We start from the raw sequence: 115,343 nt of genomic DNA, 5'->3' as shown, positions 1-115,343 counted from the left end.
GCCGGGGCCAATTGCGCGTAGGCGGCCAGTTTCTGCGGGTCGTTCGTTTTGCGGTACGACGACACCCAATAACCCTTGCTCATTCGAATCTCCTTGTGTGATGGTTCAAAGCAGTCGCGGTGCTACATAGTAGCAAAGAGCCGTCGCGAAGCCATGACGTCGTCGCACATGAACGCTCGCAACCCAAGCCCTCTCCTCATGCCACGCAAGACGCCTTAGCTATTAAGCGTTTTGTGCACTACGATTGCCTTTGCACACTTCGGGTGTGAGTCGGCCCAGGTCGAACGGACAATCAAGGAGACGATGAATGAGCGAGCAATATGGCATGTTCTGTCCATGCTGCGGCAGCGCGGAGCATCGGGCAATGAGCCGCAGGACTTTCATGAGCCTGATTGCCGGCAGTGCCGCGGGGCTCGCCATACCCCCGGTATTCGCGGACACACCAACCGTTCCTTCTATCGCCTACGACTCGATTGCCAATCCCGTGCGCCTGCCGGCCGACATGTATTTCGGCGAATGCTCGGGCGTCGCGCTCAATTCGCGCGGGCACATCTTCGTGCTGTCGCGCGGCAACAGCACGGGCCCCGCCTATGGCGCGGCCGCGGCTCAACTGCTCGAATTCGCGCCCGACGGACGCTTCGTGCGCGAGATCGGCCACCACCTCTATGCGTGGTCGTTCGCGCATTCGGTCAAGGTCGACCGGCACGACAACATCTGGGTAACGGACAAGGGCTCCGACATGGTGATCAAGTTCACGCCGGACGGACGCGTCGCCATGGTATTCGGCCGCAAGCAGGAAGCGTCGGACGAAGATACCGCGCCGCTCAAGCATCCGAATCCGCCGCTGCCGGCCGAGCCCGGACGCTTTCGCCAGGTGACCGACGTCGCGTGGGACAAAGCGGGCAACACCTATATCAGCGACGGCTATATCAACTCGCGCGTCGCCAAGGTCGATCGCGACGGCAACTGGCTCAAGTCGTGGGGTGATCGCGGCACGGGTCCGGGGCAATTCCATACTCCGCACAGCATTGCCGTCGACGCGAACGACCACGTCTATGTGGCCGATCGCAGCAACCGGCGCATCCAGGTGTTCGATACCGAAGGCACGTTCCTGCGCCAGTTCACGATCGACGTGCCGGTGCCGCCGGATGCGCGCCCCGCGATCGGCAACATGCCGAGCGAAGCCGACATCGCCGCGGGCACGTTCGCACCGGGCTCGCCGTGGGCCATCTGCATCTCGCCGGGGCCTCACCAGGTACTCTATAGCGCCGATGCGTTTCCCGGCCGCATCTACAAGTTGACGCTCGACGGCAAGGTACTCGGCGTGCTCGGCCAATCGGGCAAGCAGCCGAAGCAGTTCGGCTGGATTCATCAGATGGCGTGTCCCGCCGAGAACACGCTATTCGTCGCGGAGCTATTGAACTGGCGGATTCAGAAGCTGATCTTGCATGCGTGATGGAAGCTGAAGGGCGCTGAATGACGTTGCGAGGTTTTTATCGCAACGTCATGCAGCGCCGCCCGGCGATTCAGCACCTTGCCGATTTCGCCGGGCCGGAAGCATGCGTCGCGAGGCGGGACCTGCCGCGCGAAAACGCGAGGCCAGCGTATCAGTCGTAACGGCGGCGCTTGTGATGACGCTTGCCCGAATGGTAGCCGCGCGAATAATCGCGCTCGTAGGAGTTCGAGCGCGAGATATTGCCACCGAGCGCCGAACCTGCACCGCCACCGACCGCCGCGCCGATCAGTCCACCGCCGCGGCCGCCCATTGCGTTGCCGGCCGCGGTGCCCGCACCGCCGCCCAGCGCGCCGCCGATAATCGCGCCCGTGCGCTCGCGGCGATTCGACGTTACGGCGCCACCGGCACCGCCGCCGACCGCGCCACCGATCACCGCGCCCGTGCTGCCGCCCACTGCGCCGCCAAGTGCGGCACCGGCCACACCGCCCAGCGCGCCGCCGAGCATGTTGTTCATATCGCCGGCCATGACCGGCAACGACGCTGCGGCGCTCAAGGCGGCCACGGCAACCATCTGGATGATTCTCTTCGACATAGCAGGTCTTTTGTTTTGATGAGACGGTGCCGAGTATAACGGCGCATTCGAAAGGCTTTTGTAACCACAGAGCCGAGCGCCAGTAAGACGTGTAACAAAATGAATTCGCGTTTTTGCAGGGCATGCGCTGAACGCGAAAAAACAAGGGCCGCTCGAAATAAGCGGCCCTTGCTGCTGCGGGATTGCTACGGATTACCGAACGATATGCGCTTTCTTATTTGTGCCGTTTCTTCTTCAGCTCGATCGTTTCGAACAGTTCGTAGTCGGCGGTCGGCGTTTGATCCGCGCCGGGCGCATGGTAGTAGTTCATCGTAATCGTGGTCTCCCCGCCATGCTCGCCCGGATCGTAATCGAACACCGCGATACCGTAGCCGGTGCCGGTGTCGCGCTGCGCGGACCAGATCGCGTCTTCGACCGCATCCGCGTTGGCGCGCACGAACGCGCCCGTTGTCGTCGTCGACGGAGCCGGGCGATTCGGCTTCGTGAAAATGCGCGCTTGCGGCAGACCCGTGCCGGCATCGACGCCATACACGTCGAGCGGCGCGCTCGTGCCGCCACCGCCGAGAATCAGGTGAATCGTGCCGTGGCTCGTATCGAACGTCGACTCGCCATGCGAAACCGCCGACATGACCGGCTTCGGCTGCAACGTATCGACCGGCCGGCCCGTCGCGATGTCGGTGCCCTTGTGGTGATTGCAACCGCGCACCGGATAACTGCGCTCGTAGTCGTGATCGTGGCCGCACAGCACGAGGTCCACGCCATAGCGATCGAAGAGCGGTAGCCACGCTTCGCGAATGCCCTTGTCCGAGCCGTTGCCGGTCTTCGACGAACTGAGCGCGTCCTGATGCATCTGCACGACGATCCAGTCGATGTCGCCGTCATGTGCGGCGCGCTGCAAGACGTTTTCGAGCCAGCGTGTCTGCTCGCCGTTGCTATAGCCGCGCACGTAGAGCGAGGTGCCGGCCGGAATCGGCGGATTGCCGGTGCTCGCCACCGGCGTCAGCGGCGTGGGCCCCGCAACGAATGCCGCGCCATCCTGATAGATGACGTCGTCCGCGTCGAGCGAAACGAACAGCACCGCGCCGACGCGAAAGCTGTACCAGCGGCCCTGAAAACGCGTGTGATTGTCGGGCAGCGTATAGCGCGACAGATACGACGCCAGCCCCTGCTCGCCGTTGTTGAATTCGAGTTCGTGATTGCCGGGGCACGGCATCCACGGCCGGTTCGACGCGGACGTCTGTGCATTGTTGCCGAAGTCGCGCCACACCTCGGGCTGCTGCATCGGATTCAGGTTCGCGTAGCAGAGGTCGCCGTTGAGCAGGTGAAACAGCGGCTGAAAGCGCTCGACGGCCTGCACCGCGAAGCGGCTTTGCGGCGACGACAATACCCAGTTCGTATTCGGCGTCGCGAGATCGCCGTAACTGGTCCAGCGAAACGGCGTGCGGCCATGCGGCGCGGTGCGGAAACTCGCGCTAAAGGGCTGCGACGCATTGCTGTCGTTGTCGGCCGTCACTTCGTACTGGTAATTCGTATCGGCCTTCAGATCGCGCAGGCGGGCGTGATAGCTGAAGACGACCTCGCCGTTGATGCCGTCGGTATAGGTGCTCTGCACCGCATGCACGGTGTGCCGTTGCCGGTCCGCGCCGTTCAGCCCGCTCAGGCGCACCTGCGGATTGCTTGCGGCCGCGAGCGACGACCACGACACCGTGACTTCGCTCGTCGGGTCGTTGCCCCAGGTCAGATGCACCTGCTCGGGTGTGCCGTCGGGTGCGGTACCGTTTGCGCCGCGCGCCGCCGACGAAAGCGCGCCCGCAGCGGTTGCGAGACTCGATGCGCCGGCGAACTTCAGGAATCCTCGACGCGAAACGATCGATGCGCCCTGCTCGTCGGCGGGCGCTGCCTTGACGATTTTCTTGTTCGACATGTCCGGTGTTGTTGTGAGGTGGTGGAAGAATGCCAGCGCAAAACAACGCACCGCGGTGCGAGCGCGGACGCATGTGACGAACCATCGTAGCGGCGTAGCGATGACAGCCCGATGAAAACATCGGACCGGAAAAAACGAAGGAATGGAAGAATCGGATTGCGAAACGAAAGTTCGTTTCGATATCAATGAAGGCGTTCTGAAAAATTCGTAACGGCCGGGCGACCGTTAAATCAGACTAGCTTAATCAGCGTGGGGTTGCCGGCGCACGATGCAACCAGACGACCTGCATGCAGCCGGCAACCGTGAATTCGCTCAGGTCTGCGAACTCGTATCGTCGGAAGCCTGAGCGTTGCTGGCGTCGTCCTGCTTCTCGTCTTCTTTCTTCTCGACCAGCGATTCCAGCTTGCCGGCGCCTTCAAAACCAGCGACAGCGGCAATGCCTTTCGTCAGCAGACCCGCTTCCGGATCGACTTTCTCCGCTGCTTCGACGGCGGCAACCGCACCTGCAATCTTGCCTACTTCGTCCAGAAGTCCCATGTCGCGCTCCCACAAAAGTTGGTGAAACTGCATCGTCTCACGAAGCTCGCGTGCTGTCGTCAAATGTTAAGCGGCTTGACGGTGACGGGACTGTACCGATGTAACACAATCGTCAGCTTGAGGGCGGCTGCGGATTGTTCGCAGGATTCGTGTCGAAGCGCGAAACGCGCACGATGCGGCTCCCGTCGACGAGCTTCGACAACTCGCCTTCGAGCGCGTCTGTCACAGCCTGGTCGTAGACTTCCTCGCCGTTGACATACAGCGTGAACGATTGCAGATACTTCGCTTTTTTCTCGGGGTTCTCTATCGTCTGCCGGGTCCATTGATAAAGCGGATAGTGCTCGATGCCGATTCTTTCCGCTTCGCTCACGTAGTCGGCGAATGCATCGAACTGGCACTTCAGCGTCGCGTTGTGCGTGCGCAGAACGTCACGCAGCGCCGGCCACGATGCGCTGGACGGATCGGCGCGCAACGCCTCTGCCCATTCGCGCGACGCGGTAATTCTGAGCTGGAATTGCAATGGAGAAGACATGTCGATTTCCGCTGGCGGCTTTCAGAAGCCGGCGTTTTCTGTCTTGTCAGTAACAGGCGCGGTAGCAGGTGCCGTAGCAGGCGCAACATCGGGTGCTTCGAGCGCCAACTCGCTCTGCTCGATTGCATCGCCACGCACCGGCCTGCCGAGCAGATAGCCCTGCGCGTGCGTGCATCCGCATACGCGCACGAAGTTCAGTTGCTCCTCGGTTTCGATGCCTTCGGCCGTGGTCGACATGCCTATTTCACGCGCCAGTGCAACGATGCCGCGCACCACGGCCGCCGATTCGCGCCCGTGCACCGACTCCTTGACGAACGAACTGTCGATCTTCAGCTTGTCGAACGAGAAGCGCACGAGCGTCGACATCGTCGAGAAGCCGGTGCCGAAATCGTCGAGCGCGAGTCCGATGCCGAGCGAGCGCAGCCTCGCGATGTTGCGGCGAGTGACCGCATCATCGTTCAATAGCGCGGTTTCGGTCACCTCGAGATTGAGCCGCGTGGCCGGCAGCTTCGTCTTGCGAAGTATCGCCAATACCTTCGACGCGAACGATTCCTCGCGCAACTGCACCGGCGACACGTTAACCGCGACGATCACCTGGTCGCACCACCTCGCCGCTTCCATGCACGATTGCAGTAGCACCCATTCGCCTAGCGCGAGAATCAGCCCGGTGCGTTCGGCGGTCGGAATGAACGCGGACGGCGACAGCTCGCCGCGCGTCGGATGCGTCCAGCGAATCAGCGCCTCGCGGCCCGACACCGCGCCGCTACTCAGGTCGACGATCGGCTGATACTCGATGCGCAAACCGCTGAACGATTTCAACGCGCCTTCGAGATCGCTGCGCAAGAGGCTCAGGCTTTCGTCGGAGACATGCTTCTCCCTGTCGAAGATCGTGAACGAGCTCTTGCCGCTGCGCTTGACCGCATACAACGCGCGATCGGCGCAAATCAGCAATTGCGGACCCGTCTGTGCATGCTGCGGATAAAGCGCAATGCCGACGCTCGCGCCGATATGCACGAGCGCATCGCTCAACGCGAACGGCCGCGCGAGCGTTCTGACGATGCGATCGGCAAGCACCTTTACGTCGCGAATCTGTGCAGCGCCGTCCGCAATCGCCACGAACTCGTCGCCCGCGAGACGGCCCACCTGATCGCCGCCCGGCAGCAGCTCGCGCAGACGCCTCGCCGCTTCCTGAAGAATCTGGTCGCCCGCCGCGTGGCCGAGACTGTCGTTGATCGCCTTGAAGCCGTCCAGATCGATCAGCAGCACCGCGAATGCCTGGTCCTCGGGCGAGCCCTTGCTGGTGCGCTCGAGCAGCAGTTCGCTGAGACGCGCGCGATTCGGCAAACCGGTGAGGCTGTCCTGCCGCGCAAGACGATGACTGTTTTCGCGCGCGAGCAGCAACGCCACGGTATCGCGATTGCTGCGCAACGCCACCGTGAAAAAGCCGGCCGCGCAAAACGGCGCCTGAAACAGCAGCACGAGCTTGCCGCTGCCCGGCGAGAGTGCCGCGCCCACGCTCAGGAAACCGAGAATGAAAACGATCTGCAATAGCGCGAGGCGCGGCGTACCCGCATTGCGTCCGGCCAGGCCACCGATCACCCCAACCGCGCACACGTTGCCGAGCAGAAACAGCGTGGGATTCCCGCTGATATTGCACAGTAATGTACCGATGCCGAATAGCATGCTCCACAGCAGACTCGCCAACAGAAACGCGGAAGTCGGCGTGGGCAGACCTTGCGCGGAACGCGTGCGGCACAGCCAGATCAGCACGAGCCGCGCGCCCAGCAATGCGACGACGGCAATGCCCCAGACGGCGTAGAGAGGAATCGGATAAAGATAGTACGCGGTGGCGCAAACGCTGATTTCGCAGATCGACGCGAAGACGATCGAAGCGGTTCGCGTAAACAGATTAGCAAGTAAAACCTGCCGGTTCTCCGGGCTCAGGTTCTGAGCGCAAGAGACGACCCACCTGAAAAATGGAGACCTTGGTTCGGTAAAAGCCATGACCTGCGCATCTATCGGTTAGTGGGGCCACACGGACGTGCAATGGTTGCACAAACGTAAAATATCAGATTAATTCCGCAAATGGCGGGAAATGACTGGCCCACACACCGATTGAAAGCGCTGCACAAATGACGAGCACGTGCACAACGGTTCAACGGAGAATTCGAACATCCTCGCAAACGTTTGGCGTCACGCAATGCACCATGCGCGAGGCACTCCAGGCGTTGCGAATAACAGACATGACGAATACCCAATAAAAAAGAGGAAGAGCATCGCTCTTCCTCTTTGACGATCGCACGTCGATTGCCGTGCCGGCGCAACTCAGTCGTAAAGCACTGCCGCAATCTTCGGATCGTTCATATTGGTCTTGTCATACCAGTAGAAACCCGTGTCGATCTTCTTCGGCAGCTTTTCGCCATGCAGCGCCTTGACCGCCGAATCGACCACGCATTTGCCGATGCCGACCGGGTTCTGCGTAATCGCGCCCGCCATCAGGCCCGACATGATGTTGTCCTTCTGCTCCTTGCCGGAGTCGAAGCCGATCAGCACGAGCTTCTTGCCCGATTCCTTGACGCCGATCGCGGCACCTTCCGCCGAGCCTTCATTGGCTCCGAAAATGCCTTTCAGGTTCGGGTTGGCCTGAATCATCGCCTTGGCGATTTCCGCCGACTTCAGGTGATCGCCGGCACCGTATTGCACGGAGACGATCTTGATGTTCGGATGCTTCGACTTGATCTGGTTGAGGAAACCGTCGCGCCGGTCGACCCCGGTACGACTCGTCTGGTCATGCACGATCACGCCGACCTCTCCCGCGTCGCCGATCAGCGCGGCCATCTTGTCGGCAGCGAGCGCGGCGGCAGCGATGTTGTCGGTCGCGCACGTGGTGAGCGGAATATCGCTGTCGACACCGGAGTCGAATGCGATGACCGGAATCTTGTCGTTCTGCGCGCGTTTGAGCAGCGGAATCGCGGCCTTGCTGTCGAGCGCCGCGATGCCGAGCGCCTGCGGCTTCTTCGCGAGCGCGGCCGAGAGCATGTCGATCTGCTTGTCGACCATCGCCTCCGTTTCCGGTCCCTCGAACGTCATCCTGACGTTGTTCGCTTTCGCGGACTGTTCGGCGCCTGCTTTCACGGCCTGCCAGAACTGATGCTGGAAGCCCTTCGAAATGAGCGGAATATAAGGCTCGTCCGCATACGCGAGAGCACTTCCACCGACGAGCGCGCCGACACCGACCACAATACCGATGAGTCTTCTCTTCAACATGGGGCCTCCTCCTAAGGATGGGCTATCAACCTGCAGCCGTTGAGGGAGCCTCCACGTGCTCCCCTCTCTCTTGCTCCTGCGATTCCTGTGTTTGCTACGTTTGCGTTTGTTGTGTTTGCGTTTGCTGTGTTTCCTCTATCGGCGGGTTCAGCTTCTCCTGCTGCGCCGCAGGATGTCCGCATAGACCGCGAGAATGATGATGAGACCCGTCACGACGATCTGCCATTCCTGCGCGACCGACATGATGCGCAAGCCGTTGGTCAGCACGCTCATGATGAAAGCGCCGATGATCGTGCCGAGAATCGTGCCCGAGCCGCCGCTCAGCGACGTTCCGCCGATCACGACCGCGGCGATCGCATCGAGCTCGTAGCCCTGGCCAAGTGCCGGTTGCGCGGAATTCAGACGCGACGCAATCAGCAGCCCCGCAATGCCGCAAATCGCGCCGCCCACGCCATAGATCGCGATCTTCCAGCGATCGACGTTGACGCCCGAAAGCCGTACCGCTTCTTCGTTGCTGCCGAGTGCGAACGTGTAGCGGCCGAGTGCCGTGCGATTGAGCACGATCGAACTTGCAATCGCGAGGAAGAACAGGATCAGCACCGCATTCGGAATCGGCACGCTCGGCAGCACATAGCCGATCAGCGAATCCTGCGAAATACGGTAGAAGTTCTCGGTGTCGGTGAAATAGATCGGTTTGTCGGCGGAGACGACGAGCGAAAGTCCTTTCAGCAGCATCATCATGCCGAGCGTCGCAATGAACGGCGGAATCTTCATCTTCGCGGTCAGCGTGCCCGATACCGTGCCGCAAATTGCGCCCGTGACGATGGCAGCGAGTACGCCGATCCACATCGGCAAATGCCAATTGGTGAGAAACACGCCGCAAATCACGGCGGTAAACGTCATTAACGTGCCGACCGAAAGATCGATGCCGCCCGTGATGATGACGAACGTCGCGGCAATCGCGAGCACGCCGTTCACCGCGGTCGCCTGCAGAATGCCGAGGATGTTGTCCATCTGCATGAAAGCGGGCGACGCGAAGCTGAAAAAAACCAGCAGCAGAATCAGGCTCGCGAACGCGAGCAGTTTCTGCAACGCGGTGGGCGCGAAGATGCGGGCCCGCAGGCCGGAAGACCGGCCTTCACCGTCGAGCGCCGCGGTATCCGTTCGCAATGTCATGTCGTGGACCTCTTCAGGCTGGTGCCGCTTTCAGGGTTTCGCGCTGCGTCGCGAGATGCATGATGCGCTCCTGCGTCGCTTCGCTGGCGGAGAGTTCGCCGGTAATGCGGCCTTCGCACATCACGACGATGCGGTCGCTCATGCGCAGCACTTCGGGCAATTCCGAGGAAATCATCACGATCGCCTTGCCTTGTGCGGCAAGCGAGCGCAGCAGCTTGTAGATTTCGCTTTTCGCGCCGACGTCGATGCCGCGCGTCGGTTCGTCGAAGAACAGCACGTCGCAATCGCGTTCGAGCCATTTCGCAATCACGATCTTCTGCTGATTGCCGCCCGAGAGAAGCCGTACCTGCTGTGTGGCCGATGGCGTGCGAATCGCGAGCAGCTTGATGAAGTGCTGGGCGCGTTTGCGTATCTGCGCACGGCGCAGAAACATATTGAACGACAGGAACTTGCCGAGATCGGACATCACGATGTTCGATTCGACGTCCATGCCAGTCGCGAGACCGAAGCGCTTGCGGTCTTCCGACAAATAGCCGATGCCGCGCTTCACCGCATCGCTCGGCTTTCTGATCGACGCTTTCACGCCTTTCACGAGAATTTCGCCGGACTCGACCGGATCGGCACCGAACACCGCGCGCGCCACTTCGGTACGGCCCGCGCCCATCAAGCCGGCAAAGCCGAGTATTTCGCCCTGGCGCAACGCGAAACTCACGTCGCGCACGAGCGGCCCCGCAACGAGATTTCTCACTTCGAGCGCGACCTCGCCGCGCACCAAAGCGCTTTCGACCGGCGGCATCTCGGCGAGCGTTCTGCCGACCATCATGCCGATGATCGTTTCGACGCTCGTGCCTTCGGTCGGTACGGTCGCGACGTATTCGCCGTCGCGCATCACGGTCACACGGTCGGTGATCTGTTTCAGCTCGTCCATCTTGTGTGAGATATAGACGATGCAGACTCCGCGCTCCTTCAATTGCCGAATGATGCGGAACAGTTCCGCAATCTCGGCGTCGTTGAGCGCGGACGTGGGTTCGTCCATGATCAGCACGCGCGAGTCGAAAGACAGTGCCTTCGCGATCTCGACCATCTGCTGGCTCGCCACCGTGAGCGAGCCGACCATCGTGCGCGGATCGAGATTGACATGCATGCGCGCGAGAATCTCGCGAGCCTGTGCATTGAGTTTGTCTTCGTCGAGAAAGAGCCCCAGGTGCGTGCGCGGCTCGCGGCCAATAAAGATGTTCTGCGCGACGCTCAGATGATTCATCAGTTGCAGTTCCTGATGAATGATGCCGATGCCGACCGCCTGCGCGTCGCGCGGACCCTGAAAATCGACCGGCTTGCCGTCGTAGAGAATTTCGCCCGAATCGCGCGTGTAGACGCCAGCGAGAATTTTCATCAACGTCGATTTGCCCGCGCCGTTCTCGCCCATCAATGCATGAACCTCGCCGGCCATGAGTTCGAAGCGAACGTCATGAAGCGCTCTGACGCCAGGAAAGCTCTTGCACAGCTTGTTGACTGAAATGAGTGGGTTCATGGTGCGGACTCGCCGACGGCTACCTGTATCACCAGCACTTTGATGACCGCGTTCAAGGCGGCTTTCATTACGGCTCGAAAAGATCCGGCCTTGCTTTCGCGGACCGGTGCAACTCGGCGACCACCTGGTCGAGATGATCGTGCATCGCTTTCGCAGCCGCATCGCCATTGCCGGCGCCGATAGCCTCGAAAATCTTTTCGTGCTCTTCGAGCGTATGCATGAGCCGCTCGGGACTCGCCAGCAATTGCCGCGCGCGATCCAGCGCATTGCGCGACACCGCGACGATTTCCTTCACTCGCGGCAGCTTCACCGCGTCGAGCAGGATTTCATGGAAAGCCAGATCCAGCTCGTGAAACGCAAGACGTTCGCCGCTGCCGGCCACACTGCGCTGCCTGTCGAGATTGCTTGCCAGCGCATCGAGCGTGGCCCGATCGCGCATCGACGCAACGCCGCGCACCGTTTCGACTTCCAGTGCGCTGCGGATAAACAGATGCTGGCGAATGTCATCGAGCGCGATCGGTTTGACGCGCGTGCCGCGCTGCGGCAACACCTCGACGAGGCCTGCATGCGCCAGCCTCGCCAACGCGGAAGAAACGGGAAAGCGCGACACGCCCATCCGCTCGCAGACCGCGATCTTGTCGATCATCATGCCGGGTTCCAGCGCCAGCGTCAGAATCGCTTCCCGCAACGCCGCTTCGACCGCGTCGGTCAAGCTGCCGCGCTCGCCGCCCCTGATCTTTTGCAGTGCGACATACGGATTGCTGGCGACAGTCTCTGGATCGGCTGAAGAACTCACGACGCTCTTGATTTCGAGAAGACATGCTAGCATGCTAGGAAGCGAATGCAGTGTTGTCAACGCGTACAAATGCCTGGGTCCGCCATGGTCCAAATAGTGGTCGCCCTGCCTCGATACGCGTACGAGTAGTGCGTGCGCCGCGTGCGCAAAAAGCCGACCCGCCTGCCCCGCAGGCGAAAACCGCTAGCCATCGCTCCCGGAGAGTACTCAGATGACCACGATCACAAGACTGTCCGTTCGGGACATTCGCTTTCCCACTTCACGCTCTCTCGACGGCTCCGATGCGATGAATTCCGCGCCGGACTATTCCGCCACCTACGTCACGCTCGAAACCGACTCGCCCGGTCTCACGGGTCATGGCCTCACGTTTACGATCGGGCGCGGCAACGAGATCTGCGTGACGGCCGTCAATGCGCTGACGCCGCTCATCGCCGGCAAAAAGCTCGAAGATATCGCCGCGAATATGGGGGCTTTCTGGCGCGCGTTGACGTCGGATAGCCAATTGCGCTGGATCGGCCCCGATAAAGGCGCGATTCATCTGGCGACCGCGGCAGTCGTCAATGCGGTGTGGGACCTGTGGGCGAAATCGGTCGGCAAGCCCGTATGGAAACTGCTCGTCGACATGAGTCCCGAAGAACTCGTGCGCTGTCTCGACTTTCGCTACGTGACGGATGCGATCACGCCTTATGAAGCACTCGCCATGCTGCACCGTCACGCGAAAACCAAAGGCGAGCGCGAAAAAGAAATGGTCGCGCACGGCTACCCGGCCTATACGACCTCGGCCGGCTGGCTCGGTTACGACGACGAGAAGATTCGCCGCCTTGCGCGCGAAGGCGTCGCGCAGGGCTGGACGCATTTCAAGCAGAAGGTGGGCGGCGATCTCGACGAGGACGTCCGGCGCGCGCGCATTCTGCGCGAGGAAATCGGCGAGAACCTGAAGCTGATGATGGACGCGAATCAGGTATGGGACGTCGACGAAGCGGTCGCGAACATGCGGCGCCTCGCGGAATTCGACCCGTGGTGGATCGAGGAACCCACGAGTCCCGACGACATTCTCGGCCATGCGGCGATTCGCAAGCGGCTCGGCTCGATCGGCGTCGCTACCGGCGAGCATTGCCACAACCGCGTGATGTTCAAGCAATTGCTGCAGGCGCAAGCCATCGACTTCTGCCAGGTCGATAGCTGCCGGCTCGGCGGACTCAACGAAGTCATCGTCGTGCTGCTGATGGCCGCGAAGTTCGGCGTGCCGGTGTGCCCGCATGCGGGCGGCGTCGGATTGTGCGAGTACGTGCAGCATATTTCGCTGTTCGACTATATCTGCGTGTCGGGTTCGCTCGAAAACCGGGTACTCGAATACGTCGATCATCTGCACGAGCATTTCGTCGATCCGGTCGTCATTCGCAATGGCCGCTATATGCCGCCGCAAAAGCCGGGCTATAGCATCGAGATATTCGCGGAGTCGCTCGAAAAGCACGCGTTTCCGGATGGAGAGGCCTGGAAGGGTTAATGGAATTAGCGGAGAGGGCGGGTTTCGGGCTATCCTCGGCACTTTGCAGGAAGCGCGAACTCAACTCACCCGATCGAAACCGCCATGTCCTCTCTGCTCTCGTCTGCCGCAATAGATGCGCTGCGTGCCCGCACTCCCGGCGCGTCCACCACGACACACTTCAATCACGCCGGCGCATCGTTGCCGTCGGCTGCCACACTGGAAGCCATTCACGCGCACCTGATGCGCGAAGCCACGGCCGGGCCGATGGAAGCCGGCGCGACAGGCAGAGAACAGTCCGCGCGAGCACGCGCGCTCGCGGCGCAACTGTTCAACGCACAGCCTAATGAAATCGCGCTGACCACGGGCGGGTCCGCTAGCTGGGGTATTGCGTTCGCCGCATTGGGGCCGTGGCAACCGGGGCAGCGCATTCTCGTCGGGCGGCACGAATGGGGCGGCAATCTCGCCTCGATGCACTACGCCGCGCAACGAGCCGGCGCCTCGGTCGAAACGATTCCGTCCGATTCGAGCGGCATGGTCGATCCTCACGCGCTCGAAGCCATGCTCGATGACAGAGTGCGCCTGATCGCACTGACCTGGCTGCCCGCGAACGGCGGACTCATCAACCCGGCCGCGGCGATCGGCCGGGTCGCGCGACGCCACGGCATTCCCTACCTCATCGACGCGGCGCAGGCCGTGGGGCAGGTTCCCGTCGACGTGGCTGAACTGGGCTGCGATATGCTGGCCGGTGCAGGCCGTAAAGCCTTGCGCGGTCCAAGAGGTACAGGACTGCTGTATGTGAGGCAGGATTTTCTCTCGCGCCTGATGCCTGCATTCGTCGACATACATTCGGCACCGCTCGATGCCCACGGCGAACCCGTGCTGCGAGACGACGCGGCACGCTTCGAATTGTCGGAAACGGCGTTCGCTCTACACTGCGGATTGGCGAATGCGCTACACGAAGCGCTCGAAATCGGCATCGATACCATTCGCGCACAGATCGATCAGATCGCTCAACGATTGCGCCTGCAACTCGCGGATATTCCTGGCGTGTCGGTACTCGATCAGGGCACCGAACTATCTGGTCTCGTGTCGTTTAACGTCGCGGGTCTCGATGCGGCATCGGTACGGAGTTCGCTCGCCGCGCAAGGCATTGCGATCAGCAGTAACGGCGTGAGTTACACGCCGCTGGATATGACACACAGAGGGCTTCAGCAGGTCGCGCGCGCATCCGTCAGCTATCTGACCACCGATACGGAGATCGAAAGACTGCTAGCCGCGATACGAGCTCTCGTGCATTAAGGTTCGGGTAACGGGCCACGCGGCGCGCCGATCGCGTGGCTCAACATGCCGCTCAATCGAACGATTTCTGAAAGACCATGAACTCCACTCCCCTCACCGGACTCGCCAGGCTCGATCTTTCGCGATTCCCACGCCGCGAGCTTCTCGAAGGTCCGACGCCGATCCAGCATCTCCCGCGCCTGAGCGCCCATCTTGGCGGCGCGAACATCTACGTCAAAAGAGAAGACCTGACCGGTCTCGGCGGCGGTGGCAACAAATTAAGGAAGCTCGAATTCCTGATTGGAGAAGCCCTGGCCGTCGGCGCGGATACCATCATGACCGTCGGCGCCCGCCAGTCGAATCACGCACGACTCACGGCGGCGGCAGCAGCGCGCGTCGGACTCCAATGCGAACTGGTGCTGACGCGCACCGTGCCGCGATCCGATCACGACTACATGGAGAACGGCAACGTCCTGCTCGATTCGCTATTCGGCGCGCACGTGCATGATCTGCCCGGCTCGGCAAATGCGCTGCAATTCGCCGAACAACGTGCGAACGCATTGCGCGCGCAAGGCCGCAATGTCTATGTGTGTCCACTGGGTGGATCGAGTCCCGTCGGTTGTCTCGGCTATGCGGATTGCGCGGCTGAGATCGTGGATCAATCGCGCGCGGCGGAGTTGTCTTTCGATCGCATCGTGATACCCAATGGAAGCGGCGGCATGCATGCAGGACTGATTGCGGGTTTTGTCGCACTCGGCCTGGACCCGTCGCGTATTACCGGATTCACGGTCTATGGCGATGCCGCTCACGCGCACGCCACGACGCTCGATAAAGCGAATCAAACGCTTCAGCTTATCGATCCCAATCTGCGCGTGAACCAGAGCGACGTTTCGATCGATGAAGCGCAACTCGGGCAGGGGTACGGCATCCCCACGGATGGCATGCGTGCTGCCGTTCGTTTGCTGGCGTCGACGGAAGGTCTTCTGCTCGACCCCGTATATAGCGGGAAGGCGTTCGCGGGACTGGTGGAAGGAGTGACGAGTGGGAAGTATGCTGCGGGGCAGAAGGTTCTATTTGTGATGAGCGGGGGACTGCCGGGGTTGTTTGCGTATCGGGGTGAGTTTTGAATGGTAGTGTGCTGATGGTGGGCCGCCGGGTATCGGCAAACCGATGTTGGGCCCGGCGTGGTAGGTGCGGTTACTCGCTCAGAAGCCGCTTCAATTCCTCAAGGAAAGAGGCGGTCGTGTAGCCCCATAATTCCGGCGAAAAATCATTGCCGTAGGCGTCGCTCAATGCCTCGTCCAGATCCGGATGTTCGCTGATGAAACGCTCTATCTCGGATACCATCCGTCTATGTGCTTCAGCAGGTGTTCCCTGTTTATAGCACTCGACTATTTCTTCGACTGCCTCCCCGGAAAGTTCATAGTCCTGGTTTAGATAGGCGTCGAAGAAATGATTGAGTTCCAGGCAGGATGATTGCTCGAAGCGTTGATTGTGGTACGGCATCCCGTCGTGCGCCTCATATTTCATTGCGAAAGGTGTCGACGGTCGGATCCAACTACTCGCTCAGGATCTGCTGTATCTCATCAAGAAAAGAGACAATCGTGTAGCCCGCCCCTTCGGGACGAAACCCATCCCTGAACGACTGATTGAATGCTGCCTCCAGGTCGTTCGGGTGTTCGCTCCTGAACGAGTCTATTTCGCGATTCAATTCTTTATAGTGGTAAGGACTGTCTTTCTTATAACACACGACAATTTCCGGAACAGTTTCTCCAAACAGGTCGAAGTCCTGGCCGAAATACACACTAAAAATGTGGTCCATTTCTGGATAGCGCTCTGAAGAACTCATTTCTCTCTCATTCGACGTAGGCGGTAAGAATGTAATACGGCATGCCGTTATAGGTTTCGTATTTCAGAACGACGAAAACTTTGTTCATTCGCGTAAAATTAATTGAACCAGTCAAACTACCAATCAATCGCGACGTATGGAATGGGCCGTGGATGGTTTTGGTTTCAAGATTGCAGTCAACGCCTGCGCGCCTCGAGTTCGACTATGATCCGCGCAGGCGTCGCACGACAGATAACCCGCGGGATAGGGCACGCGGCGATATCGAGGTTCGGTAGGGACGGTGGTAGTCAGACCGACGACGTAAAACAGGAATCCCATACTCCGTTCACTCAGAACACTTCCTTTCCCCCCGGTTTTCGCCGACGACTGACGAGACTCACCTCGCGAATAATCTCAATGAAGTTAGCCAGCAGAATCGATTTATGATCTCTGCGCCACGCCGCGGTCAGATCCACAGCATCGCGATCCTGCAAGCCAAGCAGTTTCTTGTAGACGGCATTCGGATTCGCGATTCGACTGACCGATTCCGGCACGATCGCGAGTCCGATTCCCGCTTCCACAAAAGAGAGAATGGTCGGCAATAGCGAATATTGAACGATCCTCGGTTGCACCCGGTGCTGCAACAGGATGTTGCCAATCTTCTCGGAGAAATAAGGCGAGTCGCGCCCGGAAAACGCGATGAATGGCTCCTGATGCAGGTCCGTAACGCGGACCACCTTGCTCTTCGCCAATCGATGGCTGCGCGGGATGGCGACAATGAGCGGCTCCCTCATTGCGACGATATTGCTCACCGCTTTCTCCTGCGTCGAGGTTCGCAGCAACGCGACATCGATATTCTGATTCTTCAATTGATCGAGGATGCGCAGATACGGCATTTCGTCCAGCTGGATATCCACCATCGGATGAAGTGCCTTGTACTTTTGCAACACCATCGGCAGGAAGATATAGGCGGCGCTCGGAACGAAGCCGATGCGCAGTTTTCCCGCATTGCCTGTCGACGCGAGCTTCGTCTGCAAGTCGAGCGTTTCGAGCCGCCTCAGCACCTCGCGTGCGCCTTCCAGAAAAACCTTGCCCGCATTGGTGAGTTCGACCGATCGCGTCGTGCGCTCCAGCAGGCGTACATCAAGAAAGTCTTCGAGCTGCTTCAACCGCTGGCTGAGCGGGGGCTGAGTGATATGCAGGCGCTCGGCGGCCCGGCGGAAATGCAGCTCTTCCGCCAGCACGACAAATGTCTTCAGATGAATCAGATCGTACATGGGTGATGAGTAGAAGGAAGACGAACTTACGCGCGGTGTGGCCCGCGGGGTGGCCTCTTCGCCCCCCAGTCGGCTGATCCGGCGAGGCTCGATTGATAGCTTAATACGAATCAATCGGCTGTCAATTAAGAATTAGACGTAGATTTATGGCCTACCTATAATCCGCCACTCAAGTTGACTTCCGGCAAAAAAATTGATCCACGAAGCTCATCTGCTCACTGTTTCCGCCGCCGCGCAGCAATTGGCGGCCGGCTCGCTCACTTCCGAGCAACTCGTACGGTCGTGCCTGGAGCGCATTCAGGATCGCAACCCGGTCGTGCAGGCTCTTGTCATCGTCGACCCGGACAAGGCGCTTTACGATGCACGCAAGATGGACAGGCAGGTGTATCGCCCTCACCTGCATGGGATACCGTTCGTTGTAAAGGACATCATCGAAACCGCCGACTTTCCGACTGAATACGGTTCCCCAATCTATGCCGGACATCGCCCGCAAGCCGATTCGGCATGCGTGTCGCAATTCCGGGGCATGGGCGGGATTCTCGTCGGCAAAGCGGCCACCAGCGAATTCGCGACGCGCAAGCCCGCCATGACGCGCAATCCGCTTCGTCTCACCCATACTCCCGGGGGATCGTCCAGCGGATCGGCTGCGGCAGTCGCCGATTTCATGGTGCCTTTCGCACTGGGTACGCAAACGACCGGATCGATTGCCCGACCGGCATCGTATTGTGGAGTGGTGGGGTTCAAGCCCACGTTCGACCTGTTCAACCGTGCGGGCCTGAAACCCACGAGTCAATCTCTGGACACGATTGGATTGTTGACCCGCACGATTCGCGATGCCTATCTGCTCACGTTCAATGATCCCGACTTCGACTCGGAAATCGTTCGATGCGGCACACCGCGCTTTGCCATTTGCAGATCATCACAGTGGAACGGCGTCGAGCAATCGTTCTTCGATACGCTGACGCGACTTCAGCAGGCTCTGATGCGGGCAAATCAGCCGGTCCGCGAATTGAACCTCGACGCCGATCTGGAGAGTCTGATTGCCGGACAGGAAAAAATCTTCGTCTATGAAGCGGCTCATTCACTCGCGCATGAACGCCAGAACCACGCCGAACTGATGAGCGACATTCTGCGCAACCGCCTCGCGGTCGCGGAACAGATCGACCAGGACCTTTATCTGCAGCTGCGCAGCGCCGTCGAGCGCGCCAGATACTCGGTCGATGAACTGTTCCAGGACAACGACGTGCTGATCTACCCGGCGACGGAAGGCTCCGCGGAAGAAGGCCTCGACTATTCCGGCTCGCCACGACTGGGCGCTTTATGGACCCTCTTGCATCTGCCGACCATCGTCATTCCATTTGGCCGGTCCGCGAACGGCATGCCGTTCGGGTTGCAACTGGTGGGGCGATTTGGTCAGGATCGCCTGCTGCTGGCTGCGGCCGAATTGCTCAGCCGGTATATCGATCCGGCATTTTCCAGCAGGACTATTGAATAGGTTCTTTGAGCCATACCTCGCAGCGAATTTCAACAGCCTGACAACGACCAGGGATTCATTGATGACGATTGAATTCGACCTTACGCTGCGCGGTGGTCTCGTGCACACCGGCGATGGAACGCATCGCCTCGACATTGGAATTCGTGGCGAACAGATTGTCGCGCTGGCCCCGGACCTATGTCCCGGTCGGCAGGATTTCGATGTCGGCGGAAAGCTGATTCTGCCCGGCGGCATAGACAGTCACTGTCACATCGAGCAGATGTCCGGCATGGGCATCATGGGAGCGGACGACTTCTACAGCGGAACGGTTTCCGCCGCGTTCGGCGGCACGACAACCGTGATTCCTTTTGCCATGCAGCGGCGTGGCGAATCATTGCTTGCCGCCATCGACGATTACGCGGCTCGCGCCACACCCAAGGCGGTGATCGACTATGCGTTCCATGCAATCCTGACCGACGCATCCGATGACGTTCTGACCCGGGAAGTACCGATCGCCGTATCCCGCGGCATAACGTCGTTCAAGGTGTACATGACGTATGACGCGGTCAGGCTGAACGACACCCAGATACTCGATGTTTTCGCCTCGGCCAACCAGCACGGCGCACTGGTCATGGTGCACGCGGAAAGCAACGACATGGTGCGCTGGCTGACGGCCCGGCTGCTCGAACGAGGCCTGACCGCGCCTAAATATCACGAGGTGGCACACGATCCCCTCGCGGAAACCGAAGCCACTTATCGCGCCGTGTCATTGGCGCGGCTGGCTGGCGCGCCATTGCTCATCGTGCATGTCGGCGGTATCGAGGCCGTCCAGGTCATTCATGCGGCGCAGACAATGGGCGCGCCGGTATATGCCGAAACCTGCCCGCAATACCTGGTTCTGTCCCGCGAAGACCTGGATTTGCCCGGACTGGAAGGCGCCAAGTTCTGCTGCGCGCCGCCGCCGAGAGATGGCGTATCGCGGGAAGCGGTATGGGCGGGTCTCGCCAGCGGGACGCTCAGCGTATTTTCGTCCGATCATGCGCCCTATCGCTTCGACAGCAGCGGGAAGCTCCCGAATGGCGCCGAGACTCGCTTCTCCGAAATCGCCAACGGCGTTCCGGGTCTGGAAACACGTCTGCCTCTGCTCTTTTCCGAGGGGGTCGGCAAAGGCCGCATTTCACTGGAGCGCTACGTTGCATTGACCGCGGCCAATCCGGCCAAAGCCTACGGGCTTTATCCAAGGAAAGGCGTCATCCGGGTCGGTAGCGATGCCGACCTCGTGATCTGGGACACGGATCGCCACGTGACCATCACTAGCGAGATGCTGCACGATCGCGTGGGCTACACGCCATACGAAGGCATGCAGGTGCAGGGATGGCCGGAAACAACGATCTGCCGGGGAAAGGTCGTCGTCAATGGCGGACAGCTATTGGCGAAACCGGGAGACGGCACGTTTCTGGCGTGCGGACCGTCGGAATGGCTGGTGCAACCCGAGCGCCCCGTGCCTGATGGCTTGGGGCGCGATGGCCGAGGTTTATTGTTCAGAAAATTGTTCGATCTATAAAGGGCTGCCATTGCAGTGCTAACGATCGACCTTGTCGGGCAGGAACAACTTTTGAGGAGACAAAGAAATGGCATACGGATTGGGTGTTAAACGGGCGGGAATGCTGGCCTGCATCGCGGCATTGACGATGTCGATCGCACCGGCACAGGCCGAGACCCTGCACACCGGGGTTGACGACACCTATGCCCCGCTCGTTTTTCGCAACTTGCAAGGTCAGCTCGAAGGATTCTCGATCGATCTGGGGCACGCGCTGGAAAAAGAACTGGGCGATAAGATAGAGGTTGAAGGCACGCAGTTTTCGGCGCTGATTCCCGCACTCAACGCAAAGAAGTACGACTTCATCCTCGGGGCCGTCACCGCCACGCCTGAACGTGCCAACGCGATGCTGTTCTCGGAGCCCTATCTGGATTCCGACTACCTGGTGCTGCAAAAGAAAGGCGCGACGCCGATCACCTCGCTGGCACAACTGAAGGGTATGCGGCTGGCGGTCAATCGGGGATCGCCATACGAGCAATGGTCGCAGGAGAACCATGCGAAATATGGTTTTGAATTCAACGTTTTCCCGACCAATGCCGATGCGATTCAGGCGGTGGTCTCGGGCAGAGCCGATGCAAACATGGCGGGCGTGCCCGCGCAGGCATGGGCGGCCAAACACAATCCCCTGCTTCAATCGACGCTTCTCATCAAGACCGGACAAGCCTGGGCCTTCGCATTTCGCAAGGACGATGCCGCGCGCCGCAATCAGATCTCGAATGCATTGAAGTGCCTCAAACAAAAAGGCATCGTGGCTCAAATCGCGGTCAAATGGCTGGGCTTTGCACCGGACACGACGAAAAACGTGTACCCAGGAGAAGGGATTCCGAATATGCCCGGCTACGACGCCACGCCGGTCAAGCTATCCTGCGCCAAGTAGAGGTATTTCATGCTGAACAACGCCTCGCAGCCCATCCTGAGCATCCGCGATCTTCACAAGTCGTATGGCGACAACCCTGTGCTCAAGGGAATCAATCTCGACATTCGCGCCGGAGAACTGGTGTTCATCATTGGGCCGTCCGGCTCCGGGAAGAGCAGCCTTCTGCGATGCTGCAACGTGCTGGAGCATGTGAGTTCGGGCAGCATTCACTTCGACGGCCAGGACATCACGCGTCCTCGCACCGACCTGAATGCAGTCAGACAGAAGATCGGAATGGTTTTTCAGCATTTCAATCTCTATCCTCACATGACGGTACTGAGCAACATCATGCTCGCCTTGCGCAAGGTGCAGAAGCTGCCTAAAGCGGCCGCGGAACAGCGTGCGCTGGAAGCGTTGTCTCAGGTCAACATGCTGGAGCGCGCCAGCTACTATCCCGATCAGCTCTCGGGCGGGCAGCAGCAACGCGTCGGGATTGCGCGCTCGATTGCGTTGCATCCCAAGATCGTGCTGTTCGACGAACCCACCAGCGCGCTCGATCCGGAACTGGTCAGCAGCGTGCTGGAAGCCATGCGCAAGCTCAAGACCATGGGCATGACGATGATCGTGGTCAGCCATGAGATGGGCTTCGCCAGGGCGGCGGCCGACCGGGTCGTGTTCATGGACGGCGGCGTCGTGCTGGAGCAAGGTACACCGCAACAGATCTTCGAGCAGCCGCGGCATGAGCGCACCCAGGCCTTTATATCGAGCGTGACATCGCGGCATTGATGTCCGTTCAGGTTTCGATTCCGGCTTTGAGACACCGATGAATATTCAAGGGCTGATATTTACGTTCTTAAATCCCGACGTGATCGGGAAGTACTACCTTTTCATACTGTCCGGCATGTGGGTCACGGTGAAGGTGGGCGTTGCGGTGGTCGCTACGGGCCTCACCATCGGGTTCCTGCTTGCATTCATGCGGGCTGCCGGCGTGCGCACGGTCAATGTCGCCATCATCGTATTCGCCGATGTGCTTCGCTCGCTCCCGCCGCTCGTCGGCATCATTCTGCTGTTCTTTGCGTTCCCGTACATCGGCATATCCATGTCCGCGTTCGCGGCCACCTGGTTGGCGCTATCGCTCGTTCTGGCTGCCTTTGCCGAAGAAATCTTCTGGGCGGGATTGCGCGCAACCCCCAAGGGATTGATGGAAGCGGGCCGCTCGACCGGAATGAGCTGGATGCAGACGATGTGGTATGTCGTATGGCCGCACGCGCTGAAACTCACGGTACCGCCTTTGACCAATCGGGTCATCGCCATCGTCAAGGGAACGGCGCTGGGAGCGGTGGTCGGTCTTGCCGAGGTACTCAACAATGCGCAGTCCGCGACCAGCAGCGCGGGTAATGCGACTCCGTTGATGATGTGCGCCATCGGCAGCCTCGCGATCTTCTTGCCCGTGGTACTGGTCGGCCGCTATCTGGAACGGCGCTTCCGCTGAATAGACGAGGAACCCCATGCAGGGAATTCTGGACAATTTTTTCAATCTGGACATCTATCGCAGCGTCGCTCCGATATTGCTGCAGGGACTCTGGATGACAGTGCTCCTGTCGATTCTGGTGATTCCATTTGGCCTGATCTCCGGGCTCGGAGTGGCGGTTCTATATACGAATGCCAGGAACCCGCTACTGCGCGCCGTACTGGTGGTCTATATCGACATCTTCCGATCCATTCCGCCACTCGTGCTGCTGATGGTCATCTACTTCGGGCTTCCCTTCCTCAACCTCAATATCCCGAAGATCGTCGCGGTCGTGCTGTGCTTCACATTGAACAACTCCTGCTATTACGGTGAGGTATTTCGCGCCGGGCTCGAATCGCTCCCCAAGGGACAAGTCGAGGCCGCCCGCTCCACGGGGCTCTCTTTCATGCAGGCGCTCTTCTATGTGCAGATTCCGCAGGCGGTGCGCAATGTAATGCCGGATCTGGTCAGCAATTCACTCGAAATCATCAAGCTCACAACGATCGCGAGCGCAGTCGCGCTGCCCGAGCTATTGCAGGTCGCCCAAAATGCGCAGGCTTTGCTTTACAACCCGTCGCCGATTATTTTGGCCGCCCTGTTGTATCTGCTGCTGTTGATCCCGCTGGTTCGCCTTATCAGCCGACTGGAACGCAGAAGAATGGCGAATCGTCATTGATCAATGAACTACGGCTACCCAATCACTTATGCAACTGCCACACCATAATCGTTACAGTTACTCGCCCATTGTCGAACGCCAGAACTATTCATGGCCCGAGGGGAAACGACTGGCATTCTATATCGGCCTGAATATCGAGCACTTCGCATTCGGAACGGGCCTCAGCCATTCGCTTTCTACGCCATTGCCTGGCCTCGACCATCGAGCCTTCACATGGTGCGATTACGGAAACCGGATCGGCGTATGGCGTATTTTCAAGTTACTCGACGAATTGGGTTTGCCGGCATGCCATCTGATGAACACCGCGGTTTTCGACTATGCACCACAAATTGTCGAAGCGATCAGGACTCGCGGTGACGAGATCATCGGACACGGACGAACCAATTCGGAGCGTCAGGGGCAGATGTGGGAGCAGGACGAAATCAGGCTCCTGCAACATGTGCGCGAGCAGATTCAGCACCACGCGAAGCAGGAAGTCCGAGGCTGGATGAGTCCATGGATGTCGGTCAGCCACCAGACGCCCGATCTGTTACGCGAAAGCGGCTACAAGTTCCTGATGGACTGGCCCGGTGACGATCAGCCGATCTGGATGCAAACGCGCTCGGGCCCGATTCTGTCGCTACCGTATCCGTTTGAAATCAACGACTCGCCCCAGGTACTGGTCCGTCACCACTCCGCTGAGGAGTTCGAGCGCATGATCGTCGATCAGTTCGAGGAAATGCTTGAACAATCGGAAGAGCATCCGTTGGTATGTGGCGTCGCCTTGCACACCATGATTGTCGGCCAGCCGTATCGATTACGCGCAATCAAACGAGCTTTGAAATACATCGTCAATCATGCGAATCGCGACAAAGTATGGTTCACGCGGCCGGGAGAAATTTATGACCACGTCGCGGGACTACCCTCGGGCGTCGTCGTCTGATTCAACGGGTCTTTGAACGGGGAGCGTGCAGCAGATAGCTGCGGAAGAAGAACTGCTAGTAGCCCGCAGCGCGGCTGGCTACGGAACATGACTTTGGTGCCGACGGCGAGACTCGAACTCGCACAGCTTTCGCCACTACCCCCTCAAGATAGCGTGTCTACCAATTTCACCACGTCGGCACTGCATACAACTCGGGACGCACTGGACCCTTTACCGCTGACAGCCCCGTCAGCCAAGGCCTGGACAGCGCTTTGAGTGCGTCTACCCCTTTGCCACCTGGGCAGAGGGGCGCCATTGTAGCAACAAAATTATTTTTTTGAAGCCCCTATGCGGAGATTTTTCAAAAACAGACCCGAAGCCAGCTGGATGTCCCGAGGCGCGATGCCCGATGTAAGAACGGTTTAGTATTGAAGCTTGGACTTCTCCGAGGGAAACGCCCCTCAGGCTCGATACGCAAGACAACACCACACGATGGAGAGTACTTTGCAACCGCATCTGCGCCTCTACACGGATGTCCAATTCGCCAGCCCGTATGCGATGTCCGTTTTCGTCACGCTTCGCGAGAAGCAATTGCCATTCGATCTTTCCACCGTCGATCTCGCAAGCAACGCGAATCGTCAGGCAGAGTATGCCGCCCGCTCGCTGACACAACGCGTACCAACGTTGGTCCACGACGATTTCGCGTTATCCGAATCGTCGGCGATTACCGAATACCTCGACGAGACTTTTCCCCAAACGCCGGTCTATCCGCAAGACCGCTATCTGCGCGCGCGGGCGCGCCAGGTGCAGGCATGGCTGCGCAGCGATCTATTGCCGATCCGCCAGGAACGCTCGACCGAAGTCATCTTTTATGGCGTGCGTGGCGGCCCGCTTTCCGCGACCGCCGAAGATGCGGCACAAAAATTGTTCGCAGCAGTCGAAGCGCTGCTTCCGCACGATTCGTCCAATCTCTTCGGCGAGTGGTGCATTGCCGATACGGATCTCGCGCTTATGTTGAATCGCCTCGTATTGAACGGTGACCCGGTGCCGCAAAGATTGAAGGACTATGCAAACGATCAATGGCAACGAGACTCCGTGCGGCAATGGATACAACTGGAACGCCCACGGCTGTAAAGAACGAATAGCAACATTATCGTAAAGACGCCCATTCACCACGCCCCCTATCCTATTCTCATCAATACGGCTCCAATGCCAATGGTGGTGCAATTTCAACGCCACCATTCAAATCAATTCAATTGATCCGGAAGCACGCGAATAGATCGCGCGCCCACCAGCACTCGACCCACTCCGTCTATCAGCATGGCCGTATTGCGTCGCACCATCGCACGTATATCGATGTCATTGCATAGAACCGATTTTTTTCATAATTCACATTCCGCATGAAAAATTCACAATCTTTTATGCAATGCAAAAAGCAATGACGTCCAGATAGCCGACCCTAAACAGATTATTTACGCTACAGTACATGGGCAATCAATAAGATCATCAGCCATCCCAACCATTCTCCAGTTTCTTATTCCGCGCGTTCAACGTGAGGTGCGAAACCTGGACTAGCTGAAGATATTGCGCCATGCCATATTTTCTGGTCGCCTATTGTGGCCCCGCCGCTGTCCCCGGCAGCGTGTGGCTACGCTGGAATACAGACCCGCTGTTGCTCGTGGCACTCGCCGCGCTCGCCTTCGTGGTGGCGAGCGGCCGCTCCGACAATGCACGCGCGGCCTGGGCGGCCATTGCGCTGATGGTCGTCGTATTCGTCTCGCCGCTATGCGCGCTGTCGTCGGCCTTGTTCTCGGCGCGCGTCACTCACCACATCATTCTGATCGCGGCCATCGCTCCGCTGCTCGCCCTCGCGTTTCCATTGCCGCGCCTCGCCTGTCCGCCGCTCGTGCCGGTAGTCGCCGCGCATGCGGTGTTCATCTGGCTCTGGCATGCACCCGGCCCCTATGCGTGGGGGCTCTCCACGGTGCCGGCCTACTGGCTCATGCAACTCACGCTGCTCGGCAGCGCATGGCTCATGTGGCGCAGCATCTTCTCGCCATCGGTGCCGACCGGCGCGGCACTGATGGCGCTTGTCGCGACGATAGGACATATGGGCCTGCTCGGCGCATTGATCGTGTTCGCGCCGGTGCCGCTCTATGTCGCGCACTTCGCAACCACGGCCGCATGGGGGCTCACGCCGCTCGCCGACCAGCAACTCGCAGGACTGCTGATGTGGGTACTCGGAATGATCCCCTACTTCATCGCGGGACTTCGGCTTGCCTGGTCCAGCCTGCACGTCAGAGAGCCCGCACTGTGACGACCCTTCTGAAATTCATTCATCTCGCCGCGATTGCGCTATGGTCGGGCGGCCTGATCGTGTTGCCGTTCCTGTTCTGGCAACGCGGCGCGCAAACGGAAGGCACCGAGCTCGATCGCCTGCACCGCATCACGCGCATGGTCTATGTGGAACTGACTTCGCCTGCCGCCTTCGTCGCGATTGCGAGCGGCACAGTGTTGATTTTTCTGCAGGCCACCTTCGTCGAATGGTTCTCGCTGAAGATGGTGCTGGTCGGCATCATGGCGATGCTGCACGTCGTGGCCGGCCTCGTGCTGCATGACGTGTTTCTGCCCGACGGCCGTTTCAGCCGCGCATCGTTGATCGTGCTGAGCGTCGCGTACGTGGTCGTGATCGTCGCGATCATCTGGATCGTGCTGGCCAAGCCGCACATCGACTCGAACCTGCTTGCCCCGCATCTGTTCGAGCCCGGCGGACTTGGCCGCTGGCTGCATCACTCCTTCGGCGAAACCAGAATACCCACGCCATGATCGAACACGAGCTTGCCCCCATGCCAGCCGGCGAAGCCCGTCATCACCGAGGCGAGCACCGACAGCGCGAGACCATGCGGCAGGATCTGCTCGGGGTAGAACAGCCGCACGCCCCAGTTCGCGCCCGCGATTGCGACGAGCGTCATCGCGGCGACCGCGTGCGACCAGCTCGCTTCCCTGAGACGGATGCCGCGCACGAGCAACAACTCGGCCGTGCCGACGAAGCTCGCGGCCACGCCGCTCCAGAATGCGAAGCCGCCCGCCCACAAACCGGCACGCACCCAGAACGGATCGCCCGTCCACCAGTAGAGCACGTCGACGCCCAGCGTCGCGACGACGAACGCGATCGGGAAATGCACCATCATCACGTGGATAGGATGACCGACGAGTGCAACGGCCGAGCCCGCATCGAGCCGCAACAGTTCCAGCAGGACTTCGCTTCTGCTTTCGGATCCGGAATTGCCTTGTTTTGCCATGATGAAAGTTCCTCGCGTCGAATGCTTAATCGTGCGAACTATCATAGCCGTTTGCGGTTGATGGTCCAAGCGGGATTGATCGCGGCGTTATGCGGCTGCGCCGGTCCGCTGTCGACGCTCGAGCCTTCCGGTCCCGCGGCGGCGTCCATCGCCGGACTATGGTGGGTCATGCTGGCGGGCGCGGCGCTGCTGTTCGCGCTGGTGCTCGTGCTGTTCTACCTCGTGATCCGTTATCCGGGCTGGGGCTCGCGCGTATCGCCCGCGCGCTGGATCGTGCTCGGCGGCCTCGTGCTGCCCGCCGTGGTTCTGCTGCCGCTGATCGGCTATGCGCTCTATGCGGGCGAACTGCTGCTGCCGTTGCGCGCGCACGCGCCCATGCGCATCGAAGCGATCGCGCAGCAATGGCGCTGGACCTTCCGCTATCCGGACGAAGGCAACGTCGAAACCGAGAACGTGCTGCATCTGCCGGCGGGCACGCCGGTCGATATCGTCGTCACGAGCCGGGACGTCGTGCACGCGTTCTGGATTCCGCGCTTCGCCGGCAAGATCGACGCGCTGCCAGGTCATGAAAACCGCCTGCGCATCGAAGCCGATCAGCCGGGCGAGTACTCCGGACAATGCAACGAGTTTTGCGGCATCGGCCACGCGGGCATGCATTTCAGCGTGATCGTCGATCGTTCCGAAGACTTTTCCGCCGCCGTCAGAAGCGCCGCCACCGGGGAGATAAGGAAATGAGCGTGCCCATCGAGCCGCAATCGCAGGGCATGAGCGCGTTGCGGCTGCACCGTCAGCTTGCCGCGATCTGGGCCACCGGGCCTGGCGTGCAGAGACTCGCCGCCGTCAACCATAGCGTGCTCGGCATGCGCATGATGATGACCTCGTTCGTGTTCTTCGCGATCGCGGGCATTCTCGGCATGCTCACGCGCGTACAGCTCGCCACGCCGCACGCGGCCTTCATGGACGTCGAGACCTACAACCAGGTCTTCACGATGCATGGGTCGATGATGCTGTTTCTGTTCGCGATTCCGATGGTGGAAAGTTTCGCGGTCTATCTCACGCCGAAAATTCTCGGCACGCGCGACTTCGCGTTTCCGCGTCTCACCGCGTACGGCTACTGGTGCTATCTGTTCGGCGGCACGATCCTGACGGTCTCGCTCATTCTGCGCAGCGCGCCGGACGGCGGCTGGTTCATGTACACGCCGCTGAGTTCGCATGTCTACACACCGGGGCTGAACGCCGACGTATGGCTGCTCGGCATCACCTTCGTCGAGATCTCTGCGCTCTCGCTCGCGATGGAGATCGTCGTCTCGATCCTGAAGATGCGCGCGCCGGGCATGTCGCTCGACCGCATGCCGATCTTCGCGTGGTACATCCTCGTGACCGCGATGATGATGATCGTCGCATTTCCGCCGCTGATTCTCGGCTCGATCCTGCTCGAAGTGGAACGCGCCTTCAACCTGCCGTTCTTCGATCCGACGCGCGGCGGCGACCCGCTACTCTGGCAGCATCTGTTCTGGCTGTTCGGCCACCCCGACGTCTACATCATCTTCCTGCCGATGGCGGGCGTGCTCTCGACCATGATCCCGGTCTTCGCGAGAAGAAAGCTCGTCGGCTACAAGGCGATTGTCGTCGCGATCATCGCGCTCGCGTTCCTGAGCTTCGGTATCTGGGTCCACCATATGTTCACGGTGGGCATTCCGCATCTCGCGCTCGCGTTCTTCTCGGCCGGCTCGGCAATCGTCGCGGTGCCTACCGCGATCCAGTTCTTCGCGTGGCTCGCCACGCTGTCGCACGGCCGCCCGCGCTGGGACGTGCCGATGCTGTACATCTTCGGCTTCTTCTTCGTGTTCACCTGCGGCGGCCTGACCGGCGTGATGCTCGCGATGGTGCCGTTCGACTGGCAGGCACACGACACCTACTTCGTCGTCGCGCACATGCATTACGTAGTGGCCGGCGCGCTCGCGTTTCCGATGCTCGCCGCGTTCTACTACTGGCTGCCGCTGCTGACAGGCCGCACCGCCGTGCACAAGCTCTCGATACCGGCGTTCTGGCTCGTGTTCATCGGCTTCAACATGACGTTCTTCATGATGCACCTGACCGGCCTGCTCGGCATGCCGCGACGCATCTTCACCTATAGCGGCGACGAAGGCTGGAACGGGCTCAATCTGCTGTCGTCGGTGGGTAGCTTCGTCATGACGATCGGCTTCGCCCTCGTCGCGATCGACATCCTCGTGCAGCTGCGTTTCGGCCGGCGGGTGCGGCGTAATCCGTGGGAATCGACCACGCTCGAATGGGCCATGCCGATTCCGCCCGCGCCCTATGCATTCGCATCGATTCCGCACGTCGACGCGCACACCGAACAGGTCGGCCCCAGCCGGCTCGCGGCCTCGCTCGCGCGCGGCGAAGGCTATCTCGGCTTCACGCGCAACGGCTGGCAGGAAGCGCTCGGCGTGCATATGACCTCGGGCGAGCCGGAGCAGCTGATCGTGCTGCCGCGCCCGACCTATCTGCCGCTCATTACCGCGACCGTCACCTGCGCGGCGGTGCTGGCGATGCTGTTCAAGTTCTACTGGCTGTCGCTCGCCTTCGCGTTCGTGACGTTCGGCCTCTTCGTCTACGCGGGCCAAAGCGCCGGCCATGCGCGCGATTACGGCGCGCTGCCCGTGGGCCGCGGCGTCAGCGTACCGCCGCATACCGAAGTAGCCGGCGCGCCGTCGTGGTTCGCGCTGGTCTGCACGCTCGTCGCGAACGGCACGCTGTTCACCTCGCTCGTGTTCGGCACGTTCTACCTGTGGATCGCCGCGCCGAACTGGCCGGCCGCCGTCACGCCACAGCCGAGCCGTCTGCTCGCGTTCGTCACGCTCGCCGCGCTCGCGGTCGCGGCGGCCACGACGCGCGGCTCGCTGCGCGCGGCCGCCGCGGAGCGCAAACCGCACGGCACGATCACGCTGACCGCGCTCGCGCTGGGCGTGGCGCTCGTCGCCGACGTGATGCTCATCCACGGCGTGATACCGAATCCGCGCGAGCATGCGCTCGGCGCGACCGCCGCCGCGCTGCTCACCTACGTCGCGATCCATGCGGGCGTCGGGCTGCTGTTCCTCGCCAGCAACATGCTGCGCCTCGGCGCCGGCTTCATCTCCGCGCGACGGCTCACGGACTTGCGCCTCACGCGCCTGTGGGTCGATTACACGCTCGCGACCGCCATCGTCGCGCTCGGCCTCGTGCTCGCGCTGCCCGGCCTCGTCGCGATGCTCGGAGCAAAGCCATGAACGGACGCCCGCTTGCGCCGCGGCGTGTGTGGTGGCTCGCCGCCGGCTTCACGATCTGGTGCCTCGCGCTCGTGATTCTCTATGCGCTGCATGCGATCGGCTGCGCGTTCGCATGGTCGGCTGGTCCGTTGCGCGCGAGTCTCGCAATCGTGCTGCTGTTGCATCTGATCGCGATCGGCGGGTTGTGGCGCTACCGCGCCGCCGCGCGGCACGACCCCGGACCCGAGCCCATCAGTTCGTTCATGCACAGCGTCGTCATCTGGACGTTGATCGCGGCGCTCGTTGCGACCGTCATTACGTTCGGCCCCGCGCTGCTGCTCACGACGTGCGTCTGAACGCAAGGCGAATACGCCACGAGCGTGCTACGAGCGCGCCGTGAATTAGGCCGCAAGCACGCCATAGGCGCGCCGTGAGCATCACTTCCGGGCCACGTTCGAGCGCGCCGCGACCCTTTCGCCGCCCGCGCGGTCCGCCCGTTTCTCCCGTTTCGCCGCTCCCATAATTCGCCGCTCCCATAAAGAGGCACTCATGCAGTCTCACGATCTCGCGCGCAAGACCATCTGGTCCGCCATCTATCTGCTGTTCATTCTCGCCCCGCTGTTCGCGCTGCTGGCCGGCACGCTGCCGCCCGCGCGCGGCTTCGGCACCGAGTTCTCGGTGGCGCTCGGCTATTCGGGACTCGCGATGATGGGTCTGCAATTCGGCCTCACCGCGCGCTTTCGTCACGTGACCGAGCCGTGGGGCGAGGACGTCATCTACCATTTTCATCGGCGCGTTTCGCTGCTCGCGGTCGGCCTCGTCGTCGTTCATCCGCTGATCCTGCTCGCGATCGGCTCCGACAAGCTCGCCATGCCCGCATCGCTCGGCGAAGTACCGTGGGGCGCGTGGTTCGCGGTACTGTCGATCGGCGCGGTAATCGTGCTCGTGATTACCGCGCTGTGGCGCAAGCAACTGAAAATCCCCTACGAACTCTGGCATCTGTCGCATATCGCGCTCGCGCTGATCGCGATCTTCGGCGGCGTGCTGCACATGATCGGCTGGGGCTTCTATCTCGCCGATCCGCTCAAGCGCGCGCTGTGGATCGGCATGACGCTGTTCTGGATCGCGCTGCTGCTCTACGTGCGGCTCTTCAAGCCGCTCTTCATGTTGCGTCGGCCTTATCGCATCACCGAAGTACGCAGCGAACGCGGCGACACCACGACGCTCGTCATGCAGCCCGACGGACATGCGGGCTTCCGCTTCAAGCCGGGGCAATTCGGCTGGCTTACCGTATGGGGCAGTCCGTTCAGAATCACCGGCCATCCTTTTTCGTTTTCGTCGAGCGCCGAAGCCGCGCAGGGCCGCGTCGAAATGACAATCCGCAATCTCGGCGACTTCACGAGCCAGGTCAAGACGATCGAGGCCGGCCAGCGCGTCTATCTCGACGGACCGTACGGCGCGTTCACGATCGGCCAGCCGACCGACATGCACGTGCTGATCGCGGGCGGCATCGGCATTACGCCGATGATGAGCATGATCCGCACGCTCGCCGATCGCGGCGACTCACGGCCGCTCGTGCTGCTGTACGGCGGCAGGAACCAGGATTCGCTGACCTTTCGCGAGGAACTCGATGCGCTGCAGGCGCGGCTCGATCTGCGCGTCGTCTACGTGCTGGCGGAGCCGCCCGAGGGCTGGAGCGGCGAGACCGGGCATATCAATGCGGCCATGTTCCGGCGCCATCTGCCGCCGGGCTATGCGGATCACGAGTACTTCATCTGCGGACCGGACCCGATGATGGATGCGATCGAACGCGCGCTCGGCGAGATGGACGTGCCGCGCACGCGCTACCATTCCGAACGCTACAGCTTCGTTTAGGAGACTTGCGATGCGTCGACTCCTGGCCAATCACCTCGTCGTGGCGACGGGCATCGTCGTCGTGGCGCTGTCCTTGCTGTTCGCGTATCTGCGCGCCGGTTAAGCTCGGCAGCTGCGGGGGATACGCATGGGCCGCGCTGTAATACACTGTGCGGTCGAAATCCGGCGCGGCCGTGTGCCACCATGTGTGGCTCAGGCGTCGGCTCATGCGCCCTCGCGCTCCTTCAGGCTCCAAGGTTGAATCGATATGCCCTATTTCTTCGGAATCGGTCTTCACGTCATCATTGCGATTTTTTTCGCCGTCCACGCGATACGCAATGGACAAGGCCTTTACTGGTTGTTCATTCTGTTCGCTTTCCCAATGCTCGGCAGCATCGTCTATTTGTTCGCGATCTATCTGCCGGGTCTGCGGCATTCGCGTGGCGCGCGCGTCGCAACCCAGGCCATTACGCAATTCGTCGACCCGAATCGCGCGCTGCGTGAAGCGCGCGCCGCTTTCGATCGCGCGCCGACCGTACAGCATCGCATGCGGCTCGGCGAGGCCTTGCTCGCGGCCGGCGAGGCGCGCGAGGCACTCGAACATTTCCAGGCGGCGGCAAACGGACCTTTCGCCAACGATCCGGTCTTGCTGCTCGGTCTCGCGCGCTCGCAGTTCGCGCTGCGCGACTACACGGCCGCCGACGCGACGCTGGCGAATCTGTTCTCGGGCAATCCGCAGGCGCGCAATCAGGGCGAGCCGGCGCTGCTGTATGCGCGCACGCTGGCCGCGCTCGGTGCGCCGGGCACGCGCGCCGCCTTCGAGCAGACGCTCACCTGTGCGAGCGATGTCGCGCCGCGCTGCCTGTTCGCGGACTGGCTGGCCACGCAGGCCGACGCCGCCGATCGCCAGCGCGCCGAGAGTCTGTACGCGGAAATCGTTCAGGATGCGCGGCACTGGCCGCGTCACGCGCGGGAACATAACCGCGAGTGGTTGCAGCGCGCGCAGGCCGCGTTGGCAGGCGGCTCGACACGGCAATGAGCGACGCAAGGAGACAGTCGATGAAATGCGCGAGCCGGTCTTTTGCCGCCACTTTTGCTTCGAATACCACGCTGACGGCACTCGTCGCGGCCGCTTTGAGTTGGGGCAGTGCTTCGGCAATCGCCGCGGCAAGCACAGCAATAAACACGACGACAAACGCGAAGCATTTTGCGTGGCCCGCGTCGTTCGTGGTGCTCGGCGATGGCTATCCGCATGCGGGCGATGTATGCCGGCGGCTCGGCGAATCGTCCGCGACCGCGAACTATCTCGACCATACGGCAATGCTCGTCGGCTGTCCGGGCCTGCGCAATAGCGCCGACGTGCATGCGATTCTCGACCATCGACGTGCGCGCGTGGTGGGAGAAGCGGATGGCGTGACGCTGATTTCGATTGCCACCGAGGGCGGTCCCGCCGCCGACGATCGAAGCTGGCCCGCGCAGACGCCGGACAAGGACATGTATTTCAGCACGACCGGCACGCTGCCCTGCGAGCGCGGCGGCGGCAAGACGAAGACCATGTGCAAGTACGGTGTCGTTCGTCATGGCAATCACTCCGCGAGCGTCGTAATCTACTGGCCCGATGGCAATACGCGCGTGATCCTGTTCAACGCGCACGGACGAGTACTCGGCGCGGCCATGAAAGCAGGCGATCGACCGATGCCGGGCAATACGCTGACCCGGAATAACGCCGGCATCAACCTGATTTCGATCGGCGACGAGCGCTATGAAATTGAGGATGCGGTTCTTTCCGGGCGTTGAATCGCGCGCGCCTTAACTCAAAGCAGCCCCGCGAAATGCGCAAGCACGAACACGACCGCGCCGCCCGCAATCAGCACCAAGGCGTTGATGCGCGTTTTCATCACGAGCAGCGTGGCAATCGCGGCCGTAAGCCATGCAATCCAGCCGCCTTCGAGCTGCTCGACCAGCACGTAGACGGCCGCGAGAATCAGGCCCGCCGCAACGGGCCGCAAACCGGCCTGCAAGGCGTTGAGCCAGCGCGCGCCCTCGTGGCGGTTCCACACGTGCACGACCGCGTACATCAGAAACGCGGTCGGCCCGAATAACGCGAGCGTCGCGACGACCGCGCCGCCGAGTCCGCCGACCTGCCAGCCGATCAGCGTCGCGAGCAACGATCCCGGGCCGGGCGCGAGCCGCGCAATCGCGAAGTCGCTGAGGAATTGCGCATGCGTCATCCAGTGATGCACGTCGACGACCTGCCGCTGAATCTCGGCGACGACACCCTGGCCGCCGCCGACGGTCACGATCGACAGCGGAGCAAAAACCGAAAACAGTGCGATGAGCGTTCTGGACACGTGATGGGTTCTTCTTAAGTTTGACTGCCCGAGCTGCGGCTAACGCCATGACGTTATACCTATCTCGCCAGCCCCTTATGAAGCGGGGGCCTGCGAGATAAGGGTGCCTGGTTGCCGCGGCCCTTCCGTGCCCGCGGCAACCGGCGGATTATTGCTCACTCAGAAGGTGTTTCAATTCTTCGAGAAACGAAGCAGTTGTATGGCCCCATAACATCGGGTCAAAATCCTGTCCGTAATCCTTTTCAAATGCAGAATCCAGATCATTCGGGTGCTCGCTTATGAACGAGTCTATCTCGCGGATCATTTCGAGGTGATTTTCCCGTGGGCAGTCCCTTCTGTAGCACGAAACAATCTCCGGAATCGTGTCTCCCCATAAATCAGAATCCTGATTAAAGTATGCGCCAAACAACTGATACAGGTTCGGGTAGCGATCCGACAGCATAACTTTTTCCTTCATCCGACGTAAGCTGTGAGAATGTAGTATGGCATTCCATTGCAGGTTTGATATTTCAGCACAACGACAACCTCATTCATCCGTGTCAGTTTTCCTGTCTGCCTCTCTATTCCATAGCCGACATCACCCGCAACGTGCTGCATCAGTGTGAGGGGACCACCACTACCTGAAGACTTCGCCCAATTCTGGACTTGTGTCGTGTGGACGCGCACTACTTCTGATATTGCCCATTATCCCGCCTTGCTCGCCATGGTCGGTTCGGGCAGCACGCAGAGCGCCCCAGCCCCGACCATTTCCAGCACGCCACCCACGATCTGAAGACCGCCCCAGATCCGATTGAAAGACATCTCCGACTGGCTGATCGACTGGCGAGCCAGTACCGCAGCCAATTGCGGCGCACTGAGCACCACGCGCACGCCGTCGGAATCCTGTTGATCCAACATTCCGAATTCCTCTGTCATTGTTTGGGCTGCCAAGCTAACAGGTGCCTACAGCGATATGGAATGGGCGATGGATGATTTTGGGGTTCCGCTGGACAACGAAATGTCAACATTTGTGTACGCTGGAATACCCATCGTGCCTCGCAAAAGCGACAGAAAACACGGCGTCAGGACCATTTGCTATGGCTTGCCGCCTGCGATGGACTTTGCCGCAGACATCAAGGCATACGCGCGAAGCGGATTGCAAACGTGGAGCACGAACAGCTTACAAACGCTGCACCATGTCATTGAAAGTCAACCGGCTATTTCGATGCCACGGCACAGCAGACACATTGTGTATAACGACACGGCCTACTACCACTCACGGCTCACGATCCATGACTCGCGCAGCGCGCACATATTCATAGCCGATGCTGATCGCGCCGCCGATCAGCACGGTCCACACAAGCGACACGCGAAACAGCGCGACAGCCGCGAACGTCGCGACCAGAACGAGATAGGGGAACACGCGGCGCGGCAGACGGTGCGCCGCCGTAATCGCCATCGACAGCGACAAGCCGATCGCGCCGGCTGCCGCACCCGCGAGCGCGACATGCGTGAGCGGAAACGAGGCGATGGCCGCGAAGAACACGCCGAGCAGAACGATCACCACGGCGGGCGGCAGGATGATGCCGCAGAACCCCGCAATCGCGCCGCGCCAGCCGAACAGGCGATAGCCGACCCAGATCGCCAGATTCTTCACGTTGACGCCCGGCAACGCCTGCGACAGCGCGAGGCCGTTGAGGAATTCGTCCTCGCTGATCAGGTGGCGGTCGTGCACGAACTCGCGCAGGAACCAGCCGCTCAGGCCGCCGCCAAAACTCGTCAGACCGATGCGCGCAAAAATCATGAACAGCCCGAGCACGGTCATATTGCCGGACGGCGGTTCGCCGGGTTGCGCCGCCAGCTCGCCGCGCGGTGCGGCCGGGTCGCGGCTGTCGTTCTCGTCGACTTCGTGCTCGTTGGTGCCTGCCACGCCTGTTTCTCCTTGTGTGATGCTGCGTATGTCTTCGTATGCCGTCATGTGCCTTCGTATAAGACAAGCCGCGCATGATATCCGCAACGGCGCGCGGCCTTTTGTCGTGTCGTGTTACCGGCAGACGGGCCAACCCGCCCGTGGATGCACCGTCATGGCGGATTCGCGCCACCGTTGCTCACGGCAGCGGATGCAGCCGCAGCAGCAGAGGAAACCGCCGCCGCAGAAGCCGCCCCCGCCTCCCCGCTTTGCGCCGCCGCGCGCGCACTCCCGCCACGCGGGTCATGCAACTGATCCGCCGACCACCCGCCCCCTAGATCGCCGAACAACGACGCTGCATGCAACAGCCGCGACTCCTGCACGTTCAACGCGGTCTGCTGCGTGCTCAGTTGCGTGGCCTGCGCGGTCGCGACCGTCGTGTAGTCGACGGTGCCGGCCTGGTACTCGTTGAAGGCGATCTCCGCGCCACGGTTCGCGTCGCGCACGGCCGCTTCGAGCACGTCGGCCTGCTCCGCGAGAATGCGCAAGCCGGACAGATCGTCCTCGACGTTCTGGAACGCGGTCAGCACCGTGCCGCGATAGCTGGCCACGGCCGAATCGTAGGCCGCTTTCGCCGCATCGACGTCGGCGCTGCGCAGGCCACCGTCGAACAGCGTTTCGCTCGCGCTGGCGCCGAGCGACCACACGTAGTTCGCCACCTTGAGCAGACCGGCCAGCGGCGACTGCGTGAAACCGGCCGCGCCCGAGAGCGAAATCTCCGGGTAATACGCGGACACCGCGACGCCGATCGCCGCGTTCTGCGCGGCCATCTTGCGCTCGGCCGCGGCGATGTCGGGCCGGCGTTCGAGCAGCGTCGACGGCACGCCGACCGGCACCGACGGCAGCACCGGCATCGCGGGATCGTGAGCGATCGACAGTTCTTCCGGGTTCTTGCCGACCAGCACCGCAATCGCATGCGCGTACTGCGCGCGCGCAACGCCGAGCGCGATCAGATCGGACTTCGCGGTATTGAGCTGCGTGCGCGCGGTAATCACGTCGCTCGGCGCAATCGTGCCCGCGCGGTCCTGCTCGGTGACGACGTCGAGAAAGTGCTGATACGCGACGACGGTCTGCTGCAACAGGTCGATGTTCGCGTCGCTCGTGCGCAGTTCGATGATCGCGGTCGCGAGCGCCACCTGCTCGGAGAGCGTCGCGTTCGCGAGGGTCGCTTCGGTGGCCTGGGCGTTCGCCGCGTTCTCCTCGACCGTGCGGCGCACCTGGCCCCACAGGTCCGGCGCCCAGCTGACGTTGCCTTCGAGCGAGCCCGCGTTGGCGATGCGCGTCGCCGTGCCGTTCAGCGTCGTGGCCGAGGCGCGCTCGCGCGTGGCCGAGCCGGTCGCGCCGAGCGTCGGGAACAGGCTCGCGTGCGCGGCGCGCACTTCGGCAAGCGCCTCCTGGTAGTTCGCGTAGTCCGCGCGCACGGTCTGGTTCGATACCGCGACAAGCGGTTCGAGTTCGTCGATCAGCGGATCGTTGAACGCGGTCCACCACGTACCCTTCGGCGCGCCCGCGCTGGGCTCGGCCTGGGTCCAGCCCGGCAGTTCGGCATAGGTAGCGGGCACGCGCACCTGCGGCCGGTGATAGTCGGGGCCGACCATGCAGCCGGCATTCAGCAGCGCGAGCAGCGTAACGGCGAGCGTCGCGGCGGACGGCCAACGCCATGAACCGGCGCGGCCGACATCGCCGCCACGGGCCAAAGCACGGCTCGCGCTACGCGCACGCTGCGCCGAATCCCGCGCACCCAAACGTGTGATGAAAATCTTCATGGTCATGCCTTCGTATCCGGTTGCCCCGGCTTCGCGTCGCGGTTCCAGCGCAGGCCGTCGGACCATCTGACGAGCCGCGCGCGCAGGCGGTCGAGGTACAGATAGATCACCGGCGTCGTGTACAGCGTAAACACCTGGCTCAGGAGCAGGCCGCCCATCACCGTGATACCGAGCGGCTGACGCAGCGAGCCGCCCTGGCCCATGCCGACCGCGAGCGGCACCGCGCCGAGCACGGCCGCGAACGTCGTCATCATGATCGGCCGCAGGCGGATCAGCGCGGCCGCGTGAATCGCGTCGCGCGCGGGCATGCGCTCCTGGCGCTGCAACTGGATCGCGACGTCGACCATCATGATGCCGTTCTTCTTGACGATGCCGATCAGCAGAATGATGCCGATCAGCGCGATCACCGAGAACGGCGTGTTGAAGATCAGCAAGGCGAGCGTCGCGCCGATGCCCGCCGACGGCAGCGTCGAGAGAATCGTCAGCGGATGGATCGAGCTTTCGTACAGCACGCCGAGCACGATATACACGACGCCGAGCGCCGCGATCACGAGCAGCGGCACCGTGCCGACCGACTGCGAATAGGCCGCCGCCGCGCCCGCGAACGCGCCGTGAATGCTCGCGGGCATGCCGATCTCGCGGCTCGTGCTCTCGATCGTCTGCCCCGCCTGGCTCAGCGAACCGCCGGGCGGCAGGTTGAACGAGATCGTCGCGGCCACGAGGCCGCTCTGGTGATTCACCTGGGTCGCCGTGTGGCTGTTCGAATACGAGGCCATCGCCGAGAGCGGCACCATCGTTTCGGCGGCCGTGCTGTCCGCGCTGCCGGTCGAACTGCCGCCCTTGCTGTTGGCGATGCTGTTGTTCGTCGCGTTCGACTGCGCATTCGCATTGCGCGCGTTGGTGTTGGATGAGGCGCTGCCGCTCTGCGCGCTCGCCGCCGACACCGTGGCGCCCGGCATCTGCGTGGCGGCCGTGCCGGCCGGGTTGCCCGAGGCCGTGCTCAGATAGATATGGTCGAGCGCCTGCGGATACTGCCAGTACTCGGGCGCGACTTCCATCACGACGAAGTACTGGTTGAGCGGGTTGTAGATCGTCGACACGGTGCGCTGGCCGAACGCGTCGTACAGCACGTTGTCGACCTGGTTCGGCGCGAAGCCGTAGCGCGCCGCCGTCGCGCGATTGATCTTCACATAGGTTTGCAGGCCGTTCTGCTGCAGGTCCGAGTTCACGTCGAGTAGTTGTCCATGCGTCTTCGCGAGCGCGGTGACGAGCTTCGGCGTCCACTTGAAGAGCGCCGCGGAATCGTCGCTCGTCAGCGTGTACTGATACTCGGCCGCCGACTGCCGGCCGCCGATACGCAAGTCCTGCTGCGCCTGCAGGAAGAGCCGCGCGCCCGACACTTCGTTGAGCTTCGGCCGCAGCCGGTTCACGACCTCGGTGGCCGTCGCGTGGCGCTCCGACAGCGGCTTCAGTTCGATGAACACGTTCGCGCTATTGAGCGCGCGGCCGCCCGTGAAGCCCGCGACCGACAGCACCGCCGGGTCCTTCTGCACGATCGCCTGCAACTGCGCGAGCTTCTTCTGCATGGCCGGGAACGAGATGCTCTGGTCGGCGATGATCTGGCCGATCAGGATGCCGGTGTCCTGCTCGGGAAAGAAGGTGGCCGGCACCAGTTTCAGCAGGAACACGTTGCCGATCAGCAGCGCGAACAGCAGCAGGATGACGAGCCGCGCATGATCGAGCACGGCCGTCAGCGAGCGAGCGTAGAGCGCCTTGAAGCGCTCGAATTGCCGTTCGATCCACCGCGCCCAGCGCGCTTTCGAATGGCCGGCGTTCTCGCGGCTCAGCACGTACGCGCACATCGCGGGCGTGACCGTCAGCGAGATCACGAGCGAGATGACGATCGCGATCGACAGCGTGATCGCAAACTCGTGGAACATCAGCCCGACGATGCCCGGAAACAGGATGATCGGCAGAAACACCGCGATCAGCGAAAGGCTCATCGAGATCACCGTGAAGCCGACCTCGCCCGCGCCCTTCAGCGCGGCCTCTTTCGGACTCAGCCCCAGCTCCATATGGCGCACGACGTTTTCGAGCACGACGACCGCGTCGTCGACGACGAAGCCGGTGCCGATCGTCAGCGCCATCAGCGAGAGATTGTCGATGCTATAGCCGAGCAGATACATCGGCCCGAAGCTGCCGATGATCGACAGCGGCAGCGCCACGGCCGGCACCAGCGTCGCGCGCGGCGACTGCAGGAAGATAAACACGACGCCGACCACCAGCAGCATCGCGATGAACAGGGTGCGCTCGGTATCGCCGACCGACGACGTGACCGACTCCGAGCGATCGATCGCGACGCCCACGTGCACGCTGCTCGGCAACGTCGCCTCGATCGACGGCAGCACGCTGCGGATCTGCCGCACGGTGCTCACGACGTTGCTGCCCGGCATCGGATAGACGATCACGAGAATCGCCGACTTGCCGTTGAAGAGCCCCGCATTGCGGATGTTTTCGTTCGAGTCGCGCACCTCGGCGACGTCGCGCAACTGCACCGGCGCGCCGTCGCGATAGGCGACCACGAGGTCGCGATACGGCGCCGCCTTCGTGATCTGATCGTTCGACGTGACGACATAGCGCTGAGCGCCGACGTCGAGATGGCCCTTGGCGCTGTCGGCATTGGCCGCGCTGATCGCCGCGCGCACGTCTTCCATGCCGATGCCGTAGCTGTTGAGCTTGCCCGGCTGCAACTCGACGCGCACGCTCGGCAACGCGCCGCCGCCGAGCGTGATCTGGCCGACGCCCTGTACCTGCGAGAGCTGCTGCTGGATCACCGAATCGGCGGAATCGTAAAGCTGCGCCTTGGTCAGCGTGTCCGAAGTCAGCGACAGCACCATGATCGGCGCGTCGGCCGGGTTGTACTGGCGATAGCTCGGATTGCTGCGCAAGGTGGTCGGCAGATCGGCGCGCGCGGCCTGGATCGCCGCTTCGACGTCGCGCGCCGCGCCGTTGATGTCGCGCTTCAGGCCGAACTCGACGACGATCAGCGACGAGCCGACGTAGTTGATCGAGGTCAGCTCCTCGACGTCGGCCATCGTCGCGAGCCGCCTCTCGAGCGGCTCGGCCACCGTCGCCGCCATGATGTCCGGGCTCGCGCCCGCCATGTTCGCCTGCACGACGATCACCGGAAACGCGATGTTCGGCAGCGGCGCGACCGGCAGGCGGAAATACGCGAGCGTGCCGGAGATCAGGATCGCGATGGCGAGCAGCGTGGTCGCCACCGGCCGCCGGATGAAGAGCGCCGGGATGTTCACGGCGCGCCCTCGGTGCCGCCCGCGGGCGGCGGCTCACCGGACTCGCTGCCGTCGTTGCCGCCGCGCGGGTTGCGCGCGGCGCGCCAGCGCTTCACGCGCGCCGCCATGCGGTCGAAGAACAGATAGATCACCGGCGTGGTGAACAGCGTCAGCATCTGGCTCAGCGTCAGGCCGCCGATGATCGCGAGACCGAGCGGCCGGCGCAGTTCCGACCCCGTGCCGGTGCCGAGCAGCATCGGCAGCGCGCCGAGCATCGCCGCGAGCGTGGTCATCAAGATCGGGCGGAAGCGCAGCAGCGACGCCTGGAAAATCGCCTCGCGCGGCGGCTTGCCGTGATTGCGTTCGGCGTCGAGCGCGAAGTCCACCATCATGATCGCGTTCTTCTTGACGATGCCGATCAGCAGCACGATGCCGATGATGCCGATCACGTCGAGATCGCTGCCCGCGAGCATCAGCGCGAGCAAGGCGCCGATGCCGGCCGAGGGCAGCGTCGAGAGAATCGTGACCGGATGGATGAAGCTCTCGTACAGCACGCCGAGCACGATATACACGGCGACGAGCGCCGCGATCAGCAGATAGACTTCGCTGGAAAGCGAATCCTCGAACGCGGCGGTTGCGCCTTGCAGCGACGAGGTGATCGACGGCGGCAGGTTCACGGCCTGCTCGGCCGCGTGAATCTCCTTGACCGCCGTGCTCAGCGAGGCGCCCTTCGCGAGATTGAACGAGATCGTCACCGAGGGGAACTGCGCGAGATGGCTGATGACGAGCGGCGACTTTTTGATCTCGATCTTCGCGATGCCCGACAACGGCACCTGCCCCGTGCTGCTGGTCTGACTCGGCAGATAGAGATTGCCGAGCGACTGCACGCTCGGCAGCGTCTCCGGCTTGGCGACGAGAATCACGCGGTACTGGTTCGACTGCTCGAAGATCGTCGACACGATGCGCTGGCCGAGCGCGTCGTACAGCGCGTTGTCGATCGTTGCGGGCGTGATGCCGAAGCGCGCGGCCAGTTGCCGGTTGACCTCGACGTTCACGCTGAGGCCGTCGCTATTGAGGTCGCTCTGCACGTCTTCGAGAGACGCAATGCGCTTCAGCCGCGCGACGAGGTCCGGCACGTACTGCTGGAACGCCTGCTGGCTCGGTCCGCGCAATACGAAGCTGTACTGGTTCGGCGAGACGGTCGTATCGAGCGTCAGGTCCTGCTCGGGCTGCATGTAGAGCTTCACGCCGGGCACCTGCGCGACTTCCTGCGCGAGCCGCCGCGCGACTTCCTGCGCGGTGTCGGAACGCTGGTCGCGATCGCGCAGATTGATCAGGAAGCGGCCGTTGTTGAGCGTCGCATTGATGCCGTCGATGCCGACGTACGAGGTCAGCGAAACCACGTCCGGGTCCTTCAGGATCGCCTCGGCGAGCGCGCTCTGGCGCTTGACCATCGCCGAGTACGAAACCGAGTTGTCGGCCACGCTGATGCCCTGGATCACGCCGACGTCCTGCACCGGGAACAGGCCCTTCGGAATCACCACGTACAGGAGGCCGGTCAGCACGACGGTGCCGATCGCGACCATCAGCGTCAGCGTCTGGTGATCGAGCACCCACGCGAGGCCGCGCTCGTAGGCGGCGAGCGTCTTGTCGAACAGGCCCTCGCTGATGCGCTCGAAGCGGCTCGGATGCCGCTCGGCCTGCGCGCGCAGCATGCGCGCGCACAGCATCGGCACGACCGTCAGCGAGACGATGGCCGAGATCACGATCGTGACCGCGAGCGTCACCGCGAATTCGCTGAACAGGCGCCCGATCACGCCGCCCATGAACAGCAGCGGAATCAGCACTGCGATCAGCGAAACGGTCAGCGAGAGAATCGTGAAGCCGATCTGCCCCGCGCCTTCGAGCGCGGCTTCGAGCGGCGTCATGCCCTCTTCCAGATAGCGCACGATGTTCTCGATCATCACGATCGAGTCGTCGACCACGAAGCCGGTCGCGATGATGAGCGCCATCAGCGAGAGGTTGTCGATCGAGTAGTTCAGCTGGTACATCACGGCCAGCGTGCCGATCAGCGAGACCGGCACCGAGACGCTCGGAATCAGCGTGGCGGGCACGTTGCGCAGGAACACGAAGATCACCGCGACCACCAGCACGATCGCGAGAATCAGCTCGAACGCGGCGTCCGCGACCGAGGCGCGAATCACGCCGGTGCTGTCCGACACCACGGTCACTTTCATGCCGGCCGGCAGCGTCGATTCGAGCTGCGGCAACTCCTTCATGATCTGGTTGACGGTCGCGATCACGTTCGCGCCCGGTTGCCGCTGCACGTTCAGCACGATCGCGGGCGAGCCGTTGTACCACGCGCCGCGCTCGACGTCCTGCGGCGCCTGGCTCACGCGCGCGACGTCGCGCAGGAACACCGGCGAGCCGTTCTGATACGCGATCACCGTGTCGAGATAGTCCTTCGGATCGGTGATCTGGTCGTTGCCGTTGATCGTGTAGTCGAGGTCCGGGCCGTCGAAATTGCCCTTCGGCTGGCTCACGTTGACGTAGCTGAGCAGCGTGCGCAGATCGTCGATATTGAGGCCGTAGGCGGCGAGCTTGTGCGGGTCCGCCTCGACGCGGATCGCCGGCACGTTGCCGCCGCTCGTCGTCACGACGCCGACGCCCGAGACTTCCGAAATCTTCGTGCCGAGGCGGTTGTTGGCGACGTCCTGCAACTGCGTCAGCGACATCGACTTCGAGGTGACCGCGAGCGTGAGGATCGGCTGGTCGGCCGGATTGACCTTCGCGTAAGTCGGCGGTGCGGGCAGGCCCGAGGGCAGATAGCTGTTCGACGCGTTGATCGCCTGCTGCACGTTCTGCTCGGCGATGTCGAGGTTCAGCGAGAGATCGAACTGCAGCGTAATGACCGAGGCGCCGTCCGAGCTATACGAGGTCATCTGCTGCAAGCCGGGAATTTCGCCGAGCTGCACTTCGAGCGGCGCGGTGACGGTGGTCGCCATCACGCTCGGGCTCGCGCCCGGATAGAAGGTCTGCACCTGGATCGTCGGATAGTCGACGTTCGGCAGCGACGAGACCGGCAGCACGCGCATCGCGACGAGCCCGACGAGCACGAGCGCGATCATCAGCAGCAGCGTCGCGACCGGTCGGAGAATGAAGAGGCGCGAGATGTTCATCGGCGCGGCGGTCCGTTACGACGAAGCGGCGGATGACGACGCCGGCGCAGCGGGCTTCGCGGCAGGCGGAAAAACGCGCTGCAGGAGGCGCTTGAAGCCGCTCTCCGAAGCGGCCTCGGGCTTCGCCGCCGCACCGCCCATGCCACCCTCGCCAGCCGCGCCGCTCGCGCCGTTCACACCCGCCGCCGCGGGCTTCGCATGGGCCGGCTCGATCTTCGCGCCGTCGCTGAGCCGGTCGGTGCCGTCCGTCACGACCTGGTTGCCCGCCGCGAGGCCGGAGAGGATCACCGTATTCCTGCCGTCGCTCGGGCCGAGCTTCACCTTGTGCACCGACACCGTGCCGTTCGCATTGACCAGATACACGTAGTCGCCCGGCGCGCCGGTCTGCACCGCGGCGGTCGGCACGAGCACGGCGTTGCTCATCGTATCGACGAGCAGCTTCACGTTGACGAACTCGTTCGGGAACAGCGCCTCGTCATCGTTGGCGAAGGTGGCCCGCAAGGTCACGGTGCCGGTCGCGGTCGCCATCTGGTTGCTGATCGCGTAGAGCGTGCCGGTGGCGATCTCGCGCGCGTTGTCGCTCGAATACGCGGTGACCGGTAATTTCGCGCCGCTGTTCATGCGCTGCACGATCGAGGCAAGCGCGTCCTGCGGCACCGTGAACTGCACCGTGGTCGGCTTGACCGCCGTGATGACGACGATCCCCGTCGACGACGACGCGGTCACGTAGTTGCCCGGATCGACGAGGCGCAGGCCGACCTTGCCGGCGATCGGCGCGGTGATGCGGCAATAGGCGAGATCGAGATCGAATTGCGCGATGTTGGCGAGATCGGCCTGCACGGCCGCCTCGTCCTGCTGCACGAGGAACTGCTGATCGGCGAAGGTCTGCTGCGCGATCGACTTGCGCTCGTTCAACTGCGTGTAGCGCGCGAGATCGGCGCGCGCCTGGGCGAGCGAGGCGCGGTCCTTGGCGAGCGTCGCCTGCGCCTGCTGCTTGCTGATCTGGTACTGGCGCGGATCGATCTGCGCGAGGAACTGGCCCTTCTGCACTTCCTGGCCTTCGTGATAGCCGACCTCGGTCAGGTAGCCGCTCAGTTGCGGCAGCACGGTCACGGTGGCGGTGGGCGTCACCGTGCCGAGCTCGCTCAGCGTGACCGGCATCGAGCCGAGCGTCGCGCTCGCGACCGTAACGACGATGGCCGTGTTCTCGCGCGCGGGCTTCTTGCGCGTCAGCACATGCATCGCAACCAGCGCGATCAGCACGAGCACGATCGCCACGAAGATGACGAGCCCGCGTCGGGAGCGCTTCGGCGGCGGGGACACGGCTTCGCTCATGTTGATCTCCGTGGACGGATAGTAGCGTCGATGATCGGTGGAAACGTCGTCCTCTGATGGGACTGCGCAAAAGTGCCATGGTTTGCGCGCGTTGTCATCAGTCGAAGTCCTCTGGACGTGCTGTTATCTGAACGTAAGGAAGCGGGGCCGTGCTTGGGACCGCGTATCGGGCCGCGTATCGAGGCGCCAACGGCACGCAAGCGCGATGCCCGCATGGCGCCAATGTAGCCGGGCTGCCGAACGCTTGAGTTACAGCGGTGCAACAGTTGACGCGGTGAAAGGCAACGCGGCCCCGCGCGGCGCCCGGACAGGCGGGCTCGGGGCCGCGTGGAAGGGGATCGATCGGCCATGGCCGGCCGCGCGCGGCTGCAATATGCGGTAACGAAAACGGCCGGGCCGCCCCGGCAGGACCCGCTCCGCTGTCTAAAGCGCGTCACAATCGACCGCTATCATGCGAGCCCGGCTTCTTTCCCGCCTCTTTCCGCGACATAACCCTCCAGGCCGCGCGCCTGTCACCCCGATGTCCATCACCGTCAATTTTCCCGCCGAAGTGCGCGACTGGATCGCCGCCAATCTCACGCGCGGCGTCGCGCCGCAAGCGATCGTCAACGAGCTGGTCAGCCGCAACAACGCGGCCGAACTCGCGGCGGCGATGGTCAACGCCGTGTCCGCCGCGTTCCTCTACGGCACGCCGATGCCGGGCGACAAGCTCGAAGTGGGCGCCGCGCCGCTCAGCTACGAAGCCGAACCGCTGCGCGTGCGCGACGGCGCGCAGCTTCAGCTCGGCGAGCGCAAGGTGCGCGTGCTGTCGCGCCTGCAACGGCCCGCCGCCGTGCATCTCGCCAACTTTCTGAGCGCCGACGAATGCGAGCAGCTGATTGCGCTCGCGCGGCCGCGCCTCGACCGCTCGACCGTCGTCGATCCGGTGACGGGCCGCAACGTCGTGGCCGGTCATCGCAGCAGCTACGGGATGTTTTTCCGCCTCGCCGAGACGCCGCTGATCGCGCGCCTCGAAGCGCGCATCGCCGAACTCACGGGCCTGCCGGCCGAGAACGGCGAGGGGCTGCAAATGCTGAACTACGAGGAAGGCGCCGAATCGACGCCGCACGTCGACTATCTGATCGCGGGCAACGAGGCGAATCGCGAGTCGATCGCGCGCAGCGGCCAGCGCGTCGGCACGCTGCTGATGTATCTGAACGACGTGGAAGACGGCGGCGAAACGGTGTTCCCGCAGATCGGCTGGTCGGTGACGCCGCAGCGCGGTCACGCGCTCTACTTCGAATACGGCAACCGCTTCGGCCTTGCCGATCCGAGTTCGCTGCATGCGAGCACGCCGCTGCGCTCGGGCGAGAAGTGGGTCGCGACGAAATGGCTGCGCGCGCGCCGCTTCGTGCCGCGCCAGCAGGCCTGAGCGCCGGGCGCACCTGAGCGTTTCAGGTTCGAGGCACCCCAGGTGCCGGGCAGCGCGCCCGGCCCGCACGTTGCGCCGCCTGCGCGTTCCGCTTCAGCGCTGGAAAATCTCGTCGGCGACCCAGCCCTTCGAGGTCAGGTGCATGCCCTCGCGCAACTGCATCGTGCCCGCGCCTTCGATCACACGCTTGACCATCGGAAACACGCGCTGCGCGTCGGCGTCCTTCGCCCACGGCGCCGGCTCGACCTTGTACGTGTAGACCACCGACGTGACGGTCTTGCCGTCGAGCTGCATCGGCCGCTCCCAGCCCACGACCTTGTCGAGCGTCAGCGTGGCCGCGCAGAAGTCGGCCGGATGCGTGACGCGCGACGTGCCGGTCGCGACCACTTCCGGAATGTGCAGGTAGTACTTCTTGCCTTCGTCGGTCAGTTCGTACTGGCGCGCGGCCGCGGTGATCTTCTTGCCGCCGGCGTCGACGCGCTCGACCATCATGTCCTTGCCCTTCACGAGGCCGAGCTTTTCGAGCACCGGCATCTGCACGGCGTCGCGCGTGCCCGCGGCGCGATCGTCGGTGGTGGTGTAGATCGGCCAGTCGTATTTGGCGAGGCACAGGTGACCGCGTTGGCCGAGGAAATCGTTGATGGCGGCCGTGAAGTTTTCCTGATTGGCGTCCTGGCTCTTGTCATGGCAGCCGGCGACGAAGGTCAGGGCAAACAGGGAAAGCGCGCCGCCGGCAAGGCGGACGGCGGTGGTACGTCGCGTCATGGTGTTGTTGCTCAGGTTGGATGGCTTATTGAACGGCTAGGTGCGGCAGGCGGCAGGCGATGCGCGCGCGGCAGCGGTGCCGGCGGTCCGAGGCACGACGGCCCGAACGCCGGCGCGCGGCCGCTCCACGAGAAGCCGGCCGCGCGCGGATCGTCATCGATGCGTCGTCAGTTCACGCATGCGCCGCTCGTGGGGGGCGTGGCGGGCGGCTGATAGCCGTCCGTCAGCGTGTTCAGGAAGCAGACCAGATCGGCGATGTTCTGCTGCGTCAACTGCGGCGTCGAGTGGACCGGGCGGGCCAGCGCGCCGTCCGCCGAGGTCGTGCCGCCCGCGTCGGTTTGCCCCTGGCCCATCGGCAGCTCTTCGTCGATGTTGCCCTGGTAGGCGACCGGCAGATCGTTGAACGGCGTCGCCGTCGCCCCCGATGCGGCGCTCGGGAACAGCGCGAACGACGGGTTCTGCACCATGTGGGTCGTATCGCCGCCGGTGCTCGGATACCAGTATTCCGGGTTCGTGTCGCGCGTGTTGTAGAAGTTCAGCACCTGCACGAGCGAATGGAACACGCCGTTGTGGAAGAACGCGGTGCGCGTCGAAACGTTGCGCAGCGTCGGCACCTTGAAGCGGCCGCAATACGGATCGGGCACGTTGACGCCCGTGAACGAATCCGGTCCCGCGCCGCTCGTCGCGGTGCCGGGCGTGTGGAGGTTGTTCAGCGGACCGCACAGACCCAGGTCGTAGTACGAGGTCGTCGCGTTGCTCGGGATCGGGTCGGGGTTATCGGGAATCTGCGTGTCGTTGCGCGGCACGCCGATCGCCTGATACGTGAAGTCCGTCATCAGACCGACCGAGCCGTTGAAGTTCGCGCCCGCGTAGTGGCAGGCCACGCAGCCGGCGCCCTTGTCGGTGTCGTTGAAGAGTTCAAGGCCGCGCAGCTCGGCCGCCGTCAACGTGCCGCCCACCTTGTTCGATTCGAACAGATCGAACTTGCTCGAATACGGCGCGAAGCTCGGGTCTTCCGTCTCGTAGGCCTGGATCGCGAGGCCGACGTCGGCGAACGCGGCGTCGGTGTTGGCGAACACGCCCGAGCCGAAGGCCTGCTGGAACAGCGGCGCATACGAGGCGCCCTGCACGACCTTGACCACGTTCGCGGCCGACGTGTTGTTCATTTCGAGCGGATTGAGCAGCGGCAGCGAGACCTGGGTCGCCAGCGTCGTCGCGCGGCCGTCCCACATAAAGCCGCCGCCCGGCGCGTTCTGCGTGATGCCGTCGGGATTGTCGGCGACGTCGTTGTACGGCGGCGTCATCGACTTGTAGCGCAGCGAGGGCACCGCGCGCTGACCGGCCAGCGAAGGATCGGAGCCGAGCTGCACCGACAGGCTGTTCGGCGGTCCGTACGCGTACTGCGGACTATGGCAGGTCGCGCAGGACATGTTCTTGCCGCCCGACAGATTCTGATCGAAGAACAGTTGCTTGCCGACCTGGGCCGCCGCGCTCAGCGTGACGGCGGCGGGCGGCGCAACGCTACCCGTTTCGCCGCCGCCCGGCGCCGAGGTCTGGCTCGATCCGTTGCCGCCGTTGCTGCCGCTATCGCTGCCCCCGCCGCCGCAGGCGGCCAATACGAGGGAAAGCGCGCAAAGCACGCCGAGAGAAACTTTTCGCATATCGATGTGTTGAGCCTGATCGTGTTACCTGAGTCCGATTGCCGGGCGGTCCTGGCTTGGTCCGTGGAAGGACCTGGCTGAGTGCGCGTACGACTTAAGGCCGCGTGGAAATGGGACGAACGGAATGGAAAACTGCCGGACCACATGATCCGTGGTCCGGCAGGCAGCGTTGCGGCGCCGGGTTGCACACGCCGGGCGCGCGCTGCGCCCGGCGTGTGTCGGTCCGCCGCTTAGGTCGACCGCTTACTTGCTCAGCGCCCAGACGTTGGTCTGGTTCGCGTCAGGACCCGCCTGGCGCGAAGCCAGCGAGGTGCCCGTCACGTCGACCGGGTTCAGCTTCTGCGTGTAGGTCGCCGGCGTGATGTACGCGTGGTTCATCGGACGGACCGAGTCGAAGTGCGTATCCGCGCTGCCCGCGAGTTCCGGCAGGTTCAGCACGTTCGCGGCGATGAACGACTCGGTGTACTTCGCGCGAGCAAGGTACGTTTGCGGCTGTGCCGGGTCACCGATCTGGAACATGTCCTGCATCGTACGCACGAACGAGAAGTGGCTGTACTCGTCGCTGTCGACCACACCCGCGCTCGCCTGGTTCGTCGCTACGCCGAACACCGAGTTGCCGTGACCATGGTTGCCCTGGTTGTACAGCGTCGTCGTGACCGGCGAGTACTTGCCGTTCGAGAACGTGAGCGGTGCCTGGTTGACGTTCGACGTCACCGGGTTCCAGCCGCAGCACGAGGTCGAGCTGCCTTCGCCTTCGTCGAACATCACGACGATCGCGACCTTGCGCTTCTTGTTGGTCCACAGCGGCGAAGCCTGGATCTTCGTCACGACCTGACGCACGTAGTCGTCGCCGCGCTGCACGATGGCGGTGCTGCCGCTCGAGCAGGACGGATCGGAGCCGGTGCCGTGCATGTCGTCGCACTGGTCAGGCATGATGAAGTTCAGGTTGCCCACGTCGCCGTTCGCGAGGTCGGTACTGAACTGGTCGTAGTTGTAGTTCGTCGGGATCGAATAGTCCTTCGACGTAGCCAGGGCGGACGCCGGGTACTGCGTGCCGAAGATCGTGCGGTTGTCGGCGAAGAACTCCGGCAGATTACGCGCCAGCTGATACGGCATTGCCGGGCTGTGCTTGGTCTTGTACAGCGCGCCAGGCATCGGGTAGGCCGTGCCGTTCGCGCCCGGGCCCGTGTAGGCGGCCGAGATCGTCGGTTCGGCGATGCTGTCCGAACGCGGGTCCTGACCCGGGTTCATCGACTCGCTGTAGGTACGCCACGTCATGCCCGCTTGCGACAGCAGCGTGAAGAGGTTCGGCGCCGCGACGTTGTGGTTCGCGGAAGAACCGACCGTCGTACAGGCCGCGCTCGTCAGGCCCGTCAGATGGTTCGTGTCTTGCGGCGGCAGTGCGGTCGTCGCGACGAGCGGCTGGCCGTCCGAAGCGGTGCCGCCGGCGAAGGCCGCGTCGGTCGGTGCGTTCGCGCCGCTCGTGCCCGCGCCGCAGCCCCACCAGTTGTCGTCGACGATACCCCAGTCGTCCGCGCCGCCGAGTGCCGTGTAGTTCGGCTCGCTCGGGTTGCCGGTCGCGTAGTAGGTCGTGAACTGGTTGTTGCTGGTCAGGAACTGGTTGATGAACGGTGCGTTCGTCGAACCGAAAATGCCCGGCGTGCCCGGCGTCGGGCCCACGCTGTGGTTTTCGAGCATGATCACGAACACGTTGTCGTAGCGCGGCACGCCTTCGACGTTGAACGCGGCCTGCTGCGCCTGTGCGTACGTGATCTTCGCCTGCGTCTGCGACGACTTCACGGCCGTTGCCTGGATCACGCCCGAGGTGCCGATGAGCGACGGATCGCCGCCCGTCATCGCGAGGTTGTCCGGATACATGTCGCCGCGATCGAGCTTGGTCGTCGCGTACGTGTAGCGGTTTTCGAGCTGGTTGTCTTCGAACAGCAGCGCTTGCTGTTCGGCGCCCGAGAGCGTGTTCACGTCGCCGAGCGCGTCGGTCGCGCTCACCGTCACCGACGATGCGCCGAGGGCCGGGCCGCTCAGGCGCGTTGCGAGGTTGGCCTTCTCGGTGGCGTAGCTGCTGCCGTTCGCTTCGACGAGACGCTGCACTTCGCTCGACATCGGGCTGATGACGACGTTAGCCGCGCCCTGGTCGGCGATCTGCGCGGCCGAAGCACGCAGGATCAGGTGGCTCGGCACGGCCGCGCCGCTTGCCGTGTTGGTTGCCTTGGTGCTGATGTCGGCGATCAGCTGGCCGGTCGCCGAGGTCTTCAGCGTGAAGTGGCCCTTGCTGTCGGTCGTCGTGCTCGTTTCCGACGCATCGCACACGCCATTGCCGTTCGCGTCGACGCAAACCGTCGCGCCCGCGTAGTAGCCGGCGGCGATCGTCGGGTTACCCGATGCGTTGCCCGGCTTGAAAGCCGCGGCGGTCACGACGCCCGAGAACGTCGTGGTTTGCGTCGGGGTCGGGCTGTTGCCGCCGCCGTTGCTTGCCGTCGACGGATTGTCGTTGCCGCCGCAAGCTGCCAGCACGCAGGCCGCCGCGATCGAGGTTAAAAGAAGGGTAGTACGTGGTGTTGAACTGACCGGCATTATGGGACCCCTGGTGGTTTGCATGTACAACTTTTTTCCGCCCAAACGGAACAAATCCGTATTTTTCTAACGCAGCGGGATTATCGAGTCCGTATGTTCTTTTTTTATGACAAGGAACCTTTAAGAAATTTTACTTTCAATTTACTTAAATAACCTTTCAAATTTAAACTTTATTGTAATAAACAGGAGCGTCGCTCGCACCGGGGCCGAATCGCCGTAGGGTTGTGCACGTACGGCGGGCGCCGAGGACGATGAGTGCGCAAATGCGTGAATACGTGCTTCGAATCACCAATATTTAGGATTCGATGCGCCAGATTCCGCTTTTCGCGGAGATTTGCTGTTCTGTTCGCTGCTCTGCCGGTTGCGTTGCTTGCCGCCCTGTTCGCCACTTTGTTTATTCCCCTGCTTACGCAGAACTGTCGTTCCTGTTCAGGTTCGTGCAAGCGCGCAGTAATTTATATTCGCGGCGATTTGTTATCGGGTTCGCTCACGGCTGCCATTCTTTTTTAATACCGCCGAAGTGTTATTCAGTACGGCACGGTTGCGCGGGCCCGCCCCGGATGGCCCTCGGCTTCAATCATATTCGCCGTTTCTTTTCTGATTTTTTATTTGCATTTCTCTTTGCAGCGGATTCAACGGGATTAATTCGTATTGCTGTACAGGATCACTAAACAGATCAAACCGGCCTATCTCAATTAGCTATGCAGATTGAGTAATTTGCCTGCTCAGGATAAAAATTAGTCCAATTCCTATAGACGGTGGGATAGGTGCTTTCGATACTGTGTGCTCGACCCATCACTCGATGCACGCATGTCCAAACCACCGTGGGACCGCACTTTAGCTATCTTCTGTGACACGCTGCCGACCTGGGGCAATGAGCCGCTGCTCGCGCCGTTGCGTCTGCACGGCACCGAAGCCCTGGGCAGGCTCTACCGGTACGCGCTCGACGTGGCGACGATCGAAAGACCGACGCTTCCGCTATGGCAGGCACGGCAACGGGTCGTGCCCGATCGCCTGATTGGCCAGGTGATCGACGTGTCGATTGCCTGCGGCGGCGACGCGGCAACCGCCGCCACCGGCAGCCGCACGATCTCTGGCCTCATCACCGGCGTCAGGCAGATGGGTAGCGACGACCGGCACGCCTATTACCGCTTCATCGTGCTCCCGTGGCTGTGGCTCGCCACGAAGAACCGCGAGAGCCGGATCTTCCAGGACATGAGCGTCGTGGATATCACCTCTGCGATACTCAAGGCGCGCTATCCCTATCCTGTCGTGATGGAACTCGGTGGCCCCGGCACGGAACGCAGCTACCCGAAGCGCGACTATGTCCGCCAGATGTGGGAATCCGACTTCGCATTTCTCACGCGCCTCTGGCGGGAATGGGGCCTCTACTATCTGTTCGACGGCCTGACGCTGGTGCTCTGCGATTCCCCCGGCTCGCACAAGCGGCACGACGACACGTACCGGCGCATCCGCTATCGCGCGCCCGAGAGTCGGCGGGTCGATGAAGAGCATATCCACCGGCTCAAGGTCTCGCGCCGGATCACGGCGGGCAAGGTCAGCCTGACCGACTACGACTACACGCGCCCCGGCGCACGGTTCGAAGGCGGATACGCGAGCTACAGCGAAAGCGCCTGCGACAGCATCGAACAGCACGGCTGGGGCGACTACGCGCAGCCGCTCGCCGGGGAGTCCGGACTATCCGGTGAACGGAACCGCCACGAGGATGAAGCGCGATACCTCGCGAGCGTGCGCGTCGATGCCATGCGCCGCCACGGCCTGCGCCTGAAGGGCCGGGGCAATCTGCGCGGGCTCATCACCGGGAAGACGTTCTGGCTCGACGACCATCCGCAGCAGGACGTGAACGCGGAATACCTGGTGGTGTCGACCACGCTCGATATCCGCAATGCGCAGCAGGATTCGCAGTCTTCCGGTGAGGGAGAGAACGATGAACCGCGCCAGTGCGTGAGCGACTTCGTGCTGCAACCCGCGAATACGTTCTTCAGGAACCGTCCGAAGAAAAAGCCGCACTGCGCCAGCGAAACCGCCATCGTGGTGAGTCCGGAGAACCAGCCGCTCTGGGTCGACGGCTACGCGCGCGTCAAGGTCCACTTCATGTGGGACCGTCTCAGCCCGAAAGACGCGAGCGCCAGTTGCTGGGTGCGCGTGTCCTCGCCGTGGCAAGGCAATGGTTTCGGCGCGATCCACCTGCCCCGTACCGGTCAGGAAGTCACGGTCGGCTACCACGAGGGCGACCCGGACAAACCGTACGTATCGGGCCGCATGGTCAACGGCTGGAACCCGCCGCCGTGGAAGCTGCCGGCCAACCAGGCGCTCTCGGGCACGCTCAGCCGCGATCTCGAAGGCGGCGCCACCGGCCAGTCCAATCACGTCGTGCTCGACGACACGCCGGGCCAGCTCCAGGCGCAACTCGCCAGCGATCACGCGCAGTCGCGTCTCGTGCTCGGCTACAACACGCGCATCGTGCGCGAGGCAGGCCGCCAGCAGGCGCGCGGCATCGGCTGGGAACTCGCGACCGACGCATGGGGTGTCGCGCGGGCCAACCGGGGCCTGCTGATCACCACCGAGGCGCGCAGCGGTGCGAACGCACCGGCGAAGGACATGGGCGAGACGGTGGCCCGGCTCGCGCAGGCGCGCGATATCCACGAGAACCTGGCGGGTCTCGCCCGGCAGTACGAGGTGCAGGAGCCGCAGGCCAGCCAGGGCGAGGTGTCGAAAGCGATCAGGATGCAGAACGAGGCGATCCGCGGTGGCGTAGCGCGCGGGGCGGATGCGGAGCAGCCGTTTCCGCAACTGGCGAGGCCGGACATGGTGCTGGCCAGCGCCGCGGGTATCAGTCTCGCGGCCGCGGAAAGCACCCACGTGGCGAGTGGCGAACATCTCGCGCTCACGGCCGGCGGACACGTCAGCATCGCCGCGGCGAGATCGCTGCTGGCGTCGGCGGTCAATGGCGTGCGGGTGTTCGCGCAGAACCTCGGCATCAGGCTCAAGGCAGCGTCCGGCAAGGTGCAGATCGAGGCGCAACACGATGACATCGAGGTCATTGCGCAGCGCGTGGTGAACATCATCAGCCGGGCGGAATCGATCAATCTGATTGCCGGAAAGGAGATCGTGTTCCATGCGGCCGGCACGAAGGTCGTGATCAATGCGCAGGGGTACAGCGTCTACACCGACGGCGGGCATCGGGTTCATGCGGCGAGTTATCTGAACGATACGCCGGTGGCGGTGCCGTTTGTCGTGCCGATGACGGATATCGGGCAGGCGAAGGTGGCGGAGCATTTCAAGCTTGTGGAACAGGTTTCGGGGTGGGTGATGACGAACCAGCGTTACCGGATCGAGCTTGCAGACGGACAGGTGATCGAAGGGATCAGTAATGGACGCGGCGAAACATCCGTTGCGATGAGCGACAGCGTGCGGATTGCATCCGTCAGCCTGCTACGCGCGTGTGGCGCGGTCGCCTCGACGCATCGGTCGATATTGGTCCGGGATGCCGGGACGAAATCCGATTTATAGGAGAAAGCCAGGAATGCCCGCTAGACGCACACATAAAGTCGGCAACCATATCGTGGAGATCAATCAGCCAGGCCTCACCAGCGCCGGCAGAATCCCGACCTACGCACTCTGCTCGGCCGAGCGCTGGGGGATGCGCTTTTCTGATCTGGACCCGGAACGCAAAGGGCAGCTTATGTTTCCGGTTGCCAGGGATTACGCGTTTGCGGTGGAGTTGCTGTTCGAGAAGATCCAGTGGGGGAATACTTTCTTTGGTAAGGGGGGGCCGGAGAAGGTGCTCAGGTGGCCGGTTGACCGATCGGGACAAGACTTTCTGATTGAAGCGATAAAGCCGCTCATTACGAAGGCGATGACCGATCGACCGGAGGCTGGGGGTATGCCAGGGAAAGCGGTACCTCAGGCAATCTCCCTGGATGTAGCGCAAAGTTCAGCCTCCGAGCAGGGCTTCTTTGATTCCGCGAACTGGAGTCTGCTCCTGTATCTCAATGATCTTAAAGACCTCATTCTTATGAGCCGGTTAGCGGACGAGGATGCGGGTCAACGCTATCTGCGCTTCAGAACGCTCAAGGCATTTGTCGATACGATTTACCACGAGTCGCGACATTGCCAGCAATGGTTCTGGAGCTACGCGATGGCGCAGCAACATCCGGATAATTTCCCTGATACACGGATCGATCAGTGGCCGGGTGCTGTAGTCGCTGCGAGTGCTCCAGGGCGCACGGCAGTGGCTCTAGCCAGGGTGGTATCAATACCTGACGATCCCTTGATGCTGGCGAGTATCAAACGCATAGCCATCGCGCAGTACGTCTGGGTGCTCAATCTCTGGCGTACTGGCAGGGTTAGGCCGCCAGGCTATCTGTCCAGCACGCAGTCACTGGAAAGTGAATTCGAAAAGGTCAGGGAACTGGCAGTCGATCTTCTACAGAAATCAGGTTACGGCGGCACTCCGATCATGATCGACAGCATGGTGGCCGAACCCAGCAGGTGCTCAGAGGACTACCGCGGCCGCCCCTGGGAAAACGATGCCTTTTATTGTGGAGATATGGCAGGTGCCTATTTCATGCAAGCCGGTCACTATGGGATTTATACGCATGCGGAAGATGAGTGCAGTGCTCCTTATGCCTTTGCTCATGAGCATCCCGATTCTTCGGGCACAGAGCAGCCCATTGCCAGTCAAGGAGAGTGACGTGCAGGACATTCCGAAACCCATGTCCGTGCAGGAGCAGGCGCAACTGTTTCCGTTCTTCGAAGCCGGGCTGGCCTGGGCAACAGGTACACTTTCATTCGACGAGATAGTCCGTCGATTCGGAAAGCCAGTGTCATATAGCTCGCCTGAAGACATCATTGTTGAATATACATACTTCCTTCAGAAGAACGTGACGGTTGATTTCCGGTTCGACAAGCTACTGCTTGTTGACGGAAAGCCGAGTGTCAAAACAGTCATGATTGATATTGACAGCCTGATGACGACCGACATTCCGAAGGAGGGCTATGAGGCCAGGCTGAACCTGCATCGCGTAGTCAGAGGAGAGTCGATTGATGGTGTGCGTAACGAGCAAGGCTCCTACTTTTCGCCTCGGGGCGTGATCATTGGGGGGGACCCCGATATTGTCGATTTTGTCTATCGTCAACCGCTGCCATCCGACTCCCCATACGACGTGTATGTCACGGTGACGTATAAAGGGAAATACGAGCAAGACGGCCCCGAATTCCGGAGTTTGCAAAATCCGCGCGATCTGCGCAGTATTGCAATTGATCGAGTCTATCTGAGGCCCGAAGAACTGGAACAACGCCGCCTCGCCAAGCGCCAGAAGTACGGCATGATGGATTTGCGCACCGGCATGGTATGTCCCGAAACAGGCCTATGGGAGAGCTGGACACAAGCCGGGATAGTTGGCAAGGCGGTGGTACGCGCCGGCGACAGGTTCAAGCCATATCTACGACTCGACATGCCGCCTGCTGAAGTGCGCTGGATGTGGGCTGGCGAGTATCGTCCGGAGCGATTGGCTTGATCCGATCCATAAATCGCAGTGTGTCGAATTTTACTGTGAAGATGTGGCCAGTTGCCATTTCATGCAAGCCGGCCATTACGGGCTTTACACGCATGCGGAAAATGAGTGCAGTGTTCCTTATGTTTTTGTTCATGAGCATCCCGACTCTCCGGGCACAGACCAGCCCATCGCCAGTAAGGGGGAGTGACATGCAGGACATTCTGAAGCCCATGTCAGTACAGGAGCAGGCGCAACTTTTTACGTTCTTCGAAGCCGGGCTGGCCTGGGCAACAGGTACGCTTTCATTCGACGATATAGTCCGTCGATTCGGAAAACCGAAGAAATACGATAACCCTGGCGTTAACACAGTCGACTACACCTATTTCCTCGGGGATAACGTATCGATTAAATTCATGTTCGACAGGTTATATCCCATAGACGGACAGCCCAGCGTCAAGACGGTCCTGATAGGTATTGACAGCCTGACGACGACCGACATTCCGAAGGAGAGCTATGAGGCCAGGCTGAACCTGCATCGCGTAGTCAGAGGCGAATCGATTGACGGTGTGCGTAACGAGCAAGGCTCCTACTTTTCACCTCGGGGCGTGATCATTGGGGGTGATCCCGATATTGTCGATTTTGTCTATCGTCAACCGCTGCCACCCGACTCCCCATACGACGTGTATGTCACGGTGACGTATAAAGGGAAATACGGACACGACGGCCCCGAATTCCGAAGCCTGCAAAATCCCCGCGACCTGCGCAGTATTGAAATTGACCGCATATATCTGACGCCCGAAGAACTGGAACAACGCCGCCTCGCCAAGCGCCAGAAGTACGGCATGATGGATTTGCGCACCGGCATGGTATGTCCTGAAACAGGCCTATGGGAAAGCTGAACGCAAGCCGGAATAGTTGCCAACGCGGTAGTACGCACCGGCGACAGGTTCAAGCCATATCTACGACTCGACATGCCGCCTGCTGAAGTGCGCTGGATGTGGGCTGGCGAGTATCGTCCGGAGCGATTGGCTTGATCCGATCCATAAATCGCAGTGTGTCCAATTTTACTGTGGAGATATGGCCAGCTGCTATTTCATGCAAGCCGGTCGTTACGAGCTTTACACGTATGCGGAAGATAAGTGCAGTGCTCCTTATGTTTTTTCTCATGAGTATCCCGACTCTCCGGGCACAGACCAGCCCATCGCCGGTAAAGGAGAGTGACATGCCGGACATTCCGAAACCCATGTCCGTACAGGAGCAGGCGCAACTGTTTCCCTTCTTCGAAGCCGGGCTGGCCTGGGCTACAGGTACGCTTTCATTCGACGATATAGTCCGTCGATTCGGAAAGCCAGTGTCATATAGCTCGCCTGAAGACATCATCGTTGAATATACATACTTCCTTCAGAAGAACGTGACGGTTGATTTCCGGTTCGACAAGCTACTGCTTGTTGACGGAAAGCCGAGTGTCAAAACAGTCATGATTGGTATTGACAGCCTGACGACGACCGACATACCGAAGGAAAGCTATGAGGCCACGCTGAACCTGCATCGCGTGGTCAGAGGCGAATCGATTGACAGTGTGCGTAACGAGCGAAGCTCCTACTTTTCACCTCGAGGCGTAATCATTGGGGGTGACCCCGACACTGTCGATTTTGTCTATCGTCAACTACTACCACCTGATTCCCCATACGACGTGTATGTCACAGTGACATATAAAGGGAAATACGGACACGACGGTCCCGAATTCCGGAGTCTGCAAAATCCTCGCGACCTGCGCAGTATCAAGATCACCCGCTGGTATTTAACGCCGGAGCAACTTGAGCAGCGTTACCTCGCCAAGCGCCAGAAATACGGCATGATGAACCTGCGCACCGGCATGGTGTGCCCTGAAACAGGCCTATGGGAAAGCTGGATGCAAGCGGGAATAGTTGGCAAGGCCGTGGTACGCGCTGGCGACAGGTTCAAGCCATATCTGCGACTCGACATGCCGCCTGCTGACGTGCGCTGGATGTGGTCCGGCGAATATCGCCCGGAGCGATTGGCTTGATCCGATCCATAAATTGCAGTGTGTCCAATTGCCGTAGGGATATAGTCCGTGCCTATTTTATGCAAGCCAGTCACTAGGGGTTTTACACGCATGCGGAAGACGAGTGCAGCGCTCCTTATGCTTTTGCTCATGAGCACCCCGCCCCTTCGAGCACAGACCGGTCCACTGACAACGGAGCACAGTGAAATGCAGGATATTTCGAAACTCATGTCTGTGCAGGAACAGGAGCGACTTTTCGTCTTCTTCGAGCCGGACTGGCCCTGGCAATGGGTACGCTTTCATTCGACGATGTAGTCCGTAGATTCGGAAAACCGCAGAAATACGATAATCCTAGCGTTAATACTGTCGACTATAGCTATTTTTTCGGAAACAACGCATCGATCAAATTCATGTTCGACAGGTTCTACCCCCTAGACGAACAACACAGCGTCAGGAGTTGGAACCGTCACCCAATCCGGCGCGGTTCAGCCCCTACGTTGGCCATCTTGCTAACGTCTTCCAACACACGCTCCATCAACGCAACGCCATCGTCCGAGCGGTACGCGTCCCCACCGCCCACCTTGCTTTGCGGCTCATTCTTGAAGTGGCACGCTTCCGGACGGGTCGCGGTTTCCGAGCGGTAGTGCACATGCAGTGGCACTGTCGTGACAGTCTTGATGCGCGGCTTGTCTTCCCCGGGATCGAGGTAGGCAATACGCTGCGCGTCCCTTAGCGTGATCACGTATTCGTCGAGGAAGTCGCCGTGTGGATGGGGCTCGCCGTTCGGCGCGATCCCCGCCAGTCGCTTTCGGCGGATCGTTTGGCTCACTGATACGAGGCTATTGCGATCATGTTTCTGGAGCCACTGGAACAGTTCGCGCGAAGGCTTCTGCGCGAACAGCTTCAGATTGCGGCGCTTTTGCTGGACGGCGGCCTCGTTGCGCAATGCGGCGATACCTCCCGACAACTTGTTGACATCCTGCGTCAACGCTATGCGAACAGGCAGCGCCATACGCTTTGCATCGAGGGCCGCTTGCCCATTCTCATCCGGATCGGTGAGCGTTTCGATTAGCTTATCGATCGTGGCGATCCGGGCGAGCACATCCTGACGCCCTTTGTCGAGCGCGTCTGCCGCGCGCATGAATTTGCCGTAGATGCCGAAGCCACTCAGCAGCTTCAGGCCGCTCGCATCAGCCTCGGTGCGCGCGAGATTTGCAAGCGAAGCAGCATACTGTCGTACCCTTTTGACGTCGAATGGAGTCGCGCACAGTTGAATCAGCGACTCCTTCGCCGCAGCAAGCTCCTGCTCGCGGGCAACCTCCCGTGCCGCCTGGTTTCGCTTGCTCTCGGCGATTGCCTGCCGCTGGCGCACAGTCTTCTTGCCCTTGCCCTTGCCTTTGCCGCTATTCGCGGCGATCCGGCTCGACGGCTCGTCGTCCCAGTCGATCTCCGGGATTTTCACCTCAGGAGGCGCGGGCACCGCCAAGCCCTTTAGATACTTCGCCGTGTAATCGCGCACCGCAACTTCGCTGGGGGTAACAAGTGCCGCGGTAACCATGCGCGCATACTTGGGGTCTCTAGCCAGCGACGTCCTCATCGCGTTGGCAGTGGCGATGTTCCACTGCAGATTCCGCCGGACGCGCGATACTGCGACCTGTAGCTGCTCATACGCGGCGTCAACTTCGTTGCTGCTAGCAGATCGAGGGCTATCGCTTTTCATGCTGTTGCGCAGCCACTCCAGGTCGGTTTCGATTTCGCCGCAGTGTAGTGCGACCGCGTCGAGCACGGGTTGGCGCATCGCGTCTTCGCGGCGACAGTATGCTAAAGGATCGCTATCTGGAAATGCCGTGAGGCAATGTGAAACGTTATGGAGCAACTCGACGCTGATGCGAACCATCGTGCTGACTGATACCTCGTCAAACTGTGCGGTCACTGCGGGGTCAGCGGTGCCCGCAATCCTCTCGCCTTGATTCCTGTACCGGAGAGACTTACGAATATTGTCGAACAGAATGACGGCTTTGGTGTCGATGGGCATACCCGCATTGATCAGATGGCGGTGTTCGTCCAGTACTATAGAATCGAAGATGCCGGGCTTACCGCGTAGTCCATCGATCCACCGGAGATTTTCGTCCATGGACTTTGCAAAGGTGGCGTACTGGCTGCCGACATTGGACGATTCCCGCAACAGGGCAGCAAACCTGTCATCGTACCCACCGCCTATGTTCCCTGTACGTCGATCTTCGGCTCGGGTCGTTCTATTGATCACCTCGCCTAATTGACCGAATCTGCCAAGTAGCTCACTGACGCACGTAGAGACTAACGTCTTGCCCACTGTATCAGCCATTCTCCCCAAGTACAGCAGTTCCTTTATATGGCTGTCCCGCGTTTTCTTGAGAGCCCATTTCCAGGTCTCATCCAGGGAATTACCGTCAATCTTCACGTCTCGCAACGATGGCATGTCCCGGTCAATGCCCGCGAGTATCGTATCGAAGCATGCACGGCTCCTGGCTATCTTCCCGGAGATATCCTTAATATTTTTCTCGAAAAATTTCTGCGTTTCAGGCTCATTAGGATTAAGAACGAGGGATACCCCCCCTGCCATTTTCCGGAGATAAGGGTTGAACTTATTTAGCACGTCCCCGAGATCTTTCACAAGATCGGACGCACTCTGGCATTCGCGATTGAGGTCCTCCAGCTCCTCGCTAAAGCGCTTTAACAGACCGGCGGATGATCGCTCGTTCGTATTGGACTTGAGGTTCTGCTTCGCCTCCCCCATAGCGATTTTTAGCGCATCTGCCAACTTTTTAAGCGTTCTGATCAACGGCTCACTGTGGTCGGCAACTTGTGTTATGCCTGTCCGAGTTCTCGGATAAGCGACCAGTGCCCGGGTGTAATCCTCAACGCCTTGATGGACCAGTTTCATCATGAACTGCTGGCGCGATACTTCCGGTGACGCCGCGGCCCCGACTTCCCTAAGATTGGAGCGGCGAACGTTGCCTTGAGCGCTCGACGCGGGCCGAGGCAGCGGAGAAAGCCCCTGAAGCGAAGGTGTGCAGGCAGGCGATGCCGCTTGAGTAGGCGGCGGTGTGTTGATTGCCCGTTGCTGAATCGCCTGTTGCTGACTCTGAAAAGGTTCGCTGCGTCCCGTGCGCGAGATATGGCTGCTCACTCAGTACTCCCGTTGTAAGACGTGATACCTTGGAGTCTGAATACATGGCGCCGTGAAGTGGCCGTGGATGCGAATCTGCAGCGTTTATTGCGAACATGGAATGGATTTTCATCCAGTACCGCTCATAGTCTGTTGACGCAGAAAGGAAAAACTATATGAACGAAGCGAATTCCGAATCTGTTCGGGGAGAAACCGCGCCGCCCATCGCGAGTCTCTTTGCGTATCGCATAGCAGTCGGAATAGCACAAGGAATACTGCTGTACATCCTTCTGGAAATAGCGGGAGGCCCATCTTCGGTCATCCCCCATGCGGTTTTCTTTCCGTCCCTCCTGGTCCTCCTCTACGTCGCACCCGTACAGTCAGCACATTGGCATTCGCCGCCGGTTTGAATATCACCAACGTAAGAAACAATTTCATTTGTGGCACACGTAAGCTGCTGCTCACGTTGATGTCGTGGCTACTGCCATTGCTCGGCAGACTCGACATCGGGCCGGACTGCACGAGTGTCCGCGATGCGCTGTCTCAGGGGAGTTATCGGCTGGTGGAAGCGCGTCTACTCGACATCGAAATCGGCGGGACGCGGTTGCAAGTGGGGGCGATAGCGGAACGCGTTGTTACGTGTCGACGTTAAAAGGCATGGGTGTACTTGCCGCGGCTCGCACACCCATCACGCTGAGCCTCAACTCTCCCGACACCCCCGCGCACCACCCGTCTTCGCATACACGGAACGCACTTGCGGCGCACGCGTAACCAGCCATATCCCGCTGCAAACGAGAACGAGCGCAAGCAGATTTTTCAACTCCATGATGTTCTCGTTCAAACATATCGCGGACAACGCAGTACCGAACACCGGCACGAGGAAGTTGAACACGGTCACTCTGCCGACCTGGTTGTATTTGAGCAGCAAACTCCACAACGAAAAAGCCACCGAGGAGAGAAGCGCCAGGTAGCCGAGCAGCGCCGCCGATTCCACCGTGAATCCGCTCAGCGTACCGCCTGTCGCATAACCCGCCACGACGAGCACGACGCCCCCAAACCCGAGCTGGTAGCCCGTCATGACCATGACGTCCATGCCCTGCGAAATGCGCTTGCCGTAGATCGACGCGGCCGACAGCACGAATGCGGCGATCACGATAAAGCCCTCGCCGAGCGGCGTAAACGCAAACTCGAACGAGCTATCGCTGAAATTGACCACCATGACACCCACGAATCCCAACAGGCACCCAACCGCCTTGCGCGGCGAGATCTTGTCGTTCTTGTAGATAAAGTGAGCGAGCAGCACGCTGAAGAAGGTCGTCGTCGAATTCAGGATCGAGCCGCGCACTCCGGTGGTGTATGCAAGGCCGATATAGAAGAACACATATTGAATGGCCGTTTGCGTAACGCCCAGCAGCATCAACTGTCCCGCGTTGCGGCGGGTCAAATTAAAAAGCGGCTTCTTCGATAGTGCGGCGAGAATCAGCAGAAACAGTCCCGCGAGAACGAACCGGTAGCCGGCGAAAACCAGTTTCGACGGAATGTCGCCTTGCGTAATACCGAGCAGCGAATAGCCGATTTTGATTGCCGGATACGAGCTGCCCCATAGCAGGCAGCATACGGTCGCGAGGACAACGAGTACTTTGGGTTGCGTAAAGAAACGCGCGGAATCGCGCGCTTCGATGGTCTCAATGGGCGTGGTCATATTTCAAATAACACTGTTATTACGCAACGCATGGGCTAGCCGCCAGCGTGCCTGTCTTATTGCCTTGTCGTTTTATCGCGTCGCTGCGAAATGCCGTGGCAACCCCTGCTGTAGCAACCCCTGCCGTGACAAACCCCGCTCGCAGCCATAGCGAAACCGCTCGCTGCCGCCACATCGCAGCGGGCAGGCGAATCGATCGTTGCATTCGAGAAGACCGCGGAAGATGCGAAGCAGTGCATGACACCCGGCACTGTGCAATTGGCTTACGGCAGTTTCATGTAAGCGACATGAAATTATAATATGAACGGTCGAACACTGCCGCACTACTCCCCAATCATCTCCGGTACTTTCTCCTTCAACGCATCGATGGCAACCCGCGTTTTCGCCCGCAAATGACGCGCTTTCGGCCAGATCGCATAGACCTCCTGAGAGCGGACCCGATAGTTATCGAGAACCGGCACCAGCGCCCCGCTTTTCGCGTAACGCGTCAACAGCCAGCACGGTAGCCACGCCAGTCCGTAGCCGTCGATTGCCGCCGCCGCAATCGCCTGAATGTCGTCCATGCTGACACGCGAGCGGATACGTACCGGTTGCGCACTGCCGTCCGCGTCTTTTGCGTTCCATGGAGCAACTGCGCCGGCACGCGAGAGCGCAATGCCGACGTGGTTCTCCAGTTGCTCGATACAGGTTGGCGTTCCGTAGCGCTCGAGATACGCGGGCGACGCGCCGATCACAACGTGCTGCGTACCGAGCCGCCGCGCCGCGAGTGTGCTGCTGTCGCGCAACTCGCCTATTCGCACGGCAAGATCGAAGCCTTCTTCGATGAGATCCGTGAAGCGATCGGTAAACGAAAGATCGATCTGCAACTTCGGATACTGCCGCACGAGATCGAGCAGAATCGGCGCGACGCAAAAATACCCGAACGCTTCGGGCACGCTCACTCGCAACCTGCCGGCAGGCTCAGCCCGGCCATGATCGAGCGCGGCCTCGGCAACATCGAGTTCCGCGAGTGCTCGCACGCATCCCTCGTAATAGGCCTGCCCTTCAGCCGTGAGAGTCTGACTGCGCGTGCTGCGATGAAGCAGCCGCACACCGAGCCGCGCTTCCAGCCGGCTAATCGCCTTACCGACCGCCGAGCGCGTGAGGTTCATGCGCTCCGCTGCCAGCGCAAAGCTGCCGGCCTCGACCACCTGCACGAACGTCGCCACGCCGTCCAGATTATCTGTCATTGGATGCCCCTTCATTGGTTCCAAACAGGAATCTATCATGGGAATTTAATGGACCAATAAGGGAATCTTATTCCCCTAAACTGGATTAGGTCGTTCACCGCCATGCCGTCGCAATGGCGCGCCACCCTTTGGAGTCAAACATGCAGGTATGCGACCTCGAACCGCAAGCAGCCACGAAGCAATGCCTTCCGTGCGACGCTCGACGAAATATCCTCGCGCTATTCGCCGTGTGTCTCGCGGCGATGATGTTCGGCCTCGAAATTTCGAGCGTGCCGGCCATATTGCCGACACTGGAAGGCGTGCTGCACGCCGATTTCAAGCAGATGCAGTGGATCATGAACGCGTACACCATCGCGTGTACGACCGTACTCATGGCAACCGGAACGCTCGCGGATCGCTTCGGCCGCAAGCGCATGTTCATTGTCTCGATCGTGTTGTTCGGCATCGCCTCGCTGTGGTGCGGACTCGCATCGAGTGCGCCCGTGCTGATCGCGAGCCGTTTTCTGCAGGGCGCCAGCGGCGGCGCGATGCTCATCTGTCTCGTCGCCGTGCTGTCGCATCAGTTTCCGCAAGGCGCCGAACGCGCCCGGGCATTCAGCGCGTGGGGCATCATCCTCGGTATCGGTTTGGGCTTCGGGCCGTTGATCGGCAGCGCGATCGTCGCACTATCGAGTTGGCAATGGGTCTTCTGGGTTCACGTGCTCATTTCCATCGTGACGTTGGTACTCGCGGTACCCGGCGTGCGCGAGTCGCGCGACCCGCACGCGAGCAAGCTCGACGTCGCCGGCATGGTGACGTTGTCGGGCGCCGTATTCGGCTTCGTTTCGTTTATTACGCAGGGGGCCGATATCGGCTTCACGAGTCGCTCGGGCATCGCGATTTTCGTCGCGAGTACTGCGAGTCTCGTGGCGTTCTTCGTGGCGGAAATGCGCAGTGCGCATCCGATGTTCGATTTCTCCGTGTTCCGAATCCGCAATTTCTCGGGTGCGCTGCTCGGCTCGGTCGGCATGAACTTCAGCTTCTGGCCGTTCATCATCTATCTGCCGATCTATTTTCAGCATGCACTGGGCGCAAGCCCCATGGTGGCGGGACTGTTTCTATTGGCCTATACATTGCCGACTCTCGTATTCCCGCCGATAGGCGAGCGTCTGGCATTGCGCTATTCGCCGGCTATTGTCATTCCCGCGGGCCTGTTCACGATCGGACTCGGGTTCTTTCTGATGCGTGCGGGCAGTGCTTTCGATCACACGAGCGCGCTCGCGATTCTTCCGGGCTGCTTCGTTGCCGGCGCGGGACTCGGCATCACCAATACGCCGGTCACCAATACGACGACCGGTTCGGCTTCGGGCACGCGCGCCGGCATGGCATCGGGCATCGACATGAGCGCTCGCATGATTACGCTCGCCATCAACATCGCGATGATGGGGCTCCTTCTCGTCAAAGGCGTTGCGCATCGTCTGCAAGATGCGCTGCCCGCGGCGCCGCTCGACATCTCGTGGGACGCCATGGCAAACCGCATCGCCATCGGCGACCTGCATCCCGCGGCGGCGGCGCAATGGCCGGCTTTGTCCAGCGACGGATTTGCGGCCATCAGCCGCGGCGCGCTCGTCCATGGCTTCGAGTGGCTCATGCTCTATGGCGGCATCGCGGTCTGCACTCTCGCCGTCGTGAGTTACCTGATCTTTTCGGGCGGAAAAGTCACGCACGTGAAGCGAGAAACGATCGCGGACCCACGCTGACTCATATGGCAAGCATCACATCGAAAGAACTGCGCGTCACGACTGGGACCATCTATCGGCAGACCCGCTCGGGATGCCGGACGACACAAGGGTTTTCGACACGTACAGCGCCGCTTTTGGCACAATCGATTCACCACGGCGAATTGATCCGCACTGGATTCGCCATCGGCACATCGCCAAAGTCGTGTTGCTGGAGTTCAAACCACCATGAAGTCCCTTTGCTTCGCAGCAGTTCTTTTCGTACTCACTGCCGGTTGCACCTCGACGTCGTCGTCCGCGAGCGCTCAGGCTGGGTGGTCGAGCCCGGCCCATGCGAATAGCTACATCCTGCACACGCCCGAGGGCGCCAAGCCCGGCGATGGCGCCTCGCGACCGCCGAGACTCACGGTCGGCACCAGCTATTCCGACACCCAATTGATCCTGCCGTGGTTCCTCAACGACATCATCGACTTTGTGAACTATCGCTAGATCGCGGGTGACTGGCGGCTGCACGCCCCAGAGAGGCATTCAACCAAACAGGCGCCGCGAAGACTCTTCCGCGACGCCCTTTATCTACGTTCAGAGTGCCGGCACTGCCGGCGCCGCATTCCCGGCCTCGGCCACACGCGTCGACGTGCTGCGCGGACCGGCAATGCCGAAGTGGCTCGCAAGCATATCGACAACGTTATCCGCCATGCCCGTGCGCGTTTCTTCGGTAGCCGAACCGATATGCGGCGTGAGCACGACACGCGGATCGTCGATCAGCGCACGAGGCACATGCGGTTCATGCTCGAACACGTCGAGCGCCGCGCCCGCGATCCGCTTGTCCGCGAGCGCCGCGATCAGTGCCGCCTCGTCGACCACCGGCCCGCGCGCGATGTTGACGAGAAAGCCCTGCGGCCCCAGCGCGTCGATCACTCGCGCGTCGACCAGATGATGCGTTTGCGGCGAGAGCGGACAGCTCAGGATAAGCATGTCGCTATCCGCCGCGAGGCGCGCCACGTCGTCGTAATACGGCAGATCGACCGGCTTGCGGTTCGGGCCATAGTACGCAAGCCGTGAACCGAACGCCTGCAGGCGCTTCGCAATCGCCGCGCCGATCGTGCCGAGCCCGACGATGCCGATCCTCATGCGCGAGATCGAGCGGCCGAGAGGCAGCGCGCCCTGCTCGGGCCATTTGCCGGAACGAACATAGGCATCCGCCTGCACGAGATCGCGCGTGACGGCGAGCGCGAGACCGATCGCGGTATTGGCAACGTCCTCGGCCAGGACGCGCGACGCGTTCTCGATGCGAATGCCGCGCACCTGCGCGCTTTGAACGTCGAGATTGTCGAGCCCGGCGCTATAGCTCGCGATGATCTCCAGCGCGGGCAGTGCAGCGAGAAACGCCGCGTCGATCTTCGTCTTGCGCAGCGCAATGCCGCGAATCGAGGCGCCGTGTCGCGCGAGCAGCGCGGCGGCTTCGTCCGCTTGCTGCGGCAGGTCGAGCACGGTAAAGAGCGAGGCGAGTTCCGCCTGGGTGCGCGCCGGCAACTCGGCGGCATTGAGAATGATGGGTTTCGACATGATGGATCAATCCGTTATACGTTGCGATGCGCGTGCGTTTCGCCGCGCTCAGTTCACCTTCACGCGCTCGATGCGGCCCATGAACACGAGATACACCACGGCGGCGATCAGGCAGTGTGCCGCAACAAAATAAAGTCCGGCGGTATAGCCGCCGGTGGCCTGCACGATATAGCCGAACACGATCGGCGTGACGATACCGCCGATATTGCCGACGCAGTTGAAGATCGCACCCGCGAGACCCACGGCCTCGCGCGGCGCCGTATCGCTGACGATGGCCCACGTGCCCGCGCCCGCCGCCGCGCCCTTGCCGAAGAACGCGAGCGTCATCAGCAGAACGATGGCGGTATTGCTTTCCGTAAACGCCGAGAACACGATGCAGCAGCCGACCGCCATGCCGACGATATACGGCGTCTTGCGCGCCCACGACACGCTCCAGCCCTTGCGGATCAGCCAGTCCGAAATTACGCCGCCCGCAATGCCGCCGAGAAAACCCGACACGGCCGGCAGCATCGTCGCGAGCCCCGCCTGCATGACGTTCATGCCACGCGCCTGCACCAGATAGATCGGAAACCAGGTGATGAAGAAATAGCTCAGCGCAATCACGCAATACTGGCCGATGTACGAGCACCAGAGCATGCGATTGCCGAGCAGCAGACGCAGCGCCTTGCCCGACATCACGGGACGCGAAAGACGCTCGTGGGCCGAGTCGATGTCGATCATCGCGCCGCCCGCGACGAGCCGGTCGAGTTCGGCTTGCGATACGCGCGGGTGCTTGCCCGGTTCGTGCATCACGACGGCCCACACCCCGGCGGACGCGATGCCGATCAACCCGAGCGCGAAGAACGGCGCGGGCCAGCCGAACTTCGCGGTAAGCCAGCCGGCCAGCGGCGAGAAAATCGCTACCGCGAAATACGATGCGGACGCGAACAGCGAGGTAGCCAGCCCGCGCTCTTCTTTCGGAAACCACATGACCGCCACGCGGCTATTGGCCGGAAAACTGGGCGCCTCGATCAGCCCGAGTGCGAAGCGCAGCGCGAACAGCAAGCCGAGTGCGACCGAGAGGTCCGTGGTCACATGGCCAATCAACCCGACGAGTATCGTCGCGATGGACCAGAGAACGAGCGTGGCGCCATACATGGTCTTGGTGCCGAGGCGATCGAGCAGCAGGCCGCCGGGAATCTGCCCGACCACATAGGCCCAGCTGAACGCCGACAGCACATAGCCGAGCTGCACATGATCGAGCCCGAACTCTTTGGCGATGCCCGGGCCGGCGATCGAGAGGATCGCGCGATCGGCATAAGCGACCGTCGCGAGCAGCAGAATCACCGCCAGAATCGTGAAGCGGGTGCGCGTGACGCGAACCGCGTCCGTCGCGGCATAGCCACCCGTCCTTTGCGTGAACATCGTTGTCTCCTGTTGGCGCGGCCGCGCCGCCACGACGGCTCGGGGGCGGCGGCGCGCTATGATTGCCGGTATCCGCGCTCGTGCGCGACGGGCGCATGCGAACGTGTGGAGCGAATTTGACGCACGCTGCCACCGGGCGTCAATCTTGATTGAGACAATCAACGTGCAAAGCTGGATGACTCAGGAGGAGGCCTGCCGCGCGCTGGGTGTGCGCAAGCAGACCCTGTATGCGTATGTCAGCCGCGGGCGCATCGAAGTGCGCTGGGACCCGGAGCATGTGAGCCGCAAGCTCTATAGCGCGTCGGATGTCGCCGCGCTGATGAAGAAACGCAATCTCGGGCGCGCCCACAAGAATATTGCCGCGAGCACGATGGCGTGGGGCGAGCCCATCATCAACACGCGCATTTCCACGATCGAGCGCGGACGGCTCTATTACCGCGGCACCGATGCGCTCGAACTCGCCGCGCGGGCCACGCTCGAAGACGCCGCGCAATGCCTGTGGGACTGCGAGCACTCGCCGCGTTTTCCGACGCTGCGCGACGCGCTGCCGGCTACGCCGGACACCACGCCACTCGCGCGAGCGTATGTATCGATCTCGCTCGCGGCCACCAACCCGGGTTCGAATCTCACGACGGATCCGCGGCGTCTGCACGACGAAGCGGCCAGCCTGGTGGGCCGGCTCGCCAGCAGCTTCGTCGCGCTGAACGGCGACGGTCCCCTGCATCTGCGCATCGCGCGTGCGTGGCGCTGCGAAGCGCAGGCGGATCTGCTGCGCCGCGCGCTGGTGTGGCTGGCGGACCAGGAGCTGACGACCTCGGCGTTTGCCGCGCGCGTGACCGCATCGACGGGCGCATCGCTCGGCGCCTGCATGCTGGCGGGCCTGGCCGCGTTGTCGGGACCGCTGCATGGCGGCGCCCCGGCACGCGTGCAGGCATTGCTCGGCGAAGTGCGCGAACACGGTGTCGCAACGGCCGTCGAGCACTGGAGGGCCACTCACGGCCCGCTGCCCGGCTTCGGTCACGAGCTGTATCCGCAGGGCGATCCGCGTGCGGCGGACCTGCTGGCCGCGTTCGACGCCCCCGACGATGTGCGCGAACTGACCGCATACGTGCATCGGACGAGCAACCTCGCGCCGACGATCGACATCGCGCTCACCGCGCTGGCCAGGTACTGCGGCTTGCCGGACGACTCGGTGTTCTCGATGTTCGCGATCGGCCGCAGCGTGGGCTGGATGGCGCATGCCATCGAGCAGATCGCCGACGGGACGCTGCTTCGGCCACGGGCCCATTACGTCGGTCTGCTCAAGTGAGGGGCTTCGTTTCGCCCATTGTCTCCACGAACTGGATTGCGGCGGGGTCGATCAATGCGCCGCATAAGCGGCCGTCGACTGCGCGGCGCAAACACGGGTCAACTGGGTCCGGTCAACCATCGAAGCATGCTTTGCCGGCACTGCGGCGGCACCGGCGCCGCGAAATCGCTGCTTCGCCTATACTGTTGCAAGCGCTTCAGGAAATCGATCCATTCGATGTTTTCCATTGTTCCTGGTATCGAGCAGTCATGTCGCCGCAGCCGCCAGTCATCACGATCTCGATCGATTCGATGGTGCATGCTGGTTGCATCAATTCGTTCGCGTCGATTCCGGTCACGCGGCGTCTCCCGCATCTGTCCCGCGACGGAATCGCATAGGGCGGACGCGGCTGAACGGGGCGGCGGCTCTGCCAGGTACAAACGAAACGCTCTGCACGACGCACCTCGTCTCAAGGTGAATAAGAGCACCAGTCACGATAATTGCTCGATTCACGATCAAGCCGATGACGATCGGCTGCGTCGACATTCCAGTCCAATCGTGGAGGCACGAATCATGAACAAGGCAATCAGCATGTCAATCGCGGCCGTCGCCGCACTTGCGCTGTCGGGCGGCGCATACGCACAGAGCCACAACACGCTCGCCACCCCCTCGGTCGTATCGCCGGCCGCCCCGCAGCAGACGAGCGGCTACGGCACGCCCGGCGCCACTGGCTCGGACAGCGGCATGGGCACCGGCTCGCAGAACTCGAACGTGCAGAAGAGCATGAGCAGCACGACGTCCGGCGGCAACGCGTACGGGAGCCACAACACGCTGGCGACCCCGTCCGTCGCGTCGCCAGCCGGCCAGTAACAGTTATCGCGAATGACAGCGAGGCGCGCATAGGCGCAAGGCGAGCACGCGCTTCGAGCTGAACCGCACCCCGAAGGCTGGACATAGGTCCGGCTTTCGGGGTGTTTGTCTTTCAGGTCCTTGCCCTTCTTCTCGAAATTTACTTGACATCTAAACTATCAAAACCTAAATTAACCTCACCGCAGAGTCCATTTTTTGGGGAACCAGCATGCGCATTGTCTGTATCGGTGGCGGCCCGGCCGGGTTGTACTTCGGTCTATTGATGAAAAAACGCAACCCGGGCTATGACGTCACGGTCGTCGAGCGCAACCGCCCCTACGATACGTTCGGCTGGGGCGTCGTATTCTCCGACCAGACGCTCGGCAATCTGCGCGCGGCCGACGCCCCGAGCGCCGAGGCGATCCTCGACGCGTTCAATCACTGGGACGACATCGAAATTCACTTCCGCGGCCGGACGGTTCGCTCGTCGGGTCACGGCTTCTGCGGCATCGGCCGTAAACGTCTGCTCAATATCCTGCAAGCGCGCTGCGAAGAACTCGGCGTGAAGCTCGTGTTCGAAACGCAGGTCATGGACGACACCGCCTACGACGCCGACCTCGTCATCGCATGCGACGGCCTGAACAGCATGGTCCGGCAAAAGTACGCGGCCACTTACGAGCCCGACATCGACGTGCGCGACTGCCGCTTCGTTTGGCTCGGCACGAAAAAGCTCTTCGACGCCTTCACGTTCGCGTTCGAAGAAACCGAATTCGGCTGGTTTCAGGCCCACGCCTATCGCTTCGACGATCAAACCTCGACCTTCATCGTCGAGACGCCCGAGCGCGTATGGCGCGCCGCCGGTCTCGACGACATGAGCAAGGAAGACAGCATCGCATTCTGCGAGAAGCTGTTCGCGAAGTACCTCGACGGCCATGCGCTGATGTCGAACGCAGCGCACTTGCGCGGCTCGTCGCAATGGATTCGCTTCCCGCGCGTCGTCAACAAGGAGTGGGTGCACTGGCGCGCGAACGCGAACGGCACGCAAACCCCGGTCGTGCTGATGGGCGACGCCGCGCACACCGCACACTTCTCGATCGGCTCGGGCACCAAGCTCGCGCTCGAAGACGCCATCGAGCTCGCCAACAGCATGAGCGCGCATCCCGGCGACCTCGCCGCTGCGCTCGCGCACTACACCGAAGTTCGCAGCATCGACGTACTGCGGATTCAGAACGCCGCGCGCAATTCGACGGAGTGGTTCGAACACGTCGACCGTTATACGTCGTTCGAGCCGGAACAGTTCGCGTATTCGCTGCTCACGCGCTCGCAGCGCATCTCGCACGAGAACCTGCGCGAGCGCGACGCGCACTATCTGTCGGGCTTCGAAGACTGGCTCGCGCGGCGTTCCGGCATCGAGCGCGCGCCGGAAAAGCACTCCATTCCGCCGATGTTCACGCCGTTCACGGTGCGCGGCGTCACGCTGAAAAACCGCGTCGTGGTCTCGCCGATGGCGCAGTACTCGGCCGTCGACGGCGTGCCCGGCGACTATCACCTCATGCATCTCGGCGCGCGCGCGATGGGCGGCGCCGCGCTCGTCATGACGGAAATGACCTGCGTGTCGCCCGAAGCGCGTATCACGCCCGCATGCCCCGGCATGTACGCGCCCGTGCATCTGGCCGCATGGAAGCGCATCGTCGATCTTGTGCATAGCCAGTCCGATGCGAAGATCGGCATTCAACTCGGCCACTCGGGCGCAAAAGGTTCGACGCGCGTTGCGTGGGAAGGCATCGATCAGCCGCTCGCCGAAGGCAACTGGCCGCTTATCTCGGCGTCACCGCAACAGTACTTGCGCGGCATCAGCCAGCATTCGCGCGAAGCCACGCGTGAGGAACTGCGCGAGATCGAGGCGCAATTCGTCGAGGCAACGCGCATGTCGGTCGAAGCCGGCTTCGACTGGCTCGAACTGCACTGCGCGCACGGCTATTTCCTGTCGAGCTTCCTGTCGCCGCTCACGAATCGGCGCACCGACGAATACGGCGGTTCGCTCGAAAACCGTCTGCGTTATCCGCTGCGCGTGTTCAAAGCGATGCGCGCGGTATGGCCGCCAGAGAAGCCGATTTCGGTGCGGATTTCCGCGCACGACTGGGTCGAAGGCGGCAATACGCCCGACGACGCCGTGAAGATCGCCGAGGCCTTCAAGGCAGCGGGCGCGGACATGATCGACGTCTCGTCGGGCCAGGTCAGCAAGGAAGAAAAGCCCGTGTATGGCCGCATGTTCCAGACGCCGTTCGCCGATCGCGTGCGCAACGAGGCCGGTATCGCGACGATCGCGGTCGGCGCGATCTCGGAAGCGGACCACGTGAACAGCATCATCGCGGCGGGCCGCGCGGACCTCTGCGCGATCGCGCGTCCGCATCTCGCGAATCCGGCGTGGACGCTGAACGAAGCCGCGAAGATCGGCTATCTCGACGTCGCGTGGCCGAAGCCCTACACGGCAGCCAAGGTCCAGCTCGAACGCAATCTCGAACGCGAACGCGCGCAGGCCATCGCGAACGCGGGCCTCACCGCACAACAACGCGCCCAGCGCGCGGAAGGAACGACGTGAACACGCCAACCTCATGGCTCACTGGACAGCATGCCGTCGTCACGGGCGGCGGCAGCGGCATCGGCGCGGCGGTCGCCGAGGCGCTGCTACGCGCGGGCGCGCGCGTCACGCTGATGGGCCGCAACGCGCAACGGCTCGAAGCGCAGCGCGAACGATGCGCGGCACTCGGCAACGTGGCCTGTATCAGCGTGGACGTGACGCAGGAAGAAGCGGTCGCGCGGGCGTTCGACCAGGCGGGCGCGGTCGATATGCTCGTCAACAACGCGGGGCAGGCGCAGGCCGCGCCGTTCGCGCACACCGACATGGCGCTCTGGCAGCGCATGCTCGACGTGAACCTCACCGGCGTATTTCTCGGCGCGCGCGCGGTGTTGCCGGGCATGCTCGAACGTGGGTACGGGCGCATCGTCAACGTGGCGAGTACCGCGGGGCAGATCGGCTATGCCTACGTGGCCGCATATTGCGCGGCGAAACACGGCGTGATCGGCCTCACGCGCTCGCTCGCGCTCGAAGTCGCGACGCGCGGCATCACGGTCAATGCGGTGTGTCCCGGTTATACGGAAACCGAACTGCTGCACGCTTCGCTCGAACAGATTACGAGCAAAACTTCGCGCACCGAAGAGCAGGCACGCGAAGCGCTGCTGCGCTCGAACCCGCAGCGCCGCTTCGTCAGTCCCGAGCAGGTCGCCAACTCGGTGCTGTGGCTGTGCCAGCCCGGCTCGGACGCGATCACGGGCCAATCCATTTCGATCTCCGGCGGAGAAGTGATGTGAGCAAATCGACCCAGGCAGGCAAGCCCGCGGCGGCCACCGCCACGGCCGTAGAAAAGAAGCCGTCGCGCAAAGGTGTCGCCCAACCCGCGGAGAACGTCGTGGACCTCGAAATAAGTACCGGCGCGGACAGTCACATGGGTCTGCGTCTCTGGCTGCGCATGCTGACCACGACGAATCTCGTGCAGGCCGAATTGCGCAAACGCCTGCGCAACGAATTCGACACGACGTTGCCGCGTTTCGATCTGATGGCGCAACTCGAACGCCATCCCGAAGGCCTGAAGATGACCGAACTGTCGCGCCGCATGATGGTGACGGGCGGCAACGTCACCGGCATTACCGATCAGCTCGAAAAAGAAGGGCTCGTCTTGCGCAGCGCCGATCCGAACGACCGCCGCTCGATCAGCGTGTGCCTCACGCCCGCCGGCCGCAAGGCGTTCGACCGCATGGCGGCCGCGCATGAGCAATGGGTCGTCGAAATGTTCGGTGGCCTGAGCATCGACGAAAAGATGCGCACGCATGACCGCCTCGGCAAACTGAAGCAACATCTGCTCGACAGTCTCAAGAACTGACCTATACCGACCCGCCGCCATCACCTTGCAGGGGACACACACATGACACGATCCAACGCCGACGCGCTGCTGGCCGGCAACCGCCTCACGCTCGCCGGATACGAAGCGAAACACTTCGGCTGGTCGGTGACGGGCAAAGTCGCGACGATCACGCTGAACCGCCCCGAGCGCAAGAACCCGCTCACGTTCGAATCGTATGCGGAGTTGCGCGACCTGTTCCGTCATCTCGCCTACGCCACCGACGTGAAGACGGTCGTGCTGCACGGCGCGGGCGAGAACTTCTGTTCCGGCGGCGACGTACACGACATCATCGCGCCGCTGATCGATCTGCCGATGCCCGAACTGCTGCTGTTCACGCGCATGACCGGCGATCTCGTCAAGGCCATGCGCCATTGCCCGCAGCCGATCATCGCCGCCATCGACGGCGTTTGCGCGGGCGCCGGCGCCATTCTCGCGATGGCCTCGGACATGCGCCTCGCCACCGCGCGCAGCAAGCTTGCGTTCCTGTTCACGCGCGTCGGCCTCGCGGGCTGCGACATGGGCGCCTGCGCGATGCTGCCGCGCATCGTCGGCCAGGGACGCGCCGCCGAACTGCTGTTCACGGGGCGCTCGGCAAGCGGCGACGAAGGCCATGCGTGGGGCTTCTACAACCGCCTCTGCGAACCGGCCGCGCTGCTCGAAGAAGCACAGAAGCTCGCCGCCGATCTCGCCGCGGGCCCGACCTTCGCGCACGGCATGACGAAGAAGATGCTGCACCAGGAATGGAGCATGAGCATCGACGAAGCCATCGAATCGGAAGCACAGGCGCAGGCGATCTGCATGAGCACGCGCGATTTCGAGCGCGCGTACAACGCGTTCGCGGCGAAGTCGCGCCCCGTGTTCGAAGGAGATTGAGTTGAGCGCCGCCACTCAGGACCATAAGATCGACATGCACAGCGCACTCGCGTGGCCGTTCTTCGAGCCGCGTCATCGCGAACTGGCCGCCGGCATCGAAGCATGGTGCCGCGCCAATCTCGCGCATGACGATCATCAGGATACCGATGCGACCTGCCGCCGTCTCGTGCGCGAACTCGGCGCGGCGGGCTGGCTGAAATACGGCGTCGGCGGCGTTGCATACGGCGGCCACGGCGACACGATCGACACGCGCGCCGTCTGCCTGCTGCGCGAAACGCTCGCGAAGCATTCCGGTCTCGCGGACTTCGCGCTCGCCATGCAAGGGCTCGGCTCGGGCGCGATCTCGCTCGGCGGCACGCATGAGCAGAAGTCGCGCTATCTGCCGCGCGTCGCGAACGGCACGGCCATCGCCGCATTCGCGTTGTCGGAGCCGCAAGCGGGCTCCGACGTCGCCGCGATGGCGCTCGCCGCTCGCGAAGACGGCGACGCCTACGTGCTCGACGGCGAGAAGACGTGGATCTCGAACGGCGGCATCGCAGACTTCTACGTCGTGTTCGCGCGCACCGGCGAAGCACCAGGCGCACGCGGCATCAGCGCGTTCGTGGTCGATGCCGATACGCTGGGGCTCGACATTGCCGAGCGTATCGACGTGATCGCGCCGCATCCGCTCGCGCGCCTGCGCTTCACGAACGCGCGCGTGCCGAAGAGCCAGATGCTCGGCGTGCCCGGCGAAGGCTTCAAGCTCGCAATGCGCACGCTCGATATTTTCCGCACGTCGGTCGCGGCGGCCTCGCTCGGCTTCGCGCGTCATGCGATGGCCGAGGGTCTCGCACGCGCGTCGTCGCGCAAGATGTTCGGCCAGACGCTCGGCGACTTCCAGCTCACGCAAGCGAAGCTCGCGCAAATGGCGCTGACCATCGACAGCAGTGCGCTGCTCGTCTATCGCGCCGCGTGGCTGCGCGATCAGGGCGAGAACGTCACGCGCGAAGCGGCGCTCGCGAAGTGGCACGCGAGCGAAGGCGCGCAGCAGGTGATCGACGCCGCCGTGCAGCTTTACGGTGGCATGGGCGTGCAAAGCGGCACCGCGGTCGAGATGCTATATCGCGAGATTCGCGCGCTGCGCATCTACGAAGGCGCGACCGAAGTGCAGCAATTGATCGTCGGCCGCGATCTGCTGAAAGCGCACGCCGCCACCGTTGCCGTCGCCGGGGAGCACGCCCAATGAACGCTTCGTTCGAAAGACCTGTACGCATCCGCTTTTCGCACTGCGATCCGGCCGGCATCGTGTTCTTTCCGCAGTATCTCGTGATGACCAATGCGCTTGTCGAAGACTGGTTCAACGAGGGCCTGCTGATCGACTACGCGCATATGATCGGCCAGCGCCGCATCGGCCTGCCGATCGTCAAGCTCGATTGCGAATTCTCGCGGCCGAGCCAGATGGGCGAGACGATCACGCTGACGCTGAGCGTCACCGTGATCGGCCGCAGTTCGATCGGCCTCGACATCGTCGGTCACTGCAACGGCGAAACGCGCTTTCGCGCGAAACAGGTGCTCGTAACGATGTCGTTCGAGACCGGCAAATCCATCGGGATTCCCGACGACATCGCGAGCGCGCTCGCGGCATACGCCCCATCGTCCCATCCATCGAAGCGCACCGAGGCGCAACGCTCATGAAAAAAGCTCTCCTTCCCGCCGGCTGGATCAAACCGCGCGGCTATGCGAACGGCGTCGCGGCCACCGGCACGCAGGTGTTCATCGCCGGTCAGATCGGCTGGGACGAACAGGCCCAGTTCCATACTGACGACTTCGCCGCGCAAGCGGTGCAGGCGATCAAGAACCTGCTCGCCGTGCTACGCGAAGCGGGCGGCAAGCCCGAGCACCTCGTGCGCATGACGTGGTACGTCACCGACAAGCGCGAATACCTCGCGGCGCTGAAAGACATCGGCCGCGCGTTTCGCGAACTGATCGGCGATTACGACATCGCGATGAGCGCGGTGCAGGTCGTTGCGCTGATCGAGGATCGCGCCAAGGTCGAGATCGAGGCCACCGCCATGATTCCTCATTGAAAGCCGCGCCGCCCCACACGCCAAACGCAGTGCATTAACCGGCTCAACGACACCGGGAGACCATGATGGAACCGTCGGCACACGTCGATACTTTCGCGCGCGACAATCTTCCGCCGCAGGATCAATGGCCCGTCTTTCTGCTCGACAACCCGGACGTGGACTATCCAGCGCGGCTGAACTGCGCGACCGAACTGCTCGAACGGACCATCGAGGCCGGTTATCGCGACCGGCCGGCCATCTGGTCCGACGTGGACGGCAAGCCGCACGCGACGACCTACGGCGAACTGCTCGCGCTCGTGAATCGCAGCGCCCATGTGCTCGTCGATGAAATGGGTTTGCAGCCGGGCAACCGCGTGCTGCTGCGCGGACCGAATACCTTGCAGATGGCCGTGGCGATGTTCGCGGCGCTGAAGGCCGGGCTCGTCGTCGTGCCGACCATGCCGCTGCTGCGCGCGAAAGAACTGAAGCAGATTATCGTAAAAGCGCGGATCAGCGCCGCGCTATGCGATGCGCGCCTGACCGGCGAACTCGCGCGCTGCACCGATCCCGCCGACGAGTTCTACTGCCCGACGCTCACGCAAACGCGCCGCTTTCACGACGACTCCGCCGATTCGCTCGACACGCTCGCGGCCAGCAAGCCCGCGCACTTCACCGCATGCGATACAGCCGCCGACGACGTCTGCCTGATCGCGTTCACGAGCGGCACGACCGGCGCGCCGAAGGGCTGCATGCATTTCCATCGCGACGTGATCGCGATGTGCGATCTGTTTCCGCGCCATGTGCTGAAGCCGTCTTCGAACGACATCTTCTGCGGTACGCCGCCGCTCGCGTTTACGTTCGGCCTCGGCGGATTGCTGTGCTTTCCGCTGCGCGTCGGCGCCTCGACGGTGCTCGTCGAAAAGCTCACGCCCGAAACGCTGCTCGTGCTCGTCGAACGTTTCGGCGCAACGGTCATGTTCACGGCACCGACTTTTTATCGGCAAATGGCGCCGCTCGTCGCGCAACACAACGTGTCGACGCTGAAGAAAACCGTGTCGGCCGGCGAAGCGCTGCCCGATTCGACACGCCGGCTATGGCATGACGCGACCGGGATCGACATGATCGACGGCATCGGCGGCACCGAGCTGATCCATATTTTCATTGCGGCGCAGGGCGACGAGATTCGCGCGAACGCGATCGGCCGCGCGGTGCCCGGCTACGTCGTGCAAGCGGTAGACGACGACATGCGGCCGGTGCCGCCCGGCACGATCGGCAAGCTCGCGGTGCGTGGCCCGACCGGTTGCCGCTATCTCGCCGACGACCGGCAACTGCGCTTCGTGCGCGACGGCTGGAATCTGCCCGGCGATTCGGTCTATCTCGACACGGACGGCTACGTGTTCTACCAGGCGCGCGCCGACGACATGATCGTCTCGGCCGGCTACAACATCTCCGGACCCGAAGTGGAAAGCGTGCTGCTGCAACATGAAGCGGTGGCCGAATGCGGCGTGATCGGCATCCCCGACGAAACGCGCGGACAGATCGTCAAGGCATTCGTCGTGCTGAACCCCGGCTATACCGCCGATGACAAAACGGTCGCGCAACTACAGGATTTCGTGAAGAATAGCGTGGCGCCTTATAAATATCCCCGTGTCATCACTTTCGTCGGCGCACTGCCGCGCACCGAAACCGGCAAGCTCAAACGTTTCGAGTTGCGTACGATGACGTAACCCACTTCATGGGATCGAAATCGCATGACAGGCTCTTTCATCGAAGTCGTCGCCGAAGACGGCGGCTGTTTCAACGCTTATGTCGCGCGGCCCGCGCAGGGCTCCGGCCCCGGGCTCGTGCTGCCGCAGGAAATTTTCGGCGTCAACGACTCGATGAAAGCGACCGCCGACCGCTACGCTGAAGAAGGTTACGTCGTGCTCGTGCCGGACCTGTTCTGGCGCATCAAGCCGGGCATCGACCTCGGTTACGGCGAGACCGACATGCAACAGGCGCTCGGCTATCTCGGCCAGTTCGACGCCGACCTCGCGGTCAAGGACATCGCCGCCACCATCGCCACGTTACGCGGGCTGCCCGAACAGGCGGGTAAGGTCGGCGTAGTCGGCTACTGCCTCGGCGGCAAGCTCGCGTTTCTCGCCGCAGCGCGCACCGACGTCGACTGTGCGGTCAGTTACTACGGCGTGGGCCTCGACGCCCATCTGAACGAAGTGCCGTCGATCCACTGCCCGATGGTGTTTCACTTCCCCGAGAACGACGCGCATTGCCCACCTGAAACGCGCGAGCGCATCGGCGCGGCATTGCGCACGCGGCCGCACATCGAGCAATACCTGTACCCCGGCTGCGATCATGCATTCGCGGCGCCGGCGCGCAAGCAATACGACAAGCCCGCCGCAATGATGGCGTACTCGCGCACGCTCGCGCTGCTGCGCAAGGTGCTCGGCCCCGTCTACGATCTCAACGCGCTGTGGGAAGCGCATTGCTATCACGAGTTCGCGACGCGCGACGTCGATGCGGTCATGCCGACGATGGTCGCGCAACCGTATGTCAATCATGTGCCAACGATGACGGGCGGTGTCGGCCACGACAATCTCAAACGCTTCTACACGCATCACTTCGTCAACTCGAATCCGCCCGATACCAGGCTGATTCCGATTTCGCGCACGATCGGCGCGGACCGCATTGTCGACGAATTCATTTTCAGTTGCACGCATAGCTGCGAAATCGACTGGCTGCTGCCGGGCGTTGCGCCGACCGGCAAGTACTTCGAAGTGCCGATGCTCGCGGTGGTGTGCTTCCGCGGCGACAAGCTCTATAACGAGCACATCTATTGGGATCAGGCTTCGGTGCTCGTGCAGGTGGGATTGCTTGATCCTGAGGGGTTGCCGGTGGCGGGAATCGAGAGTGCGCGGAAGTTGCTCGATGAAACGTTGCCTTCGAATCGGTTGATGGGTGGGAAGTCGAAGGTGTGAGTGGTGGCCGCCGACGTCGCTGTTACTTGACTCAGAACACGCGCAAGGAAAGTTTCGCGTCGAGCCGGTCATAAAGCGACGGCGGCAGCTTCACAAACGATGTGTTGTCGCCGCCACGAGAAAAAGAAACCGCGTCGTTATTCAGCCAAACCAGTTCGGGAACTGGCGTGCTGAAGGTTCTGCGCACGAGTAACTCGCCTGAGCCGGCGTCGTAGACTCGGCCGACGTAGTCCGGATTGTTGCCGCCTCTCCATTGAAGCAGGCATCGCTCTGCGATGTAGTGGCGGTTTTCGGACATGCGTCTAATGCATTCGCTCGCACTGAGGTCGGTCGTGTGGGTGGCGAGTCGGAGAATGACGAACCCGAACAGGAATATGGGTATCCACCACTTTGCCAGAGAGCTTAATTTCATAAGTGGACTTCGTTATGGATTGGTCGTCTTGATTGTTCACGGAACTTCCGACATTGAAATGCCGAAGCGGAAAGTCTTACCTTCCACTCCAGCCGATTCTCGACGAATAAAGCAATCTGCCACAATCGGAATACGCTGAAAATTCCCATCTATTGTGGCGACCTCTCGCATCAATAACGATGCGTCAACATTGACAGTACGAGCGCGAAGCGTGTACTCGAACACGGCGGCAAGCGTAGCATTCTCCCTCCGCAATCACCCCGACACCCCGCCCATCATTTCGTAGTTGTGTCGCATAACTCATCAGGCTAGACTCGACCATCCCCTTACAATCGACAAACGACCGCAGGGTTCGGCCCTTTGAACCTGGCCAGCAAATATCGCCAAACTACGACCGCCGACGCATTACCCCTGCTCGCAGCCCCGTCCGGCATCCGACAGCCCCCGGCCGACTCGCTGCAAACCCGATCCACCGCGCCACAGGAGCGCCCGCATGACCCATGCCATTCACGGCCGACAACGCTGGCTCGCGCTAATCGTTCTATGCCTCGGCGTACTGATGATCGTGCTGGACACTACCATCGTGAACGTCGCGCTGCCTTCCATCGCGGCCGACCTCGGCTTTAGCGAAACCTCGCTCGTGTGGGTCGTCAACGCGTACATGCTCACGTTCGGCGGCTGCCTGCTGCTCGGCGGACGGCTCGGCGATCTATACGGACATCGCAAGCTGTTTCTCAGCGGCATTACGCTCTTCACGCTCGCTTCGCTCGCGTGCGGCATGGCGAACTCGCAAGTGCTGCTGGTCGCCGCGCGCGCCGTGCAGGGCTTGGGCGGGGCGATCGTCTCGGCGGTATCGCTGTCGCTAATCATGAATCTGTTCACCGAACCCGGCGAACGCGCGAAAGCGATGGGCGTGTACGGCTTCGTCTGCGCGGGCGGCGGCAGCATCGGCGTGCTGCTCGGCGGCTTGCTGACGAACCTCTTGAGCTGGCACTGGATCTTCCTCGTCAATCTGCCGATCGGCATCGCCGTGTATGCACTGTGCCTCGCGCTGCTGCCCGCCGCACGCGGACACGCGCACGGCGAGCGGCTCGACGTGGCCGGTGCGGTCACCGTCACCGTATCGCTGATGCTTGCCGTCTACGCGGTCGTGAACGGCAACGAAGCGGGCTGGGCCTCGCTGCAAACGCTCGGCCTGCTATGCGCCGCGCTCGCGCTACTCGGCGCGTTCCCTGCGATCGAAGCGAAAGTCGAGCATCCGTTGATGCCGCTCGGTCTCCTGCGTCTGCGCAATGTCGCGACCGCCAACGTGGTCGGCGTCTTGTGGGCCGCGGCGATGTTCGCGTGGTTCTTCATCTCCGCGCTGTACCTGCAACGCGTGCTCGGCTACCGGCCGTTGCAGGTCGGGCTCGCATTTCTGCCCGCCAACCTGATCATGGGATTTTTCTCTCTCGGACTCTCGGCGCGCGTCGTGATGCGCTTCGGGCTACGTCGTCCGCTCGCGGTTGGCCTGCTCGTCGCCGCGTGCGGCCTCGCGCTATTCGCGCGTGCGCCCGTGGACGGCGGCTTCGTGCCCGACGTGCTGCCCGGCATGATCCTGCTCGGCTTCGGCGCGGGCATCGCGTTCAATCCGCTGCTGCTTGCCGCGATGAGCGACGTCGATGCGGCCGACTCGGGTCTCGCATCGGGTATCGTCAACACGTCTTTCATGATGGGCGGAGCGCTTGGACTCGCGGTGCTCGCGAGTCTCGCCGCGGCGCGCAGTGAAGCGATGCAGGCCACGGCGAGCGCGGCGGCCGCGCTCAATAGCGGGTATCACGCGGCATTTCTGTTTGGAGCGGTTTTTGCGGCTACGGCTGGTGTGCTGGGTGGCTTGTTGTTGAGGCCGGGGCAGGCGGGTGGTGCTGAAGCGGCCTCTCAGTTGGACTCCGGACCTGCGTCTGATTCGACTGCGGCCACCTCTTCTACAGAACATTCGCGCGGCGCGGACAATACAACGGCGACAGAGAACTACTGAATTCACCGCCCGTCACTCGCATAACAGAATGCGGTTGAAAAGAAATCGCGCCGTCAGATCAAAGTTCTTTCGCCATATCGACGATTGTGGAATTGGTGCGCGACGGGTGCGGCCGTCGCCCTGTTTCAACATAGCCGAGTTTCGAATAGAGCGCGATGTTTCTGCTCATCAATGCATTCGTGTAGAGCTTCATGCTCGACTTGCCGTTCGCTTTGGCGCGCCGCTCGGCCTCCGCAATCAGGCGAGCGCCGATTCCCTTGCCGGCATGATCGGGGTCTACCGCGACATTGAAAATCAGATCATATGCATCGCCAGATTCGACGACGATAAGGCCCGCGACTTCGCCATGCACACACGCCAACGTCACCTCACCACGCGCGATGCGTGGTGCGTGATCTTCCGTAACGGGCTGTGGGTGGAAGCCGAGAACCGGTAACCACACCGCATAGGCACGTTCGGTGATTCGCCGCACGATGGGAAGATCTTGTAACGTCGCGTTTCTGATTTCGGTTTGCATTGGCGTGGCCCACTTAGTTATGACGTGCTCAATCGCGGCTCGCAATAGCCGCCGCCGCACCACCGAGCGCACATGCGCCAACACGATTGGCAAAGCGAACCGCGCGAGGCGTGCGCAGAATAAAGCGCGCCTTATGGGCCAACAATATCCAGCTCAGGTCGATCGCGGCCAACGTCACGAGAGTAACCGACGCAAGCATCGCCCACTGCCGCACACCCACCGACGGGAGATCGATCAACGCCGGCAGTAAGGCAATATAGAAGACCATGATCTTCGGATTACCCAAGGTAACCGCCATGCCCGCACCGAACATCGATAGCGAGGAAGATTGGCGCGGCAGCGTATCTTCTGCTTCCGTTGCGGGTTGCCGCCACATCCGGATTGCGAGCCAACACAGGTAAGCACAGCCAAGCCATCTGATCGCGTGAAAGATGAACTGGAAGGTTTGAGCCAACATCGTGAGCCCGGCCATTGCCATGCTGAGCCAGATCACCTCGCCGATCCACATCGCCGCGACGAAAGGAATCACACCGCGCCATCCTCTCGCGATAACGCGCGAGACCAGTGCGACGACGCTCGGGCCGGGAGTCGCCGCGTTGAGCAGCAATGCACCTGCAAAGATAGCGACGGATAACAGTTCCATGCGGATTTCCCTGATATGAATGGCGCTACTGCTCGACTTTTTCCGACTCCACGACGATGTCCAGCACGTAAGCGACCGACGCCCCATCGGCGGGCGGGTTATTGACAGTAAAGCGCTTCACGCGCAGCACGTTGCGAATGCCCGGCGCATGCGAATAACCCTCGATATCCTGGTTCAGTGGCTGCCATTCGCCAGGCTTGCCGGTGGGCAAACCCTGCTCGTCGAAGTGGCGTTCGCGCACCAGCAGACATTGCCTGTTCGGAATCAGCGGATGGTTGCATGGCACGGTCTGCGGGGCCACTTCGAGGAAGGCCGTTTCGCCGGGACCGCCAAAGCGTGTTTGCGCGGTGGGCACACCGGTAAAGCTCAGCGTATCACCGTTATCCATGACCAGTTGCAGGCTGGGCACATTGCCGCGAGCCAGCAGGTTCACGCTGACGCTACCGCGCAGGCGCTGCGAAATGGCGTCGTCGAGTGCGGCGAGATTTGGATCGGCGCAGGCCATCATCGTGCTCGCCATCGAGCCGATTTGCATGCGGCCTTTCCGGATGCTGTACGCGGCGCCCAGGTTATTGCAGCTATTCACCACGTTCAGCCGGTCAGCGCTGAAGTCCAGTTGCAGCGGTTGGTCCGGTCTCACGAACAGCGCGTCGATGTGCGTACCCTGGCTGTCGATCGCGTTGTTAAGTTGCCAATGGTACTGCCCGAGGATGGTCGTGCCGCTGGTCGATGTCGTGCTCGCCACAGCGGCGGACGAGGCGGACGATGATGGAGCCGGATTCGTCGCTTCAGGCGAATGCGCGCAGGCGGCTAGAGCGAGCGGCAGTAATAGCGTGTGGTATTTCACGTCGGTACCTCCGTGGGTTCGGTGGATGTTCCTGGCGGCTGGCCGCGTTAAAGACGGATGAACGAGGGATTCGGGTTGCTTAGGGGAATTCCAAGGAGAACCCTCGAATGGTACATCCGACTGCGTTATACCGGGTTTTCGGGCTGATTTAGTCCTGATAGTGAATGTCGACTCGATGCTCGACAGGATAACCCAAGCGGATTGCCAATACTCGTGCGTGTGGTTTTTTGCTGGTGAGATTCTTATTCGAGGTTGAATCACAGCTGTGACCTTATTCGGCTTTATGTCGCGAAGTTCTGGATGCCGAATCTGATTCTCGACGTAGTGACCGGCATTCGATACCGCATCAATATTCGGACAGGTTTAACAGTTTGTAAAGGTTTGCGTTCAACGCTATTTTTTTAGCGTGCTTCTATCTGATACGATCTGCGCTTCGATTCAGGCATACGCACTGGATTCCTAATGTTTTTCAGACGAGAAACTTTGTACATATACGAGAAGTCGGACTTCTCCTTCGATTCCTGGGTGATTTGGGACCGCAAGCAGCTTACGCGCGAGGAACGGGATGAAATAAAGGAGGTATTGAGAATTGCGCACGAAGACTTCGTGAAGTGGTTCGATCCTGATTCGTGGACGACGAGTTGCGCGGACATGCACCGCCTGCGGCATCTGTTGGGAAGCAGCGATTACACATTGCGTATCCATATGATGAGCCATCATGAGGTCGCCCGGGCAGTACATGCGAAACTCAGAAGCGGTCAGATGATTTTTATTCCTCCGCGGGAGGCAGTTGGTCGGTACATCGAGAACGCGCGGAGGAGGCGTGAGCAGGTGATGGGGAGAGGAAGATCCGCTGTGCCTGAAGAACAGGCCGTGGCTCTTTCCATCTCGCGTGCTGTCACATCCTACGGCAATGCGTCGCGTGGTCCGGTGGCACCATCGCCTGTGGCTGATTTTATGGCTAACGAAGTGGGTGAAGATGTTGACAAACTGGTTGGCATGTCTCCGGGTTTGCAGGCGGATTTGAAGAAGTTGGGGGATGCGGGGTGGCAGATAAACTATAGAGAGGCGGGCAAAGGCTCAGATACCGATCGATCAAATAGCTTTATCTGGCTAGACTCTACTCTCAAAAATAATCCCAGGACATTGACAGAAACCCTCTCCCACGAAGTTGGGCATGCGATGTACTCGTACAAACCAGATTACTCATCAAAAGCCGCTTACGTAAGCGGAACGCTAAAGGACGAGGCGGCCGCGACCATGAACAATATTCGGACTGAACGCGAAATTCTTGAACACGGTGGTCCAGACATCGGAATACTTGGAGTCAACCATGCTGCCTACAGTCAAGCTTATGATCAGTTCCTGAAAGATGGGAACACTGCTGCCTGTCTGGATGCAATCGGAGCTGCATTCGGCAACGAAACCACCTCGAACACACGACAGACCTACGTCGACTACTATGGAAGCTGGTATGAAAATTCCCACCCGTTCAGATAATTTGTTCTGGACGTCTGCAATGCTTTGCCTCGCAATTGGGCTCACTGGGTGTGCAAAAATGACCCAAGACCACAGGGAAAATTCTCAAATTATGCAAACATCTATGACACTGTGGCAAACCATCGATGCACTCGCTCAGCATATTCCATTTAGCAAAAATAATGTCGAAAACGTACTATCGGCTCATCTTGCTGAGAAGGATACCAGTGAGAGTCCTATTCAGAACACGGCATTTCTGTTCTATATAGGCGGTCCCGTCAATCTGACTGATGGTGCTGTAATCAGCAACGTGGATTTACGTATCCGGCGCAAGGCAGGACATCCTGGCTTTCTTGTACTCAACATGAAGGGGAGATGTGTCAGTCTTGATGAGGTACGTTCACACTATAGTGACCTCAAACTAACATATCCACCTCGCCCCGATTCAACGTATGCCTTTACAGGATACTCGACCTTCCCATCGTGGGGGAGATTGTCATTTAGTTTTCTGGAGCGCAATCCAAATTGTCTTTCGTCATTGTCTTTTGATCCCAAGCCTATCGAAGCGGGCAACATGATGAAGTGAGCAACCATGGCAAAACGCGGGGTTGGGAACACGGCCTGCCTCGCGTATGAGCGAGTCGCTCTTACGCTTTAAGCGGTGCACCGGAGCCCAAACCAGCGCTCAAGATTCTCCAAGGCAAAACCATATGGCAATCGTAAAAGCATTGGAACAATTCGGCCGATGTCACGACCGGTACGTCGATACGCTCGCGACCAGCAAAGAAGACTAGGTCGACACGCCGAACACGTTGTATACGTCCCTTCAACAGTTGTCCTAGAAGTTGCCGTTGAGTTCGATGAACTCAACATAGAGTCAACATGAATCAAGAACTGCGCATGGCCTTCGGCAACTCGTCGATAGAGGTCCGCCTTCAGCACAGGAAATGTACCTGCAATCTGATTTAACGAGGTCGATATCTGCTTTACGCTGAACTTCGTCGTCAATCTCTGCGATTGACGCAAGCTAACTGAACTACGAGAAGCCGGTATTGCTAATGTTCATTCGTTTTTCAACCATCTTTCTCACGACACTTACCGTACTCGGCTTGACAATATTGTCCGCTGGATGCGTTCAAACAGTTGAATCACACCGGATGGATTCACAGGTCGCGCAACCATCTATGACATTGTGGATAGCTATTGATACGCTAGCGCAGCAAATCCCATTTAGCAGAAACAAGGTTGAGAACACCCTCTCGACTCATCTCGTCAAGGGAGATACCAGCAAGAACCCGATTCAGAACACTGCATTCCAGTTCTACACAGGTAGCCCCGTCAGGTTAGCGGATGGCATCACTATCAGTAACGTAGATTTACGCATCCGGCACCGTCCTGGGCACCCCGGTTTTCTCGTACTCAATCTTGGTGGCAGTTGCACCACTCTCGATGCCGTTCGAGAGCACTATCGCGACCTTAGAATCACCGAACACCCTCATGGGCATTCGCTCGATGAGGCCACATCGTATTCGGCTTTCCTGGAATGGGGAAAACTGTCGTTCGGGTTCCTGGAACGTAATCGCAATTGCTTGGCATATGTTGTCCTCAACCCGAAGTACGATGCGGACAACATTGCACAATAGAGAAATTTACCCTTGAGCTCAATCCTAACGTACTTACCAGATGTTTTTTAATTATAGAAATCCGCTCTGCTCACATAGCTCGTTCAAGACGATTGCCATGTTCAGCCTGACAATCTGGTTTGCCGGATGTGGATCGACCACTGGACAGTACGAAAAGGATTCGCGGACGACGCAATCGTCGAGGACGCTATGGCAGGCTATCGATACGCTAACGCAACAGGCTCCCTTCACCACAGATAAGATTGAGAACGTCCTCGCGACTCATCTTGTCGTGAAAGATAACAGCAAGAGCCCTATTCAGAACACCGCATTTCAGTTCTACACAGGCGGACCGGTCAATCTGGCTGACGATGTTGTAATCAGCAATGTAGATTTACGTATCCGGTATCGGGCAGGACACCCCGGTTTTCTCGTGCTTAACCTTAGCGGTAGCTGTATTACGCTCGATATGGTGCGCGCGCATTACCGCAGCCTCAGAGTTACGGACCGTCCGCGCGGCAGATCACTCGATGAAGTCACCTCATACACAACCTCGCTCCATTGGGGGGATCTGTCTTTCAGCTTCAAGGAGCGCAATCCGAATTGTCTTTCGTCGCTGGCCTTCGATCCCAAACCTATTGAAACAGACAACATGGCGAAGTGATAGAAATTTTCCTTCGAGCAGCACCTAAACTACTTACCGAGAATTTGAAAAATATCGAAGCCGACCCGTCAAGGTCGGCTCCGCCCCTCACACCAACGGAATATAAATATCCGTCTGCCACTGATCCAACGGCGTCTCCGGATACACACTAAGGTACTGAAAGAACAGCGGATGATCCCGCAACTCCTCTCCACTCGAAGGAAGCCAGTCGCGATAGATCGGATAGATCGTCTCGCCGATATGGTCAGTCGATCCCGTATGCCGCACCACCGCGCACCGGCCGCCCGGAATCAGCAGTTCGCGCACACCATAGTCATTCGGCGCGACCGCTTCGCCGATCTCTCCGCAGATATCGAAACGGAACGCCTCGGCCGGCGTCGTATCCGGGTTATTGTGCGGGATGCCGAAAGTCCTGCTCGACGATACCGGCGATTGTCCGCTTTGCATACGCCAGTCGATAAACTTGCGCACGCTCTCGTTGACAAGTCCTGGCGCGCCGCAATGTTCGAGCGCGGCAACGCGGGTTTCAGCAAAATCGACAATTTGCACTTGCATGGTCAGCTTCCTTGAAAGATAGGGAACAACGAAATTCGCACTCCAGACATGCCATTTCGGATGCCGCCGAAACGCGCTCGGCGCCGCGCCGAACACACGCTTGAACGCGCGGCTGAAGGCTTCGGGACTGTCGAAGCCCGCGTCGAACGCGGCATCGAGCACCGAGCAGGACGCTTGCGTGGCGAGGCGGCGGGCCGCTCGACGCAAGCGCATCAGCTGCACGTAGCGCGCGACCGGCACGCCGACATACGCGGCGAACTGTCGATGAAAATGAAACTTCGAGAAGTTCGCGATGCGACTCAGCGCGTCGACCGACAGATCGCCCTCGAGATTCGCATCGATATAGGCGAGGACGGCGTCGAAACGCTTCGTATAGGCAGTGGTGGCGTCGGTGTGAGCTTGCATGGTCTGGTTTGTGCGAGTTCCGATATGGTCGCCGAGGTTGGGCACATCATACCTAGCCGCGCTTGCTCGATTGCCGATCGGTGCCGCTGCCGAGCCCCGCGAATTTGCGTAAACTTGGCTTCGCCTCCTTCACTAGAGACTTTCCGCCGATGCCTTCTTCGATCAGCAATTCGCTCCTCTGGATCTTCGACGCATTCGAGCGCGATCCGACCTACGTCCGCCGGCGGATGTTCGGCTGCGACGCCGCTTATATCGACGGCCTGTTGTGTCTGATCGCCGCCGATCGCAACAAACCCTGGAATGGTCTGCTGGTCTGTACATCGCACGAACGCCATGCCGCACTCATCGCCGATATACCCGCGTTGCGGCCGCATCCGGTGCTCGGGAAATGGCTTTATGTGCTGCAGGATGATCCGGCGTTTGAAGGCACTGTGGAGAAAATGAGGGCGCTCGTGCTGGCACGCGATCCGCGTGTGGGGGTAGAGCCGAAGCCGCCCAAGCGGCGGAGTAAGTCGGCGTTGCCGGATGATTGAGGCGGTTGGGTGGGGCTTCTTCTGCGTTTATTTTCGACGTGAGCTTCGGGTGTGGCTTGTTGGGTGGCGATGTACGGATACTTGCGGCGTCAGACGCTCGCATGGCCTTGTCGATTATGCGCAGCACGTGCGGAGCCGATCGTAGCGATTACTACCATCGGCTCCGTTGTACTAAGGAATTGCTTTGGCGCTCATCGGCTTTGCGCGATTTGATTCGATCTGCTTCGGCCTGATGCGATCGTCTAGTGTGGGCCGGTTATCGGTTGTTGTGCGGCGTCCGCAGTCAACGTGACCGTGGTTTTCGCGGATGCATTCCTGCCGCGCGATCCTTTTGCACAAGCGATAGGCGCTTTCGCTCTCTGCGATGCCTCGGTCAGCAAGTTCGTCGCATGCTGTGCGGTGATGCGGCTGCGCGGGACACCCTTCGCATCGAGCGCGATCACCTGGAACAGTTCGCGGTCGAATTCGAGTTCCATTTGATACTGCTCCGCTGTGTCCAGAAGCAATTCGAGAAGCTTCTGACGACGCCGTCTTTCGTCGCGCGTAATGGCAGGATTACTACATATTGACGATACGAGTGTGATGAGCGTATCCATTTGAGCCACCTGCCGGTCGCACAGATCGAATGCGGAAAGAGCGAGCTTTTCGTACTGGAGTGCGTCGACGGGCGGACGCGAAGCTGGTTGACTTTTGACGGACCTGGTCATTGTGCGATCTCCCTGTTGCTTCATGGGGGCGCCCGGACAACCGATTTTTTGAGGAAGGGGTGAGCGGGCACGTGGCAGGGTTAGCAGACCGGCGTTGCGTCAAACCGGCGAGCCTTGCGGCTCCCCCACCACAGCCCGCCCATTGGAATATAGACGTGCAGAGGTAAACGCACTCCCACCTGGGCGGGAGTGCGGACGCAACGTTCAGGCTGCTAAACCTGATCGCCGGGTGTTTCCCAGCGATTGGGTAAGTATAAAACAAGGAACCTTGGTTTTCTTCTATCTCGAAAGTTAAATGTTTGGTTGGACAGAAGGGAACAGGCGCCCCCAAGCGGAAAACACTTCGCCGCTAATCAGCAGATTCGGACACAAATCCGTGGCCGATTGATCGTTGTTGCAGTCATTCAGACCTAGCTCTATCTTAGCTTGTCGAATTATCACGCTCAGCGTACGGAAGACTGCAACCGACTGCGGATTCAGTCGATAATACTTATATATGCAGCCACACGTAACAAACCGTCATCGACATCTCCCGTCTACCTCACCCTCAAAGGCACCACCCCCATCCCCCCTCAAACACTCCACCCCCTCCCCCACCGCAAACACCTCCCTCCTCCCATCCCGCCACCGAACACTCATCGTCCGATCCCGCTCATCACGCGACCCCACCACCAAAACCGGCACCCTCATCCCCCGCGCATCCACGATCTTCTTCTCCAACCGCTCCGGCCGTCCATCGAGTACCGCCCGCACGCCCACATCTTCAAGCGCGCGAAAAGCCTCCTCCGCATACCCCAAACTCGCATCGCTAATCGTCGCAACTGCAACCTGCTCTGGCGCCAACCAAACCGGCAACCATCCTTCATCATGCTCGAGCAGCATCGCAATGAACCGCTCCATACTGCCGAGTACCGCGTGATGAATCATCACAGGCCGCTCGCGTTCATTGCGCTCATTGACGAACTCCGCATCGAGCCGCTCAGGCAACACGAAATCGAGCTGGATCGTGCCGCATTGCCAACTGTGCGCGCGGCTATCCGTCAAATGAAATTCGAGTTTCGGCCCGTAAAAAGCGCCCTCTCCTTCGAGTACATCGAATTCGAGTCCCGCCGCTCGCGCGGCATTCGCCAACGCTTCTTCCGCGCGATCCCACGTCTGCTCGCTGCCGGCACGCGACGCGGGCCGCGTCGCCAATACAACCTTGAACTCCGGGAAGCCGAGATCCGCGTACACCTCGCGCAATAGCGCGCAGAAGTGCCCCACTTCCGCCTCGATATGCGCGGCCGCGCAGAACACATGCGCATCGTCCTGCACGAACGCGCGCGTGCGCTTCAAACCTTCGAGCGCCCCCGAGGGCTCATCGCGATGACACGCGCCGAACTCGCTATAGCGCACCGGCAACTCGCGATACGAACGCACGCGCTGATTGAAAACCTGCACATGGCACGGACAACTCATCGGTTTCAGGCAGAGCGCGCGCCCTTCTTCGGCATCGGCGAGCGAATACATCGCGCCGCCGAACTTCTCCCAGTGGCCGCTCTTTTCCCACAGCGAGCGCGCCAGCAATTGCGGCGTGCGAATCTCGCGAAAGCCCGCGCGACGCATGCGTGCCCGCACATAATCTTCAAGCACGCGATATAGCGTCCAGCCGCGCGGGTGCCAGAAAACCATTCCGGCGCCTTCTTCTTGTTGATGAAAAAGATCGAGCTTATTGCCAAGTACACGATGGTCGATGTCGTTCACGGTCATGCTCCGTCGGTTCGAATGTCACGATTACCACGAGGGATGCCGCAAACGGAGAGACCCGAAACGCCAAAGGCCCCGTCCGTTTCCGGCGGGGCCTTTGGGGATTTGCCACTGCTGCTCTACTTCCGTACTTCCTGCTAGCGCGCGCAATCTCCAGACGACCCGCCTGTGAAGGTGGTCGTCGTGGTGGTGACGGCTGAAAGGAGAAGAGAGTGGAAGTTCATGGAGCAACAGTAAACGAATTCGATCCGGTACGTCAATCGTCATGGCCAGCGCAATCACGACACGCTCGCCACAACGACACATTAAACGCTACGATGTACCCACGATCCCTCAAACAACTCATCGAGCCCCAACCTTGACCATCCAGATCCGCCCCGCCACCGCCGCCGACGCCGCCCTGATCCTTCGCTTCATCACCGAACTCGCAGTGTACGAGAAAGCCGAGCACGAAGTCGTCGCCACCGTCAAAGACATCGAAACGAGCCTGTTTTCCGCGGGCGTTCCCGCCAAAGCGCTCATCTGCGAAATGAATGGCGAGCCTGTCGGCTTTTGCGTGTACTTCTTTTCGTATTCGACATGGCTCGGCAGGCAGGGGCTTTATCTCGAAGACCTCTACGTGTCACCGGCATCGCGCGGCAGCGGCGCGGGCAAACAGCTGCTGCGTCATCTCGCGCAGATCGCCTGCGATACCGGCTGCGGCCGTTTCGAATGGAGCGTGCTCGACTGGAACGAGCCGGCCATCGGTTTCTACAAGTCGATCGGCGCGGCCCCGCAAAGCGAATGGGTCCGTTACCGTCTCGCGGGCGATGCGCTCAAGGCGTTCGCCGAGAGCGACGTCGAGTCGAATACATAAGCCGCATGCGCTTCGCCATTGCTAAGCACTCGCTGCCATCGTGATACGCGCGTTGTTTGTCTGCGGCAAGAACCGTCTGCGCAGTCCGACTGCGGAGCAGGTGTTCGCCAGTTGGCCTGGTGTCGAAACGGATTCGGCGGGTCTCGCCGCCGATGCCGATGTACTGCTTTCTCCCGAGCAGTTGCGCTGGGCCGACATCGTCTTCGTGATGGAAAAGGCGCATCGCGCGCGGCTCGCGGCGAAATTTCGTGCGTGCCTGAACGGCAAAAAAGTGGTGTGCCTCGATATTCCCGATCACTATGCGCTCATGCAGCCCGAACTCGTCGCGCTGCTCGAACAGAAAGCGGGGAAGTTTCTGCGCGCGAGGCGGCCTCACCTCAGCGAGCCGCCTCGCGCGCTCACTCCGGCTGCGCCGACGCCGCGCTCACCGGCGTCACTTCGAACGCATCGCCAGTCGCGAAGAACGTGCCGCCCGCCACGTAGTGACAGGTACGCAGGTCGGGATCGTCGCCGAAATGCCAGCGGTTGTTCGAGTACACGCGGCTGTCCGCATACGCGGCCACCACTTCGCCGATGATCAGATCGTGCCGCTGGCTATCGTCGGGAATCACCTTGCATTCCATCCACGTGATGCAGCCGGCCAGCATCGGCACGTCGATCTTTTGCGCGGGAAAGGTTGCGAGGCCGAACGCGGAAAACTTGTCGAGTTCGGTGCCCGCGTTCGTGCCGACCGCAAGCGTTTGCGCGGCGAATCCGCGGCTCGGCAGTTGCAGGCCGAATACGCCGCTCGCTTCGATCAATTGGCGCGTCAGCGTGCGGCTATCCACCACGACCACCACCTTCGGCGGATTGAAATCGAGCGGCATCGCCCACGACGCCGCCATGACGTTCGAGCGGCCGCCGTGCGCGCTCGTGATGATCGTGACCGGTCCGTGATTGAGCAGTTGTGTGGCGCGCGGCAGGTCGACGGGGTTTCGGGTGGCATTCATGCTTGAGGGGCTTGGGGTATGCGTCGGAGGACTGAAGGGAATTGTAGCGGCGCGGGTGATGCGGGTGCGAGCGCGGTGACGGCGTGGCGGTGTGCGGTGCGTGCGTTCATCGGCGGCGCGGGGGGGTGCCGCCGATGAACGTCGAACGTTCCATGATGCGTGGCCCTCGCCGCTTCGCCGGTTCATACACGCGGCGAAACACCGAGGCTCGCACGCTCAATGCGGCGCCTTCCCATTCGGCAGCGCATCGAGCGGCTTGTGCTGCTCGTCCCCGAGCCCGGGGAAGAACACATTCCACGCGGCGCGCACGCCTTCGGCCGCGGCAACCTCGGCGCCGATCGATTCGGCTGCACCGTCGGCCGCTTTCGAGGGATCGGCGGACAGCCCGCGCCAGTGCGTGAACACGAGCAACGGCTTCTCGGTCCAGATGCCGTTGCCGAATTTGGCAAACGCCGTGTCGCCGCTCGTCAACCGCACCTCGTACCACCCTTCGCGGACGGGGCTATGGTCGGCAAGCTCAAACCACGGGGTCGGTTCGATTTCCTTCATGTCGTCTCCGGTCGGATAGAACGTCAAAGATAAGCATAACCAGGGCATTCTTGATACCCATGTCCGTGGCGACTCGCGATGTGCCGCGCGCGATGTTGCGGCGCGGCAGGCCGTGGGCCGGACGTGGCATGCGGGGCGGGAACATCGACATGGCGAACCCGCCCCGCATAAGCAACACGATAGCGCGACATGGGCCGCGCGGACAGACGTAAAACTTACGGACGCGAAGGGGTAGCCCGGCGGGGTTTGGGCTTCGCTTTTGAGCCCGCTTTAGGCTTTGCTTCAAGCCTCGCATTGGGCCCGGCCTCTGGCCTCGCTTTGGGCCCGGCTTCCGGCGTCACCTTAACGCGCGATTTCGACACGCCTTGCCCCGCACTTCCAGCCGTACTTTTAACGGCACGTTTCGCCATCCCTTTCGCCACCGTTCGCGCCGCTTCCACCGACTCGACCTCAACCGCCTCAGCTTCAATCTCCCCGGCCAACGCCGCCAGCACCCGAATCGCAGGCCCCAACTGCTCGGCAGGCGTATCGCCATACCCGATCACGATTCCATTCGTGTCCTCGGACGCATGCAACGCAAAGCCCGACAAGGCCCGCGGATTGAGCCCTTCGGCCCGCGCGCGCTCGACGAGCGTCCGATCGCACAGCCGCGCCGGCAAGCGCAGCGTCAGATGCATACCGCAATCGCCACCGAGAATCTGCGCCGGCGCGGCACGCGGCGCCGCGTGCGCGGCGGCATAGGCCTCGGAATCCATCGCAAAACGCGACACGAAATGCACCGCGAGCGCATCGCGCAGCGCCTGCTGCCGCTCGCGATACAAGCGCCGCATGCGTCCGAGATGCCGCCCGAACTCGCCACTCCCGATGAAATGCGCAAGCGCAAGTTGCTCCAGCCGATGCCCGCCGCGCAGCATCTCCTGCAACGCGACGGCAGTCTCGTCGGCAATCGTGCGCGACAGCACAACGAAGCCGATCCGCAGCGCCGGAAACATCGTCTTGCTGAATGAGCCGACATAGAGCACCGGCGCGTCATCGACCAGACCCTGCATGCTCGCGATCGGCTCGCCGGTGTGACGGAATTCGCCGTCGTAGTCGTCTTCGATGATCCACGCGCCGCAGCGCCGCGCCTGCGCGATCAGCTCCAGCCGCCGCGCCACCGACAGCACCGCCCCGGTCGGATACTGATGCGCAGGCGACGTGTAGACGAGCTTCGGCGGATGCGCGCCCCACGCGTCGGCGGGCACGGCCATGCCTTCGCCATCGACGGGAATCGGCACCGTGCGCAGATCGCCGAGATTGAAGGCGGCCTTCGCGCCGCGATAACCGGGGTCTTCGACCCACGCGACGTCGCCGGGATTCGTGAAGAGGCGCACGCACAGGTTCAGCGCCTCTTGCGCGCCCTCGGTAATGACGACCTGCGTGCCATCGCAACGCACGCCGCGCGCGACGCGCAGATGCGCGGCAATCGCGTCGCGCAGCGCCGGTTCGCCGGCCGGCGAGCCGTAGCCGAGCGCGAGCGGCAACGAGCGCTCCATCGCACGTTCGAGCGCGCGCCGCCACGCGGCGAGCGGAAAGCGGTCGAGCGCGGGCGTGCCGGGCGTCAGCGCATAGCTGTCTTCGGTGGGCGCGCGCGTCGCCGCGAACTGGCCGACACGCGCCGCGTAGGCGACCTCGGACGCGGCGGAACGCAGCGGTGCCGCGCCGCGTGCGGCAAGGTTCGACAGCCGGCTTACGCGCGTACCCTTGCGGTCGGCAAACACGTAGCCGACCGTGGCCAGATGCTCGTAGGCGATCACGACCGTGTTGCGCGACACGCCCATTTCGGTCGCAAGCAAACGCGACGAAGGCAGCAGCGAGCCGGCCGGCAAACGGCCCGTGAGAATCGCCTGTTGCAAACGCTCGATCAACTGCTTTTGCAGCGACGCGGGTTTGGCCGCGCCCTCGGCGTTCGTCGCATGAACAAGCGGACCTATGATTTCGATCATCGTTGGCTGGACCTATCGAATAAGCGCTTCATGGCTCTTTTGAACATGCCACGTTTGCCGTATCGTACTCCATCATCGACGACTCATTTCATCCGACAAGGAGAGCAGACATGGAACCGAGACTCAACGCGTTCGCGCAGCCGATCGGCGCGCCCGTGCCGGGCTGGCAAGGCGCGCAGCCCCCGCGCCGCGAACCGCTGGCGGGCCGCTATTGCCGCATCGAACCGGTCGACGTCGAGCGTCACGCAGCGGACCTGTTCGACGCCTACAGCTCGGCCGCCGATAGCCGCGACTGGACCTATCTCGCGGTCGGTCCGTTCGACAGTCTCGCCGGGTATCGCGAGCACCTGACGCGCATGGCGGCGTCGGCGGACCCACGCCATTACGCGCTGATCGATCTCGCGACCGGCAAGGCCGTCGGCACGTTCGCGCTGATGCGCATCGACTCGGCAAACGGCGTGATCGAAGTCGGCCACGTCACGTACTCGCCGCGCGTGAAGCGCACGCGCGTCGCCACCGAAGCGATGTTCCTGCTGATGAGCGAAGTGTTTGGCACGCTCGGCTATCGGCGCTTCGAGTGGAAATGCGATTCGCTGAACGAACCGTCGCGCGCGGCCGCGTTGCGCTATGGATTTACGTTCGAGGGCATCTTCCGCCAGGCGATCGTGTATCGCGAACGCAATCGCGATACGGCGTGGTTTTCGATCCTCGATAAAGAATGGCCGCAGTTGCGTGCGTGTTATACGCGCTGGCTCGAAGCGGGCAACTTCGATGCGCAAGGGCAGCAGGTTGCACGGCTCGCGGATCTGATTGCGCAGCAGCGGGCAGTGGGTGGGAAGGACGTTTGATGGGGCGTGGTGGGTGGAGTGAACGGCAACGCTTGGCAGGGTAGGGGCGCGCTGTTTTTTGCAGAAAGCTACGCCCTCCTCACGCCATCTCCAGAAACCTCACCAGACACGGATTACGATTCGCCGGCGACCACGCGAGCACCTGCTCGATCAACGGCGCATCGACGAGCGGCCTGAACACCACGCCCGCCAGCTGCGCCTTGCGCATCGACGAAGGCACGAGCGCGACGCCCACGCCTTCGTCGACGAGGCTCAGCACCGTCTGCTGCAACTGCACCTCGAAGCGGATGTCCGGCTCGAAGCCGCCCGAGCGGCAATGGTCGAGAATCGTCGCGCGCAGACTCGGCGCGACTTCTTCCGACGCGAGCACGAACGGCTCGCCCGCCAGCTGCCCGATCTTCAGGCGCCGCGCGCGCGCCCGCGGATGGCTGCGCGCAAGCGCCACGCACAGCGGCTCGCTGAGAATCGTGCGCGTTTCGAGTCCCTTGTCGGGCACGTTCGGAAACATGATCGCCGCATCGATCTGACCGGCGTGCAGTTGCTCGGCCAGGTCGTTCGACAACACTTCGCGCAGCTTCAACTCGACCTCGGGATACGCGGCGCCGAACGTGCGCGCGTAGCCAGGCACGACGCTATACGCCGAGCACATCGTGAAGCCGATCGCGAGCTTGCCGGCCTCGCCGTGCGCGGCGGCCTGGGCATTGCTAACCGCCTGCTCCACCGAGGCGAGAATCGCGAGCGCGTCGGCGTAAAAGCGTTCGCCGGCCGCGGTCAACGTGACGCTGCGCGGGTTGCGCTCGATCAGCTTCACGCCGAGGCTCGCCTCCAGCGCCGCGAGTTGCCGGCTCAACGGCGGTTGCGACAGATTCAGACGCGCCGCGGCACGGCCGAAATGACGCGTTTCGGCGAGCGTCACGAAGTAGCGCAACGGCTTGATGTCGATCACGATACCCTCGCGGATTAACGATGCAGAAAAGGTATTGCTGAAGCTCGAAAACAGTATTGGATTGTATCAACGTAAACCACTACGCTGGCGGATCGCCCCATTCGCCGTACCCATTCACCGTCGCTCGCCCGGCACTTTTCGCACGATTTTTTACACCGATGTTAGCCACTCTCGAGATTCTGCTTCCCGTTTTCGGCCTGATTTTCGCGGGCTTCGCGTGCCGCCGGCGCGGCGTGCTCGGACCGCACTCCGCTTCCGAACTGAATCGATTCGTGGTGTGGCTCGCGCTGCCGGCGCTGCTCTTCAACACGATGGCGCACGCGACCTGGCAGCAGCTTTATCAGCCGGCCTTCGTCGCGACGTTTTCGATTGCCTGCGTGGCCGTGTTCGTGCTGATCCTCGCGATACGCCTGCTGAAGGGCCGGCACCTCGCCGACGCGAGTGTCGACGCAATTGCGGCCTCGTATCCGAACACCGGCTATATCGGCTTTCCACTCGGCGTGATCGCGTTCGGCCAGGCGAGCCTCACGCCGACCACGATCGCGACGATCCTCGTCGCGTGCGTGCTGTTTGCGTTCGCGATCGTGCTGATCGAAATCGGCCTGCAAACCGAGCGCACGCCGCACAAGCTCGGCCTCAAGGTGCTGCGCTCGCTCGCGCGCAATCCGCTGATCGTCTCGCCGATCGCCGGCGTGCTGTTCGCGAGCCTGCACATCGCAATGCCCGCGAGCGCGGACACGTTCCTGAAGCTGCTCGCCGGCGCGGCGAGCCCGTGCGCGCTCGTGAGCCTCGGCCTCTTTCTCGCCGAAAAACGTCCGTCCGACGCCGGCGCGGGCAGCGTCTCGCTGTGGCTGACCGGCGCCAAGCTGATCGGCCAGCCCGCGCTGACGTGGTGGCTCGCGGCGCGCGTGTTCGGGCTCCCGCCGATGCTGGTCGAAATGGCGGTCGTGCTCGCCGCCTTGCCGACCGGCACCGGGCCGTTCATGCTCGCGGAGTTCTACGAACGTGAAGCGCACATCACGTCGCGCACGATTCTGCTTTCGACGGTGGGCTCGGTGGTGACGTTGTCGCTACTGCTGGCGTTGATGGGACATCGCACCTGAGCGGCGCGCGAAATCAGACTTCCGGCGGCGCGGAGCGTAGTTCCGCAACGGGCGGGCTCATCAGGCCAACGGCAACCCCATCAGGGTCTTCGACGACGGCATATCGCGCCCCCCAGAATGCGTCATAAGGTGCCTGAAGTCCGGTGTAACCGGCGCTGGTCAGATCGGCATACGTGGTGTCGACCGCATCGCGCGATGGGAGCTTGAAGCCGACAACGACTTTGCCGCGGAGATCCTGGCGCCCCTGCCAACCGCTATTCCAGATCCGGGCAAAGCCCACACTGTCGAGATCGAAATCGATTGCCGCATTCCCGTCCTCTCCAACGCCAACGTGATGAGCCCCGCTTGCAGTGCGCCAAACGCGCTGCTCCGGGATATCGACACCTAGCCGACGATAAAACGCGATCGACGCTTCAACATCGCCGCTTACGATGTTGATCTGGTCCAACGTAACATGTTGACGGTTCATTCCCAGTACTCCCAAAGAGTCCGCTTGCGAGTGAGCATAATGTACGGCTGTTGGCGGACCACTTCAAGCATCGCCCTGGCGAGTCCGGTGCGTGAGCAAGGTGTCGTGATGAAATGAAAAAGCCTGCAACCCGGTGAGGATTGCAGGCTTTTTCTATAACTACGCCGACTACGCCAAAAAGTTAGAACGACGTGCGAATACCGACGCGCGCCACCGCCTGGTTCTTCGACGACGATTCGGCATTGTCGCCGATCGCCGCGAACACGTCGTGCCCCGAGGCTTTCTGATAGACGCCCTGCGCGTACAGGTCGGTACGCTTCGAGAGCCGATAGTCGGCCATCAGGCCAAACTGATTACGGTGCGGCGAATTGTGGATGCCCAAATAAGAGATCGACTCGTCGGTGTAAAGATACATCGCGGCGACATACCATGCGGCCGTGATGTTGTACTTCGCGTTGAATTCGAAGTTGTCGAACTTCACGGTGCTGACGGGCACAGTCGGACGATCGACGATATCGGTGTGCGTGTACACGAGGCCGAGCACCGCGGGTCCGATCGTATAGTTCGCGCCAACGCCCGCGACGCGCTGCTCCGCCGACAGATACGGCGAGCCGACGACGGCGCCGCTCGAGTTGGCGCTCGCGCCGTCGATGTCCAGATACGCGGCGGCAACCGACAGCGGCCCGTTCAGATAGCGCGCGCCGAGGCTCCAAGCTCGATTGTCGGCGAAGGCGCCCGCCTGATTACTGAATCCATACAGGCCGCCGAACTGCAATCCCGCGTAATCGGCGCTGCTGTATTTCACCGCATTGTTGATACGGAACGATTCGTTGACGTTGTCGGCATCGAACGGATGCGAGAACAGCGTGCCGCCCCAAGCGCCCGCGGCGGTGAGCGGCGAGACGTAGTCGACGATCGAATCGTATTGCCGCCCGAACGTCAGCGTGCCGAAGCGGTTCGACGCGAGGCCGAGATAGGCCTGACGGCCGAACAATTGTCCGTTCGGCAATGCGCTGCCGTTGTTGATGCTGAAACCGTTTTCGAGTTGAAAGACCGCGCTGAGACCGCCGCCGAGGTCCTCTCTTCCTTTCAGTCCCCAGCGATTGCCGAGTTGCTGGGTGCCGCTCACCAAAGCGTAGGCGGAGTGGCCTCCGATGTTGCTGACGTATTCGAGCCCTTCGTCGATGGAGCCGTAGAGTGCGACGCTGCTCTGCGCATAGGCGCCGCTCGTCAGCAAGCCAAGTGCGGATAAGAAGAGGCCTTTCGCCAAGTTCATTTTTTTCCCCGTGCGCCCTGAATACCGCGTTTTTTAAGTACCTTTTGATGACTCGCGATTCTAGGGTGGGAAGCTTTCGCCAAGATTTCAGGTGTTGTTATTGAGTGTTTTGAACAACGGTCATTTAGCGGACATCGCTTTGCCCCGATAACCGGTTAGCCGGACCCGGCTGCGCCAACCCGCGTCTTGTCCGAAATTCGAAAACCCTTGTCCTGATGCCTTTGCCTGCGTCACTTAGACTAGGCTCCATTCGCTGCACGACGCAGCGCAAACAACCGGAGCAACGCACGATGAAAGCGATCCAGTTCAAATCCTTTGGCAACCCTGAAGTGCTCGAACACGTCGATCTGCCGACGCCGCAGGCCGATGCGCAGCACGCGGTCGTGCGTGCCATGGCGGCCTCGGTCAATCCGAGCGACGTAAAGAACGTGTCGGGACACTTCGAACACACGGCCCTGCCGCGCATACCCGGTCGCGACTTTAGCGGCGTAGTCGTGGATGGCCCGCAGGACTGGCTCGGCGCCGAGGTGTGGGGCACCGGCGGCGACATCGGCTTCACGCGCGACGGCACGCATGCCGAGTTCATCGAGGTGCCGCTCGCGGCGTTGTCGCGCAAGCCTGCCACGCTGAGTCACGCGCAAGCGGCGGCGATCGGCGTGAACTTCGTGGTCGCGTGGCTCGGCACCGTCGAATACGCGCGCGTGCAGGCCGGCGAAACGATTGCCGTGATCGGCGCGGGCGGCGGCGGCGGCGGTGCGGTCGTGCAGATTGCGAAGGCACGCGGCGCGCGCGTGATCGCGCTCGACCGTCGTCCGCTCGATGCGAACACGCCAGCTGGCCGCCTCATCGACGCCTACGTGCCGTTCGACGAACGCGCCACCGAACGCCTGTGCGAACTGACCGGCGGCGCGGGCGCAGACGTGGTCTACGACACGGTTGGCGGCGTCGCGTTCGAAACCGCGCTGAGTCTCGCGAAACGGCGCGGCCGCGTGCTCGAAATCAGCGGCACGGGCAAGCGCCGAGTCGAATTCGATCTGATCGATTTCTATCACAACGAGACACAATTGCTCGGTGTGGACAGCGCGAAGCTCGGCGTCGCGGAATCGGCGCCGCTGATGACGGCGCTCGTCGAAGGCTTCGAAAACGGCAAGCTGAGCGCTCCCGCCATCGCGCAGGAATTCCCGCTCGAACGCGCGCGCGAAGCGTATGAAGCGGTCGCAAGCGGCACGCGCGGCCGCGTCGTGATTCGCATGAACGAGCACTGACGAACCGCTCGCCCCCGCCAACCTTCGCATAGGTACCCGAACCATGAAAGCGTATTTGATCTCGCTCGCCGCCGGTGTGCTGGTCGGGCTGCTCTACAGCGTGCTCGACGTGAAATCGCCCGCGCCGCCGACCGTCGCGCTCGTCGGACTGCTCGGCATGCTCGGTGGCGAACATCTGCTTCCGCTCGTGCGGACGTGGCTCGCGTCGGGTCTGCATTGAAGCGACAGCGCACGCCGGTCGTCACACGCTAAGATTGAGGCCAGCGGACCCGCGCGCCGCCCGGCGACGACCAGCAAAGCGTCGCCTCGGAGAACAGGCGGCAATGGATGCGTTGGGGCCGGCACACTTAGCGCGCTTGTTGCGGTACGGGTTGCCGTATTTGCGGCAACGTACGTTGCGCTGTTAGCGCGAAGCAAGATGCCATGCAGCGGCGCGCGCTTCAATACATGAGCGTCAAATAAGCTTTAATTCGCCAGCCCGCGCGCACGGTCGAGCAGCAACTCACGCTCGCGCGCATTGCGCGTCATCGCGGCCGCGCGCTCGAACTCGGCGCGCGCTTCGTCGATGCGGCCGAGCTTGACGAGCAGATCGGCGCGCACGCTCGGCAGCCAGTGATAATTCGCGAGCGCCGCATCGGCGGCGAGCGCATCGGCAATCTCGAGGCCGGCCGCCGCGCCGAACGCCATCCCCACCGCCACCGCGCGGTTCAACTCGACCACCGGCGACGGCGCGACCTGCGCCAACGCATCGTAGAGCGCAACGATCCGCGCCCAGTCGGTCTCCTCGGCGCGCCGCGCGCGCGCATGACACGCGGCGAGCGCGGCCTGCAACGCGTACGGCCCGCTTGCGCCGCCGAGCGCATGCGCGTTCTCCAGCGCAGCGAGTCCGCGGCGGATCAGCAGCGGGTCCCAGCGGCTGCGATCCTGATCGAGCAGCAGCACGGGACGCCCCTGCGCATCGGTGCGCGCGCGCATGCGCGAGGCCTGAATCTCCATCAGCGCGACGAGGCCATGTACCTCGCTTTCGCCGGGCACGAGCCCGCTCAGCACGCGGCCGAGCCGCAGCGCTTCCTCGCATAGCGCGGGACGCATCCAGTCGTCGCCGGCCGTAGCCGAGTAGCCTTCGTTGAAGATCAGATAGATCACCTGCAGCACCGACGCAAGGCGCACCGCGCGCGCGTCGGCCTGCGGCACTTCGAACGGCACGCGTGCCGCCGACAGCGTGCGCTTCGCGCGCACGATCCGCTGCGCGATGGTCGGCTCGGGCACGAGAAAGCCGCGCGCGATTTCCTCGGTGGTCAGGCCGCCGAGCAGGCGCAGCGTGAGCGCGACGCGCGCATCGGTCGAGAGCACCGGATGGCACGCGGTGAAGATGAGCCGCAGCAGATCGTCGCCGATGTCGTCGGCGCGCGCGGCATCGAGCGCATCGACGAAATCGGGCATCACGTGCGCCTCGAACGCGTCGAGGTCGTGGCCCAGCTCCTCGCGCTTGCGCGCATGCAGCGCGTCCTGGCGCAAGCGGTCGAGCGCGCGGTTTTTCGCGGTCGTCATCAGCCAGGCTCCGGGATTGTCGGGCACGCCCGCGTCCGGCCAATGTTCGAGCGCGGCCACCAGCGCATCCTGCGCGAGTTCCTCGGCCAGCCCGACGTCGCGCACGATCCGCGCGACGTGCGCGATGACCTTCGCGGCCTCGATGCGCCACACAGCTTCGATCGCACGATGGGTGGCCTGTATCGTCACGGACTTCGCCTCAAGCCTTAGGCCGCTGCCGGTGGCTGCGCGTTCGGGTCCATGTACGCGAGTTCCCATATATGGCCGTCGAGGTCCTCGAAGCCGTGCCCGTACATGAAGCCGTGGTCCTGCGGCGCGCGCGGCGCGGTGCCGCCCGCGGCCAGCGCCTTCGCGACGAGCGCGTCCACTTCCGCGCGGCTCTCGCACGACAGGCACACGAGCACCTCGGTGCCTGTCTTCGGATCGGCAAGCGGCTTGTGCGTGAAATCCTTGAACATGTTCTTGACGAGCAGCATCGCGAAGATGTTCTCGCCGAGAACCAGACACGCGGCCTGCTCATTGGAAAAGCGCGGTTCGAAGCTTAAGCCGAGCGCGCTGAAAAACGCTTTCGAGCGTTCGAGGTCGTCGACCGCGAGATTGATGTAGATCTGCTTGTGCATGATGGCGTCCAGTCGGTAGTCGGAGAGGCTCGCGCGTTCAGCGCCGTTTCAGCGCCGTTGTTCTTCCAGTTTGCGCAAGTTGTCTATTTCCGGGCCCGGCTCGAAGTCGTCGAGTTCGAACAGTTGCCGCACTTCGATCTCGCCCTCGGCCTGTTCGCCGAACGGCGCGGGAAAACGCCGCGCCCACTCCATCGCTTCCTCGCGCGAGCGCACCTGGATCAGCGTGTAGCCGGCAATCAGTTCCTTGGTTTCCGCAAACGGCCCGTCGACGACCGTGCGCTGGCCGCCGCTGTAGCGCACGCGCCAGCCTTCCGAACTCGGCTGCAAACCGGTTGCGTCGAGCAGCACGCCGGCCTGGGCCAGCTGTTCGTGGTACGCGCCCATCGCGGCGATCAGCGACGCCTCGGGCATCTCACCCGCTTCGCTCGCGGCCGTGGCCTTGACCAGGATCATGAATCGCATCGTCGTTGCTCCATTTTTTATGAATGATTGATGTTCTGAGTCGGTCGCGATCCGGCGGCGGCCACACCAGGCCCCAAGCCCCAGGCCGTCCGGGTTCGCTCCTTATTCACACGACGAGCCATGCGCGGCCCGATCGACATCCGCGACAGTGCCCCAGGGAAAGTACTTAAAAGATGCGCGTGCCGCTACTTGAAGCACGGCCCGAGCTGGCGGACCTCGACCGTGCACCACGCGGCGGCCGGGCAGGCCTCGGCGATCGCCAGCGCCTCTTCGCGCGTCTCGCAGTCGAGCAGAAAGAAGCCGCCGATCATTTCCTTCGCCTCGGCGAACGGACCGTCGACGAGCTTCGGCTGGCCGTCGCGCACCTGCACGCGCACGGCATCGCTCTGCGACGTCAGCGATTCGGCCGCGAGCAGCTTGCCGCGCGCCTTCAGGCCTTCGGCGAACTGCACCATCTGGCCGTAGACTTCGCGGCCCGCGGCTTCGCCACGTTCGGCGCGTTGATTCGGGGGTTCGACGATGAGGAGCATATAGGACATGGCGTTTCCAGTTGTCGTCAGGGAGCGTCGGTGGTCGATGCCGAGCGCCGGCGCATACCACGCGCGCGGCGGCGGCAAACAGGCCAAACCAGTCTAGCAAGCGAGGATGACAGCGGCAAACGCGCGGCAGCGGGGCGCGGGGTTGCCCGCTGCCGCGCGTTTGCGCCGAGCTTTTGCGGACACTCCTCCGTACACCCGTACGCCCGTACCCGCAGGCAGCCCATCGACAACCTGATAAGCAGCCCGCACAGCTCATGTGCACACGCGACACGCCGACGCCGCTTTGAAGTATTCTCCGGGATCGCTCGAACCCGCGCTAAAACGGCCGCTTCACCATCCCGCCGCCAAACCGCATCACCGCGTGACCGCGATTCGCGGCCTCGCCTCATGCACGGGCATCGCGACAAATCGAACAATCCGAGCCTCAGGGGACTTCATGCATCGACCGACCGTGCGCACCGGCATCGCAGCCGCCATCGCCTTTGTCTTTTTCCAACTCGGCGGCTGCGGCGGGGGCGGCGATGCCGGCTCGGGATCGTCGGGCACGCCGCCCGCGACCGCGACCTCGATAAGCGGCACCGTCGCGGCCGGCACTGCGCTCGTCGGCGCCAGCGTCACGCTGATCGACGCGGCCGGCAAGCAGGCCACCGCCACGACCGACACGCAGGGTGCGTACAGCATCGCGGTCAAGGGTATGCCCTTGCCGTTTTTCATTATCGCCAGCGCACCGGGCGGCCTTGCCGCGCCGCTCGTATCCGTCGTCGCGCGGCTGCCGGCCGGCAGCGCGCCGGCCGTCGCCAACGTCACCACGCTGACCACCGCGCTCGCCGCGATGCTCACGAGTTCGGGCAACCCGCTCGATCTCGCCGCAAGCGGCGCGCTCGCGAAAGTCACGCTGCCGTCCGTGCAGATCGCCACGATCACACTCGACACGATCCTCGCGAACCTGCTCGCGCAGAACGGCATCCAGATGGCCGGCTTCGATCCGGTCGGCACCGCGTTCACGCCGAATCACACGGGCGCCGATGCGGTGATCGATTCGGTCTCGGTCGTGACGAGCGCCAACGGCGGCTCGTCGCTCGTGTCGAACGCGGCGCCGGGCACGGCCGTCGCGCTCGACAACAAGACCGCGCAGGGCACGGTGCTCGCCGCGTCGCCGGTAGCGGCGAACTATCTGGAGCCGCTCGCGGCGCTGCTTACCGCGTGTGCCGCGAGCGGCACGCTCAACGCGTCGTGCGCGCCCGCCATCGACGCCGCCTACAAGGAAAGCGGTTCGACCGATCTTGCGATCGCGCACGGCCTGACGGACGCGGTGCTGACCGGTGCGGTGTTCGGTTCGCCGAAGACGCTCGCCTTTTTCGCGCGCAACGGCCAGCAGCTCGCGCTCGTGCAGTTGCCGCTCACGCTGGCGAGCGGCACGCCCGCCGTGCTCTACAGCATCGCGCAGCCAGTCGCCACGCCGGTCGCGCTCGCGAACGGCGCGCAGCTCGGCTGGGACCTGATCGGCGATCAATCGTCGTTCGCGGTGGCGATCAAGTCGCAAATCGAGCGCCGCACGTTCCTCGATACGCGCCTGAACGACGTGAACCGCTACGAATCCGGGCTCGACATTTCGATTCCGGCCACCGCGAATCCGAACGTCTATTCGGCGTCGGTCACGGGGCCGGGCCTTGCCGCGCCCGTGTGGCTGATGCCGCGCAGCGCGTCGGGCAGCGGCACGCTCGGTCTTGCCGATAGCACGCTGAGCGCGCCGCCCATTGCGCCCGCGACGACCGCGAGCAACACCTCGCTATACCGCTGGTCGTGGCAATCGCTCTCGTCGACGGCGAACTTCACGCCGCCCGCGTCGAGCGGCGACTACGCGGCGCAAGCGCTCGATGCGGACAGCGTGCCGCTCTACTCGACCTACACCGTGACGTTCTACGACAAGAACGGCGCGCAGCTCGGGCAAGCGGCGGTCATCAATCCGGGCAGTCCGCTCGGCGCGGCGGCCGGCGGCTCGGTCGCCTGGCCGTCGCTGGCGATGAACGACGCGACGACGCAGTTCCTCACGCCGGGCACGCAACTCGCTGCCGCACAGTACGCGCTGAGCGTAACGTGGTCGAGCCTCGTCAACGGGATCAATCCCGCGTATCCGGTCACGTCGGCGCAGATTCAGGCGACCGCGCAGACAACAGCGGGTCTGGAGGCCGTGGACGGTTTCTCGGTCGGCCAGCCGAACAACACGACGGTGGGGCAATATCAGACGACGGTCAGCGCGGGCGTGGATGCATCGGGCACACAGAGTTGCACGAACTGCCCGTTCCCGGCGCTGGCCACGGGCGGCTCGCGGCTCATCGATCTTGGCGGCGGACGGGACGGCATCGCGTTCCACGACGTTACGCAGTACAACGACTGACGACCAGGGCTGGATGTGTCTCGTCTTGCGCGCGTTTTTGCCTCACGCGCGCCGAATACGAAAAACGCCCCACGTTGGGGGCGTTTTTCGTTTTTCGTATGCTGTGTGTCGGTGTGTTGCCGCTCGCTCAGACCGCTTCGGCGAGCGAATGCACCTGCGCGGACCGCATCAGACGTTCAATCATTTTCGCTTCCGCGTTCGCGATTTCGCTCAGCGAGGCCGCCGACAACTGGCCGTCGAAAATCGCCAGCGCGGTACACAGGCGCGCGTAGTCATCGTCTTCGAGCAACCAGCGGCCGCTTTCGCGCTCGCGCGCGTCGAGCCGCACCATCGCCGCATGCGCGCTTTCGATGTCGGCAAACGCGTCCTCGCCGAGACCAAGCCGCGCCAGTTCCTGCGATACCAGCAGATGCCGGCTCAGTGTCGTATGCGGGCCGCGCGCGCCGTGGCCGTGGCGGAAAGCATCGAGCGCGGCATAGGCTTGCAGCAGCATCGTCTGCGTGACCGGTTCGTGGGCGGTGCGGCTATGGGTCAACGCGCGCAATAACGGGGACATGGCCGACCGGCCGTGCTTGCGAACTCGCGATTTACTGGACATATCGATTCATTCTCCTTCTCACTGCTCCTGCGCGGCCCGATTCCGGCCCGCGCCGGCGGCAAACGCCGCTCTCTCTCATCCGACGCATCTGGCGCCCGTCAGTTCACCACGCAACGCACGAAGCGTTGCTGCGTTGCCCGCCATTGCCTGACCGTAGCGCAGAATGCAATGCCCGCATATCGGTTCGAACCCGCCGGAAACAAGTCGGGCAATCCACGATGACGAAAAAAAACCCTGTTCCGCGAGGAACAGGGCTGACAGGATGGAACAGTCGTACATGTGCGTGGAGCCTGCCGACTTCTAATCACCAAACCTGCAAAGCTGTTGCTACGTGTACTGCTACTGCGATGACTGCTGCGTCAAACATGATTTGAAACATTCGCTTCAAACCGCTACTTTACGGCGACTGCAATTTCTACCGTATGCGCGGGTACTGCTACTGCATACAGCCGGCCCCTCGTTTTTAACTGCGCCTGGCCGCCCCCTGCTGATTCGCGCCTGTTTTTCTGGGTGGATTGCGCGGTGTGTTCACTGCCTCTACTGCGGTGCGTCTACTGCGTACTACCCATGCAACTGCTCACTGCGAACTGCCACTGCCCTGCTGCTCGCCGCGCTCGACTGCCACGGCGTACGGCCATCAACGGTACGGTTCAAACACGACGCAGAGGAAGAGTGCGTCGATGGGCTCGGTGATTTGTCGCTCCATGGAAAACAGTGTAGGCGAGCACATACGGAAGCAATTGCGCGAAGCGAGGGGCATTGGCGGGTTAATTTGCCGAATCGATGTAACAACGGGACTTTGGTCAGACGTAAGTGGAGGGAACGTGCGGGCATTTTTTCTTGTAGCGCTCGCGGTGATACGTTTGCGCCCGTCCGCAAACATCTTCTATCGCCGGAACGCACGCCTCGCGCGTGACGGCTCGTTCGAGCGCCGGATGTCCGCGTTGCATGACAAAGTGGCAAGGCCGGAATGATCGCATGGTAAAAAGACGCTGCCGGCGCGACAATTCCTATTCGCGCTCCGTGCGCCGAAACGCGCCCGAACGCGCCGAAAAAATTGCCGATATGTCCGCCCGATTCACCGCAGAACGATCCAGCCTGAGCCTGCGTCCCGCGCTCCCCGACGACGAAGCGTTTCTGCTCGCGCTACGCAAGGCCACGATGACCGAGCATCTCGACCGAGCCGGCGAACCGACCGACGCCGACGCCCATCGCGCGCGCCTGCTGCATCGCTACGAGGTGGCGCAGGTAATCTGTATCGACGGCGTGCCCGCAGGTCTGCTCAAGGCGTATCGCAGCGACAACGGATGGTTCGTCGAACAATTGCAGATCGCGCCGGCGTTGCAAGGGCGCGGCATCGGCGGGCAGGTGCTGCGCATCGTGCTGCGCGCCGCCGAGGCCGATGCGCTGCCGGTCACATTGCACGTACTCAAGGGCAATCGCGCGAAACGGCTGTACGAGCGCCTCGGCTTCGAGACCGTCGGCGAGGATAAGACCCAGTTTCACATGCGCCTCGCACCGCGCGCCGCGGCGGAAAGCGAAGCAGAATGAATGTCGGATAAAGACAGGTACAGCATGAACACCGATACGATCTTTCGTGATTCGTCAGCTATCGAAAGCTGGCACGCACACATCTATTTCGATGCGGCAAGCCGCGACGCCGCATGGACGTTACGCGAGCAGATCGCGGCGCACTGGGGCGACAAGCTGCAGATCGGCCGCTTTCACGAACGGCCGGTCGGTCCGCATCCGATGTGGTCGTATCAGCTCGCGTTCACGCAGGCGCAGTTCGGCGACGTGGTCGGCTGGCTCACGCTCAATCACGGCGCGCTCGACGTGTTTCTGCATCCGAATACCGGCGATGCCTTGCGCGATCATCGTGATGCGGCGGTGTGGATTGGCCGGTCGTATCAACTGGTGTTGAAGGCGTTGATGTAGGCGGGGCGCTCGATATCGTTCGAGGAAGGCGGGCGACGCGTTATTGCGTCATGGTGTCATTGCGTTATCGTGCCCGCTTGCATGTTCGCTTACATGTTCGAATACGAGCTACACCAGCCACGCGACGCGACCTGCTTGTCGCCGAACAACGTGCAGCCGCCGTACGTATCCGACGCCTTGCCCTGGAATAGCGAACACGTCGCGCACGATTGCCCGGCCGCGAAGTTCGGGAATTTCGCCTTATCGACTTTCGATGCGTCCTCGGTATAGCCGACCGCCTTCGCTTGCGGATCGGATTCGCTCAGCATATTGGCCGGGCTGGCCGCGAAAGCGGTGCGGGACAGTGCGAGCGCTGAACCCGCGCTGACGCTCAACAAAAGAAAATGACGGCGTGATGTTTTTTTCATTTCCGTATGGCTCTGAATGGGTTTCGGATGGGGACTCGTGTGGGGTGGCGCGGGACCATGTTCGACGCAATTGGCAGGTTCGCGGTCGATCGCGGCGAGCGTTGCGCGGTATGCGTTCGTTGAAGAAGGTAACGACAGACGAATATATATCACGCATGGAGCGAGGCCATGCGGTGGGTTGACTTGGACCCGCTGCTTTTATGGTCGGATCGGATCAGGCCAGTCGTTCCGGGCGATATTCGCCGGACCACATCCAGCGCACTTCAGCAGGTGGCATGTCGAGTCGTAGGTGTGGCTTGAACCTGTCGCCAGCTCGTACCACCGCCTTGCCGACTATTCCGGCTTGCGTCCAGCTTTCCCATAGGCCTGTTTCAGGGCACACCATGCCGGTGCGCAGGTTCATCATGCCGTACTTCTGGCGTTTGGCGAGGTAACGCTGCTCAAGTTGCTCCGGCGTTAAATACCAGCGGGTGATCTTGATACTGCGCAGGTCGCGCGGGTTTTGCAGGCTTCGGAATTCGGGACCGTCGTGTCCGTATTTTCCTTTATATGTCACTGTGTAGTGGTCTAATGAAACCAGACACTGATTTAGGCGAGAATGCTCGCCATGGAGAGGTGTCTGATGCCGAAGCAACGTCGTTCGTTTTCCCCCGAGTTCAAACAGCAAGCCGCCGGTCTGGTGCTC

Annotated in this window: 104 protein-coding genes, 1 tRNA gene and 2 pseudogenes (1 of these 107 running past the window's edge); 54 read left to right on the top strand and 53 right to left on the bottom strand. The window is 61.9% G+C overall.

All coding sequences use genetic code 11. The features are described from left to right. Window positions 1-83 carry the 5' portion of a DUF1330 domain-containing protein gene (locus G3N58_RS06075; RefSeq protein WP_205998760.1) on the bottom strand. The gene continues 211 nt to the left of window position 1, outside the view, so the window shows 83 of its 294 coding nt (coding positions 1-83); it begins with the start codon at window positions 81-83; its stop codon lies beyond the left edge, outside the window. 224 nt (window positions 84-307) lie between these two features. Here G3N58_RS06075 and G3N58_RS06070 point away from each other — a divergent pair, with 224 nt between their 5' ends. After that, window positions 308-1,456: a peptidyl-alpha-hydroxyglycine alpha-amidating lyase family protein gene (locus G3N58_RS06070; RefSeq protein WP_205998759.1), complete on the top strand. Its 1,149-nt coding sequence runs from the start codon at window positions 308-310 to the stop codon at window positions 1,454-1,456. A 151-nt stretch (window positions 1,457-1,607) separates the two neighbouring features. Here the strand turns inward: G3N58_RS06070 and G3N58_RS06065 are convergent, their stop codons facing one another. The 9 genes from G3N58_RS06065 to G3N58_RS06025 all read right to left on the bottom strand — a co-directional run bounded on the left by G3N58_RS06065 (window position 1,608) and on the right by G3N58_RS06025 (window position 11,844). Further along, on the bottom strand, window positions 1,608-2,048 hold the full coding sequence (locus G3N58_RS06065; protein WP_167042717.1) for a hypothetical protein: 441 nt from the start codon (window positions 2,046-2,048) through the stop codon (window positions 1,608-1,610). Window positions 2,049-2,262: 214 nt separating this feature from the next. Next, entirely contained in the window at window positions 2,263-3,972 is a 1,710-nt protein-coding gene (locus G3N58_RS06060) for a metallophosphoesterase family protein (protein ID WP_205998758.1), read from the bottom strand. A gap of 312 nt (window positions 3,973-4,284) precedes the next feature. Then, window positions 4,285-4,509 (bottom strand): hypothetical protein, encoded by a 225-nt coding sequence (locus G3N58_RS06055; RefSeq protein WP_167042860.1) that lies wholly within the window; start codon window positions 4,507-4,509, stop codon window positions 4,285-4,287. A 112-nt stretch (window positions 4,510-4,621) separates the two neighbouring features. Beyond that, the gene (locus tag G3N58_RS06050) at window positions 4,622-5,041 is read right to left on the bottom strand and encodes a hypothetical protein (protein ID WP_205998757.1); all 420 of its coding nucleotides are present in this window, start codon (window positions 5,039-5,041) and stop codon (window positions 4,622-4,624) included. A gap of 21 nt (window positions 5,042-5,062) precedes the next feature. Further along, on the bottom strand, window positions 5,063-7,045 hold the full coding sequence (locus tag G3N58_RS06045; RefSeq protein WP_167283736.1) for an EAL domain-containing protein: 1,983 nt from the start codon (window positions 7,043-7,045) through the stop codon (window positions 5,063-5,065). A gap of 321 nt (window positions 7,046-7,366) precedes the next feature. Further along, on the bottom strand, window positions 7,367-8,308 hold the full coding sequence (locus G3N58_RS06040) for an ABC transporter substrate-binding protein (RefSeq protein ID WP_167042726.1): 942 nt from the start codon (window positions 8,306-8,308) through the stop codon (window positions 7,367-7,369). 147 nt (window positions 8,309-8,455) lie between these two features. Beyond that, entirely contained in the window at window positions 8,456-9,484 is a 1,029-nt protein-coding gene (locus tag G3N58_RS06035; RefSeq protein ID WP_167042728.1) for an ABC transporter permease, read from the bottom strand. Between the two features lie 13 nt (window positions 9,485-9,497). Then, complete coding sequence (locus G3N58_RS06030) at window positions 9,498-11,015, bottom strand: sugar ABC transporter ATP-binding protein (protein WP_205998756.1); 1,518 nt, start codon at window positions 11,013-11,015, stop codon at window positions 9,498-9,500. Between the two features lie 67 nt (window positions 11,016-11,082). Beyond that, window positions 11,083-11,844 carry a GntR family transcriptional regulator gene (locus tag G3N58_RS06025; RefSeq protein WP_167042732.1) on the bottom strand — a complete coding sequence of 254 codons (762 nt, stop codon included), beginning with the start codon at window positions 11,842-11,844 and terminating at the stop codon, window positions 11,083-11,085. Between the two features lie 178 nt (window positions 11,845-12,022). Here G3N58_RS06025 and G3N58_RS06020 point away from each other — a divergent pair, with 178 nt between their 5' ends. The 3 genes from G3N58_RS06020 to G3N58_RS06010 all read left to right on the top strand — a co-directional run bounded on the left by G3N58_RS06020 (window position 12,023) and on the right by G3N58_RS06010 (window position 15,705). Further along, window positions 12,023-13,318, top strand: coding sequence for an L-fuconate dehydratase (locus tag G3N58_RS06020; protein WP_167042734.1), 1,296 nt, complete (start codon window positions 12,023-12,025; stop codon window positions 13,316-13,318). 84 nt (window positions 13,319-13,402) lie between these two features. Continuing rightward, window positions 13,403-14,599 carry an aminotransferase class V-fold PLP-dependent enzyme gene (locus G3N58_RS06015; RefSeq protein WP_205998755.1) on the top strand — a complete coding sequence of 399 codons (1,197 nt, stop codon included), beginning with the start codon at window positions 13,403-13,405 and terminating at the stop codon, window positions 14,597-14,599. Between the two features lie 77 nt (window positions 14,600-14,676). Beyond that, window positions 14,677-15,705, top strand: coding sequence for a D-cysteine desulfhydrase family protein (locus G3N58_RS06010; protein ID WP_205998754.1), 1,029 nt, complete (start codon window positions 14,677-14,679; stop codon window positions 15,703-15,705). Between the two features lie 70 nt (window positions 15,706-15,775). Here G3N58_RS06010 and G3N58_RS06005 read toward each other — a convergent pair whose 3' ends face one another. The 3 genes from G3N58_RS06005 to G3N58_RS05995 form a co-directional block, all read right to left on the bottom strand. Further along, window positions 15,776-16,108 carry a contact-dependent growth inhibition system immunity protein gene (locus G3N58_RS06005; RefSeq protein ID WP_241016335.1) on the bottom strand — a complete coding sequence of 111 codons (333 nt, stop codon included), beginning with the start codon at window positions 16,106-16,108 and terminating at the stop codon, window positions 15,776-15,778. Between the two features lie 28 nt (window positions 16,109-16,136). Then, a complete protein-coding gene (locus G3N58_RS06000) occupies window positions 16,137-16,427 on the bottom strand; it encodes a contact-dependent growth inhibition system immunity protein (protein WP_205989299.1) in 291 nt (96 codons plus the stop codon). 329 nt (window positions 16,428-16,756) lie between these two features. Next, window positions 16,757-17,683, bottom strand: a complete 927-nt coding sequence (locus G3N58_RS05995; RefSeq protein ID WP_167283730.1) for a LysR substrate-binding domain-containing protein — start codon at window positions 17,681-17,683, stop codon at window positions 16,757-16,759. A 193-nt stretch (window positions 17,684-17,876) separates the two neighbouring features. Between G3N58_RS05995 and G3N58_RS05990 the strand changes: the two genes are divergently transcribed. The 7 genes from G3N58_RS05990 to G3N58_RS05960 all read left to right on the top strand — a co-directional run bounded on the left by G3N58_RS05990 (window position 17,877) and on the right by G3N58_RS05960 (window position 24,721). Beyond that, the gene (locus G3N58_RS05990; RefSeq protein ID WP_205998753.1) at window positions 17,877-19,178 is read left to right on the top strand and encodes an amidase; all 1,302 of its coding nucleotides are present in this window, start codon (window positions 17,877-17,879) and stop codon (window positions 19,176-19,178) included. 61 nt (window positions 19,179-19,239) lie between these two features. Then, window positions 19,240-20,721, top strand: coding sequence for a dihydropyrimidinase (gene hydA, locus G3N58_RS05985; RefSeq protein ID WP_205192898.1), 1,482 nt, complete (start codon window positions 19,240-19,242; stop codon window positions 20,719-20,721). A 67-nt stretch (window positions 20,722-20,788) separates the two neighbouring features. Next, window positions 20,789-21,634: a transporter substrate-binding domain-containing protein gene (locus G3N58_RS05980; RefSeq protein WP_167283728.1), complete on the top strand. Its 846-nt coding sequence runs from the start codon at window positions 20,789-20,791 to the stop codon at window positions 21,632-21,634. A gap of 9 nt (window positions 21,635-21,643) precedes the next feature. Next, window positions 21,644-22,399, top strand: coding sequence for an amino acid ABC transporter ATP-binding protein (locus G3N58_RS05975; RefSeq protein ID WP_167042748.1), 756 nt, complete (start codon window positions 21,644-21,646; stop codon window positions 22,397-22,399). 37 nt (window positions 22,400-22,436) lie between these two features. After that, on the top strand, window positions 22,437-23,105 hold the full coding sequence (locus G3N58_RS05970; RefSeq protein ID WP_241016338.1) for an ABC transporter permease subunit: 669 nt from the start codon (window positions 22,437-22,439) through the stop codon (window positions 23,103-23,105). A 16-nt stretch (window positions 23,106-23,121) separates the two neighbouring features. Further along, a complete protein-coding gene (locus G3N58_RS05965) occupies window positions 23,122-23,799 on the top strand; it encodes an amino acid ABC transporter permease (RefSeq protein WP_167042750.1) in 678 nt (225 codons plus the stop codon). 28 nt (window positions 23,800-23,827) lie between these two features. Then, window positions 23,828-24,721: a polysaccharide deacetylase family protein gene (locus G3N58_RS05960; RefSeq protein ID WP_205998752.1), complete on the top strand. Its 894-nt coding sequence runs from the start codon at window positions 23,828-23,830 to the stop codon at window positions 24,719-24,721. Window positions 24,722-24,815: 94 nt separating this feature from the next. Here the strand turns inward: G3N58_RS05960 and G3N58_RS05955 are convergent. Then, window positions 24,816-24,900: transfer RNA gene (locus G3N58_RS05955), tRNA-Leu, on the bottom strand. A 304-nt stretch (window positions 24,901-25,204) separates the two neighbouring features. Between G3N58_RS05955 and yfcF the strand changes: the two genes are divergently transcribed. From yfcF to G3N58_RS05940, 3 genes are all read left to right on the top strand, one after another. Then, on the top strand, window positions 25,205-25,834 hold the full coding sequence (yfcF, locus tag G3N58_RS05950) for a glutathione transferase (protein ID WP_277396963.1): 630 nt from the start codon (window positions 25,205-25,207) through the stop codon (window positions 25,832-25,834). A gap of 457 nt (window positions 25,835-26,291) precedes the next feature. Beyond that, the gene (locus tag G3N58_RS05945) at window positions 26,292-27,017 is read left to right on the top strand and encodes a cytochrome c oxidase assembly protein (RefSeq protein WP_205998751.1); all 726 of its coding nucleotides are present in this window, start codon (window positions 26,292-26,294) and stop codon (window positions 27,015-27,017) included. Next, complete coding sequence (locus G3N58_RS05940; RefSeq protein WP_205989302.1) at window positions 27,014-27,526, top strand: CopD family protein; 513 nt, start codon at window positions 27,014-27,016, stop codon at window positions 27,524-27,526. Before G3N58_RS05945 ends, G3N58_RS05940 begins: the two co-directional genes overlap by 4 nt. Here the strand turns inward: G3N58_RS05940 and G3N58_RS05935 are convergent. Beyond that, window positions 27,490-28,002 carry a DUF2231 domain-containing protein gene (locus tag G3N58_RS05935; protein WP_205989303.1) on the bottom strand — a complete coding sequence of 171 codons (513 nt, stop codon included), beginning with the start codon at window positions 28,000-28,002 and terminating at the stop codon, window positions 27,490-27,492. The two genes, G3N58_RS05940 and G3N58_RS05935, sit on opposite strands and share 37 nt — an antisense overlap. Before the next feature lie 60 nt (window positions 28,003-28,062). Here G3N58_RS05935 and coxB point away from each other — a divergent pair, with 60 nt between their 5' ends. From coxB to G3N58_RS05905, 6 genes are all read left to right on the top strand, one after another. Continuing rightward, entirely contained in the window at window positions 28,063-28,737 is a 675-nt protein-coding gene (coxB, locus tag G3N58_RS05930; protein ID WP_241017008.1) for a cytochrome c oxidase subunit II, read from the top strand. Continuing rightward, window positions 28,734-31,271, top strand: a complete 2,538-nt coding sequence (ctaD, locus tag G3N58_RS05925) for a cytochrome c oxidase subunit I (RefSeq protein ID WP_205998749.1) — start codon at window positions 28,734-28,736, stop codon at window positions 31,269-31,271. Before coxB ends, ctaD begins: the two co-directional genes overlap by 4 nt. Continuing rightward, window positions 31,268-31,606 carry a hypothetical protein gene (locus tag G3N58_RS05920; protein WP_167282356.1) on the top strand — a complete coding sequence of 113 codons (339 nt, stop codon included), beginning with the start codon at window positions 31,268-31,270 and terminating at the stop codon, window positions 31,604-31,606. Before ctaD ends, G3N58_RS05920 begins: the two co-directional genes overlap by 4 nt. A gap of 193 nt (window positions 31,607-31,799) precedes the next feature. Beyond that, entirely contained in the window at window positions 31,800-33,125 is a 1,326-nt protein-coding gene (locus G3N58_RS05915; RefSeq protein ID WP_205998748.1) for a ferric reductase-like transmembrane domain-containing protein, read from the top strand. A gap of 247 nt (window positions 33,126-33,372) precedes the next feature. Then, window positions 33,373-34,143 (top strand): hypothetical protein, encoded by a 771-nt coding sequence (locus G3N58_RS05910; RefSeq protein ID WP_205998747.1) that lies wholly within the window; start codon window positions 33,373-33,375, stop codon window positions 34,141-34,143. 20 nt (window positions 34,144-34,163) lie between these two features. Further along, entirely contained in the window at window positions 34,164-34,901 is a 738-nt protein-coding gene (locus tag G3N58_RS05905; RefSeq protein ID WP_205998746.1) for a hypothetical protein, read from the top strand. A gap of 17 nt (window positions 34,902-34,918) precedes the next feature. On the opposite strand, the gene G3N58_RS05900 is transcribed toward G3N58_RS05905, so the two are convergent. The 9 genes from G3N58_RS05900 to G3N58_RS05865 form a co-directional block, all read right to left on the bottom strand. Beyond that, window positions 34,919-35,455, bottom strand: coding sequence for a chromate transporter (locus G3N58_RS05900; protein WP_167042769.1), 537 nt, complete (start codon window positions 35,453-35,455; stop codon window positions 34,919-34,921). Window positions 35,456-35,603: 148 nt separating this feature from the next. Then, window positions 35,604-35,897, bottom strand: a complete 294-nt coding sequence (locus tag G3N58_RS05895; RefSeq protein WP_167282363.1) for an ABC transporter ATP-binding protein — start codon at window positions 35,895-35,897, stop codon at window positions 35,604-35,606. 11 nt (window positions 35,898-35,908) lie between these two features. Next, window positions 35,909-36,133 (bottom strand): RNase A-like domain-containing protein, encoded by a 225-nt coding sequence (locus G3N58_RS34585; RefSeq protein ID WP_345889848.1) that lies wholly within the window; start codon window positions 36,131-36,133, stop codon window positions 35,909-35,911. A gap of 6 nt (window positions 36,134-36,139) precedes the next feature. Further along, window positions 36,140-36,352, bottom strand: a complete 213-nt coding sequence (locus G3N58_RS34580; RefSeq protein ID WP_345891036.1) for a hypothetical protein — start codon at window positions 36,350-36,352, stop codon at window positions 36,140-36,142. 358 nt (window positions 36,353-36,710) lie between these two features. Then, the gene (locus tag G3N58_RS05885) at window positions 36,711-37,259 is read right to left on the bottom strand and encodes a chromate transporter (RefSeq protein ID WP_167042873.1); all 549 of its coding nucleotides are present in this window, start codon (window positions 37,257-37,259) and stop codon (window positions 36,711-36,713) included. A gap of 257 nt (window positions 37,260-37,516) precedes the next feature. Further along, window positions 37,517-39,175, bottom strand: a complete 1,659-nt coding sequence (locus G3N58_RS05880; RefSeq protein ID WP_277396962.1) for an efflux transporter outer membrane subunit — start codon at window positions 39,173-39,175, stop codon at window positions 37,517-37,519. Further along, on the bottom strand, window positions 39,172-42,483 hold the full coding sequence (locus G3N58_RS05875) for an efflux RND transporter permease subunit (RefSeq protein ID WP_205989309.1): 3,312 nt from the start codon (window positions 42,481-42,483) through the stop codon (window positions 39,172-39,174). The genes G3N58_RS05880 and G3N58_RS05875 overlap by 4 nt, the downstream gene beginning before the upstream one ends. Further along, window positions 42,480-45,641, bottom strand: a complete 3,162-nt coding sequence (locus tag G3N58_RS05870; protein WP_205998745.1) for an efflux RND transporter permease subunit — start codon at window positions 45,639-45,641, stop codon at window positions 42,480-42,482. The genes G3N58_RS05875 and G3N58_RS05870 overlap by 4 nt, the downstream gene beginning before the upstream one ends. 15 nt (window positions 45,642-45,656) lie before the next feature. Further along, window positions 45,657-46,976 (bottom strand): efflux RND transporter periplasmic adaptor subunit, encoded by a 1,320-nt coding sequence (locus G3N58_RS05865; RefSeq protein ID WP_167042777.1) that lies wholly within the window; start codon window positions 46,974-46,976, stop codon window positions 45,657-45,659. 520 nt (window positions 46,977-47,496) lie between these two features. On the opposite strand from G3N58_RS05865, the gene G3N58_RS05860 reads away from it, so the two are divergent. Then, window positions 47,497-48,387: a 2OG-Fe(II) oxygenase gene (locus G3N58_RS05860; RefSeq protein WP_167282371.1), complete on the top strand. Its 891-nt coding sequence runs from the start codon at window positions 47,497-47,499 to the stop codon at window positions 48,385-48,387. 93 nt (window positions 48,388-48,480) lie between these two features. On the opposite strand, the gene G3N58_RS05855 is transcribed toward G3N58_RS05860, so the two are convergent. The 3 genes from G3N58_RS05855 to G3N58_RS05845 all read right to left on the bottom strand — a co-directional run bounded on the left by G3N58_RS05855 (window position 48,481) and on the right by G3N58_RS05845 (window position 53,405). Further along, on the bottom strand, window positions 48,481-49,152 hold the full coding sequence (locus G3N58_RS05855; RefSeq protein ID WP_167282373.1) for a hypothetical protein: 672 nt from the start codon (window positions 49,150-49,152) through the stop codon (window positions 48,481-48,483). A gap of 167 nt (window positions 49,153-49,319) precedes the next feature. After that, entirely contained in the window at window positions 49,320-50,813 is a 1,494-nt protein-coding gene (locus G3N58_RS05850; protein WP_205998744.1) for a cytochrome c peroxidase, read from the bottom strand. A gap of 243 nt (window positions 50,814-51,056) precedes the next feature. Next, complete coding sequence (locus G3N58_RS05845; RefSeq protein ID WP_167042785.1) at window positions 51,057-53,405, bottom strand: alkaline phosphatase family protein; 2,349 nt, start codon at window positions 53,403-53,405, stop codon at window positions 51,057-51,059. 810 nt (window positions 53,406-54,215) lie between these two features. Between G3N58_RS05845 and tssI the strand changes: the two genes are divergently transcribed. From tssI to G3N58_RS05820, 5 genes are all read left to right on the top strand, one after another. Further along, window positions 54,216-56,939, top strand: coding sequence for a type VI secretion system Vgr family protein (gene tssI, locus G3N58_RS05840; protein WP_205998743.1), 2,724 nt, complete (start codon window positions 54,216-54,218; stop codon window positions 56,937-56,939). Between the two features lie 52 nt (window positions 56,940-56,991). Next, a complete protein-coding gene (locus tag G3N58_RS05835) occupies window positions 56,992-58,122 on the top strand; it encodes a hypothetical protein (RefSeq protein WP_205998742.1) in 1,131 nt (376 codons plus the stop codon). Between the two features lies 1 nt (window position 58,123). Continuing rightward, complete coding sequence (locus G3N58_RS05830) at window positions 58,124-58,948, top strand: hypothetical protein (RefSeq protein ID WP_205998741.1); 825 nt, start codon at window positions 58,124-58,126, stop codon at window positions 58,946-58,948. A 188-nt stretch (window positions 58,949-59,136) separates the two neighbouring features. Further along, entirely contained in the window at window positions 59,137-59,826 is a 690-nt protein-coding gene (locus tag G3N58_RS05825; protein ID WP_205998740.1) for a hypothetical protein, read from the top strand. Between the two features lie 323 nt (window positions 59,827-60,149). After that, window positions 60,150-60,974, top strand: a complete 825-nt coding sequence (locus tag G3N58_RS05820; RefSeq protein ID WP_205998739.1) for a hypothetical protein — start codon at window positions 60,150-60,152, stop codon at window positions 60,972-60,974. A 445-nt stretch (window positions 60,975-61,419) separates the two neighbouring features. Here G3N58_RS05820 and G3N58_RS05815 read toward each other — a convergent pair whose 3' ends face one another. The 3 genes from G3N58_RS05815 to G3N58_RS05805 form a co-directional block, all read right to left on the bottom strand. Then, window positions 61,420-64,122: a hypothetical protein gene (locus G3N58_RS05815; RefSeq protein ID WP_205998738.1), complete on the bottom strand. Its 2,703-nt coding sequence runs from the start codon at window positions 64,120-64,122 to the stop codon at window positions 61,420-61,422. 679 nt (window positions 64,123-64,801) lie between these two features. Further along, the gene (locus G3N58_RS05810) at window positions 64,802-65,803 is read right to left on the bottom strand and encodes a DMT family transporter (RefSeq protein WP_205998737.1); all 1,002 of its coding nucleotides are present in this window, start codon (window positions 65,801-65,803) and stop codon (window positions 64,802-64,804) included. 323 nt (window positions 65,804-66,126) lie between these two features. After that, window positions 66,127-67,032, bottom strand: a complete 906-nt coding sequence (locus G3N58_RS05805; protein ID WP_205998736.1) for a LysR family transcriptional regulator — start codon at window positions 67,030-67,032, stop codon at window positions 66,127-66,129. Between the two features lie 140 nt (window positions 67,033-67,172). On the opposite strand from G3N58_RS05805, the gene G3N58_RS05800 reads away from it, so the two are divergent. Next, entirely contained in the window at window positions 67,173-68,771 is a 1,599-nt protein-coding gene (locus G3N58_RS05800; RefSeq protein ID WP_205998735.1) for an MFS transporter, read from the top strand. A 207-nt stretch (window positions 68,772-68,978) separates the two neighbouring features. After that, window positions 68,979-69,239, top strand: coding sequence for a hypothetical protein (locus G3N58_RS05795; RefSeq protein ID WP_205998734.1), 261 nt, complete (start codon window positions 68,979-68,981; stop codon window positions 69,237-69,239). Between the two features lie 90 nt (window positions 69,240-69,329). On the opposite strand, the gene G3N58_RS05790 is transcribed toward G3N58_RS05795, so the two are convergent. After that, window positions 69,330-70,316: a 2-hydroxyacid dehydrogenase gene (locus G3N58_RS05790; RefSeq protein ID WP_205998733.1), complete on the bottom strand. Its 987-nt coding sequence runs from the start codon at window positions 70,314-70,316 to the stop codon at window positions 69,330-69,332. A 48-nt stretch (window positions 70,317-70,364) separates the two neighbouring features. Next, entirely contained in the window at window positions 70,365-71,720 is a 1,356-nt protein-coding gene (locus G3N58_RS05785; RefSeq protein ID WP_167282390.1) for an MFS transporter, read from the bottom strand. Between the two features lie 175 nt (window positions 71,721-71,895). Between G3N58_RS05785 and G3N58_RS05780 the strand changes: the two genes are divergently transcribed. After that, window positions 71,896-73,029 carry a citrate synthase family protein gene (locus G3N58_RS05780; RefSeq protein ID WP_205998732.1) on the top strand — a complete coding sequence of 378 codons (1,134 nt, stop codon included), beginning with the start codon at window positions 71,896-71,898 and terminating at the stop codon, window positions 73,027-73,029. 196 nt (window positions 73,030-73,225) lie between these two features. On the opposite strand, the gene G3N58_RS05775 is transcribed toward G3N58_RS05780, so the two are convergent. After that, on the bottom strand, window positions 73,226-73,366 hold the full coding sequence (locus G3N58_RS05775) for a hypothetical protein (RefSeq protein WP_167042809.1): 141 nt from the start codon (window positions 73,364-73,366) through the stop codon (window positions 73,226-73,228). Between the two features lie 215 nt (window positions 73,367-73,581). On the opposite strand from G3N58_RS05775, the gene G3N58_RS05770 reads away from it, so the two are divergent. The 10 genes from G3N58_RS05770 to G3N58_RS05725 all read left to right on the top strand — a co-directional run bounded on the left by G3N58_RS05770 (window position 73,582) and on the right by G3N58_RS05725 (window position 83,712). Beyond that, window positions 73,582-73,878, top strand: coding sequence for a hypothetical protein (locus tag G3N58_RS05770; RefSeq protein WP_167042811.1), 297 nt, complete (start codon window positions 73,582-73,584; stop codon window positions 73,876-73,878). 208 nt (window positions 73,879-74,086) lie between these two features. After that, entirely contained in the window at window positions 74,087-76,459 is a 2,373-nt protein-coding gene (locus tag G3N58_RS05765; protein WP_205998731.1) for a bifunctional salicylyl-CoA 5-hydroxylase/oxidoreductase, read from the top strand. Next, a complete protein-coding gene (locus G3N58_RS05760; protein WP_167282394.1) occupies window positions 76,456-77,229 on the top strand; it encodes an SDR family NAD(P)-dependent oxidoreductase in 774 nt (257 codons plus the stop codon). The genes G3N58_RS05765 and G3N58_RS05760 overlap by 4 nt, the downstream gene beginning before the upstream one ends. Continuing rightward, window positions 77,226-77,798, top strand: coding sequence for a MarR family transcriptional regulator (locus G3N58_RS05755; protein WP_205998730.1), 573 nt, complete (start codon window positions 77,226-77,228; stop codon window positions 77,796-77,798). The genes G3N58_RS05760 and G3N58_RS05755 overlap by 4 nt, the downstream gene beginning before the upstream one ends. Before the next feature lie 42 nt (window positions 77,799-77,840). Next, the gene (locus G3N58_RS05750; protein ID WP_205998729.1) at window positions 77,841-78,692 is read left to right on the top strand and encodes an enoyl-CoA hydratase family protein; all 852 of its coding nucleotides are present in this window, start codon (window positions 77,841-77,843) and stop codon (window positions 78,690-78,692) included. A gap of 34 nt (window positions 78,693-78,726) precedes the next feature. Further along, window positions 78,727-79,917, top strand: coding sequence for an acyl-CoA dehydrogenase family protein (locus tag G3N58_RS05745; RefSeq protein WP_205998771.1), 1,191 nt, complete (start codon window positions 78,727-78,729; stop codon window positions 79,915-79,917). Continuing rightward, a complete protein-coding gene (locus G3N58_RS05740; RefSeq protein ID WP_205998728.1) occupies window positions 79,914-80,366 on the top strand; it encodes a thioesterase family protein in 453 nt (150 codons plus the stop codon). The genes G3N58_RS05745 and G3N58_RS05740 overlap by 4 nt, the downstream gene beginning before the upstream one ends. Continuing rightward, entirely contained in the window at window positions 80,363-80,758 is a 396-nt protein-coding gene (locus G3N58_RS05735) for a RidA family protein (protein ID WP_167042823.1), read from the top strand. The genes G3N58_RS05740 and G3N58_RS05735 overlap by 4 nt, the downstream gene beginning before the upstream one ends. A 65-nt stretch (window positions 80,759-80,823) precedes the next feature. Then, complete coding sequence (locus tag G3N58_RS05730; RefSeq protein WP_205998770.1) at window positions 80,824-82,464, top strand: AMP-binding protein; 1,641 nt, start codon at window positions 80,824-80,826, stop codon at window positions 82,462-82,464. A 24-nt stretch (window positions 82,465-82,488) separates the two neighbouring features. After that, the gene (locus G3N58_RS05725; protein WP_167042825.1) at window positions 82,489-83,712 is read left to right on the top strand and encodes a dienelactone hydrolase family protein; all 1,224 of its coding nucleotides are present in this window, start codon (window positions 82,489-82,491) and stop codon (window positions 83,710-83,712) included. Window positions 83,713-83,743: 31 nt separating this feature from the next. Here the strand turns inward: G3N58_RS05725 and G3N58_RS05720 are convergent, their stop codons facing one another. Continuing rightward, complete coding sequence (locus G3N58_RS05720) at window positions 83,744-84,010, bottom strand: hypothetical protein (protein ID WP_167042827.1); 267 nt, start codon at window positions 84,008-84,010, stop codon at window positions 83,744-83,746. A 607-nt stretch (window positions 84,011-84,617) separates the two neighbouring features. On the opposite strand from G3N58_RS05720, the gene G3N58_RS05715 reads away from it, so the two are divergent. Then, window positions 84,618-86,141 (top strand): DHA2 family efflux MFS transporter permease subunit, encoded by a 1,524-nt coding sequence (locus G3N58_RS05715; protein WP_205998727.1) that lies wholly within the window; start codon window positions 84,618-84,620, stop codon window positions 86,139-86,141. A 58-nt stretch (window positions 86,142-86,199) separates the two neighbouring features. On the opposite strand, the gene G3N58_RS05710 is transcribed toward G3N58_RS05715, so the two are convergent. The 3 genes from G3N58_RS05710 to G3N58_RS05700 are packed head-to-tail and all read right to left on the bottom strand — an operon-like array spanning window position 86,200 to window position 88,148. Next, window positions 86,200-86,658, bottom strand: a complete 459-nt coding sequence (locus G3N58_RS05710) for an N-acetyltransferase (protein ID WP_205998726.1) — start codon at window positions 86,656-86,658, stop codon at window positions 86,200-86,202. Window positions 86,659-86,686: 28 nt separating this feature from the next. Further along, complete coding sequence (locus G3N58_RS05705; protein WP_205998725.1) at window positions 86,687-87,301, bottom strand: LysE family translocator; 615 nt, start codon at window positions 87,299-87,301, stop codon at window positions 86,687-86,689. A gap of 25 nt (window positions 87,302-87,326) precedes the next feature. Continuing rightward, complete coding sequence (locus tag G3N58_RS05700) at window positions 87,327-88,148, bottom strand: META and DUF4377 domain-containing protein (protein WP_205998724.1); 822 nt, start codon at window positions 88,146-88,148, stop codon at window positions 87,327-87,329. Between the two features lie 483 nt (window positions 88,149-88,631). On the opposite strand from G3N58_RS05700, the gene G3N58_RS05695 reads away from it, so the two are divergent. The 4 genes from G3N58_RS05695 to G3N58_RS05680 all read left to right on the top strand — a co-directional run bounded on the left by G3N58_RS05695 (window position 88,632) and on the right by G3N58_RS05680 (window position 91,913). Beyond that, a complete protein-coding gene (locus tag G3N58_RS05695) occupies window positions 88,632-89,648 on the top strand; it encodes a hypothetical protein (protein ID WP_205998723.1) in 1,017 nt (338 codons plus the stop codon). After that, the gene (locus G3N58_RS05690) at window positions 89,623-90,213 is read left to right on the top strand and encodes a hypothetical protein (RefSeq protein ID WP_241017007.1); all 591 of its coding nucleotides are present in this window, start codon (window positions 89,623-89,625) and stop codon (window positions 90,211-90,213) included. Before G3N58_RS05695 ends, G3N58_RS05690 begins: the two co-directional genes overlap by 26 nt. Before the next feature lie 571 nt (window positions 90,214-90,784). Continuing rightward, window positions 90,785-91,270 (top strand): hypothetical protein, encoded by a 486-nt coding sequence (locus G3N58_RS05685; RefSeq protein WP_241017006.1) that lies wholly within the window; start codon window positions 90,785-90,787, stop codon window positions 91,268-91,270. 97 nt (window positions 91,271-91,367) lie between these two features. Continuing rightward, entirely contained in the window at window positions 91,368-91,913 is a 546-nt protein-coding gene (locus tag G3N58_RS05680) for a hypothetical protein (protein WP_240158973.1), read from the top strand. Between the two features lie 87 nt (window positions 91,914-92,000). Here the strand turns inward: G3N58_RS05680 and G3N58_RS05675 are convergent, their stop codons facing one another. Next, a complete protein-coding gene (locus G3N58_RS05675; RefSeq protein WP_205998722.1) occupies window positions 92,001-92,873 on the bottom strand; it encodes an AraC family transcriptional regulator in 873 nt (290 codons plus the stop codon). Between the two features lie 149 nt (window positions 92,874-93,022). Here G3N58_RS05675 and G3N58_RS05670 point away from each other — a divergent pair, with 149 nt between their 5' ends. After that, a complete protein-coding gene (locus tag G3N58_RS05670; RefSeq protein ID WP_205998721.1) occupies window positions 93,023-93,406 on the top strand; it encodes a hypothetical protein in 384 nt (127 codons plus the stop codon). 242 nt (window positions 93,407-93,648) lie between these two features. Here G3N58_RS05670 and G3N58_RS05665 read toward each other — a convergent pair whose 3' ends face one another. Both G3N58_RS05665 and thrS read right to left on the bottom strand, forming a co-directional pair. Continuing rightward, window positions 93,649-94,113 carry a hypothetical protein gene (locus tag G3N58_RS05665; protein ID WP_205998720.1) on the bottom strand — a complete coding sequence of 155 codons (465 nt, stop codon included), beginning with the start codon at window positions 94,111-94,113 and terminating at the stop codon, window positions 93,649-93,651. A 519-nt stretch (window positions 94,114-94,632) separates the two neighbouring features. Next, window positions 94,633-95,856 (bottom strand): threonine--tRNA ligase, encoded by a 1,224-nt coding sequence (thrS, locus tag G3N58_RS05660; protein ID WP_205998719.1) that lies wholly within the window; start codon window positions 95,854-95,856, stop codon window positions 94,633-94,635. Between the two features lie 361 nt (window positions 95,857-96,217). Between thrS and G3N58_RS05655 the strand changes: the two genes are divergently transcribed. Together G3N58_RS05655 and G3N58_RS34010 are read left to right on the top strand one after the other, a co-directional pair. After that, window positions 96,218-96,715 carry a GNAT family N-acetyltransferase gene (locus G3N58_RS05655; RefSeq protein WP_205998718.1) on the top strand — a complete coding sequence of 166 codons (498 nt, stop codon included), beginning with the start codon at window positions 96,218-96,220 and terminating at the stop codon, window positions 96,713-96,715. Window positions 96,716-96,755: 40 nt separating this feature from the next. Further along, window positions 96,756-97,079: pseudogene (locus G3N58_RS34010) on the top strand (low molecular weight protein tyrosine phosphatase family protein); the annotation flags it as partial. 34 nt (window positions 97,080-97,113) lie between these two features. Here G3N58_RS34010 and G3N58_RS05650 read toward each other — a convergent pair. From G3N58_RS05650 to G3N58_RS05640, 3 genes are all read right to left on the bottom strand, one after another. Next, window positions 97,114-97,704 (bottom strand): flavin reductase family protein, encoded by a 591-nt coding sequence (locus tag G3N58_RS05650; protein WP_205989926.1) that lies wholly within the window; start codon window positions 97,702-97,704, stop codon window positions 97,114-97,116. A 216-nt stretch (window positions 97,705-97,920) separates the two neighbouring features. After that, the gene (locus G3N58_RS05645; protein WP_167038719.1) at window positions 97,921-98,253 is read right to left on the bottom strand and encodes a hypothetical protein; all 333 of its coding nucleotides are present in this window, start codon (window positions 98,251-98,253) and stop codon (window positions 97,921-97,923) included. A gap of 215 nt (window positions 98,254-98,468) precedes the next feature. Beyond that, window positions 98,469-100,238, bottom strand: a complete 1,770-nt coding sequence (locus G3N58_RS05640; protein ID WP_205998717.1) for a PLP-dependent aminotransferase family protein — start codon at window positions 100,236-100,238, stop codon at window positions 98,469-98,471. Window positions 100,239-100,348: 110 nt separating this feature from the next. Here G3N58_RS05640 and G3N58_RS05635 point away from each other — a divergent pair, with 110 nt between their 5' ends. Further along, window positions 100,349-101,086 (top strand): GNAT family protein, encoded by a 738-nt coding sequence (locus G3N58_RS05635; protein ID WP_205998716.1) that lies wholly within the window; start codon window positions 100,349-100,351, stop codon window positions 101,084-101,086. Window positions 101,087-101,165: 79 nt separating this feature from the next. On the opposite strand, the gene G3N58_RS05630 is transcribed toward G3N58_RS05635, so the two are convergent. After that, window positions 101,166-102,032 (bottom strand): LysR family transcriptional regulator, encoded by an 867-nt coding sequence (locus G3N58_RS05630; RefSeq protein WP_205998715.1) that lies wholly within the window; start codon window positions 102,030-102,032, stop codon window positions 101,166-101,168. A gap of 158 nt (window positions 102,033-102,190) precedes the next feature. On the opposite strand from G3N58_RS05630, the gene G3N58_RS05625 reads away from it, so the two are divergent. Beyond that, the gene (locus tag G3N58_RS05625) at window positions 102,191-103,135 is read left to right on the top strand and encodes an AEC family transporter (protein ID WP_205990829.1); all 945 of its coding nucleotides are present in this window, start codon (window positions 102,191-102,193) and stop codon (window positions 103,133-103,135) included. A gap of 13 nt (window positions 103,136-103,148) precedes the next feature. On the opposite strand, the gene G3N58_RS05620 is transcribed toward G3N58_RS05625, so the two are convergent. Further along, window positions 103,149-103,604 carry a VOC family protein gene (locus G3N58_RS05620; protein ID WP_205990830.1) on the bottom strand — a complete coding sequence of 152 codons (456 nt, stop codon included), beginning with the start codon at window positions 103,602-103,604 and terminating at the stop codon, window positions 103,149-103,151. Between the two features lie 181 nt (window positions 103,605-103,785). Then, on the bottom strand, window positions 103,786-104,880 hold the full coding sequence (locus tag G3N58_RS05615) for a porin (protein ID WP_205998714.1): 1,095 nt from the start codon (window positions 104,878-104,880) through the stop codon (window positions 103,786-103,788). A 290-nt stretch (window positions 104,881-105,170) separates the two neighbouring features. Here G3N58_RS05615 and G3N58_RS05610 point away from each other — a divergent pair, with 290 nt between their 5' ends. Then, window positions 105,171-106,145: a zinc-binding alcohol dehydrogenase family protein gene (locus G3N58_RS05610; RefSeq protein ID WP_205998713.1), complete on the top strand. Its 975-nt coding sequence runs from the start codon at window positions 105,171-105,173 to the stop codon at window positions 106,143-106,145. A 43-nt stretch (window positions 106,146-106,188) separates the two neighbouring features. Continuing rightward, window positions 106,189-106,365: a DUF1427 family protein gene (locus G3N58_RS05605; RefSeq protein WP_167038738.1), complete on the top strand. Its 177-nt coding sequence runs from the start codon at window positions 106,189-106,191 to the stop codon at window positions 106,363-106,365. Window positions 106,366-106,610: 245 nt separating this feature from the next. Here G3N58_RS05605 and G3N58_RS05600 read toward each other — a convergent pair whose 3' ends face one another. The 4 genes from G3N58_RS05600 to G3N58_RS05585 all read right to left on the bottom strand — a co-directional run bounded on the left by G3N58_RS05600 (window position 106,611) and on the right by G3N58_RS05585 (window position 109,317). Next, entirely contained in the window at window positions 106,611-107,885 is a 1,275-nt protein-coding gene (locus G3N58_RS05600) for an RNA polymerase sigma factor (RefSeq protein ID WP_205998712.1), read from the bottom strand. Window positions 107,886-107,902: 17 nt separating this feature from the next. After that, window positions 107,903-108,316: a VOC family protein gene (locus G3N58_RS05595; protein WP_167038742.1), complete on the bottom strand. Its 414-nt coding sequence runs from the start codon at window positions 108,314-108,316 to the stop codon at window positions 107,903-107,905. A 48-nt stretch (window positions 108,317-108,364) separates the two neighbouring features. Further along, a complete protein-coding gene (locus G3N58_RS05590; RefSeq protein WP_205998711.1) occupies window positions 108,365-108,778 on the bottom strand; it encodes a YciI family protein in 414 nt (137 codons plus the stop codon). Between the two features lie 185 nt (window positions 108,779-108,963). Next, window positions 108,964-109,317, bottom strand: coding sequence for a YciI family protein (locus tag G3N58_RS05585; protein WP_167038746.1), 354 nt, complete (start codon window positions 109,315-109,317; stop codon window positions 108,964-108,966). Between the two features lie 436 nt (window positions 109,318-109,753). Between G3N58_RS05585 and G3N58_RS05580 the strand changes: the two genes are divergently transcribed. After that, a complete protein-coding gene (locus tag G3N58_RS05580) occupies window positions 109,754-111,715 on the top strand; it encodes a carboxypeptidase-like regulatory domain-containing protein (RefSeq protein WP_205998710.1) in 1,962 nt (653 codons plus the stop codon). A gap of 127 nt (window positions 111,716-111,842) precedes the next feature. On the opposite strand, the gene G3N58_RS05575 is transcribed toward G3N58_RS05580, so the two are convergent. Further along, the gene (locus G3N58_RS05575) at window positions 111,843-112,313 is read right to left on the bottom strand and encodes a hypothetical protein (RefSeq protein ID WP_205998709.1); all 471 of its coding nucleotides are present in this window, start codon (window positions 112,311-112,313) and stop codon (window positions 111,843-111,845) included. A gap of 1,065 nt (window positions 112,314-113,378) precedes the next feature. Between G3N58_RS05575 and G3N58_RS05570 the strand changes: the two genes are divergently transcribed. Both G3N58_RS05570 and G3N58_RS05565 read left to right on the top strand, forming a co-directional pair. After that, on the top strand, window positions 113,379-113,864 hold the full coding sequence (locus tag G3N58_RS05570) for a GNAT family N-acetyltransferase (protein ID WP_205998708.1): 486 nt from the start codon (window positions 113,379-113,381) through the stop codon (window positions 113,862-113,864). A gap of 24 nt (window positions 113,865-113,888) precedes the next feature. Next, window positions 113,889-114,251, top strand: coding sequence for a DOPA 4,5-dioxygenase family protein (locus G3N58_RS05565; RefSeq protein ID WP_167282426.1), 363 nt, complete (start codon window positions 113,889-113,891; stop codon window positions 114,249-114,251). A gap of 89 nt (window positions 114,252-114,340) precedes the next feature. On the opposite strand, the gene G3N58_RS05560 is transcribed toward G3N58_RS05565, so the two are convergent. Then, window positions 114,341-114,658, bottom strand: a complete 318-nt coding sequence (locus G3N58_RS05560; RefSeq protein WP_167038756.1) for a high-potential iron-sulfur protein — start codon at window positions 114,656-114,658, stop codon at window positions 114,341-114,343. A 214-nt stretch (window positions 114,659-114,872) separates the two neighbouring features. Next, window positions 114,873-115,343, bottom strand: a pseudogene (locus tag G3N58_RS05555) (hypothetical protein); the annotation flags it as partial.

This window comes from Paraburkholderia sp. Ac-20342 (assembly GCF_017104985.1).
Taxonomy (GTDB): Bacteria; Pseudomonadota; Gammaproteobacteria; order Burkholderiales; family Burkholderiaceae; genus Paraburkholderia.
Note: the sequence above shows the minus strand (reverse complement) of the source record. Positions and strands in the feature narration are given on the sequence as shown.

What these genes read in the sequence shown, in the direction of transcription:
- G3N58_RS06070 (WP_205998759.1), top strand. Translation starts at nt 308, where the DNA reads ATGAGCGAGCAATATGGCATGTTCTGTCCATGCTGCGGCAGCGCGGAG.
- G3N58_RS06065 (WP_167042717.1), bottom strand. Translation starts at nt 2,048, where the DNA reads ATGTCGAAGAGAATCATCCAGATGGTTGCCGTGGCCGCCTTGAGCGCC.
- G3N58_RS06060 (WP_205998758.1), bottom strand. Translation starts at nt 3,972, where the DNA reads ATGTCGAACAAGAAAATCGTCAAGGCAGCGCCCGCCGACGAGCAGGGC.
- G3N58_RS06055 (WP_167042860.1), bottom strand. Translation starts at nt 4,509, where the DNA reads ATGGGACTTCTGGACGAAGTAGGCAAGATTGCAGGTGCGGTTGCCGCC.
- G3N58_RS06050 (WP_205998757.1), bottom strand. Translation starts at nt 5,041, where the DNA reads ATGTCTTCTCCATTGCAATTCCAGCTCAGAATTACCGCGTCGCGCGAA.
- G3N58_RS06045 (WP_167283736.1), bottom strand. Translation starts at nt 7,045, where the DNA reads ATGGCTTTTACCGAACCAAGGTCTCCATTTTTCAGGTGGGTCGTCTCT.
- G3N58_RS06040 (WP_167042726.1), bottom strand. Translation starts at nt 8,308, where the DNA reads ATGTTGAAGAGAAGACTCATCGGTATTGTGGTCGGTGTCGGCGCGCTC.
- G3N58_RS06035 (WP_167042728.1), bottom strand. Translation starts at nt 9,484, where the DNA reads ATGACATTGCGAACGGATACCGCGGCGCTCGACGGTGAAGGCCGGTCT.
- G3N58_RS06030 (WP_205998756.1), bottom strand. Translation starts at nt 11,015, where the DNA reads ATGAACCCACTCATTTCAGTCAACAAGCTGTGCAAGAGCTTTCCTGGC.
- G3N58_RS06025 (WP_167042732.1), bottom strand. Translation starts at nt 11,844, where the DNA reads ATGCTAGCATGTCTTCTCGAAATCAAGAGCGTCGTGAGTTCTTCAGCC.
- G3N58_RS06020 (WP_167042734.1), top strand. Translation starts at nt 12,023, where the DNA reads ATGACCACGATCACAAGACTGTCCGTTCGGGACATTCGCTTTCCCACT.
- G3N58_RS06015 (WP_205998755.1), top strand. Translation starts at nt 13,403, where the DNA reads ATGTCCTCTCTGCTCTCGTCTGCCGCAATAGATGCGCTGCGTGCCCGC.
- G3N58_RS06010 (WP_205998754.1), top strand. Translation starts at nt 14,677, where the DNA reads ATGAACTCCACTCCCCTCACCGGACTCGCCAGGCTCGATCTTTCGCGA.
- G3N58_RS06005 (WP_241016335.1), bottom strand. Translation starts at nt 16,108, where the DNA reads ATGAAATATGAGGCGCACGACGGGATGCCGTACCACAATCAACGCTTC.
- G3N58_RS06000 (WP_205989299.1), bottom strand. Translation starts at nt 16,427, where the DNA reads ATGAGTTCTTCAGAGCGCTATCCAGAAATGGACCACATTTTTAGTGTG.
- G3N58_RS05995 (WP_167283730.1), bottom strand. Translation starts at nt 17,683, where the DNA reads ATGTACGATCTGATTCATCTGAAGACATTTGTCGTGCTGGCGGAAGAG.
- hydA (WP_205192898.1), top strand. Translation starts at nt 19,240, where the DNA reads ATGACGATTGAATTCGACCTTACGCTGCGCGGTGGTCTCGTGCACACC.
- G3N58_RS05980 (WP_167283728.1), top strand. Translation starts at nt 20,789, where the DNA reads ATGGCATACGGATTGGGTGTTAAACGGGCGGGAATGCTGGCCTGCATC.
- G3N58_RS05975 (WP_167042748.1), top strand. Translation starts at nt 21,644, where the DNA reads ATGCTGAACAACGCCTCGCAGCCCATCCTGAGCATCCGCGATCTTCAC.
- G3N58_RS05970 (WP_241016338.1), top strand. Translation starts at nt 22,437, where the DNA reads ATGAATATTCAAGGGCTGATATTTACGTTCTTAAATCCCGACGTGATC.
- G3N58_RS05965 (WP_167042750.1), top strand. Translation starts at nt 23,122, where the DNA reads ATGCAGGGAATTCTGGACAATTTTTTCAATCTGGACATCTATCGCAGC.
- G3N58_RS05960 (WP_205998752.1), top strand. Translation starts at nt 23,828, where the DNA reads ATGCAACTGCCACACCATAATCGTTACAGTTACTCGCCCATTGTCGAA.
- G3N58_RS05945 (WP_205998751.1), top strand. Translation starts at nt 26,292, where the DNA reads ATGCCATATTTTCTGGTCGCCTATTGTGGCCCCGCCGCTGTCCCCGGC.
- G3N58_RS05935 (WP_205989303.1), bottom strand. Translation starts at nt 28,002, where the DNA reads ATGGCAAAACAAGGCAATTCCGGATCCGAAAGCAGAAGCGAAGTCCTG.
- coxB (WP_241017008.1), top strand. Translation starts at nt 28,063, where the DNA reads ATGGTCCAAGCGGGATTGATCGCGGCGTTATGCGGCTGCGCCGGTCCG.
- ctaD (WP_205998749.1), top strand. Translation starts at nt 28,734, where the DNA reads ATGAGCGTGCCCATCGAGCCGCAATCGCAGGGCATGAGCGCGTTGCGG.
- G3N58_RS05920 (WP_167282356.1), top strand. Translation starts at nt 31,268, where the DNA reads ATGAACGGACGCCCGCTTGCGCCGCGGCGTGTGTGGTGGCTCGCCGCC.
- G3N58_RS05915 (WP_205998748.1), top strand. Translation starts at nt 31,800, where the DNA reads ATGCAGTCTCACGATCTCGCGCGCAAGACCATCTGGTCCGCCATCTAT.
- G3N58_RS05910 (WP_205998747.1), top strand. Translation starts at nt 33,373, where the DNA reads ATGCCCTATTTCTTCGGAATCGGTCTTCACGTCATCATTGCGATTTTT.
- G3N58_RS05905 (WP_205998746.1), top strand. Translation starts at nt 34,164, where the DNA reads ATGAAATGCGCGAGCCGGTCTTTTGCCGCCACTTTTGCTTCGAATACC.
- G3N58_RS05895 (WP_167282363.1), bottom strand. Translation starts at nt 35,897, where the DNA reads ATGCTGTCGGATCGCTACCCGAACCTGTATCAGTTGTTTGGCGCATAC.
- G3N58_RS34580 (WP_345891036.1), bottom strand. Translation starts at nt 36,352, where the DNA reads ATGTTGGATCAACAGGATTCCGACGGCGTGCGCGTGGTGCTCAGTGCG.
- G3N58_RS05885 (WP_167042873.1), bottom strand. Translation starts at nt 37,259, where the DNA reads ATGACCGTGCTCGGGCTGTTCATGATTTTTGCGCGCATCGGTCTGACG.
- G3N58_RS05880 (WP_277396962.1), bottom strand. Translation starts at nt 39,175, where the DNA reads ATGACCATGAAGATTTTCATCACACGTTTGGGTGCGCGGGATTCGGCG.
- G3N58_RS05870 (WP_205998745.1), bottom strand. Translation starts at nt 45,641, where the DNA reads ATGAACATCTCGCGCCTCTTCATTCTCCGACCGGTCGCGACGCTGCTG.
- G3N58_RS05865 (WP_167042777.1), bottom strand. Translation starts at nt 46,976, where the DNA reads ATGAGCGAAGCCGTGTCCCCGCCGCCGAAGCGCTCCCGACGCGGGCTC.
- G3N58_RS05860 (WP_167282371.1), top strand. Translation starts at nt 47,497, where the DNA reads ATGTCCATCACCGTCAATTTTCCCGCCGAAGTGCGCGACTGGATCGCC.
- G3N58_RS05855 (WP_167282373.1), bottom strand. Translation starts at nt 49,152, where the DNA reads ATGACGCGACGTACCACCGCCGTCCGCCTTGCCGGCGGCGCGCTTTCC.
- G3N58_RS05850 (WP_205998744.1), bottom strand. Translation starts at nt 50,813, where the DNA reads ATGCGAAAAGTTTCTCTCGGCGTGCTTTGCGCGCTTTCCCTCGTATTG.
- G3N58_RS05845 (WP_167042785.1), bottom strand. Translation starts at nt 53,405, where the DNA reads ATGCCGGTCAGTTCAACACCACGTACTACCCTTCTTTTAACCTCGATC.
- tssI (WP_205998743.1), top strand. Translation starts at nt 54,216, where the DNA reads ATGTCCAAACCACCGTGGGACCGCACTTTAGCTATCTTCTGTGACACG.
- G3N58_RS05825 (WP_205998740.1), top strand. Translation starts at nt 59,137, where the DNA reads ATGCAGGACATTCTGAAGCCCATGTCAGTACAGGAGCAGGCGCAACTT.
- G3N58_RS05820 (WP_205998739.1), top strand. Translation starts at nt 60,150, where the DNA reads ATGCCGGACATTCCGAAACCCATGTCCGTACAGGAGCAGGCGCAACTG.
- G3N58_RS05810 (WP_205998737.1), bottom strand. Translation starts at nt 65,803, where the DNA reads ATGACCACGCCCATTGAGACCATCGAAGCGCGCGATTCCGCGCGTTTC.
- G3N58_RS05805 (WP_205998736.1), bottom strand. Translation starts at nt 67,032, where the DNA reads ATGACAGATAATCTGGACGGCGTGGCGACGTTCGTGCAGGTGGTCGAG.
- G3N58_RS05800 (WP_205998735.1), top strand. Translation starts at nt 67,173, where the DNA reads ATGCAGGTATGCGACCTCGAACCGCAAGCAGCCACGAAGCAATGCCTT.
- G3N58_RS05795 (WP_205998734.1), top strand. Translation starts at nt 68,979, where the DNA reads ATGAAGTCCCTTTGCTTCGCAGCAGTTCTTTTCGTACTCACTGCCGGT.
- G3N58_RS05790 (WP_205998733.1), bottom strand. Translation starts at nt 70,316, where the DNA reads ATGTCGAAACCCATCATTCTCAATGCCGCCGAGTTGCCGGCGCGCACC.
- G3N58_RS05785 (WP_167282390.1), bottom strand. Translation starts at nt 71,720, where the DNA reads ATGTTCACGCAAAGGACGGGTGGCTATGCCGCGACGGACGCGGTTCGC.
- G3N58_RS05780 (WP_205998732.1), top strand. Translation starts at nt 71,896, where the DNA reads ATGACTCAGGAGGAGGCCTGCCGCGCGCTGGGTGTGCGCAAGCAGACC.
- G3N58_RS05770 (WP_167042811.1), top strand. Translation starts at nt 73,582, where the DNA reads ATGAACAAGGCAATCAGCATGTCAATCGCGGCCGTCGCCGCACTTGCG.
- G3N58_RS05765 (WP_205998731.1), top strand. Translation starts at nt 74,087, where the DNA reads ATGCGCATTGTCTGTATCGGTGGCGGCCCGGCCGGGTTGTACTTCGGT.
- G3N58_RS05750 (WP_205998729.1), top strand. Translation starts at nt 77,841, where the DNA reads ATGACACGATCCAACGCCGACGCGCTGCTGGCCGGCAACCGCCTCACG.
- G3N58_RS05745 (WP_205998771.1), top strand. Translation starts at nt 78,727, where the DNA reads ATGCACAGCGCACTCGCGTGGCCGTTCTTCGAGCCGCGTCATCGCGAA.
- G3N58_RS05740 (WP_205998728.1), top strand. Translation starts at nt 79,914, where the DNA reads ATGAACGCTTCGTTCGAAAGACCTGTACGCATCCGCTTTTCGCACTGC.
- G3N58_RS05735 (WP_167042823.1), top strand. Translation starts at nt 80,363, where the DNA reads ATGAAAAAAGCTCTCCTTCCCGCCGGCTGGATCAAACCGCGCGGCTAT.
- G3N58_RS05730 (WP_205998770.1), top strand. Translation starts at nt 80,824, where the DNA reads ATGGAACCGTCGGCACACGTCGATACTTTCGCGCGCGACAATCTTCCG.
- G3N58_RS05725 (WP_167042825.1), top strand. Translation starts at nt 82,489, where the DNA reads ATGACAGGCTCTTTCATCGAAGTCGTCGCCGAAGACGGCGGCTGTTTC.
- G3N58_RS05720 (WP_167042827.1), bottom strand. Translation starts at nt 84,010, where the DNA reads ATGTCCGAAAACCGCCACTACATCGCAGAGCGATGCCTGCTTCAATGG.
- G3N58_RS05715 (WP_205998727.1), top strand. Translation starts at nt 84,618, where the DNA reads ATGACCCATGCCATTCACGGCCGACAACGCTGGCTCGCGCTAATCGTT.
- G3N58_RS05710 (WP_205998726.1), bottom strand. Translation starts at nt 86,658, where the DNA reads ATGCAAACCGAAATCAGAAACGCGACGTTACAAGATCTTCCCATCGTG.
- G3N58_RS05705 (WP_205998725.1), bottom strand. Translation starts at nt 87,301, where the DNA reads ATGGAACTGTTATCCGTCGCTATCTTTGCAGGTGCATTGCTGCTCAAC.
- G3N58_RS05690 (WP_241017007.1), top strand. Translation starts at nt 89,623, where the DNA reads ATGAAAATTCCCACCCGTTCAGATAATTTGTTCTGGACGTCTGCAATG.
- G3N58_RS05685 (WP_241017006.1), top strand. Translation starts at nt 90,785, where the DNA reads ATGGATTCACAGGTCGCGCAACCATCTATGACATTGTGGATAGCTATT.
- G3N58_RS05680 (WP_240158973.1), top strand. Translation starts at nt 91,368, where the DNA reads ATGTTCAGCCTGACAATCTGGTTTGCCGGATGTGGATCGACCACTGGA.
- G3N58_RS05675 (WP_205998722.1), bottom strand. Translation starts at nt 92,873, where the DNA reads ATGCAAGCTCACACCGACGCCACCACTGCCTATACGAAGCGTTTCGAC.
- G3N58_RS05670 (WP_205998721.1), top strand. Translation starts at nt 93,023, where the DNA reads ATGCCTTCTTCGATCAGCAATTCGCTCCTCTGGATCTTCGACGCATTC.
- G3N58_RS05665 (WP_205998720.1), bottom strand. Translation starts at nt 94,113, where the DNA reads ATGACCAGGTCCGTCAAAAGTCAACCAGCTTCGCGTCCGCCCGTCGAC.
- G3N58_RS05650 (WP_205989926.1), bottom strand. Translation starts at nt 97,704, where the DNA reads ATGAATGCCACCCGAAACCCCGTCGACCTGCCGCGCGCCACACAACTG.
- G3N58_RS05645 (WP_167038719.1), bottom strand. Translation starts at nt 98,253, where the DNA reads ATGAAGGAAATCGAACCGACCCCGTGGTTTGAGCTTGCCGACCATAGC.
- G3N58_RS05640 (WP_205998717.1), bottom strand. Translation starts at nt 100,238, where the DNA reads ATGATCGAAATCATAGGTCCGCTTGTTCATGCGACGAACGCCGAGGGC.
- G3N58_RS05635 (WP_205998716.1), top strand. Translation starts at nt 100,349, where the DNA reads ATGGAACCGAGACTCAACGCGTTCGCGCAGCCGATCGGCGCGCCCGTG.
- G3N58_RS05625 (WP_205990829.1), top strand. Translation starts at nt 102,191, where the DNA reads ATGTTAGCCACTCTCGAGATTCTGCTTCCCGTTTTCGGCCTGATTTTC.
- G3N58_RS05620 (WP_205990830.1), bottom strand. Translation starts at nt 103,604, where the DNA reads ATGAACCGTCAACATGTTACGTTGGACCAGATCAACATCGTAAGCGGC.
- G3N58_RS05615 (WP_205998714.1), bottom strand. Translation starts at nt 104,880, where the DNA reads ATGAACTTGGCGAAAGGCCTCTTCTTATCCGCACTTGGCTTGCTGACG.
- G3N58_RS05610 (WP_205998713.1), top strand. Translation starts at nt 105,171, where the DNA reads ATGAAAGCGATCCAGTTCAAATCCTTTGGCAACCCTGAAGTGCTCGAA.
- G3N58_RS05605 (WP_167038738.1), top strand. Translation starts at nt 106,189, where the DNA reads ATGAAAGCGTATTTGATCTCGCTCGCCGCCGGTGTGCTGGTCGGGCTG.
- G3N58_RS05595 (WP_167038742.1), bottom strand. Translation starts at nt 108,316, where the DNA reads ATGCACAAGCAGATCTACATCAATCTCGCGGTCGACGACCTCGAACGC.
- G3N58_RS05590 (WP_205998711.1), bottom strand. Translation starts at nt 108,778, where the DNA reads ATGCGATTCATGATCCTGGTCAAGGCCACGGCCGCGAGCGAAGCGGGT.
- G3N58_RS05585 (WP_167038746.1), bottom strand. Translation starts at nt 109,317, where the DNA reads ATGTCCTATATGCTCCTCATCGTCGAACCCCCGAATCAACGCGCCGAA.
- G3N58_RS05580 (WP_205998710.1), top strand. Translation starts at nt 109,754, where the DNA reads ATGCATCGACCGACCGTGCGCACCGGCATCGCAGCCGCCATCGCCTTT.
- G3N58_RS05575 (WP_205998709.1), bottom strand. Translation starts at nt 112,313, where the DNA reads ATGTCCAGTAAATCGCGAGTTCGCAAGCACGGCCGGTCGGCCATGTCC.
- G3N58_RS05570 (WP_205998708.1), top strand. Translation starts at nt 113,379, where the DNA reads ATGTCCGCCCGATTCACCGCAGAACGATCCAGCCTGAGCCTGCGTCCC.
- G3N58_RS05565 (WP_167282426.1), top strand. Translation starts at nt 113,889, where the DNA reads ATGAACACCGATACGATCTTTCGTGATTCGTCAGCTATCGAAAGCTGG.
- G3N58_RS05560 (WP_167038756.1), bottom strand. Translation starts at nt 114,658, where the DNA reads ATGAAAAAAACATCACGCCGTCATTTTCTTTTGTTGAGCGTCAGCGCG.